Genomic DNA, 114,119 nt, shown 5'->3' with positions numbered 1-114,119 from the left:
GAGCGAAATGCGCACCGTGTTGCCGATGCCCATCGCGAGTAGCGCTCCAATGCCAGCCGAGCTCTTAATCGTACCGGAGTGCAGCGTACCGGCCTCAGTAATACCCAGATGGAGCGGGTATTTGATTTTTTCGGCAGCCATGCTGTAAGCGGCGATTGCCATTGGCACATCGGATGCCTTCAGGGACACGATAATGTCGTGGAAATCGAGCTCTTCGAGAATACCAATATGGAACAAAGCACTCTCCACCATCGCCTCTGGCGTCGGATAGCCGTACTTCTCCAGCAAATGATTCTCTAGAGAACCAGCATTAACGCCGATTCGAATTGGAATGCCTTTTTCCTTACAAGCCTTAACGACCGCTTCCACTTTCTCGCGACGACCGATATTACCAGGATTGATCCGGACCTTGTCTACCCCATTTTCAATGGACAGCAGGGCAAGGCGGTAGTCAAAGTGAATATCAGCAACTAGCGGAATGTTAATCCGGCTTTTGATAGCCTTGATCGCTTCAGCTGCCTCTTTGTTGTTGACCGTTACACGTACGACTTGGCAACCGGCTTCCTCAAGACGAAGAATCTCGGCGACAGTTGCTTCCACATCCGCCGTTTTCGTTGTACACATACTCTGGATGATTACTTCATTGCTGCCGCCGATGGTCAGATCACCAACACGGACGGGGACAGTGTCCTTGCGAGAATACATAGACGTCATCTCTCCCTATGAAATGTCAAAGTCCACCCCGTCCCAGCTTCTGAAGAGCCAGGGAGGGTGGAACGATGACGGGTTTGGACGATGCAGCCGTCATCCTATGCCTTTACAGCGTTCAGATCAGGCGCTCTCTTCTTTTTTCTTGCCTTTTTTGGTGGTGAGCTCCGGAATGACCCGATCCTGCACAACCTTCTCGGTAATGACACAGGTGCTGAGCTCATCGCGAGACGGAGCTTCGTACATAATTTCCAGCATGATGCCTTCGATGATCGCACGCAAGCCACGAGCTCCTGTATTACGCTTAATCGCTTCCTTGGCGATGGCATCAAGCGCGCTAGCTTCAAACTCAAGCTTCACGTTATCCATCTCAAGCAGCTTCTGGTACTGCTTCACCAAAGCATTCTTCGGCTCGGACAGAATACGTACCAAAGCAGGCTCATCCAATGGCTCCAAAGTGGAGATGACCGGCAGACGGCCGACAAACTCTGGAATAAGACCGAACTTCAGCAGATCCTCTGGCAACACCAGGGAAAGGTACTCGCCGGCTTTCATATCTTTGGTGCCGTCGCCTCCAGTGCTGAAGCCGATGACTTTTTTGCCAATACGACGCTTGATGATCTGCTCCAGGCCGTCAAAGGCACCGCCGCAGATGAACAGAATGTTCGTCGTATCGATCTGAATGAACTCTTGATGCGGATGCTTGCGTCCACCTTGAGGAGGAACAGATGCAACCGTACCTTCGAGAATTTTGAGCAACGCTTGCTGTACACCTTCACCGGATACATCACGAGTGATGGATGGGTTTTCGGATTTGCGAGCGACCTTATCGATCTCATCGATGTAGATGATGCCGCGTTCGGCCTTCTCCACATCGTAGTCCGCAGCTTGGATCAGCTTAAGCAGGATGTTTTCAACATCCTCGCCCACGTAGCCGGCTTCCGTAAGGGAAGTTGCATCGGCAATCGCAAACGGAACATTAAGAATTTTAGCCATCGTCTGTGCAAGCAATGTTTTACCGGAGCCCGTAGGACCAACCAGCATAATATTACTCTTCTGCAGCTCGACATCCTCAAGCTTATTCTGCGAGTTAACCCGCTTGTAGTGGTTGTAAACCGCTACACACAGAGACTTCTTCGCAGCTTCTTGACCGATAACATAAGAATCCAAAATGGCGCGAATATCTTTTGGCTTCGGAATGTCCTTGAGGTCAAGCTCTTCCTCATGGCCGAGCTCCTCTTCGACGATCTCCGTGCAAAGCTCGATACATTCATCGCATATATAGACGCCAGGACCCGCAACTAGCTTGCGGACCTGATCCTGAGACTTACCGCAAAAAGAGCACTTCAACTGGCCCTTCTCTTCGTTGAATTTAAACACTCAATCACCCCTTAAAGGAAGATGTTACAAGATACCCGCTTCCGGCACGGCAATGACCTTGTCGATCAGACCGTAGGCAAGAGCCTCGTCGGCGCTGAGGAAGTTGTCGCGATCGGTATCGCGCTCAATCTTCTCATACGGCTGTCCCGTACGGTCGACGTAAATCTGGTTAAGCTTCTGCTTGGTTTTGATAATCCAGTCCGCGTGGATCTTAATATCCGAAGCCTGCCCGCGAACGCCGCCAAGCGGCTGATGGATCATAACCTCACTGTTAGGAAGCGAGAAGCGCTTGCCTTTGGTTCCTGCTGTCAGCAACAGGGAGCCCATGCTCGCCGCCATGCCGACGCAAATTGTTGATACATCCGGCTTGATGAACTGCATTGTATCATAGATACCCATGCCCGCGGTTACCGAACCGCCGGGAGAGTTGATATACAGATGAATATCTTTCTCCGGATCGTCGGCCGCGAGGAAGAGCAGCTGGGCAATGACGGAATTCGCAACATCATCATCGATTGCGCTGCCCAGGAAAACGATCCTGTCTTTGAGAAGACGGGAATAGATATCGTAAGAACGCTCACCGCGATTTGTCTGTTCGACTACGATCGGTACCAAATTCATGCGACCAACCTACTTTCCACTTTGGAGTTCAGATACATCTTCATTTTAACACGTTTGAAGTACCCATGTCATTTTTGCCGATTCTAGGCTGGCGCTGCTGTGATTCCATTCTTATGTACGGGGAAGCATCCCCATTCCTGCGGACGGCAGGAGGTTTAACTTATGTGAGATATACTGGTAAAAATAAGACACGTGCAGAACACGTGCCTTACGGAATGCATGGAAAGTCGAATTAAGCGACTTCCGTTGCTGTTTTACTGTTATCAAGAAGGAACTTGATCGTTTTGCGAAGCTTCAGATCTTCCTTCATGTTGTCCAGGTTGCCATTGCGCTCGAAAATCTCGCGCAGTTCAGCTGCCGGACGGCTGTACATTTTGGAGAGGTTCTCGAGTTCCTCGTTCACTTCTTCTTCGGAAACTTCGATGGACTCTTGCTTAGCGATAGCGTCAAGAACAAGATTGTTCAGAACGCGCTTCTCGCCATCAGCACGCATTTGATCGCGCAGAGCCGCCTCGTCTTGGCCGGAGAACTGGAAGTACAGCTCCATGTTCAGACCTTGTTGTTTGATACGGTTTTCGAAGTCGCGCAGCAGGAAATCTACTTCGCTGTTGATCATTGCTTCCGGAATCTCTACTTCTGCGGAAGCAGCAATCTTGTCAACGAGAGCCGTCTCGCGAGCTTGCTCGTCTTCTTTCTCTTTGCGCTCTTTCAGCTTAGCGGAAAGATCTTGTTTGTACTCGTCAAGCGTGTCGAACTCGCTGACGTCTTTTGCGAACTCATCGTCAAGAGCCGGCAGGTTTTTGCGTTTAATCTCATGCAGCTTCACTTTGAACACGGCTGGCTTGCCAGCAAGGTTCTCAGCATGGTAGTCCTCAGGGAAGGAAACTTCAACATCCTTGAAATCACCAGTAGCAAGACCTACAACCTGCTCCTCGAAGCCAGGAATGAAGGAGTTCGAACCGAGTTCAAGGGAATAACGCTCCGCTTGTCCGCCTTCGAAAGCCTCTCCGTCCACGAAACCATCGAAGTCGATTACAACCGTATCGCCATTCTCAGCCGCGCCTTCTTCTACGACAACGAGTTCTGCATGACGCTGTTGCAGACGCTCCAGCTCAGCCGCCAGCTCTTCTTCGGAAACTTCGCTGTTTGCTGCAGGAATTTCGATGCCCCTGTAGTCGCCGAGTGTCACTTCAGGTTTAACCGTAACTTTTGCCTTGAACTTGAACGATTGGCCTTTGCCGAATTGCTCGACGTCGATCTCTGGACGGTCAACTGCCTCGATGCCGGATTCTTTCAGAGCATCGGAGTAAGCTACAGGCAGCAGGATGTCAATTGCATCTTGGTACAGGCTTTCCACGCCGAAGCGGGATTCAAAGATGGAGCGAGGCACTTTGCCTTTACGGAAACCAGGAACATTAACTTTTCCTACCACTTTTTTGAAAGCTTGATCAAGTGCGTCCTTCACTTGCTCGGACCCAACTTCAACGTCGATAGACACGACGTTCTTTTCTATTTTCTCCCATGTAGCTGTCATTTATGCTTTCCCCTCCAAAAATAGGCGCCAGGCGCTGATTATCCACGTTTAATAAACCATTCCATTATAATAAACTGGGCGCATGATTACAAGACAAGTCAATTCTCGCCGTAACCTTCCTGTAAATCCGTAATTTGCCGCATGGACCGGCTGGCCTGCTCATAGCGGAAGCGAAGTTCATCGGTAATGCCATATGTATGCCTGATCTCGTCTTCATCTGCCGTCCCGTATACTGCAAGCAGGAGCGTTTGATGCAGTGCTGCCGCGTAACTATCGACAACAGCCTCCTCCTCGCTGAGCATGCGGGTATAGGCGGAGCTGCCGTATAGATACTGGAGACATTCTTTCCATAGCTCGCGCGCAAAATGAGGCAGTGTCGGATCCATCGTCTCCGTCACGCTCTCAACCCGGCCAAGAATCCGTCGTACCGGTTCCGGATAGTCATCCAGGTCCAGCGGCGTCCACTCGATCTCTAGCTCAGTGGACTCTCCAAGCCGATCCAGTCGAAGCGTGCCGGAATCGCCCCGACGACGCAAACATTGCAAAGCTTTGAATTGCACCACCGGATGCAACGGCTCCTGCCCCAGCCATTCCCGAATTGTCACGTCCACCTCCGGGCTGCGCAAATGGGCGGCCCGTTCCAATGCTAACAACTGTTGATCCAACATTGGATGATTCTTCATGATGTAGAGCACCTGTTGCACATAAGATTCATCTTGTTCCGACGGATTCAGAGCTGTTTGACGAAGGTCCTCCTCACTAGGATCATCAGGTGCACCCGCGCCCTGCCCGTCGCTATCGGGAAAAGCCATCTCAAGCCAAGAGAGCAGATTGCCCCATTCTTCATAATGTCGCTGATCCTCTCCACGGCATTGAAGGAGGAATTGGAGCACACGTTTAGCCTCGCTGTATTGTTCCGCTTCCAGCAGACGGGTCAACTGTTCCTGGTAATGATCCAGCGTATTTGGAAATAAGTAAAGGTTGTCTTTTTCCCCTCGGGAAGAATCATTGGATGTCGTAATGCTACCACCGCCTCATCATCTGTGACGCCCTTCATTCACCAAAGTTTGGCTACATTATAACACGCGCCCGTTAAAAGGAAAAATTACAGTGCTTGTGGCAGATTCGCTACCTGATTCAACGGAAGTGGACATGCCGTTTAGAAAAAGACTTGATTAATACATGATCTTCCTGTAATATCAGGAAGTATCGTTTTTTGATCTTGTCGGCGTTGAGCCACTGCTTGTTTTTGTCCCGGTAGCTCAGTCGGATAGAGCATGCGCCTTCTAAGCGCACGGTCAGGGGTTCGAATCCCTTCCGGGACGCCATAGCGTTCAATTAAGTTCAATTTAATAGATCAAGCAAAAGCCCGTAACCCTTGATTATCAAGGGTTACGGGCTTTTTTGGGTTCTTAATTCACCTCGGCAAGCTCGAACCTTTTTTCAGTACCCCTCGCCATTTCTATGGGATTTTGGATTATTTCAGCCATACCATGCAAACTATAAAACATCCGAACCAGTAACCCAGCCCGCTCGGGCATAGGAGGTTTTACGTATGATGTGGCTTCCCTACGCTTTGCTCTCCGCTGTATTTGCAGCGCTAGTCTCGATTTTCGGCAAAATTGGGCTGAAGGATCTGGACGCGAATTCCGCCACGGCGCTTCGCGCCATCATTATGGCGGCCTTCCTCGTTGCGGTTGTCATCGTCCAAGGAAAATTCGGACAGATGGGAGAAATTCTCGGCCAGCGCAAGGCGCTAACCTTTATCGCTATGAGCGGTGCCGCTGGTGCGCTCTCCTGGCTGTTTTATTTTATGGCGCTGAAGGTCGGCGCTGTATCCCAGGTCGGTCCGATCGACAAGCTAAGCGTCGTGTTTGCGATTGTGCTCGCTATGCTGTTCCTTGGTGAAAAGATTACCGTGTGGAACGGCATCGGCGTCGTTATGATAGCCGTCGGCGCAATTTTAACCTCGATTAAATAGATGCAAAAAAATAAGGCTCCATTACTACCGCAACGGCTGCGGTAGTAGAATGGAGCCTCTTTGATGTACATAAGAGTAAATCTTAGGCACGAGAACGGGCCATCAGATACAGGAAATAAGGAGCCCCGATGACCGCAACGACGATCCCAGTTGGAATCTCAGAGCTCATCGGTAGAGCGCGGGAAACCGTATCGGCGACGAGCATCAGCAACGCTCCGCACAGGGCTGAAGTCGGTAACAGCGCCTCATGCCGCGGGCCAACGAGTCGGCGGGCGATATGAGGCCCGATCAGGCCGACGAAGCCAATACCGCCGCTCACCGCGACGCAGGCGCCAGCCAGGCCAGCGGCTACCAGCAACAGGCGGCTGCGATCACCGCCAACTCTGGCTCCAAGGCCGCTGGCAAGCTGATCGCCAAGAGCGAGCACATTAAGAGAGCGAGCCTTTACCATCATGTAAGCGCCTAAAACAATAACCCAAGGTAGCAGGGCGAGCACAAAAGTCCAGGTGGAGCCCCAGATGCTTCCCGCCATCCAGGTGGCGGCGAATTGATATTTTTCCGGGCTGATCCGGAGCATCAGTACGATGGTCACGGAACTGATCGCAGCGGCGATCGCGATCCCGGTAAGAATCAGCCTGGACGGCATGATTCCCTCACCCTTTTTGTAGGCTAGTCCAAAAATAATAAGCGCCGTCACGCAAGCGCCGACGAGGGCTAGTATCGGTAGTGCAAAAACGGGAGCCGCGTCGGTCGTTGGATAAAACGCGATGAACAGTAAAACGACGAGTCCTGAACCGGCATTGATGCCGAGGATACCGGGATCAGACAACCCATTGCGCGAAATTCCTTGCAGAACACAGCCTGAAAGAGCCAAACCGGCGCCCACCAGCAGCGCGATACAAATACGCGGCAGACGGAATTCGAATAAAATGAGCTCCTCCTTGTCCGTACCGCCACCGAACAACGTGTTCAGAACCGTTCCCGCTGACATGCGGAAGGACCCGGCATTCATACTGATCAGGAAAACAATCGCAATAAGAATGAGCAGCACAGCCAGCATAAACAGCGCCTTACTTCTGCGGCGGCGTGCCGACTGATGTAACATTTCAGTATCCATTACAGCTCCCTCCTTTCGCGACGCGCCAAATAGAGGAAGAAAGGAACGCCGATCAACGCGATCAAAGCCCCAATCGGAGATTCAAAAGGCGGAGCGATCATACGGGAGGCGATATCAGCCAGCACGATCAGAAGCGCGCCGAGCACAGCGGAAGCCGGAATGATGTAGCGATAATCCACTCCGACCATATAGCGCGCTACATGAGGAATTAGCAAGCCAACAAAAGCAACTGCGCCCACAGCGGATACAGCTGTGCCTGCCAGTACAAGCACCAGAATAAGAGCGAGCACACGGGTTCGCCCGATGTTCAAGCCGAGGCCCGAGGCGACTTCTTCCCCGAGGCTTAACATCGTAATCGAGCGTGACATCATCATCGCTCCGGCCAGCGCCGCGGCGGTCCAAGGTAGAATGGCATCAAGTTGCAGCCATTTGGTGCCAGCCAAACCTCCCGCATACCAGAAGGCCAACTCCTGCCCGATGCGGTAATAAATCGCAATCCCTTCGCTAAGCGCCGTAAACAGGGCCGATACGGCTGCTCCAGCCAGCACAAGACGTACCGGCGTTAGACCGCCGCGCGACAGCGACCCGATGCCATAGACGATCCCTGAGGCTACGCCTGCGCCAACGAAACACCATACAATGATCAACATAAACGGCATTCCAGGAGCAAAAGCAAAACAGAGCGCCAAAGCCAAGGCAGCACCTGAATTGAGCCCTAAAAGGCCGGAATCGGCCAGTGGATTACGCGTCATCCCTTGCATTAGCGCTCCGGCAACAGCGAAGCAAGCCCCAGTCAATGCTCCGGCCAGTGCTCTAGGCATTCGCAGCTCGTGAACGATCAGATGCTCTTGCAACTCGGGATTGTAATTGAACACGGCTTCCCAAACTGTAGCGAGCGAAACATTCGCCGCGCCGACCGAAATAGAGAGCGCCAGAGAGAATGCTAGTGCTATCAGCCCTCCCAAAATTACGACAACGGCAATTGCCGGTCTCGATTTGACGGGCAGAGTGTCACCCTGATTAGAGCCGCCTTCCCGCAAGGCAGATGGTGAAGTAGTAGGCATGAAAAATCCAATCCCCGTTTCTAGTTGAAAAAGATTATCATTATCAAAAGGTAATTATAAGCGATGATAGACCATATGGATACCCCATGAAGAAAGTTTGTCCGCTCTAATATGTGCCGAGATGCTTCGAACTTTAGGGTGAATGGATGGAGCTACTTAGCTCAGCTCGCAAACTTACGCCAGGCTGCCCTCAGGCAGCCTGGCGTCAATTAATACGTACCTTTCCACCTAGCTGGAAACAGACTGTTCCCGCTCTAACAGATACAGGGCCGTAAATGTATCGGTTACTATCGTTTTGGGATAGCCACCCCGAACTGCGGCATAAACCGCATCGGCTTTATTAATGCCGCCTGCGACTAGAATCGCATGTTTCTTGCTTTTTAGCTCTTCCAGCTCAATGCCAATCGTGCGCGCATCCAATTCCTTTAGGCAGATCTCCCCATCGATATCGATGAAGCGCGAGCAGATATCTCCTTTACCGAGGCGGTGAATAACATCAAGCTCAGTTTTACTAAGATAGTTGGCTCTGACAAGCACGGAATCCACTGTAGGCACGCCTACCGTAAATACAGCAATATTCGCCTTCCGTCCAATTTCGAGAATTTTGGATATGTGACGGTCAGCCTCGATCGCCTGCTTAACAAGCGGCTGGTCAACTATTGCCGGCAACGGCAGCAGATGCGGCGTCGTATTGAATGCGCCTCCAAGAAGATGCATGATTTCGGAAGCATAGGTGTTCGTCTCCGAATAGCTAAGTCCGCCATTCAATTGTACGACATTGACGCCACGCACATTTTTGACCGGCAGTCGTTGTGCGATCTCGTACAGCGTTGTTCCCCATGTAACGGCAATCGTATCGCCGTCCCGAACGATCTCATATAGGTATTGGGCCGCCGCTTCTCCAATATACTTTTTAACAACGTTGTCCTCATGGGACGGGGTGCTCACGACAATTGCTTTCTCCAAGCCAAAGCGCCGCTCCAGATGCCGACAGATCATGTCGTTGTTCTCCAGCGGATCATGAATCGTAATCTGCACGATGCCGTCCGCCTTAGCCTGCTGAAGGAATCTCGATACCGTAGGCCGTGAAACTCCCAGCTTCTTAGCGATATCCTGCTGGCTGAAGTCCATCTGATAGTAAAGTCTCGCCGCTTCCACAATCTTCTCCAGCTTTTCTGACATATCCCCACTCCGTATCCGATCCGTAACTGGATTTATGGGTAAATTATAAAATCCTTTAGTAGTGAAAAGCAATGGAAATTCCAGATCATGTATGACAAGCTCTCTGCTGGGGCGTTTTCAGTCCATAGTTGAGGGGTAATGGAGTTGCAAATAACCTAATTAGAAACGGAGGGGTTCCGATGCCGTCAAAATCGTCCTTCACGACGAAAACCATCGCATTCGGCAAAAATATGTTTTCCCGGTTTCAGGATGATGAGGTTCCCGCTCTGGGCGCTCAGATAACCTATTACTTACTGTTATCGTTCTTTCCGTTTCTCATCTTCCTGGTCAGCTTGCTCGGATATTTGAATCTCAACGGGGATGAGCTCATCAATGAATTCATTCAAATGCTGCCCCAGGATGGAGGTAACACAGTCCGTACTATTCTCAGCGAGGTATCCGTCGGAAGCAGCGGAACGCTCCTGTCGATCGGGATGATGGGCACCATATGGGCAGCCTCCAATGGGATCAATGCGGTCATTAAAGGCATCAACAAAGCCTATGACGAGGAAGAGAACCGCCCTTTCTGGAAAGTGCGCGGCATCTCGCTGCTGGCTACACTCGTACTGGCAATCGTGATTATCCTTGTTGTTGTGCTGCTTATTTTCGGCCGCGTCATCGGTGAATATATGTTTCAAAAGCTGGATTATCCCGCTGGCTTCGAACCGATCTGGACCGTCGTCAGCTTCCTTCTGCCGCTGGCCGCGATGATTTTGGTATTCACACTGCTCTACTGGATCACGCCGAATCGCAAGCTGAACTTTCGGGATGTGCTGCCGGGAGCATGTTTTGCCACGATTGGTTGGATCGTTACCTCTATTCTGTTTTCGTTTTATGTCAATCAGTTCGGCAACTATACGAAAACTTACGGCAGTCTTGGAGGTGTCATCGTGCTGCTGGTCTGGCTCTATCTCAGCTCCATCATCATCGTGCTGGGCGGTGAGATCAATGCGGCGCTTCGTTTCGATCAAGAGGGGATTAAAAAAAGACCGCCCATCAAGTCATTCGGGTTCAAATTTTTCCGCAAACCCGCGAACCGAGGCCCAGGTGGTGATAAACATATTCCCTTTTAGTGGGTTGGGTTTTCTATATTCGCTCAGGTAATCCAAAAGCCCGCCAGGATTCCCATCCCGGCGGGCTCTTTATATTCAGCTTATTCGTCCAGCCGCTTAGCGGAGCAATCGTTTCAAATCTTCACGGACTTGGCCGCTTTCCAGCACTTGCTGCTTGAAGGTCTCGCGGCGGCCCCAGTCCGTTTTTAGGGATTCATTTTCAAACCATTGCATCGTAATATCCTCATAAGCTGTGTGCATGCTGTTGTCGAACCAGTCTGTCAACAGATCGGCATCGCTGCGCACAATGGACACGAGATCGTAGTCCCGATCCTCCGAATGTTGAAAATAAGCCAGCACCTGTTCGCACTGAGGGTCATCCGTCTGCACCTTTACCTCACCGCTTGGCCTGCCTTCCTTGTCCACCACGCGACTGACATGAGCCTCAATGACATTCATTACTGGAGCCCTCCGATGTTGAGATTCATGGTGGCGATATGCCGCCGGGTTTCCTCTGTGCCGAGCCGGTTGACCAGCGTGTAGATTTGCTTGAGAATCCCTTCATAGCCCTGATTGATTTCCTCCAGGCTGGCTGACCCAAATGGACTTCTATGAAAATGAACCATCGATGCTTCGTCCATACTGGAAAGCTCCGCAAACAACGCTTTGAGCCCATCCTTTTCCTCCTCGGTCGCATAGATGGCAAGCTCATAGGCAGCCGCCTCGGAATCCTCCAACACCTGACCAGCGCCAACCGCCACATAATAGGTCTTGCGTTGACCTTCCTGATTGTTATGGCTCATCGCTCGCCAACGCTCCTTCCTTGTCCCGTATCCACGTTAATCCGTCATTTCCCCCGTAGTTTCTCCCTGCGGACAGACATGTTATGCCCCGATTCTGCATATTCATGGTCATATGTCGCTTTGCGTCGCAAGCTTACGAACAAGAGAGGACTGAACCCCCCATGTGCGGATTCACCGGATGGATCGATTGGACTCGCGACCTGACCTTGCACAGCGAGGACTTGGAAAAAATGACCACAACTCTAGCGCTCCGGGGACCCGATGCTTCAGGAACATGGATTTCTGGCCCATGCGCCCTTGGTCATCGGCGTCTGTCGGTTATGGACCCTGAAAACGGCGCTCAGCCGATGATTCGCAGTCAGGACGAAAATAAATTCGTCATCGTTTATAACGGGGAGTTGTACAATGCCCCAGAGCTAAAGCGGGAGCTTGAAAGCAGAGGCCGCAGCTTCACGACAACCTGCGACACCGAGGTGCTGCTGACCGCCTATATGGAGTGGGGACCGGCTGCCGTAGAAAAATTCAACGGCATTTTTGCTTTTGCCATCTGGGACGACAAGGAGCAGAAGCTTTTTCTTGCGCGCGACCGCGTTGGCGTCAAGCCGCTGTTCGTCAGCCAGGCTGGCGGACAGTTTATTTTTGGCTCGGAGCCGAAGGCGCTGCTGGCCCACCCGGCAGTTAAGAGCGATGTCGGCGCTGAAGGCATCGCCGAGCTGTTCATCGTTGGCCCAGCCCGGACGCCGGGCGTTGGCGTCTATAAGGATCTGACCGAGCTGCTGCCGGGCAAATGCATGACTGTTGACCGCAGCGGTACGCGCGTGCATACGTATTGGGAGCTGACCAGCTGGGAGCATGAGCATAACGTCGAGGAGACGGCACAGCGTATCGGCGAGCTGCTGCGGGATACGGTGGAGCGCCAATTGGCTTCCGATGTGCCTGTTGGCACGCTTTTGTCCGGCGGGCTAGATTCCAGCGCGCTGACGACGCTTGCGGTGGACTTTTACAACCGGGCTGGCGCCGGATCAATAGATACATTCTCGGTCGATTATGTGGACAACGACAAACATTTCAAGTCGCATGCCTTCCAGCCCAACGCCGATGAGCCCTGGATTCAAAAAATGGTGGAGTATCTCGGCACCTTGCAGCATGACATCAAGTTCGATACGCCTGAGCTGGTCGCTGCTCTGGACGACGCCTTGAGCGCACGCGACCTGCCTGGCATGGCCGACGTGGACGCTTCGCTGCTGCTGTTCTGCCGTGAAATCAAAAAGCATGTCACCGTCGCCATCTCCGGCGAGGCTGCGGATGAGGTGTTTGGCGGTTATCCATGGTTCCATCGCGAGGAATCGCTGAACGCCGAAACGTTCCCCTGGGCGCTCGCTTCCCCGATGCGGGCGGAGCTGCTGTCGCCGGAAATGCGCGAATGGACGAAACCGCTCGATTATATCGGCGACCGTTACAGCGAGGCCGTAGCAGCTGTCCCCCATCTGAGCGGCGAGAACGAGCTGCAACGCAAAATGCGCGTAATGTCGTACCTCAACATCACGCGTTTCATGCCGACACTGCTCGACCGCAAGGATCGCATGAGTATGGGTGCGGGGCTGGAGGTTCGGGTTCCCTTTTGCGATCATAGACTGATCGAGTATGTATTTAATGTCCCCTGGGAGATCAAATCGTCCGGCGACCGTGAGAAAGGCATTCTGCGCCAGGCGCTGCGCGGCGTGCTGCCGAATGATGTGCTTTACCGCAAAAAAAGCCCCTATCCAAAGACGCATAATCCAAACTATTTGAACGCAGTTCGTTCAAAACTGTTGGATATATTGGATGACTCCAGCTCCCCGATTCTGCCGCTGATCAATGCCGCCAAGGTGCGCGAAATTGCCCAATCCGATGCGGCCAGCTCCAACATCCCCTGGTTCGGCCAGCTGATGAGCGGTCCGCAGTTGTTCGCTTACCTGTACCAAGTGAATCGCTGGCTGATGCAATACAACGTTTCAATTAAATAAAATCATGATGGTAGAAAAGTGAGCCAAATAAGCTATAGCGCCGCTCAGGATAATTAATCCTGGCCGCTATGGCTTTTTTTTCTTCCCTTACTGCCGTTCGCCAGAAACCCAATTTTTCTATCAGTCTGAACTATTCTACGAATTCCTCATATTTTGTTATTAAATAGACGTAATAAGGAGAAATGGATATGAGTGACAAACGAGCTGAAATCAGTACCTTTAGAGGTTCTACATGGGGGCTAATTCTGGTTTTATTTATTCTGCTGGTCATTGTGGAGCGTCTCTTTCAAAAGAGTAATTTACAGGGGGACTATGTTCAGATAACAGAGAGATCCATAGGATTTAACGTTCTAAACAGCACCAGCGAATACACATTAATTGCAACAGAATTAACTGGAAGCTTTGAATCGCCTGCTCCTCCGCTGCATGAAATCGGTCCGGGCAGTCGCTATAACTTTCAAGTAACTTCAAATAAAGCTCCTAACTGTGGATTGTTATATGAGTGCGATGGAAGGGCTGTCGCTAGATATGATATAGTTTCCCGAACAAATGATATTGTGGGTACTGTTGAGTTTATCATGCATGTCATACCAAACGGGATCGGTAATGGTCTTTTGCCAAGAAGCGCCGCTACTGTAACCGACCCCTTTCAATACAGAAGAGGCGATACTTTCGTCGAAATCCAAAATCCATCGCTATAAGGTAAATAAGGGGCCGTCCCTAGGCCATCTAACGATGACTTTCATGGACGGCCCGTTCTTTTCGTTGAGCGTGTTATAGCCGGACGCCGGTTTGCTCCAGTTTGTCCAGCAGCTGACGCAGCGCCCCGCCGCGATGGCCGATCCGTTGCTTTTCCTCGACGCTCAGTTCGGCAGCGCTGCGTCCCTGCCCGGGAATCCATAACAGCGGGTCGTAGCCGAAGCCATAATCGCCGCGCGGACGCTCCAGAATATAACCTTCCAGCGCGCCCTCGCTCTCGATAAAATCGTCCTGCTCCGGCATGTACAGCGCCAGCGCACACCAGAACCGGGCCGAGCTGAGCAGTCGCTCGCCTTCCGGGCGCTCTGCAGCTTCGCTTGCGACTTCCGCGCCAACAACGCCAAGCTCCTGCAGCAGCTTAGCGTTGTTGGCGGCATCCGTCGCTCCAGGACCGGAGTACCGGGCGGAATAGATGCCTGGCGCGCCGCCGAGCGCATCGACGATGAGGCCGGAATCGTCGGCCAGCACTGGAGCGTTCAGCAAGCGCCCAAGCGTTCCGGCCTTGATGCGGGCGTTGGCGGCAAAACTGTCGCCGTCCTCAACGATATCCGGTACGGCGGGATAATCCTTCATGCTGCGCACCTGAAGGTTAAGCTTGGCGAAGGCATGGGCGAATTCTTTTATTTTGCCGGCATTGCCAGTGGCGACGACGACGCAGCCTCCGCTCATGCCTGCACCGTCCCGATGCGGGCTCCCGCAGCGCCGAGCGTTTCTTTTTGAATGGTGATCAATTCGCGGATACCTTTTTCTCCAAGCTCCAACAGTGCGTTAAGCTCCTCACGGGAAAAAGGCTCGTCCTCACCGGTGCCCTGCAGCTCAACAAACTTACCGCTGCCGGTCATCACCAAATTCATATCGACCTTCGCACGGGAATCCTCCTCGTAATGCAGGTCCAGACGTGGCTCACCGTCGATGACTCCTACGCTCGTGGAGGCTAGAAAATCCGTCAAAGGATAAACGGGGAAATTGACCGTTTTAGCCAGCTTGTCAATGGCCAAAGCAAGCGCGACGTAACTGCCTGTGATGGCGGTTGTGCGCGTGCCTCCATCCGCTTGCAGCACGTCGCAGTCCAGCGTCAGCGTACGCTCGCCGAGCGCCTGCAGATTAACGACGGAACGCAGCGCGCGTCCGATCAGCCGCTGGATCTCCATCGTGCGGCCGTTCACTTTGCCGCGCTGGGATTCACGCTGGTTACGCGTATGCGTGGCGCGAGGAAGCATCGAATACTCGGCGGTTACCCAGCCCTTTCCCTGCCCTTTCATGAAGGGCGGTACCCGCTCTTCCAAAGAGGCGGTGCACAGCACCCGCGTATCGCCGGCCTCTATTAACACGGAGCCCTCTGCGTATTTGTTCACATTTATCGCCATCTGTACCGGTCTAAGCTGCCCCGGTTCCCGTCCATCGGATCTCATTTTAACTGTACTCCTCCTTAAAGGCATGACTGCAATAGCCCCCATTGTAGCAGACCCGAACAGGAAAATCATCCCGGCCCCATCTGATAAGCAACTTGATAAAAGCTCCAGAAATCAGTAAAGACCCATGCGCAAGGGCATGGGTCTGTTGATTCAACCTAATCGAAAAAGCGCTAAGCTATTTGACGATCAGACTAGGACTTGAACGCGTTTAGCTGTTCCGGACGGCTAACCGGCTCCGTGTAGGACATATTAAGGTCATCTTTGAAGTCGGATGCACCGTTCAGCTTGATCTGTACCTGGCCGATTCCGGCGTTCTCTGTGAGCGACAGCACAACGGCGTTCATCATTTCGGACGGAGCAACATCACCCTTTTTGTACTCTGCATCCAACAAGTCCAGCGTTAGGGTACCTTTGTTCTGGGTGACTTTCGCGCTCACATTAGGCAGCCACACCGGAATAAGACTGCTTTCCTCCAGCGGGCCTGCCGCCAGCTGATCCAGCGCTGCAGTCAGCTTGTCGGTTGTGCGTGGTACGAGACGTGTTACAGGTACGAAGTATGGATCTCCGGCTTCCGTCTTGCTGGAGAAGTACAAGGTTACCGGAGTGGACAGGGTATAGTCGACGCCGTCCTCCGCTTCCAGATTAATGCCGATAGAGCGGGAAAGCGCGCGATCCAGCGGGAATTGGCCTATCGGCATTTCCGGCAGCTTTTCGCCTTCCTCCCACAGCTCTACGCTCTGGATGCCTTCCATTCCCGTCAACGTATAGGTGATAGCCTCGAGAATACGACGCTCATCCTGCTCATTGTAATCGGCAAACTGCTTAGAGAATTCAACCGAGGCCAGCTTTGTTTTAGCATCAACTGCGACATTCAGAATCTGGGTTCCTTTAGGCAACACAGCGGTGAATCCCGCTGGCAACAGCTTAGAATAAGCTCCGCCGTCTACGAGCAGCTCCAGTGCCTGAGCCTGAGGTGTAAGCTTGCTGTCCAGCTTGGCCTGGATCGTAACCGGAGCCAAATAACCGCTTTCGTCCTTGAGGTATACCGTCAGCCCGGTCCCTGTTCCTTGTGCGGATACTTCGGCGGAGCCGGTTCCTGCTGCTGCGTTCTCTCCGTCTATTCCAGTAATAACAGAGCCATTTACTCCTTGAGGCGGGTCGATTTCTTTGCTTTCAGATGGAGAGAACCAACCGCAACCGGCAACTACAACCGGCAATGTAAGGGCCCCCGTCAAAGCTGCCCTCCGAATCCATTTGTAGCGCTGCTTTTTCATTTCCAATATCCTCCCTTGGTTACCGGCCGCTTTTGCGCTGCCTGGTGGTACTAGCCCTTTTGTAGTACTATTTGTATGGGTTGTACCAGACTTTTAGACCAGCTTGTTCCAAAAACACAAAAATCTACCCAAGGGGGATAACCGCATGTCCAATCCCGGAGAATATGCCCTCAACAGCAAAGCTGTCGCCCAAGCTACCGCAGAGTGGCTGGCCAAGCGAGGTGTGACCAAGCGTGAGATAGCTGAGCTGACCTTGTTCTTGCAAAAGGATTACTATCCCGATCTTACGCTCCGAGAATGTGAAGAGAACGTAGATGCGGTGCTCTCCAAGCGCGAAGTGCAAAATGCGGTTCTGACCGGCATCCAGCTCGATTTGCTGGCTGAGGAAGGCAAGCTGATGGCTCCGCTGCAAGAGATGATCCACAACGATGAGGGCCTTTACGGCTGTGACGAAATTCTTGCTCTATCCATCGTTAATGTATATGGAAGCATTGGACTCACGAACTTCGGTTACGTCGACAAACTGAAGCCAGGCATTCTCGTGCGTCTGAACGACAAACATGACGGAGAAATTCATACGTTCCTCGATGACATTGTCGGTGCAATTGCCGCTGCTGCAGCGAGCCGTATCGCCCATCGCAAACAGGCCGAGCGTGAAGAGGCCCGCGGAGAGCGCGGCGAGGATGTTCAACTCCCTTAAGGTTGATATAGGCCATGAAAAAAGACTGTTTCTGCATACCGCCTACGGCGGCAAACAGAAACAGTCTTTTTATCGTTTTCCCTTCAGAATGAAGCCAGCTCCTCCATCTCAATGACAAGCTCTTCGCCTTCGGCCATAATGACGGTCATGCCGCTTTTTGTACCGGATTCATGTTCCTCTCCAGCTTCCCAAAAAGCTGCTTGTCCAGCACGAATTGCAATCCGCTGACGGTCCGGTCCGCTGACCCAGCCCTCTCCGTCGATCAACAGGAACAGCTGGCTGACCGCGGCCGGATGACGGCCGACGACTCCCCCCGCTTCCAAATGTAAACTGCTAATCTGGATGCGGCCATCATGCCGAGTAATACCGGAGAACATAACGCCCTTGCTCTCAAAAGCATCTACAGGACGTTCCTGTCCCGGCAATTCGTAGATCTTCATCGGCTCTCATCCCCCTCCCGCAGGCTGCTGCGGACTACGACTATTCGCCGCCTCTCTCTGGATCTCCTGCCGTCACAGCCCGGAAGCGCACAAAGCCTCCTTCGTCCCCCTGTTCTGCCTTTCCTTCATTTTCGAGATAGGCTAGATGGGCCAACGTTTCAGACATCGCGAACCTCAGATTGTGGATGTTGCGACGCAAATGGGAGCCGAATTCAAGCTCACATAGCTCGAATGCGGTTGCCGCCTCACGTTGCCGCAGCAGCCCCAGCAGATGCTCCAGTCGGCGCTCATGATGTCCAGTGATCTCTCTCGCTCGCCGGGCCAGATCAGTGAACGGCGCGCGATGGCCAGGATACACTCTTTCCGTCACATAACCGGAGAGATCCTGCAGACTCGTCAAATAGGAGTGCAACGGATTTGCATCTTCCTCCGGACCCGGCACAAGGCTGATGTTCGGAGTAATACGCAGTAACACCTGGTCGCCCACAACCATTGTACGGCTGCTCTCACTATAAAAGCACAGCGCCCCGCCAGCATGGCCTGGAGCATCAATCAGGCTCCAGTTCTCGCCTCCTAGCTCTAGACGACTGCCCGCCGTCAAATAGGACACTTCCGGCTGCGGCTCGACTCGCTCCCGGAACGATTGCAGATGAGGCTCCAGCTGTTCCAGCAGCTCCGCCGGCATGCCATGCCGCCCGAACCAATCCCCCAGCTCCAATGGAAAACGGCTGCCCGCCCCCCACATTCGCTTAGCATAGCGATGCGCCTTCTCCGTCATCCATACGGGACAAGCAAACTGCTGCTGGAACCATCCAGCCAGTCCATAATGGTCTGGATGCTGATGCGTCAGCAGCACGCGGCGCAGCGCTCCCTGCCGGATGCCCAGCTTATCCAGCTCCGCAAGCCACAGAGCACGGGCCTCCTCTGTATTCAAACCGGGATCGATAACCGTCCAGTCGCCTTCCGGCTCCGGCACGAGATAACTGTTGACGAACCGCAAGGAGTACGGCAATGGAACGCATACCCGCAGCCATCCGCTCGGGAGCAGCTCCGTCACTACAGTCGCCTCTCCTGGCGATTCCTCCGGAAGCCGCTCGATCATGGCCGTCTCCCAGTCATAATCAGTCGTTTCGAGGACGCTCGGTCATAAGGCTCCCGGCCATAACCTCCACATACAGAGCCTAGCTCCAGCCCCGCTCTTTCGAGCGCAGCGCGGAACCAGTCCTCATCCAGTAGAGAGACATTTTCGGTATATTCCCGAATATCGCCGCCCTCCGAATTTGAAAGCCTGATACATTTAACGACTCTGCCCTGTTCGATCTTCCTTTTCTCTACGATTACCGTATCACTTTCCTCGTCGTTTCGATGGGATTCCGGTACGAGCGTCGCTTTTACCTGCTCTGAATTCAAAAAATCAATCAGGAAGCGTCCTCCCGGCTTGAGAATTCGCCTCATTTCGCGCAGCACCTGAACATGCTCTTCGTCCTTTTCAAAATAGCCAAAGGAAGTGAACAGATTCACAACAGCGTCAAACTCCTCGTCTTCAAAGGGAATCTGGCGCATATCGCCGTGTACCCACGTTACGGCTTCGCTCTCCTCCTGATTGCGAGCCTCCTCTAGCAAAGCTTCGGACAGATCCATGCCAACAACACTGTACCCTAGCTTGCTGAGCGCCAAGGAATGACGGCCCATGCCGCAGCCGATATCAGCAATTCGTGCCCCCGGCCTAAGATCCAAGCCAGCTACCAGAAGGGCTACCTCCCGCTCCGCCTGTTTCCAATCCCTATGTCTGTATACGATTAAATAATCTTCTCCAAAACTGCGTTCATACCATTCTGACAAACTTTCCACTCCTTCGTCCGGGCTATGGGCCCACCGATCTCTTTGTCCTGCTATTGTACTGCATGACCCACTTATCCGGCAAAATCAGGAACATACTTTATTGACAGAGGCGGCATACTACTCCTGAACTGGAAGGAGGAGGAAGAAGATGCTTCAGGCCATTCACGAGCGTTTCGCGAATGCATCGGATGTCAAAACCCACCGAATGACCAACAGCCAATTTTCTGCCGAGATAGCCTATATCGCAACGCTCGTGGACGAGAGTAAGGTCAGTGAGCTCGTGCTCATCCCCTTTGCCAAAGAAGAGGTTCCCTTCAACGACTTGCTCAGTTCCAATCCGAACTTCTCGAAGCTCGATGACTCTGCTCGGTGGACGGATATGATGCTGCGCGGCTTTGTGCTGATCAAGCTTGAAGCAACCATTTACACAATGGATGCTGCGCGCGTCATCCGCAATACAGCTCCTCAGACTACCGTGGAGAGCACGATTGAGGGACCACAGATCGCACTCAGCGAGGATTTGATGGATTCCATCAATATCATCCGTAGCCGCTACGCAAGTCCGGATTTGGAGAGCGAGGAGTTCACAGTCGGCTCCTTATCCAAAACCAGAGTTGTACTTCTCTACGACCATACTCGCGTGGATCCCGCAGTGCTGGACATTGCGCGCCTCAAGCTTCGCAGCATTCAAACCGATGTGCTAAGCGCATCAGGTGAGCTCTCCAAGTTCATGAACGACAACCGCAAGCGGTTGTTCCCAGTTGAGATGATAACGGAACGGGTCGATCGGCTTACTAAAGGTATGTCCAAAGGAAAAATTATCGTGTTAATGCAGGGCAGCATGTTCGCTATCCTGATCCCGATAACTTTTACCGAGCTGATGACAGCAACCGAAGACCGATATGAGTCGTTTTGGACCTCTGCACTGCTGCTGTCGCTTCGCTTTATCGCCTTGTTTATGACAACGACGCTGCCTGCCCTATACATTGCGGTCATCTCCTACAACCCGGAGCTGTTTCGCGTGCAGCTCGCCTTTTCCATCGCCGGCAGCCGGGCGTCCGTGCCTTATCCATCCTTCATTGAAGTGTTCATCATGCTGTTCATGATCGAAATGCTCGTGGAGGCCAGCGTTCGCCTGCCCAAATATATCGGCTCCACTGCAACTACCGTCGGCGGTCTCATTCTCGGCCAGGCCGCTCAGCAGGCGGGACTTGTCAGCAGCATTATGATTATCGTCACTTCCGTAATGGCCATTTCCAACTTTGTTATTCCCGTCTATTCCTTGTCGCTGTCCGTCCGCTTTATTAAGTACCCGCTCATCGTAATTGCCATCTTTTTCGGCCTACCTGGAGTAGCTTGCGGCGTGTTTGCACTGCTGATCTATCTGTGCAGCCAGCGCAGCTTCGGCAAGCCGTATTTCAGACTGGTACTGCCTAAGGACTGGAAGGATACTGATATCGGCGAGGTGAAGTCGAAATGAACCGTTATTTCTACTACAGCTTTGTCATGGTCGCAATGCTCAATCTGATGCTGTTCGTACCGTCCGTGCTGCTCAGCGAGCGAACGACAGGCGCCGTTTCCTCGATGCTGGTCGCGATCGTAGTCGGCACCTTGACCGCATATGCAGCCACTAGCGCTCTTGCGCGCTATCCGGGTAGAGGAGTGCCGGAAATTCTACGGCTTCGTCTGCCAGAATGGATCGTTAAAATGATACTCGCGATTTACGCGTTCATGTTCTTTTTTGCCTCCAGCTTCGCGCTGATCGCCTTCACGATTCTTCTAAACCGAGTGTTGACACCGGATCTGCCTGTCTGGAACCTGATGTTAATCCTCGGCGTTTTATGCATCTACGGTTCAACACGCTCTTCGATGACGCTGTTGTTCATGATGGAAATTACGATCCTGCTGTTAACACCGCTTGTCCTGTTCGTCCTGTTCAAAGGCTTCCGCAGTCCTGATGTGGCATGGAATGCGATCTACGCTGTAGCTCGCTATGTTAATGTCCCTCCTACCCTCTCGAGCATTGCAGCGGGGACGTTTATTTTTACCGGCTACACCAATATGGCGATTTTCAATCGGCTCAATCCACCCAATTTCCGGCTGAAAGGAAGATGGCTCATTCCGCTTTTTGGCAGCGGCATCCTGCTGACAACCTTTTTTCTGCCAATTGGATACCATGGGACAATGGCGGTGGATCGCTATACATATGTTTGGGCTCAAACTGCGGATTCAATGACGATGAGCTTCGGCTTCATCGAGCGGGTACTGTTTCTTTTCCTGCTCGTGTATCTAGGTCTGACGCTGCTTTATACGAGCGTGGGCTGGCATCAATCGATCGAGTTTTTGAGAAGTATGAGTAAAAGTTACCGTTTTGAAGTTGACTTCAGCAAAACACCTAAGGCCAACTGGTGGATCAGCTGCGTCTTTTTCGGCATTTGCATCGCGTCGATGTTTGTCCTGAATGAGCAAACGAATCAGATTATCGCCGAGCGCTGGCTCATCTTTCGCATGTTCGTTGAGCTGGCTACCGCCATATTCTTGCTCGTGTTAACCCGGAAGAGACCCGCCGCCGATGCGATGGGGGACTCGATTGGGAGCACTCAGGGAGATGCGATGGGGGACTCCAAGGGCGACTCAAAAAAGAGCGCGAAAGGGGAGGCGAAGGCATGAGCATTTACAAAATTAGTGCGCGCTTTCTCTGCCTTTTGCTAGCATTTGTGATACTCGTTCCTACTACAGGTTGCGGCTTTATCGATATTGACAAGCGATTTTTTGTAGTCGCCATCGCGATTGACAAATCCGGCAACGAGAAGAAGCCATACCGTGTCACGATTCGGCTGTCCATTCCCAGCTCAAAAACCGAACCCGGCATGGAAAAATCTCAGATTGAGACTATCGACGCCAAGGAAATTTCAGAGGGGTTGCGGATTCTTAAGTCCCACGTGGACAAAGAGATCGACCTCGGCCATTGCAAAGTGTTCGTGCTTGGCGACGAACTGGCACGTGATGATATAACGTCGGCAACGGAATGGATGATTCGCCGCAGGGATATCCAATCCTCCGCTTTTGTGGCGGTGGGGTATCCGGACGGCATGTCTATTTTGAAAAAGATGCCACTATCTGAGCGGTACTCCGGCAATACGCTGTTTCTGACGTTCGGAAGCGACGGAACCAAGTCCTCTTTCATTCGCCCTGAGAAGCTGTTCGATCTGTTCCGGCGCATCAACGAAAATGGCATGGACCCTTATCTGCCGCTTATCCGTGTGTCGAAGAACGGTTATGAGGTCGACCAATTGAACCTGTTGGACAAAAAGCGAATTCGTCTGTTATTGAGCCCGGACGAAACTCAGTTGTTCAACCAAATTGATAAAGAGACTATTAATTCCACGTTCAAAACTACCTACAAGGACAATTCCGTCATGCTCGCGGTGACCGATCTGCGTGTTCAATATAAAATCCAACGTTTACCGGACGGACGGGGGAAACTCTCCATGCACATTCATATAGGCGGCACGATCGAGGAGGGACCAAGCGATATTCTTAGCCTGCATTCCGAAGAGGTCGAGCGGAAGCTAGGGCAGGATGTTGAAAAAAACACCATTAAGCTGCTCAAGCGTATCCAACGGGCTGGCGTCGATCCGCTGCATTTTGGACTTCGGTATCGAGCCACTCATAAGAGCAGCACCGCTTTCGAGGAATGGCAGGAATTGTACCCGACGCTGCAATTCGATGTCCACTCAACCGTACGCATTCAGAGCGCAGGACGAATCCATTAAAAGAAGCCTATCCCCCTCATGGGCGGACAGGCTTTAATTTTTCACCCTTTGCCAGCTCCCGAATCGAGCCAGCGCCGCTGGCGAACATCGCTGTTCGCAGCTCGAACTCGATCCGCTCCATCTGGTTGCCGATTGCCTCTGCGGCGTCCGGTCCTGAGGCTGCTTGCGGCAGCAGTACACGCCCATAGCCGGCCAGGTCTGCACCGAGGGCGATTGCCTTGGCGGCATCCACTCCGCTTATCAGCCCGCCAGAAGCGATGAGCGTCGCATGCGGTAGCTGCAACCGAATCGCCTGCACGCTTTCTGCGGTAGGAATGCCCCAATCGGCGAACGCCTCTGCCGCTGAAGCATGCAGCGGACTACGGGCACGGAATTTTTCAACTTGGCTCCAGGAAGTGCCTCCGGCTCCGGCGCAGTCAATGAAGGCTGCTCCGGCATCTGCAAGCTTGGCCGCTGTCGAGGCTGATATTCCCCAGCCGACCTCTTTGACACCAACCGGCACGCCGCTCTTGCGGCATACTTCCTCGATAAGGCGAAGCAGATGACGGAAGTTGGTGTCTCCTTCGGGCTGGAATACCTCCTGCAGCGCATTGAGATGCAGCACAAGTGCATCTGCCTCGGCCAGCTCCACAAGCCTGCGGCAAGCGTCTGCGTTCAGGCCATAATTGAGCTGCACAGCGCCGACATTGGCGATGATCGGTACATCAGGGGCTTCTCGCCGAATCTGAAACGAGGCTGCCAGCTCCGGCTTTTCCCACACCGCGCGCATGGAGCCAAGTCCGATGGCCCAGCCCCTTTTTTGAGCCGCCTCGGCTAGGCCGCGATTGATGCGTCCCGCTTCATCTGTCCCCCCCGTCATGGAGCTTACTAACAGGGGAGCTTTGAGCCTTCTGCCGAGCCAGCTTGTAGACAGGTCTACTTCCTTCCAATTCAGCTCGGGAAGTGCCTCATGCTCGAAGCGGTACCGTTCAAAACCACTGCCGCCGATTGAGCTTCCGACCTCCTCTTCGAGACAGATGCGGATATGCTCGGCTTTGCGTGTCTCTGTATCTGCATCCGCATTGCTTGCTCCCTGACGATTGCTGTTCAGAGTCATCATAATCTCCCTTCCAGATCCGTTCGCGTATGTTTATTCCCTTCATCATACTCGCTGTGGTGATGGCCGGGCAAATCAGCTCAATGGAATAGATAAAATGATTGTTATAATCATTTTCATGTTCACAAAAATCATTTTTGTTGTCATTTATCCAAAAAAGTCGTAAGCTAGAGTTATAAAATATGGCGTGACTTCGGGAGGATACTTGGATGGATATTCGCGTGTTTGAAGATAACCTGGAATTGGATACGGCAGCGGCCCGCCTTATTGCGGACCTCGTCACAACGAAGCCGAATGCTGTGCTCGGCCTCGCTACTGGCTCAACTCCGATTGGCATCTACCGCAGCCTGGTGGAGCTCTCCAACAAAGAAAGCATCAGTTACAAGGGAGTTTCGAGTTATAATCTCGATGAATACGTCGGATTGACGCCGGACAATGATCAGAGCTACGCTTATTACATGAACGAGCATCTGTTCTCCAAGATCGATATTCCACTGAACCAGACGCATCTGCCAGACGGCATGGCATCCCATCTTGATGCCTTCTGCAACAAGTATGACCGCATGCTTGAAGGCGCCCACGTAGACCTGCAGCTGCTCGGACTGGGACACAATGGCCATATCGGCTTCAATGAGCCTGCTTCCGAGCTGAGCGCCGGTACACATGTCGTGACACTGGACGAGGCGACTCGCGAAGCTAATGCACGTTTCTTCGCCTCTATCGACGAGGTGCCGACCCAAGCAGTTACGATGGGAGTCGGTTCCATTCTCAAGGCGGAGCGGATTCTGCTTGTCGTCCGCGGTACAGATAAAGCCTCCATCGTACGGCGGGCGCTTACCGGCCCAGTCACGACAGACTGCCCAGCCTCCCTACTGCAACTGCATGCCCGCGTCACGGTTCTGCTGGATAGAGAAGCAGCTAGCTTGCTCGCTACAGGAGGTAATGAAGGATGCAACACTTTCGCATCAGCAATGTAAATATCGCAGTAGACGGCGAAGCTGTTTCCGGCTCCGTTACAGTAAAGGATGGACTCATCACCTCTGTCCAGGCAGGCGTTCTCGAGACATCTGCTTCAGACGAGTCGGTCATTGACGGGCAGGGCGGTTGGCTGCTCCCAGGTTTCATCGATGTTCATGTTCATGGCGGCTTTGGCGCCGACTTCATGGATGCGAACCGCGAAGCCTATGACACCATTACAAAATATCACTCCCAGCATGGCACTACGACGATGCTCGCCACGACGATGACCGAACCGTCGGAGCGGATTCGCAAAGTGCTGGAAGCAGCTGATGAATACCGCAGCGCGCCAATGCCCTACGCCCGCCTGGGCGGCGTGCACCTGGAAGGGCCGTTCATAAGCCCAGACTGGATGGGCGCACAGAACCCGGAATTCCGCATCGATCCAGATCTTGACTTGCTGGAGGAATGGCATGCCGCCTATCCTGACCTGATCAAGCAGCTTACGCTCGCACCAGAGCGTGAAGGCGCGCTGAAGATGATCGATTGGCTTGCTAAGCATGGAATCGTAGCGGCTGCGGGGCATACGGATGCACGTTATGACGTTATGGAGGCCGCAGCCGATGCAGGACTGAACAGCGCGGTGCACACGTTTAACGCTTGCCGCGGTTTGCATCACCGCGAGCCCGGCACCGTCGGAGCTGTACTGACGGATGATCGCATCCATGCAGAGCTAATCGCCGACGGCCATCATGTGCATGATGCCGTGATGAAACTGATCGGACGCGCGAAGCCAGCCGGCAAGCTGTCACTCATCACAGACGCCATGTCGGCCGCCGGCTTGGAGGACGGCCAGTATGAGCTTGGCGGTCAACCCGTCACAATGAAAGACGGCGTATGCCGCCTTACACATGCCGGCAACCTGGCCGGCAGTACGCTGACGATGGAAGCAGCGCTGAAGCGCTTCATCCAGGCTTCCGGCTGGACGGTGCCGCAGGCCAGCTTGCTGACAAGCACCAATCCAGCAGCGCTGATCGGGCTTGCCGAGCAGACAGGCAGCATCCATGCAGGCAAATGGGCCGATCTCGTCCTGTTGACGGACGAGCTGGAAGTACAGCAAACATGGGTTGGCGGACAAAGTGTTTTCCAATCGGAAGAGGCTTAATCTCAACCATCTCATACACAATACCTACACGAAATGAAGTTTCGCCGCGCAGCTCCCAGCGCGCGGTGGGGTGACACGTTGGCAGTCAACCAAGACGGGAGGAAACTGAGCCAAGCTCAGTTTCCTCCCGTCTTCGTTTATCTACCATAACGGCTTCTTCAGCAAATTATGGGCAAGGCAAAGCCACCCGACTTCGTTATACGTCACAGACGCAGCAGAAGATATTTGCGAAGAACGCGGACCGCTTTTTTCAGCGGCTTGCCCTTGGGCTTCTCTTGCAAGGTCTCCTCTAGCTTTGAAACGGCTTGCTCCAGTTTCTCTGCTGTGGATCTCCGAAGCTTCACCAAGCTCGGGCTCCCGAACGGCCTTGGCGCCCCTTTGTGAAAGTTCCTATCGCTTCGCTTCAACACTAGGGAAAGTCAAAACGCCCCAGATTCGATAACGATGCAGCGCCATCAGCCTATCTGGCGGCCTAAATAAATAAGGGGCGCCCCTAAATCATCTAAAGATGACTTTTGGGACAGCCCCTTATTATTGAATGCATCCCTCTCTGTTCAGCCCTGATCTTCCGTCTCATCATACTCCCCATCGCCGGCCAGATAGACCGTAACGCCGCTGCGCCTCGCATACTCTGATAGGGAGGCCCCAAGCGGTCGATCGGTTATGACTGCGTTAAGATCCTTGAGTTGCGTGATGGAGAACAGCGAAGTGCGTCCGACCTTGCTCTGATCGAATACCGCATATGTAATCTGGGAGCGGCTGATAAGCGCTTTGGCGATTTGTGCTTCCTGTTCCGAGTAAGTCGTAATGCCGCCGTTCTCGGAAATTCCGTCGACGCCAATGAACATCTTGCCGATGTTCAGATGGGATACCATACCCTCGCCGAGCGGTCCACATAACTCAAAGCTGTTGTGACGCATCATGCCGCCGGTCACGACAACTTGAATATCGCTGCCGGCAAGCTCCATCGCGATGTTGACGGCATTGGTCACGACCGTAATGCCGCGCCGCATCTTGATCAGCTTGGCAATCAAATAATTGGTCGAACCGCCGGAGAGACCGACGACATCGCCTTCCACGATATGGCGTGCCGCCTCTGCGGCGATATTCTCTTTTTCTAGTAGAGAGATGCCCTGACGCTCAGCAAAAGAGCTGTCACGCACCGGATTCATCCCGTCATACAGTGCTCCGCCAATCGTCCGAACAAGCGGGCCCGTGCGCTCAAGCAGCTCGAGATCACGTCTGGCCGTCGCTTCGGAGCAGCCGAATCTCTCCACAATCTCAGCGATCGTTACGCGTCCTTGCTGCTTGAGCACATTCAGGATGCCCTCGCGCCGACGCTCGCCTTTATTCGGTAGTTCAGTCATCACATCAACGCTCCACCCATACTGAATTGTCCAGCCGCTGCCGGGCCGCTTGCCAGTCCGGCAGCGACTCCCAATCGCCGCGTCCCTGCACGGCCAAAGATCCGCATATGCTGCCTAGACGCACTGCGTCCTCTGGCGTCATCCCCTTCAGGATTCCAGCCAGGAAGCCAGAGCAGAAGCCATCGCCCGCACCTACTGTGTCCACAACCTTTTCTGCCGGATAAAAGGGAATGAAGATGCTTGAGCCGCCTTGGAGCAGCAAGGAGCCATCCCCTTTGCTTTTGATGACGGTTGTTGCATCCAGCGCACCGACACGATCCAGAATTTCACCTTCGTCTTCCGTATCATACAGTAGCTTCAGCTCGTCCCATCCCGGGAGGAAATAATCGGCCAGCTCCGCAGCCGGCAGCAGCGCTTCACGCGCCTCCTCGATGCTCCACAGCTTGAGCCTCAGATTCGGATCAAAGCTGATTTTCACGCCTGCTTCCTTAGCGATTCTCATCGCATGGAGGACAGACTCACGGGCGCTGTTCGATAAAGCCATCGTGATGCCCGTAACATGCAGCATCCGAGCGCTTTGCAAGTAAGCGGTATCTAAATGGCCCGGCGTCATCCCGCTTGCAGCCGATCCTCTGCGATGGTAATGGACGGCCAGCCGACCGGCAACCTCTTCGCGGAACATGAGGCCGGTAGGGGCATTCCCGCTGAGTGAAGCTCGCGACACATCCACACCTTCGCCGCGCAGCGCCTTCAGAATACGACGGCCGAGCGGATCGTCGCCGAGCGCACCGCACCAGCCGACTGAACAGCCAAGCCGAGCCAGACCAATCGCCAGATTGCTTTCGGCTCCTCCGAATGCAGATTGAAGCGAGTCCGCATGTTCGAGCGTCCGGTTCTCCTGAGGCATGAACAAAGCCATACTCTCTCCAAATGTAACGAGATCAGGTGATGCAGCAGTCATAGGTAAAGCTTCCCCTCTCCCAAACTGAAACATGGATTTAATGCAGCAAGCAAACGTATGCCGCCCTTTTGGGACGGCATACGTTTGCTTGCAATAAGGTTGCAGCGACAAGGCGAGAATGTATCCTATTGGAATAGGCTAGCCTTGTCTAATCCTACCGCTTGTCCAAGGACAAGCCGGAAGGTCAGAGCCAATTAGATTTACTTGTAAAACGGATTAACCATCAAGTACATGATGATTACGTACAGAGCGAGCAGAATAAAGCTGAACATGCGTACCTTGGCGATGCTAGCTGCAGCGCTTTGGCCGGCTTGGATCTGGCTGACGATACCTTTGAGCGGCTTGGTTTGAATGCCACCAAGAGCCGCGATAGCCAGGAACAGCAGGATCGAGATAACCATCCAAACAACGGTGTATTCCCCAGCCGCAGTAATTAGGTATCCTCCGGTAATAAACTGTACAATTAGAAAATACTGAGCGACCCGGTTACCCGTGATAAGGCCCTCAGCGAGACCTTGCTGTCCGACACCCGCCAGACGGGATGCACGGCCGACCAGGAAAGGAAGGATCAGGTAAAACCCAAGCCCTCCTGCGCCTAGCACATGCAGAAATACCATTACATCAGTCATTGTTCATCCTCCTAAACTTCTCTTCTTTAAGTATACTAAATCAGCCCTGCCTTTACAAAAGAAACCGCTTCCGTTCTACCTTTTACGGCTGATTACTCCGGTTTCGGGGTAAGTCTGCAAAAAACGTCCGCTAATAGATGGTTTGGAATCAAACTTCGGGAGTCAGTGCCTAGTGGGTTGCCATATGTTGACAGTCAATGTCACCCGCTCTTCAACCCATGTTTTCGCAGAACGCCGTGAATGGCGAAATAATCGACGTCCGGCGGCAAAGCATCTTTGAGCGGACGCAGCTTGTCCCCTCCAAGGCGTTCCACCACCTCCAAAATAAGCGGCTCCTGCTCCTCCGGGATGATGCGACTCCAGTCCAACTCCATACCCTCGTCAGCGCAGCGCATCAGATGATTCTCTACTGTGACGCGGCTGATACCGCGTTCGGCGGCTATATCCGCCACTTCGCCGCCCCCCTGGAACATCTCGTACGTGGCTAGATGGCTGCCGCTCTCTCCGCGGCCGGAAGCACCGCTATCCGATCGAGACGCCAATCTTGTCGATGCAGCCGCGCCCGCGCCCACCGATGAGCTGAAGGGATCCGGCTCGCGAGAAGCCGCCCCCTCCTCACCGGCCGTAATAGCAAGCAGCGCGTCGCCATACTTGTCCGCTTTGGCTGCTCCAATGCCTTTGACGCGCAGCAGCTCGTCCCGCGTCGCCGGAGCGGCCGCAGCCAGCTCCCGCAGCGTCGCGTCGAAAAACAGCATGAAAGGCGGCACGCCCTCCCGGGCTGCCGTTTCTTTACGCCACTGGCGCAGCGCTTCGAACAATGGCGATGCTTCCGCACCAGCATTTGAAGCGGCACGGCGTACCGAGGTCGACTTGCGCCGCACGACCGTTTTGCTGCCTTCCAGTACCGGCAGCGCCTCTGCCGTAAGCGATACGGTCGGGTATTGACCCTCGCTCATCCGCATATAACCCTCGGCCACAAGCCAGTACAGCCAATCGGAAATTTCCCGCTCCGGCCACTCTCTCATCAGACCGTAGGTCGACAGCCGGTCGAGACCGAACTGGATAATCTTTTTGTCTCGGGAGCCCTTGAGCACCTTGGCGGCCATTATGACACCGAAGCGGCCCTTCATACGGCCGACGCAGCTGAGCGCTTTCTGCGCTTCGCTGGTCATATCAAGCCGCTCGCTCTTATCGAGGCAATTGCCACATTTGCCGCAGGGCTGTACACCCTTTTCGCCGAAATAATCAACGATGAACTGCTGCAAACAACGCTCCGTACGCGCAAAATTCATCATGGAGTATAGCTTGGACATCTGCACAGACTTCCTGCCCTCGTCTCCGACTCCCTGCTCAATCAGAAAACGCTGGATCTGCACATCCTGCGGCTCGAACAGCAGCACACATTCGGATTCCTCGCCGTCGCGTCCCGCACGTCCTGCTTCCTGATAGTAGGATTCCACGTCGCCAGGCATTTGCCAGTGCAGCACAAAGCGCACATTCGGCTTGTCGATACCCATGCCAAATGCGTTCGTTGCAACCATCACGCGCGTCTCGTCAAAACGAAACTTCTCCTGCGCATCGCTCCGCTCTGCGTCTCCGAGTCCGCCATGATACTTGCCTGCCGGGATACCCTGGCGCAGCAGCTCCTCATGGACCGCCTCCGTTTCCTTGCGCGTTGCGGCATAGATGATGCCGGACTGATCTGGCCGCTCCTGCAAGAAGCGGGTTAAAAATCGCTTTTTTTCCACGCCGGTTACGACCGACAGCGATAGATTCTCCCTAGCAAAACCGCTAATGAATACGCTTGGATCACGTAGACCGAGCATGCCTGATATATCCTCAGCTACCTCTGGCGTGGCCGTTGCCGTGAACGCCGCCACCAGCGGGCGATCCTCCATGCGGCCGATCCAGTTCGCCAGTTGGCGATAGCTGGGCCGAAAATCATGGCCCCATTGCGATACGCAATGCGCCTCATCGATGGCGATTAGCGGGATACGCATCCGCTCCGACAGCTCCCCGAACATCGAGCCATCCAGTCGCTCGGGTGCGACGTACAGCAGCTTGTATTCTCCATTTAGCGCCGCGCGCAGCACTTCCCGATATTCCGCAGCTCCGAGTGAGCTGTTCAGAAAAGCAGCCGGTACGCCAACCCTTCGCAGCGCATCAACCTGATCTTTCATCAGTGAAATAAGCGGCGAAACGACAATCGTTGTACCCGTCAGCAACATCGCTGGAATCTGGTAACAAACGGACTTACCGCCGCCTGTCGGCAAAATAGCCAGTGTATCACTGCCGCCCGTTATCGCCTCGATAATACCCTCCTGCCCTTGGCGGAAAGAGTCGTATCCGTAGACGCGCTTCAGTAAATCGCGCGCTTCCTGCAGCATAGGTTCAGCTTCCTCTCCTGGATAACCGGGCGAGAGCCCGGCGTTCATTCTTTTATTGTGACATGATCCGGGGAGAGTGTCCACCGATCCGAGAGCTGCTCGCTGTCAGCTGTGGACGTAACGGAAGTGCCGCTGGCGGCGGTCTTCAGCCTTGTCAGCTCCCTGTACAGCTCCAGCAAATCTGCTTCACGAGCTCCAATTTCCAGCTCAATCTCGGCAAGCCTCGCGAGCAGACCAGGGTCGGCCATTCCTGACTCATTCGATTCGGTATAAATGAGCCCCGCTCCAAAAGTCGCTTCCACCCAGCGGTCCGCCGCTAAACGTCCCTCACCCCGATACAGCTCCACGTATACGTCAAAGATCGCAAGTACCGTACGCCGGCTATCCCAGCCAAGAATCTCGATGCTGTCCGTCGCCATCGTTACAGCCCGGCTAAGCTGAAAGTCATTCAGCTTGCCGCGAATTATTTCAACCCTTGCCACCTCAGCCGCAAAGGCTGGGAATGCCGAGCGGAAAAGCTCCGCAGCTGCCAAATATTCTTCATGTGTAATCCAGGACTCCTCTTCCATCCCGAGCTTCCCCCTTTGCTAATGGTGATGATCGTTTTTGAAACCGTTTATCGAGTATACTGGTTCCATAGTGAGGTTTTCAAGGAAGGTGAGATTAAAATGAGTTCTGGTCCCGGCTACCTGAAGAGCATCGAGCTGCTGCGAGGAGGCATATCCGACCCTAGCCAGTACCCGTTTCAATTGCCTGCGGTCCGCTCGCTGGAGCGGCTCATCCTCCATCCCAAGGTCACTTACATTGTCGGAGAAAATGGTACCGGCAAGTCGACGCTTATGGAAGCAATCGCCGTTGCCTGGGGCTTCAACCCCGAGGGCGGCACGATCAATTTCAATTTTTCCACCGCTGAGTCCCACTCCGAGCTGCATCGCCATCTGCGTCTAGCGCGGGGCATACACAAGGCTCGGGACGGATTCTTCTTCCGGGCTGAAAGTTATTACAATGTCGCGAGCGAGATTGATCGAATGGACAATGATAAAGACAATCGATATGGCCCGCCGATTATTTCCTCCTACGGCGGCAAGTCGCTGCATGAACAGTCGCATGGCGAATCTTTCTTCGCCGCCTTTCAACACCGTTTCGGTGGCCGCGGACTGTATATTCTCGACGAGCCTGAAGCAGCTCTGTCTCCGCTTAGACAGCTGTCGATGCTGTCGCGGATACATGAGCTCGTCCAGAAACATTCCCAGTTCATTATCGCGACTCATTCGCCCATTCTGATGGCCTACCCGGACTCTATCATCTACGAGCTGAGCCAAGACGGTATGCGGAAGGTCGAGCTGGAGCAAACCTCCCATTTCACGCTGATGAAACAGTTCGTCAACCACAAAAAGGCGATGCTGGAGGAGCTGTTTGCGGAGTGAGGACGGGGACTGCCCACCCTCACTAACCGCCTCTTGGTACAACTCATTTAACTTAAGTGCTTAGCGCAGTTTATAAGATTGCATTTCCATCCAAGTTCAGAGTGTATTAATCTACTTGAACTGATATACCTAAGGAACTGGCTATAATACTTGCAGTTTCACTAGCACGAGACAAATCACTAGAAATTATTAGATCCCAAGTTTCAGTTTTAACCGTTCTGCCAATAATTTAGCTTGATACTTCCCTTCATCGTTCAGTGGAATATCAGATTGCCCTTGTGCTCTTTTCTCCCTATTCCAGTTGGTCATTCCATGCCTAATGAAAGCAATTTCCGTCATTATATATTTCTCCCACCGCCTAATATTTGTCCATAATTATACAACAAGAGAATCGTTTTAAAAAAATCGTTACTACTTAGATACCTCTAAACTTAGCTAGGGCGCACTATTCGGATGATGACCAGATCCCGTTTGACAACAACTAAGCGAAGCGAGACTCGCGTTTGGTGAAGGTCAAACAGAAGGTTTCCGGGAGTTTTCGAGCGACGAAAGGAGCCCGGCAATTCGCTCGAAGCGCAGTCTGGTTTCTACGATCATGAAGCAGTAGCTGGAGCTGCTCCCTTCGCTTGTCTAAGCCTTGTCGGGGCAACTGCGGCTTAGATAGGCCTGAGTCGTAACACCAAGTCAGTCTCGTATTGATGTGGTCACGCACAAATTGATGTGGTCACGCACAATTTGTATGATTTTTCACTCAACATGCATTCGGGCCGTGCTGATATTTTGGATATTGTACGATAAATCATTCAAAATGGCTGGGCATAGGCGACGAAAGCTGGGCTTTGTATGTTTTATCACACAAAGTGTTGAAAAGAGGCGGCTATAAACCGAATTTTATACGATAAATCGTACAAAAAAAGTTGCGTTGCCCACGAAAGCCGAGTTCAAACCCTATTCAATTCAAATCGAGAAGAGAAAAACGCCCCGATGATCCTGCACAGCGCAGGATTATTCGGACGTTTTTCAAAAGTTAATTCATCCAAATATGTAACTAACCGTATGTGAACTACACAACACCTTCGCTAACGCTTAGAGGTGGGTGCTTCCTAGTCAATAGAACTAACGTTCCAAGTTTATCTAGGCTCTAAGGGATGTTCCAGCCCCAGAATATGCCATTTACATGGCTAATTTAAGCAAGTTTTTGGCTGCGTTTATATCTCGGTCATGCTCCGTTCCACATCCGGGACACAGCCATTGTCTTATTGCTAAATTCTTTGTTTCAGCATTCCTGTATTCGCACACATGGCATAATTGGCTACTGGCATAATGTTTAGGCGCTATAAGGACGGTTCTTCCATACCAATTCGCCTTGTATTCCAGCATAGAGCGAAACAGGCTCCACGATACTTCGGAAATCGCTTTTGCCAAGTTACGATTTTGCACCATGTTCTTCACACGAAGGTCCTCCATAACGATCACTTGGTTTTCGTTGATCATTCTGGAAGAAGTTTTGTGAAGAAAATCCTTACGCTGATTGCTGATCTTTTCATGTAACGTAGCCACTTTTAGCCTTGCCTTATCGCGGTTTTGACTGCCTTTCTTTTTGCGTGATAAGTCCTTCTGTAGCTTGGCTAGTCGGTTTTCAGACTTACGCATATGGTTCGGGTTCGAGATGATTTCACCCATTGAAGTAATAGCAAAATCTTTCAACCCAAGATCAACACCAATCTTGCGATCTATTTTTGGCAACTCGGCAAGATCTGTTCTCACTAGTATGGAAGCATGGTATTTACCTGTAGGTGTTTTGGATACGGTGCATGACTTAATCACACCTGTGAATGGGCGATGCTGCTTGATTCGGATGTTTGTTTTTAGCTTAGGTAATTTCAAACGCCCCTCTTCAATTGCAACGGTACCCTTTTGGTTGTTCGTTGTATAACGGTGATGATTCGTTTTTTTGCTCTTGAAGCTAGGAAAGCCTACTTTCTTATCACGAAAGAAGTTCTTGTATGCTTTTTCGAGATTGAGCTGGGCGTTTGCTAAGGCTAAACTATCGACATCTTTGAGCCACTCAAATTCATTTTTGTATTGTGCAGGCGTATTTTTTAAGGCTTTCCCGGTGCTTTCATAATGACTAATCTTGTCAGCCAACATTTTATTGTAAATGAATCGAACACAACCAAATGTTCGTGCGAAGAAGTGTGCTTGCTCTACGGTTGGATAGATCCGATATTTGTAGGCTCTAAGCATATTCTCACCTCGCTTTCTCCCTGGCTCTCCATGTAGGCTCGGATGACTTCGCTGGGTGCTCCAACTGATGTGAGTAAGCCGAATCGAAGGAAATTCTTTTTTTGATCCGTCGAGAAGAAGTGCTTTGTAGGCGTTGAGAAGTTTATCCCGCCACCTAAAGAGGTGGGGGAATTCTGGTTATCAATCTGTTAAAATCGTCTAGTGGGTGTATGCATCATAATTATGCAGGAGGAGATTTCATTGAGAATCAAAAGCACTCTATTTACAAGTTATTATTTTAAGTGTGCTTCTCCTAGCAGGATGCGGCCAAAGTGAGAAAGCAAGTGAGAAAGCAAAAAACTCATCTGTGACAGCAAATCAAAACAGTACCAACGTAACAGTGAATGAGAAACAGGTCTACATTGATGAGTCTCAATATGAAGGGGACGAATTAGCGCTAGTAAAATTATTGAATCAGTCAACGAAATACAGAAATGAGGAAAATGAAGCAGAATATATGGCACTCATAAGCGATGAGCCATACACACCAATTACGCAGATGGGTTCTGACAAGATCATAGACATCCGTATTAAAGCTATTGGTGACATTTCCGATACCATGGGCGTGATTGAGACATTAGTAACTACAGAGGGCTTACCCCAGGGTTTTCAAATGTATGTATTTCATAAAATCAACGGGCAATGGAAAATTTACGATATAGATTAACGAAAAAAAGCTGCTCCTCTGTCCAGAAGACAGGGAAGCAGCCTTTTAATCCTTTACGCCTCAGCGCCTGCTACAACTTTAATGACATTACGCACGGAGTCAGCGGACTTGTCCAGAGCCGCTTTTTCTTCAGCCGTCAGCTCCAGCTCGAATACTTTCTCAATGCCGTCGCCGCCCAGAATTGCAGGTACGCCGAGGAATAGGCCATCATAACCATACTCACCTTCGAGGAGGGCGATAACAGGAATGATACGTTTTTTGTCCTTCAGAATCGCCTCAGCCATCTGCACGAGGGAAGCTGCTGGAGCGTAGTACGCGCTGCCGTTGCCGAGCAGGTTGACGATCTCGCCGCCGCCAACGCGGGTGCGTTGTACAATCGCTTCGATACGCTCAGCTGGAATCAGCTTCTCGATTGGAATGCCGCCAACATTGGAGTAACGCACGAGCGGTACCATGTCGTCGCCGTGGCCGCCGAGCACGAAGCCACGTACGTCTTCAACGGATACGTTCAGCTCTTGCGCGATGAATGTGCAGTAGCGAGCTGTGTCGAGTACGCCGGATTGGCCGATAACGCGGTTTTTAGGGAAGCCGAGCGTTTCGAAAGCAGCATAAGTCATCGCATCAACCGGGTTGGACAAGATGATGACATAAGCGTTCGGGCTCGTCACTTTGATGTTTTCGCAAACGGAACGCACGATGCCAGCGTTTGTGCTCACGAGATCGTCGCGGCTCATGCCAGGCTTGCGAGCGATACCGGCCGTAATGATGACAACGTCGGAATCCTTCGTGTCGGCATAGTCGGATGTTCCGGTAATTTTGGAATCAAACCCTTGAACCGGGGAAGCCTCCAGCATATCGAGAGCTTTGCCCTTCGTCGGATTCTCAAGCTGTGGAATGTCGACGAGTACAACGTCGCCAAGTTCCTTTTGAGCCAGCATAAGAGCCGTTGTTGCACCTGTGAAGCCTGCACCTACAACCGTGATTTTATTGCGTCTAATCGCCATGATCAAAAACCTCCGCTTAAGTTGGTATGGTCTATCGCGTGATTATGGATTTCATCTATGCTGCCAGTTGCCAGTCATCCCGGCTGGGCAGAATGAAGGGCCCGCCGAAGCGGGCCCCGGTATGTCCTACATGTTGGCGATAACTTGATCCGCGAACTCGGAGCACTTCACTTCTTTGGCGCCATCCATCAGACGGGCAAAGTCGTAAGTAACTGTTTTGTTGTTGATCGAAGCTGCCATGCCTTTGTAGATGAGGTCAGCCGCTTCTTGCCAGCCCAGATGCTCAAGCATCATAACGCCGGACAGAATAACGGAACCAGGGTTAACAACGTCCTTGTCAGCATACTTAGGAGCTGTGCCATGCGTAGCTTCGAAGATAGCATGTCCAGTCAAGTAGTTGATGTTGGCGCCTGGAGCGATACCGATGCCGCCGACTTGAGCAGCCAGAGCGTCGGACAGATAGTCGCCGTTCAGGTTCAGCGTCGCGATAACGTCGAAGTCGGTCGGACGAGTCAGAACTTGTTGCAGAGCGATGTCGGCAATAGCGTCCTTGATGAGGATTTTGCCAGCTGCGAGAGCTTGTTCTTGAGCCTTGTTGGCTGCATCAACGCCTTGCTCTTCTTTGATGCGGTCATATTGATCCCAAGTGAACACTTTGTCGCCGAACTCGGCTTCAGCCACTTCATAGCCCCAGTTTTTGAAGGCTCCTTCGGTGAACTTCATGATGTTGCCTTTGTGAACGAGCGTTACGGACTTGCGGCCATGCTCGATTGCGTACTCAATAGCAGCGCGCACAAGGCGTTTGGAGCCTTCTGCGGATACTGGCTTGATGCCGATGCCGGATGTTTCCGGGAAGCGGATTTTGTTCACGCCCATCTCATTTTGCAGGAAGGACAGAACTTTTTTCACAGCTTCGGATCCTTCTTGGTACTCGATGCCAGCATAGATGTCTTCCGTGTTCTCGCGGAAAATAACCATGTTTACCAGCTCAGGGCGCTTCACTGGGGAAGGCACGCCGTCGAAGTAACGCACAGGGCGCAGGCAGACGTACAAGTCAAGCTCTTGGCGCAGAGCCACGTTCAGGGAACGGATACCGCCGCCGATTGGCGTCGTCAGAGGTCCTTTGATCGCAACCATGTATTCGCGAATCGCAGTCAGCGTGTCGGCAGGAAGCCACTCGCCGTATTGGTTGAAGGCTTTTTCGCCTGCAAATACTTCGTACCAAGCGATTTTCTTTTCGCCTTTGTAAGCTTTCTCTACAGCAGAGTCAAGTACGCGCTTGGAAGCGCGCCAGATGTCGCGGCCAGTGCCGTCGCCTTCGATGAAAGGAAGGATCGGGTTGTTAGGAACTTGCAGTTGGCCGTTTTGAATCGTAATTTGCTCGCCTTCGGTTGGAAGAGCGTATTTTTCGAATTGTGCCATTAGGGTAATTCCTCCTCTTAAAATAATGGTGCAAAGGGCTTGTCCCGATTATAAGGACGCATGAGTTGAGATTACGAAATTGGGACAGATGCGCGCACAGCTGAACCCCCCGACACAGCGGTCAGGGGGACCTCGGGATTAACGCTGTTCGATTGGAATGAACTTAGCGTTCACTGGTCCCGTGTATTCTGCGCGTGGACGAATCAGACGATTATTATCGTACTGCTCCAGGATATGCGCTGTCCAGCCCGACAGGCGGCTGATGGCAAAAATCGGCGTAAACAGGTCGCGCTTGATACCGAGAGTTGTGTAAACGGATGCGGAGTAGAAGTCTACGTTAGGCTTCAGACCCTTTTGGCCGGTTACGATTTCTTCGATTTGCACGCTCATGTTGTACAGGTCCATATTGCCCTTCAGCTTACCGAGCTCCTCGGACATTTTTTGAAGATGTTTGGCGCGCGGGTCGCCGTTTTTATAAACGCGATGGCCGAAGCCCATGATTTTCTCTTTGTTGTTAAGCTTCTCGTTGATGATCGATTCAACGCGATCCGGAGATCCGATCTCCTCCAGCATTACCATTACCGCTTCGTTTGCTCCGCCATGCAGTGGCCCCTTCAAGGCGCCGATCGCAGACACAACGCCGGAATACATATCCGAGAGTGTTGCAACCGTAACACGGCCAGCAAAGGTGGAAGCGTTGAGCTCATGGTCGGCATGCAGTACCAGAGCTTGATCAAGCGCCTTCACAGCTACGTCATCCGGAGTCTCACCGGACAGCATGTAGAGGAAGTTCGCTGCTACGGAAAGGCCTGCCTTAGGAGCAACTGGCTCCTGGCCTTCGCGGATGCGTGAGAATGCAGCAATGATCGTCGGCAGCTGTGCCTGCAGGCGGATCGCTTTATCCACGTTGGCTTCGCGGGTCATATCTTGAGCTGCCGGGTCGTACAGGGCCAGAGCGGATACCGCTGTGCGGAGCGCCGCCATAGAGTTCGCATCTTTTGGATACAGCTTAATCGCTTCGATAACTTCGGAAGGAACAGGAGCAAACGCATCCAACTTGGATTTCAGTTGCTGGAGCTCGGCTGCTGTAGGCAGCTTGCCATACCAGAGAAGATAGGCAACTTCTTCAAACGTCGCATTAACGGCCAAATCGTCAATGTCGATGCCGCGATAAGTCAGGACTCCGTCGATGATGGAGCTGATGGATGAGGTCGTGGCGACAATGCCTTCGAGACCTTTGGTAGCTGTCATTGAACTCTCTCCTTTGTCTTCGGCCTTAGCAGAATCCGAGGCCGGTAATGGGACAAGCGAACATGGAACTGCAGATGACGGGCCGCCTCTCTGACCTTGACAGCGCATTCAGAGTACATAAAGAAGAATTCTGAACGAATTTTGAAGGGCATAGATCAGCTCAAAACCGCAGTGGTCTTTACTATCATAGAGTATTTTCCTACTGAATCCAACAGATTGCCGCATAAAAATGCTTTATCGCCATCATAGAATTTAGTTGTCGCCCATTTCATACCATCGCTGAGACTGTCCATTTTGGACGTTGGGATGTCGTAATGGTACACTATTGGTTACAGATTTAGCCGTCTTGCGGCGGCGGATAGGAGGAACTCCAATGAATGAACAACGAATCGGCATCATCGATATAGGCTCCAACTCCATCCGTCTCGTCGTGTACGAGCAAACGGCATCGGGAGCTCATCGCGTCATTGACGGCAGCAAGCGACCGGCTCGACTGAGCCAAAGAATCACCGCAGACGGCCGCATCGATGAAGACACGGTGCGGGAGCTGGCCGAAACACTGGGCCATTTCCGCCTATTATGCGCCCATCACCGGACGCGCATCGTGCGCGCCGTAGCTACGGCGGCCATGCGCAACGCCGTCAATGGTGAGGAAGTGCTCCAGGCGCTGACCGCCGAGACCGGGCTCGAAATCGAGCTTTTGCCAGGAGAACAAGAGGCTGGATTTGGCTTCCTTGGTATGGTTAATACGATGGATGTCCGGGACGGCTTCCTTATCGATATCGGCGGAGGCAGCACCGAAATATCCCTTTTCAAAGAGCGCACGCTCGTAGAGAGCATCTCATTCCCATTCGGTTGTGTCAGCCTTGCCCGCAATTATGCGGACAACGGAATGCTGAACGATGAAGGTTTGCAAGAGCTGGAGCGGATGGCCCTCCAGGCCGCCGAGCGTGAGGACTGGCTTCGCTGGTCGCCCGGCCTGCCGCTGATCGGCGTAGGAGGCACCATTCGCTCGCTGGCCAAGATCCATCAGGCCGTACGAAAATATCCTTTCCCTCAAACGCATAACTATGCGATGCCAACCGGAGATTCCGATCACCTCTTTGACACACTGCGGGACATGCCGCTAGACAAGCGTCGCAAATTCCCTGGCCTGTCCAAGGATCGCGTTGATCTGATCGTGCCGGGGCTAGCTGTGCTTCGGGTATTCCAACGTTTGACCGGCGCTACGGAATATCGTGTCTGCGCCTCCGGTCTGCGTGACGGGCTGTTTTTCTCCGTACAATCGCCGGATCGGCCGCGGCTCGACAGTGTGCTAGACTACAGTGTTCGCAACACGTACGCTCTTTACCCGGAGGCCCCACTTCCTCATCTCAACCAGGTCAACCGCCTCTCACTGCAACTGCTGGAGCAGCTGCAGCGGGCTGCGCCGGACTATGGCCTGAGGGGACTGGGAGAAAGAGCCGCCACGCTGCTGGATGCCGCGTCCTTGCTGTACCGCATCGGCGCTTCCATCGACTATGCCGCTTACTCGATGCATACTTTTTATTTGCTGACCAATTGCAGTCTGAACGGTATGTCCCATCGCGAAAATGTTCTGACTGCCGCCATCGCCGCCTTCCGCAGCCGCAGCCGTTGCAAAGCCCAGCTTGAGCCTTATGCGGCTCTGCTTGAGCCTGGCGACATCGAGGCTGCCGCATTGCTGGGTAGCCTGCTGCAGCTGGCCGTTGCTCTCGATCGCAGCGAGACGCAGCCAATCAGTCGGCTGGAGTCGGAGCTATCAACGGCCTCCAGCCAGTTGCAGCTCACCGCCGTTCACCCTGCTGGCTCGCTGGCGCTGGAGTCCCAGGAGGTCGAGGAGGCAGGCAAAGAGTTCCTGAAGCTGTGGAGGCTTCATCCGGTTTTGTCGGTTCGCTGAAGCACAGAAGTCGCTGCGCTATGTAACGGTGGAACTCGTTGCAAAGTTCCAGCTTATACAACCTACATCAACCTATTTGTACAGAAAGAGCCGCTGAAGCCGCCCCTCTATCGGGGCGCGGCCTCAGCGGCTCCTTGTATTACTGTCGCTAATCAGACCCTTATCTTAGCGCCTTTTTCATCTTCTTCTTTTTTCCATATGCGATTCCGCTCCGCTTCGAACTGGCTGCGCAGCAGTTGCTCGTCTTCCGCTGGGAGTACGCGCTCATACCCGCCAGTCGATTTCAGTTCGCGTGCCTTTACATTGTCGCTCAGTTGCAGCCGAATGATCGAGATGAGGCTTTCACGCAGATTCGGGTCGAATACAGGGCACATCAGCTCGATCCGCCGCGTCAGATTGCGCGTCATCCAGTCTGCACTGGAAAGATAAACTTGCTCTTCCCCAGCATTGCGCACATACAGCAACCGGGAATGTTCTAGAAAACGGTCAACGATGCTGACGACCCGGATGTTTTCGCTAAGACCTGGGACACCCGGGCGCAGGCAGCAAACGCCGCGCACGATCAAATCGATGCGCACCCCGGAACGGGAAGCCTCGTACAGCTTATCGATCATCTCCTGATTGGAGAGGGAGTTCATTTTAGCCGCAATATAACCTCCACGCCCAGCCTCCGCATGCTCCCGCTCGCGATCGATCAAACGAAACAGCTTCTCCATCAGATCGCTTGGGGCAACACCGAACGCCTGCCATTCATAGGGCGAAGAATAACCCGTCACCTCGTTGAAAAGGGCGGAAGCATCCGCTCCGATAACCGGATGCGAAGTGAATAGCCCAATATCGGTATAGGCCTTGGCCGTACTGTCATTGTAATTTCCCGTCCCGACATGGACGTAGCGGCGCAGCTGGTCTTCCTCCCGCCGAACGACGAGCAGAATCTTGGCATGGGTTTTGAGGCCAACAAGGCCATAAACGACATGACATCCGGCCTTCTCGAGTTGACGCGCCCAGGCGATGTTGCGCTCCTCGTCAAAGCGGGCCTTAAGCTCTACGACGACCGTTACCTGTTTGCCGGACTCGGCTGCAGCGGCCAACGCCTGTACGATTTCACTCTTGCCACTCACTCGGTAGAGCGTCATTTTGACCGCAAGCACCTGTGGGTCCTCCGCTGCCTGCTGGACAAACTCCGTCAACGGCTCAAACGATTCATAAGGATGATGCAGCAGCACATCCCGTTCCCGAATCGTATCAAATATAAGCTCATGCTCCTCAAGCTCGCGCGGATATTCCGGCTCCAGCTTCGGATAGCGCAGATCTTCCCGCCCCTTCAACACGCCCGTAAAACGCATTAAAAAGCTCAGATCAAGAGGTCCGCCAATCGGAACGACATGATCCTCGATTTCCAGCTCTTCGCGCAGCAGATCAAGCGCATATGGATGGAAACCTTCCTCAATCTCAAGCCTGACCGGCATGCCCCAGCGACGGCGGCGAAGCTCCTTTTCAATCTCCTCGAGAAGATCCTCGGCACCTTCCTCGTTGAGCGTCAGATCTGCATTGCGGGTCAAACGGAAAGGGTCGACAGCGGTCAGTTTATATCCACTAAACAGATTCTGAATAAAGGTTTGAATGATATCCTCAAGCAGTACAAACTCCTGCTTTTTGCTATTTCCGTGTGCGGGTACAGGAACACAGCGTGGAAGAATGGACGGCACTTGCACAATTGCAAAATAAGGCTCCGCGTCCTCATCCGCATCCGGCTCCTGAAGCAGCACCGCAAGGTACAGCTCCTTTGTGCGCAGCAGTGGGAACGGTCGGCTCTGATCAACCGCCATCGGCGTAAGTACCGGAAAGACGATTTTACGGAAATAGTCTTCCATCGCCCCCTGCTGGCTGGCGTTCAGATCCTCCATATCGCGGATATGTATGTTTTCTTTGGCCAAGCCCCTCATGACTTCGCGATAAGTGCGATACTGCTCCGTGACCATCTGTCCTGTCCGCTTGAGCAGTCGTTTCCATAGTCCTTGGGGCGTGTAACCGGTAAAATCCATCTTGGTATAACCTGCTTTGAGCTGGTCCTGAATTCCCGCCATGCGTACGCTCATGAACTCATCTAAGTTGCTGGACACGATGGCCAGGAACTTGGCCCTATCCAGCAGCGGCGTAGACGGGTCCTGCGCTTCCTCCAGCACCCTGCGATTGAATTCGATCCAGCTCAAATCTCGATTCACATAGGGGGACAAAACTTTACTCATTGGTGAGGAGCCTCCTTGTCATTGTCCCAATTATGCCTTACGACTGTTTCTTCTATATTAAGATGCTGTAAATGTAGAGTAAATAACTTGAATTTTTTCAGCGCCGTCCAATCATGAAAAACTGGCCTCCACCGCTTCCCCCGAAGCCGCCTCCGCCACGACGGAACAGCTTTTCCATCCAGCGGTATAAACGCATGCGGTAAAAGCGACGTGTCAACGGCAGCACTAAGGTCAGTCCGACCAGGTCTCCGAGAACGCCTGGAAAAATCAAAAGCAAGCTGCCGACAAAAATGCAAAGCCCGTTCAGCAGCGCATGGCCTGGCGGTTCTCCACCATGCATTTTCAGCCGAATCTCATCCCAAACACGACGACCGCGCGTGCGAATCAGGACACCGCCAACTACAGCGGTGCTGGCCAGCAGCAGAAAAACGCCGCCTATTCCGATCCAGCTGCCGAGCCACGACATTGCGAATACCTCCAGCAAAAGATAAGCTGCCGCTCCAGCTAAAACCTTCTGCAACGGTCCCCACCGACGTTTCATCGTTCTTCCCCCTTTGCCGACTTGGCGCCGTATTGTTGAATAATTCCGTATAGTTCTGGCAGTCGCCGGTCCAGCCGCATCGGCCGGAAGCTTCGATCTACCCAAACATGCCTTGTCCCACCGCTTGCGAGCATTTCCCCAGGCAAACCCTCTCCATCCCCTGCCGCCTTCGTCTCCGTGCTAAGTTCCGATAGCAACTTCTCCGAGTTAACATGAAGTCGACGAATCTGATAACGAAAAGCTAACCTCATTGGTGTATAGCTTTCCACACGGGTGCAAATTGCAACCGCATCGTCATAGCGGGCCGGCAGCTTAAAGATGCTGTCCAAATCCGTCAGAGGGAGCATGAGTCCTTCCTCTTCAATCCGGCCATAGGAATAACCAGCGGCACGAATCAGCTCTGTGCGGCCGATCTCGAACCAGGTCATATAATTTGCATGGTATACGACGCCCATCCCATCGGTTTCCTGGTAGCGCACGCGGAGCGGATGAACATGCCAAGCCACTTTGTCCATAAGCGAGGAAGCCCCCTTTCTATTACCCTTATTATCGGCGCATTCCCATCCGGATGCAAAAAAAGGCCGCGCACGGCGGCATCCAACCGTTCCTCCCGTGGGGAAGAAGTGGACGACGCCATTAACGCGGCCTTGATAATGAACTTAAAGGACTTTGGATTGTCCCGTGTAAATGACACCCATTTCGCCATAAACGGTAACTTCCATACCGTCACGCAGAAGCTCAAGTGCATCCGAAATGCCGATAACGGCTGGGATACCGAGGTTGAGGCCAACAACAGCCGCATGGCTAGTAATGCCGCCTGTAACGGTAATGATTGCGGAAGCCTTTTGAATGGCAGGCATATATTCCTTGTCGGTGGAAACCGTCACAAGAATGGAACCTTCCTTCGTTTTGGCGATTGCTTCCTCAGGCGTACGAGCAACAACAACTTTACCCGTTGCTGTTTGGCTGCCGATGCCTTGACCTTTGGCAACAAGCTCACCGATATGATGAACTTTGATCAGGTTTGTCGTGCCTGCGCGGCCAACTGGTACGCCTGCAGTGATGACAATCGTATCGCCGAGGCCAACCAAGCCCGTGCTCAGCGCGCCTTCAACGGCAAAGTTGAACATTTCGTCCGTTGTGTCCGCTGGAACACCCTTAGTCGGGATAACACCCCAAGTAAGATTCAGGCGACGCATGATGCGCTCATCTGTTGTAACAGCAATAATTGGAGCCTTCGGACGGTATTTGGATACCATGCGAGCTGTAAAACCACTTTCCGTGGAAGTTACGATCGCTTTGGCTTTCAAATCCAGTGCCGAGTTAGCGACAGCTTGGCTGATCGCTTCGGTAACCGTCGTCTGTTGTGCGCTAGCTTGCTTCGTCAGAATCTCGCGGTAGTCCAGCGCGGACTCAGCACGCTCAGCAATGCGGGACATTGTCAGAACGGATTCCATTGGGTATTTTCCTGCAGCCGTCTCGCCGGACAGCATGATTGCATCTGTACCGTCGAAAATAGCGTTAGCTACGTCGCTAGCTTCAGCGCGCGTAGGACGCGGGTTGCGTTGCATGGAATCCAGCATTTGGGTAGCCGTAATGACCGGCTTGCCTGCCAGGTTCGCCTTTTGAATCATGTTTTTCTGAACGAGCGGCACTTCTTCCGCTGGAATCTCAACGCCCAGGTCGCCACGAGCTACCATCAGACCGTCGGAAACTTCCAGAATTGCATCGAGGTTGTCCACACCTTGCTGGTTCTCGATCTTGGAAATAATCTGGATATGACCAGCGTTATGCTGCTCCAGAAGCTCGCGGATCTCAAGTACGTCGGACGCTTTGCGCACGAAGGAAGCAGCGATGAAATCAACGCCTTGCTCGATACCGAACACGATATCATTCGCATCCTTCTCGGTGATGCCTGGAAGGGAAATGTCTACGCCAGGTACGTTAACACCCTTTTTGCTCTTGATCGGGCCGCTGTTAACGATTTTGCAGTTGATTTCTGTTCCTTGGATGTCAACAACCGTAAGACCGATCAGACCGTCATCGATCAGAACCGTGGAGCCGACTTTGAGGTCTGCAGGGAGGTTTTTGTACGTTACCGGAAGACGGTGACGGTCGCCAAGAATCTCTTCTGTAGTCAAAGTGATGTAATCGTCCTGTTGGAGCTCGATTGGCTCCTCTTTCAGCTTGCCAAGACGAATTTCAGGACCTTTGGTGTCGAGCAAGATGGCAACGGTTTTGCCGAGTTCACCACAGGCTTGGCGGATATTTTTAATCCGGTTGCCGTGCTCCTCGAAATCACCGTGCGAAAAGTTCAGACGGGCAACGTTCATGCCAGCCAGAATCAGTTTTTTTGTATTTTCCAGCGACTCGCTGGATGGGCCGATCGTACAAACAATTTTCGTTTTGCGCATGGGTATATAATTCCTCCATCAATTAGCTTGCTTAAACACTATCAATCATTCTACCACATTTTACGGCAACATAGACATGACTTTACGCACTTCACACGACATTTGTTGATTGCTCGGTGTGACTTTGGAAGCAAAACTTCGCGACTTTCGACATGCCGAAAGGACTCCTCAGAACATGCTGTTGAGCCAATTTGGATGATGCTTCAGCGGAACAGCATACCCGTCAAAAATGTCCTGGGCATGGGAAAGAGCGGCCGATTGCCGGCCGCTCTTTTTGCGAACCAACCTATGAGAGACCCCGAATCAATGCACCCGAGCGGATTCAGCGGCCGGAGAAGGCGTTGCCTCTGTTACAGTCTCAGTTACAGTCTCAGTGATTAGATCCTTCGAGCTTGCGCTTGTGTTGACATCCGCAGGCAAAGCCTCTTCCCCATACGTAGCTTCCTCAGCGGATTGCCGCTCGGAATCCTGCGAGCCGCCCGCATCTGGAGCAAAGGTAAACCGCCCGATTTTGCGGAACTTCATGTACCGGTCCTCGATCAGTTCCTCCGACGTCATAGAGCCAAGCTCTTGTAGATGCCGCCAAAGTGCTTCCTTGATGTAATCGGCCTGCCCAGCGTAATCCCGATGTGCGCCGCCTTGCGGCTCGGGAATGATCTCCTCGATGATACCAAATCCGAGCAGATCCTTTGCAGTGATTTTCATCGCCTCGGCCGCTTGATCTGCCTTAGAAGCATCCTTCCAAAGGATGGAAGCTGCTCCGTTCGGCGAAATAACAGAGTAGATCGCATTCTCAAGCATGAGCACGCGATTACCTACGCCGAGCGCCAAAGCGCCGCCGCTGCCGCCCTCGCCGATAACGACGCAGAGCACAGGTACGCCGAGCAACGCCATCTCACGCAGATTACGGGCAATCGCCTCCGATTGACCACGCTCCTCGGCCGTATTGCCAGGATAAGCGCCCTTCGTATCGATGAAGGTAATGATCGGGCGACGGAACTTATGTGCCTGATGCATGAGACGCAGCGCCTTGCGGAAGCCCTCCGGATGAGGACTACCGAAAAAGCGGGCGATGTTGTCCTTTGTATCTTTGCCGCGCTGATGCCCGATAACGGTTACCGGTACTCCATTCAGCTTGGCCAATCCACCAACGATCGCCAGATCATCGGCGAACAGCCGATCGCCGTGCAGCTCCAGGAAATCTGTAAAGATCGCCCCGATAAAATCTAACGATGTCGGCCGCTGATGATGGCGAGCCAGATGCATTTTTTCAGCGGCTCCAAGCTCGCTGTACAGCTCTTCTTCTAGCTGAAGGCAACGGGCTTCAAGTCGGGCGATCTCGTCGCTGAAGTCGATGCCCTTTCCTTGGCTAAGTCCCTTCAGCTCTTCAATCTTGCGTCTGAGGTCTCCTAGCGGCTTCTCAAAAGGCAGTTCACCCGCCATATACCGTATCCTCCTTCACAGCATGCATATCCAGTACACGCGTCAGCGTGGACTTCATGTCCTTGCGGTGGACGACGCGGTCAAGCTGGCCATGCTGTAGATTGAACTCAGCCGTCTGGAAGTTGTCCGGCAGCTTCTGCCGAATCGTCTGCTCGATAACAATGCGGCCGGCAAAGCCGATGAGCGCTCCGGGCTCGGCCAAATTGTAGTCGCCAAGCGATGCGAAGCTGGCCGTGACTCCCCCAGTTGTAGGATCGGTCATAATCGAAATATACAGCCCGCCCTCGCTCTGGAATTTCGCCAGAGCCGCGCTCGTTTTGGCCATCTGCATCAAGCTCAGAATGCTCTCCTGCATGCGCGCGCCGCCAGAGGTAGAGAAGATCAACAGAGGCAGCTTGCGAAGGCTCGCCTGCTCGATCGCCCGTGTAATCTTTTCGCCTACGACTGAACCCATGCTACCTGAGAAAAAGTCGAAGCTCATGACAGCGACTACAACCGGGAAACCTCCAATGGCTCCCTCACCGGTGATGACTGCATCCTTCAGCCCAGAATTCTTCTTCTGAGCTTCCAGCTTGGAGGCATAACCAGGAAACTCAATAGGGTCCTCAGAAATCATATCCCTGTCGAATTCAGACAAACGTCCGTCATCAAGCGTCATTCCGATGCGCTCCCAGGCGGTCAAACGGAAATGATGCCCGCAAGACGGACATACTTTGTGATTCTTGTCCAATTCCTTGGAGAACTGAATCGTGGCACACTTAGGGCATTTGTTCATTAGGCCTTCGGGAATATCCCGCTTCGGCCGGTCCTGCTTATCGCTGCGCTCCCTCTCGGAAGGAACGGTGGCGTATTTACGTTTGTGAAATAAGTCCTTAAACACGAGTGACACCTCTCAAGACGCTAAGTATAGTCGGGCCGGCAATCAGGAATGGAGAATGGAGCTCAGCACTTCCTGCACTTCCTCCAGCTCTCCGGACGGTACTAGGATCTCGTACTGCTGTTTGGACATGTTGATGGGCCTGGTCTGGACGAGAAATCCTTCTTCCGTAAGCCTACTCTTGATACTCTCCGCGATTTTTGCCGTTGGCGCGATGTAGATGACCGTCCACATGAAAGGTACCTCCTGATAATCCCGGAAACAGGTCACATGATCTCACAATCATAGCATAGGACAAGTTTTTCTAGCAAGAAAGGCCCAGCGTACGAGACGTTTGATGCAGTTGGAGAGACGGCTGGAGCTGCGTGAGAGTCGGCTGATGGTGATAGAGAGTCGGCTGGATCTGTATTAAGAGTCGGCTAATGGTGATGAGAGATGATTCATGCTTCGTGAGAGTTGGTTGGTGCTGGGCGAGACGTTTGATGCGTTAGAGTTGGTGGTGCTGGGCGAGACGTTTGATGCGTTAGAGTTGGTGGTGCTGGGCGAGACGTTTGATGCGTTAGAGTTGGTGGTGCTGGGCGAGACGTTTGATGCGTTAGAGTTGGTGGTGCTGGGCGAGACGTTTGATGCGTTAGAGTTGGTGGTGCTGGGCGAGACGTTTGATGCGTTAGAGTTGGTGGTGCTGGGCGAGAGTCGGTTTAAGCTAAACGAGACGTTTGAAGCCATCCATACATTCGCTGGTTCATTCTCGAAAGAGCTGCAGAAACAACGATTCGCTCCCGCAGCGCCGGAATCCTTCTTTGTCTAGATTTTGGTGCCGTCCTCGCTATAATGGATCGCTTTCGGATCCTGATGCGCGATCCTCGCCGAGGCTGCGGCGGCCAAGCCAGCCACCAAATCATCCAGAAAGACGTGGACTGCACCCGTCGACTTATCATTCAATCGGTTGATTATGCCCGGCTTCACTTTGTCCAGGTAACCAAAGCTCGTCAAACCAATCATGCCATATACATTAGTGATGCCCATTGCCAGCGTCTCATCAACGCCGTAGAGCGACTCGTCCTTCTCCATAATCTGCTGCAGCGGAGCCGGCAACAGCTTTTTTTCCGCCAGCTCATCTAGCGCAATTCCCGTATACAAGACGTACTGCACCTCGCGCTTGCCAAGCACGGTACGTACGCTTTCCAGACATTCCTCCATCGTCAAATGAGGGTTATAGGGAAGCTGCAGGGCATGTACGATTTCCGCTACATCTGCTACTGTGACACCGCGCCTTTCCAACCAGCGCTCCAATTCGGAATTCATCCGCTTTCCCTCCTGCTCAGCCTAATGCCGGAAGGCCTGCCCTTAGGCGCCTCCCTATCATTCGCCGGGCGTTAACCGTCGGCAGAGACAGCAGTAGAGGGCTGCAACCGCGCCCCCTTATCCTCTGCCATCCGCCGCTTGGGGCGCCCGTCGCCCAGCAACATACTGCTGTATTTCCTACTGTATGCACCTGTCCTGCAAAATGTTCCGGGAAAATGAGGAGGGAAGTTCGATGAGTGGGAATGGCATAAGAACAGACGGGCAGGGGCGGGGCTTTCAAGTAGCTTTGGCTACTTGATTTGATTGGTTGGGGTTACAGCGTAGCTTCAAGTAGCTTTGGCTACTTGATTTGGCTTGTTTGAGCGACAGCCACGCTTTCAAGTAGCTTTGGCTACTTGCTTCGGCTGGTTTGAGCGATAGCAACGCCTTCAAGTAGCTTTGGCTACTTGATTTGGCTTGTTTGAGCGGCTGCGGCGCTTTCAAGTAGCTTTGGCTACTTGATTCGGCTGGATTGAGCGACAGCAGGGCTTTCAAGTAGCTTTGGCTACTTGATTTGATTGGTGGAGCTGCTAGCAGAGCTTTCAAGTAACTTTAGCTACTTGATTTGGTTGGCGGAGCTGGTGGTGGAGCTTTCAAGTAACTTTGGCTACTTGCTTCGGCTGATTTGAGCGACTGCGGCGCTTTCAAGTAGCTTTGGCTACTTGATTTCGGCTGATTTGAGCGTCAGCGGCGCTTTCAAGTAGCTTTGGCTACTTGCTTCGGCTGATTTGAGCGACTGCGGCGCTTTCAAGTAGCTTTGGCTACTTGCTTCGGCTGGTTTGAGCGGCTGCGGCGCTTTCAAGTAGCTTTGGCTACTTGATTTGGTTGGTTTTAGTGACAGCAGGGCCTTCAAGTAGCTTTAGCTACTTGATTCGGCTGGATTGAGCGACAGCAGGGCTTTCAAGTAACTTTAGCTACTTGATTTGGTTGGCGGAGCTGCTAGCAGAGCTTTCAAGTAACTTTAGCTACTTGATTTGGTTGGCGGAGCTGCTAGCAGAGCTTTCAAGTAACTTTAGCTACTTGATTTGGTTGGCGGAGCTGCTAGCAGAGCTTTCAAGTAACTTTAGCTACTTGATTTGGTTGGCGGAGCTGCTAGCAGAGCTTTCAAGTAACTTTAGCTACTTGATTTGGTTGGCGGAGCTGCTAGCAGAGCTTTCAAGTAACTTTAGCTACTTGATTTGTTTGGCGCAGCTGGTAGCGGAGCTTTCAAGTAACTTTAGCTACTTGATTTGGTTGGCGTGAACTAGCATGGCAGAAAAAAATACGGACCTGCCCTCTGCACGTGGCAGAGGTCAGGTCCGTATTGAGTGATAAGGAGGCCGTCTTATTTGACGACGGCCGCTCCTTTGCCGAGCAGCAGCTCGATGCGCTCGATCAGCTCCGGGGAAGGCTTGACCCGGTAGCGCTCGCTTAGCTCGAGCGAGCGCCCAGCGCGCTCGTAGAAGAGCACGGTGCCGAGCGGCCCTGCATGCTCGGCTAGGAGCGCCTTCAGGCGCTCCAGCACGGCGGGAGTTTCACTATCCGCCGTAATCTTGATGTACACCCGCTGAGCGGAACGCGCAGCGGGTGCGGTGCGCCGCGAAGCGGCGCCAGCGGGCGGCGAGGCTGCGCCGCCCGCGCGCCCCGGCGCGGAAGCGGCCGGGCGCGGGCGCGGCTCCGCAGGAGCGCCCGCGGGCTGCGCCCCGCCGGGGCGCCCGGCAGGCGGCTTCGCCCCGCCTGCCTCGCGCGGCTGCGCCGCGCCCGGGGCTGCGCCACCGGGCGCGGGCGCAGCTCCGCCGGCGCGCGCGCTGCGGGCGCGCGCCTGGCGGCGAAGCCGCTCGACCCCGGAGCGAAGCTCGGGGTCGTCCAGGGGGACGAGGTCATCCACGATGAGCTTGATGTCCTCGTCCCCCTGTTGCACAACGGCCTGTAGTACCACCAGGCCGCCTACCAAAATCTTATCCGCGAGCTTCGCCCATGCGGACGGGAAAATCACTGCCTCGGCGCGCATAATGCGATCCTCTACCTCGGCAAAAGCCATTTGCTGACCTTTGCGCGTCCGCAACTGCTTAATCGCAATGATGCGTACCGCTGTCACACAGCGCGTCTCGTCCGGTGCATCCGCCAGCTCAACGAGCCGGTCGAGGCCGAACTCCGCCAGTAATTCCTCCGCTCCGTCGAGCGGATGACCGGACAGATACAGGCCCAACAGATCCCGCTCCAGTTCCAGTAGCTGGGCTTGGGCATAAGGTTGCACCTGAGGCATCTCGACATCCCAGTTCTGCACTTCTTCGAAACCGAAAAGCTCAATCTGCAGCTCCGCACGCTCCTTGCGCCACTTCTGGGCGGCCTCGACCGACTCGTCAAGCGCCGCCAGTTGCTGCGCCCTATGACCTGGGAGCGACTCCAACGCTCCTGCGCCGATGAGGCACTCCAACACGCGCTTGTTAACGACTCGCAGATCCACCCGCCGGCACAGATCAATCAAGCTGGCAAACGGTCGGTTTTTACGCTCCCGCAAAATCGAATCGATCGCCTGCGTACCCACATTCTTGATTGAGGCAAGACCGAAGCGGACAGCCTCCCCCTCCGGGCTGAAGGTGATAGAGCTGTAGTTAACATCCGGAGGCAGCACGCCGATGCCCATGCGCTTGCATTCATCGATATACTCACCGGTTTTGCGCTGATTGCTGGTGACGGAAGCCAACATTGAAGCCATGAAAGATACGGGATAATGCCGTTTGAGCCAGGCTGTCTGAAAGGCCAACACACCGTAAGCGGCCGCGTGAGCACGCGGGAAGCCGTAGTCCGCGAAGCGCAAAATCATATCGTAGACGCGCTTAGCGTCCTCTTCGGAATAACCCTGCCCAAGACTGCCCCGTACAAAGGCGGCTTGTTGCTCGTCCAATATCTCGCGTTTTTTCTTGGAAACAGCGCGCCGCAGCAAATCCGCCTCACCGAGGCTGAAACCAGCCATCTCGGACGCGATTTGCATAATCTGCTCCTGATAAACGATGATGCCATACGTATCCTTCAGAATCGGCTCAAGCGAAGGATGAGGATAGTCAATCCGCTCCAAACCATGTTTGCCAGCGATGAAGCGCGGGATGAATTCCATCGGGCCTGGACGATACAACGCCAGAACCGAGATGATATCCTCAAACGAGCTTGGTTTCAGCTCCCGCAACACGCGGCGCATGCCCGCCGACTCCAACTGGAAAATGCCCGTCGTGTCGCCGCGGCCAAGCATCTCATAGGTGGCGGGATCATCATCCGGGATGAGGCGGAAATCAATCGTCTCGCCCCCCTCGCCTTTGACCCAGTCCAATGTCCGTTCCAGGATAGAAAGAGTACGCAGGCCGAGAAAATCCATTTTGAGCAAGCCGACAGCCTCGACATTCTCCATGGAATATTGCGTCAACGCAGCGGCCTCCGAGCCAGCCTGCAACGGTACATAATCCGTCAGCGGCCGACCGGAAATGACAACGCCAGCCGCATGAGTCGAAGCGTGGCGCGGCATTCCTTCCACCTTAAGTGCGGTCGCAATCAGCTCCCTCGTACCATCACGCTCCGCGTACTCGCGCAGCTGCGGCACAGAAGCGAGCGCCGATTGGAGCGTTGTGCCAGGCTGCCCTGGAATAAGCTTGGCGACCCGGTCAACGTCGCCGATCGGCACGTCCAGTGCGCGCCCGACGTCGCGAATGGCGGCCTTTGCCGCCAGCGTGCCGAATGTGATGATTTGCGCCACATGGTCCGATCCGTACTTGCGGCTCACATATGCAATCACCTCGTCGCGCCGCTCGTCGTTAAAGTCGATGTCGATATCCGGCATGCTGATACGCTCTGGGTTCAGAAAACGCTCGAACAGCAGCTTATGCTTCAGCGGATCAACATCGGTTATACGAAGACAGTAAGCGACAAGGCTGCCGGCAGAAGAGCCGCGGCCTGGCCCCGTGCGAATGCCCTGCTCATGCGCGTAACGGATGAAGTCCCAGACGATGAGAAAATAGTCGCTGAAGCCCATTCGCTCAATGACGCCAAGCTCGTACCGGAGCCTCCGCTCCGCTTCCTCCAACAGCCCGCTCCCCGCTCCTTCCAGGAGCGCCGAATCAGCCCGCCCTGCGGTCTCCGCCCCTTGATGGCGCGCAGTTGCTCCATTAAACCGCTGCATCATGCCCTCCAGGCATAGCTGCTCCAAATAAACGGCCGAGCTCAGCCCTTCAGGCAGCGGCCGATACTCCGGCAGCGCATGCTCGCCGAGCCTCAGCTCCACATTGCAGCTCTCGGCGATGCGCACCGTATTGGCCAGCGCCTGGGGCAGATGCGGGAACAGCCGCGCCATCTCGTCCGCACTTTTCAAATACATGCCGTCCCCATGCATATGCATGCGGTCAGGGTCGCTCACGCTTTTGCCAGTGCCGATGCAGATGAGCACATCCTGCACAGCCGCATCCTCCTGCCGCAAGTAGTGGACATCATTAGTCGCGGCCAGCGGGATACCGGTTTCTTCCGATAGAGTGATCATTCCGGCGGTCACTTTTTTTTGCTCCGCCATCCCATGATCCTGAATTTCCAGGTAAAAGTTCTCCCCGAACGTCTCCCGGTACTTCAGCGCCGCAAGCTTCGCTTCCTCCGGGCGGTCGTAAAGCAGATGCTGGGCGACCTCGCCTGCCAAGCAGGCACTCAAACAGACGAGTCCCTCGGCATGCTCGCGAAGAATCTCGTGGTCGATGCGGGGTTTATAATGAAACCCTTCCAGATGAGCGATGGTGCTCAGCTTCATGAGGTTTCGGTAACCGGTCTCATTCTGGGCCAGCAAAATCAGATGGTAAATCGGGTTGTCCTTGCGCGTTCCCTTATCTAACCTGGACCCTCCCGACAGATACATCTCGCAGCCGATGATCGGCTTGATGCCCTGCTTCAGACACGCCTTGTAAAAGGGTACCGCCCCATACATCACTCCATGGTCGGTCAGCGCCAACGAGCGCATGCCGAGCTCTGCCGCTCTTGCCGTCAGGTCGCGGATCCGCGCGGCCCCGTCCAGCAAGCTATATTCGCTGTGCACATGCAAATGCACGAATCGTTCGCTCGCGCTCATCGCGTTCCTCCTTTCGCGCCCGCCAGGCGGGGCACATCTGTTCGGTCTTTCTATCTATCTTATCATAAAAGACCGGTACAGGCCCATACAATGAACAAGGGGCAGCTTTTCCCCAATTCCTTCTAGAAAGGTGAGGCGGATGCAGCGCATGAACTTGATCCTGAGCAAAGCATTGATCGACTGCTTCATCGCTTTCGGCGTTGTCGTCGGAGGCGCATTGCTGGCCGGCATCGGATCGGTGCTGGCACTCTCCCCTCCATCCTCGATGATGGTCGATACGGCTTCCCGCCTGAAAATATGGGCTCTTGTCGCTGCGGTCGGCGGAACGATCGATCCAATGCGCGTCATCGAAAGCAATATGATCGAGGGCCATCTGTCCCCGGTCGTTCAACAGGTGTTATTCATTCTTTGCGCCTTCATCGGCGCCCATGCCGGCACGGAGCTCATCCGTATGATCTGCCGGGGATCGGGGTGAACCTGCGTCCATGCGAGTTCCTCCCTTTGCCCGCTTCGCCCGTTTGACTCAGGCCGCCGGCCTGATCATCTGTGGCATGATCATCGGAGCCGCCCTCTACCACTCCCTGTTTCAGGCGCAGTTCGACCGCGTCATCAACCTGAAAGGCGAGCTCGAGGACCAGCTTAACGAGCGTGACAATGAGCTGGAGAAGTTGAGCAAGTTCAAACAACAGCATTCCGTCATTAAAACGATACAAATCCGCTTCGAAGATGGCCCCGGTACTGCGGGACTGGATGAACCTACGAAATCCCGGTTAAAGGCGCAGCTCCATGATGATCTGCTCGTGCTGGAAGGCCACAGCATTTATGAGATTGATAGGGAGTCCCGCCTCGCACGCGAGCTATTGGCCGAAAAAGTATACCGCGATAAGGATAAACGATTCGCCTTAAACATCAAAACCGTTCTTGTCGCCGAAAACCGTCTACAGGTATGGGTCAACATCCGTTTGCTTGGGCCTGAGCTGAGCGGCAACACTCCTCCTTGAAGGCTATCTTCCTATTCGCAGCATACCGCCCCAATATGATACAATAGCGAAAAATACTGGACGGGCAGCCGCCCGCCAAAGGAGACTGCTCAGCTCCATGAACGATCCCGTCGCCTGGCTGCAATGGATCATCATTGCAGGTATCATCATCAGCTCCATCATGTCCGTTGTGAGCAGCTTCCGCTCGCGCCGCTCCAAAGACACTAACCAAAGAGCCCTTTACTCCGCCAAAATGAACATCTGGATGGGCATAATGCTTATCTTGATCGCGCTCATTCAGATGTTCATGTATACGGGCTCGACGATTCGCGTCATTGTGGGAGCCGTGTTCATGCTGCTCGGTCTGTTCAATATTTTCGCCGGCATACGCAACCACAGTGTCATCCGCACCGTCATCGAGCGGAACGCAACAGGCAAACAGCGCTAGATCGCCTCTCGAAGGGGCGCGCCTTGGACGGCTCAGGCCGACTGATGCGCGCCCTTTCGCTTTACGGGGACTATTTCATGACAAGCCAATCATTTCTACCTCGTTTTTTGGCCCCATAGCTAGAAAGAGTCATGCCGAACTACGCCAAGCCCTCTATACTAATTTAGTTGAGCTAATCACCCTAGAAATGAGGAGTTATGGAACGATGAGCATAGATTTGGAAACGACAACTCCTGCTATCGGCAAACAGAAAGGCCGCGGCTTGTTGCCCACCTTGTATCAAAATGTTTGGAGATGGCATTTTTATGCCGGCATTATCTTTGCGCCTTTTTTGATTATTCTTGCTCTGAGCGGATCGGTCTATCTATTCAAACCGCAAATTGAAGCGCAGCTCTATAAGGATATGTTGACCGTTCGAGAGGTTGGAACGACTCGTCTGGCTCCTGATCAGCTAGCTGCAGCTGTCCGCACGGAAAACCCCGGCTTGTCGATCCTGTCCTTTTCCATTCCGAGTGATGCCAAGTCAACCGTTAAGATGAGTATAGTGAAAAATGAAGTTCCTACTACGCTCTATGCCGATCCTTATACGGGGCGTACTACCGGTACGTTGGACACGGACAAAACGTTCACGGAGCTGTTTAAAAAGCTGCATAGCCAACTACTGCTCAGCGGCACGCTGCCCAACCGGATCGTAGAGCTGGCCGCTAGCTGGGGCGTCGTCCTGATTGTGACCGGCCTTTACCTGTGGTGGCCAAGAGGCAAATTCAGCATCTGGGGGACCATTCTTCCCCGCCTAGGCAAACGCGGCAGTCGCCAGTTTTGGAGAGACATGCATGCTGTGCCAGCCTTTTGGCTGTCGTTGCTCATTTTGACGCTTATTTTGACCGGACTGCCTTGGTCGGGCGTTATGGGAAAAGGAATCGACAATATCGCCAATTCGACGAATACGAATTATCCGGAAAACGCGTTCGGCGCGGGTTCGCTGGAATCTGTCACCCTCGCCAAAGACGTGGCAGAGGATCTGCCGTGGGCAACCGAAAACATCCCCGTTCCTGCATCCGCAGTAGGGGGCTATGTGCGGCTGTCGCTGAATGAAGTTGCCGCAATAGCAGACCGTCAAGGTGTGATCAAACCTTATACAATCTCGATGCCGGATGGTAAAGCTGGTGTTTACACCGTCGCTTCTGCCGATGATAGACCTACTAACAATGCAACTCTGCATATTGACCAGTACAGTGGGGCTGTGTTGACCGATGTGCGCTTTGCGGACTACGGCATTATGGGTAAAGTGATTATGCTCGGCATCGCTTTCCACGAGGGCAAATTATTCGGTCTAGCCAACCAGATCCTCGGGTTGATCGCCTGCCTGGGCCTGATCCTTATTTCCGCCGGTTCCTACGTTATGTGGCGCAAACGCGCTCCAGCCGGTAAGCTCGGTGCGCCGAACAAACCAAGGGACAAAAAAGTCACAATCGGCTTGCTCATCATCATGGGCGCTCTCGGTATCATTATGCCGCTGGTCGGCCTATCGATTCTGGTTGTGCTTGCCATTGATCTGCTTGTCATCCGCCGTGTTCCCGCGCTGAAGCGCTGGTTTTCCGCCTAGGAGGTACTCATGATGAAGAAAAAAATGACACTGGCCGGAATTTCTCTACTGGCGTCCGCCTCCCTGTTGCTTGGGGGCTGCCAGGCCAACACGTCGGGCCAAGATGACAAAGGTATGATTCCGCATTTGACCGTAGACCTGCAAATTCCGGATAAGCTTAAACCCGGCGAAGCAAGCCGCTTCACAATCCTCGTAGAGGAAAACGGCAAGCCTTACGACGAGTTTTATAAAACTAACTTTCAGTTTTGGCCGGAGGATGGCTCCTCCCCTGCAGTGAGCGCCGAAGCTAAGTTGACAGCTCCCGGTACTTACACCGTCACACAGCCGGCTAGCACCGAAGGCGTGTATCGAGTGAAGTTCAGCGGCGTCTCCTCAGAATATGAAATTATGCCGTCCAAGCGCTTCGCCATAGGCGCGAATGCGATTGAACATTTGGCCGAGCTGGAGAAGCAAAGTGACGCCGCACCTGCAGCTCCAGCCGCTCCGCATCACTAAGGGCGGCTTGGCCGAGGCCTATCGCTGTGGCGATTGCCCAGGCGGGTAGCTGCGGACGGGCAATGCCATGGCGAATCCAAGTAACTTTTGCTACTTGGTTCTGCTTCTGCGACGAGGTTCAGCTCTTTCAAGTAACTTTTGCTACTTGCTCCTTCCGCCGCAGCGGGTTTTAGCTCATTCAAGTAACTTTTGCTACTTGCTTCTGCTGCTGCGACGGGGTCCGGCTCGTTCAAGTAACTTTTGTTACTTGGTTCCGCCGTTGCGTCGGAGTTTCGGCTCATTCAAGTAACTTTTGCTACTTGCTCCTTCCGCCGCAGCGGGTTTTAGCTCATTCAAGTAACTTTTGTTACTTGCTTCTGCTGCTGCGACGGGGTCCGGCTCTTTCAAGTAACTTTTGTTACTTGCTCCTTCCGCCGCAGCGGGTTTTGGCTCGTTCAAGTAACTTTTGCTACTTGCTTCTGCTGCTGCGACGAGGTTCAGCTCATTCAAGTAACTTTTGCTACTTGCTTCCGCCACCGCGGCGGGCGAGGTTCAGCTCGTTCAAGTAACTTTTGCTACTTGCTTCCGCCGCCGCAGCGGGCGAGGTTCAGCTCGTTCAAGTAACTTTTGCTACTTGCTTCCGCCGCCGCAGCGGGTTTTGGCTCATTCAAGTAGCTTTTGCTACTTGGTTCTGCTTCTGCGACGAGGTTCGGCTCGTTCAAGTAACTTTTGCTACTTGGTTCTGCTTCTGCGACGAGGTTCAGCTCTTTCAAGTAACTTTTGCTACTTGGTTCCGCCGTCGCGTCGGAGTTTCGGCTCATTCAAGTAACTTTTGTTACTTGGTTCCTCCGCCGCAGTGGGTTTTGGCTCATTCAAGTAGCTTTTGCTACTTGGTTCCGCCGTCGCGGCGGGGTTTGACTCATTCAAGTAACTTTTGTTACTTGGTTCTGCTGCTGCTACGGGTATTGGCTCGTTCAAGTAGCTTTTGTTACTTGGTTCCTCCGCCGCAGCGGGTTTTGGCTCATTCAAGTAGCTTTTGTTACTTGGTTCCTCCGCCGCAGTGGGTTTTGGCTCGTTCAAGTAACTTTTGCTACTTGTTTATGCGGCGGCGGGTATTGGCCTAGTCGCTATAAGTCTGCGAATAAAAAGAAGGTGTTCCCTAGCCCTTTAAAAGGACTCAGGAACACCTTCTTTCTGTCCGTACGTTCTGTCCGTACGTTCTGTCCGTACGTACGTTCTGTCCGTACGTTCTGTCCGTACGTACGTTCTGTCCGTACGTTCTGTCAAATAAACCATATTCGGCTTATTTCACTAACTCGTCGGGTGAAAAATCATCAGGCGAATTGCCGGCTACCTCAAGCGGAGCTCCCCCGCGCGAAGCTCCTTCAGCCCGCGTCCAGAGCGGCCTGGATTTGCTCCACGCTGGTAAATTCACCTTGAATAATTTGAGAAATGCGGCCGTCCGGGGAAATGATGAACGAGGCTGGCAAAGCTCGTACCCGGAATGCCTCAGCCGCCTGCCCGGTTACATCAGACACGATTGGCATGGAAATACCGGTTTCGCCAGTGAACTCGCTAATCGTGCCGCGGCTTTCACCTACATTGATGGCAAGAATCTCCTGCCCGTTACCGGCGCCAGATGCGCCACCGGCCTCGTCTTTATGAGCACCTTTAAATACGAGGCGCGCAGCTTCATCAATCAGCGGCAGTTCTCTTTTGCAGGGGACGCACCAGCTTGCCCAAAAATGGACGAGTACTGTCTTGCCTTTCAAATCCGACAGATGGATACGCTCACCGGAGCCAGGTACAGCAATCGCGATCTCTGGTGCATGAGCTCCTTGCGCTATGCGACCCGGCCTCTCCTTGTCCGACTGCTGCTTGACGAGCAACACCCCAGAGAGCCCCGCCGCAACTAGCAGCAGCACAGAAACAACAGCCAGCAGTCGGCGCTTGCTCCATACAAAATGACGGCTCATCAAGCACTCTCTCCCACCAATCCAGCATTCCGCTTTATCGCCATCCGTCTACCAGAATAACGGCTCATCAAGCACTCTCTCCCACCAATCCAGCATCCTGCTTTATCGCCATCCGCCTACCAAAATGACGGCTCATCAAGCACTCTCTCCCACCAATCCAGTATTCCGCTTCAGCGCCGTCCTTCTACCACTTCGACGGCTCCTCAAGCTTCTACCTGCCCTCGGCTTCCAGGCTTCATACGACTTTCTGTGAAAGCCGCATGAAGCCCTCCAGGTCCGTACTGCTCTAGAAGCGAAGCTACCGTTCCCTGCCTCACCGCTGCTCCTTCTTGCATGAACAAGACATAATCGGCGGATGCCTCAGCCACTGGCAACTGATGCGTAGAGTAAATGACGGAATGTCCTTCACGGCGAAGCTTGTTCACAAGCTCTACGAAGGAGTCCATCCAGTACGGATCAAGGCCGTTGGTCGGCTCGTCAAGGACGAGCAGAGGCGGCTTGGCCAGCATCGCTTGAGCAAACAACAGACGCTGCCTCATCCCTTTGGAAAAAGCGGTCACGTTTTTGTTCCGCACCTCCGCAAGGCCGACTTCCTCAAGCGCCTCCTCCGTCCGACTGCGAGATAGACCGCGCAGAGAAGCCCAAAAATGCAGCGTTTCCCAAGCGGTCAGCCCTTTAGCAAAGGCGTAGTCATCCGGCATATACCCAAGCTTATCGGCGTAGGCATTGCGGTTCTCTTTCCAGCTCAAGCCATCCACCTGAATAATCCCGGAAGTCGGCTGTAGAATTCCCATGACCATGCGCAGCAACGTGCTTTTACCCGCACCGTTGCCGCCGCAAAGGGCGAGGACGCTCCCTTGCTGCATCGTGAGGGAGATGTCCCGCACGATGTGCTGCCCTTTAATGCTTTTATCCACGCCTTCAACGAGCAGAACTGGCTTATGCACGGTATCTCCCCCTCTCCCACGCCCATACGGCGATTCCTCCAGCCACACCAATCCACAGCAGGCAAAGGCCAGCAAACAACAACGATCCAGTCGATTTTTGCATGACCATTACCCACTGATAATACTCCGGTCCCAATATGGTGCCGCCACCAAGCTTAACGACGACGAACAGTCGTACGAGCTCCGCTGGATTGAGGAACGTCAGCGCGACTAGGGCTGGTTTGATCATCAAATAAGGTAGGAAGCCAAGTACCGCAATTAGCAGCGCTGGCCAGCCGATTACGGTGAAAAACCAGAAGGCGACTGCGTAAGTCAGCGCCTGCCAACGGTTCGCCGCAAAGGTGCCGATTAGCAGCGCGACGGCAAGATAGAGCAGAACTAGCAGCAGCGAGAACACGAGGAACAAACCAAGTGTTTTGAGATCAAAGCCGCTTCCCACTACCGCCCCCGCCACTCCGCTAACGCCGTAGGCGAAGCTGACGATAGTCGCCAGTACAACGGTCAGGCCGGCGTATTTGCCGGCGATGAAGGAAAGCGTCCGCAACGAATAGGTGGAAATGAGCTGCCAGCTTCCTTCTTCTTTTTCCGCTGTCAAAGAGAAAGATCCGATAAGCAACGTCATTAGCGGCAGTAGATATAGAATCAAATTCAACATGGAGCCGGTTGTGCTCGTATATCCCGATCCTGAGCTCTGGGCGCCGATCATCAAAAGCAGCAGTGTGAATACGGTGAACAGCGCGAGAAAAGAGTAGGACCACGGATTGCGGAAGCCGAGCTTGATCTCTCTGCGCGCAATGTGGAGTATATTCATCGTTTAGTGGGAGCCGGAATTGTCCGTAGGGGACGTATTTCCGCTCATGTCCATGCCGGAGCCTTCATTGGCCCCCATGTCCATTTCCGCTCCTTCATTCGTTCCCATGTCCATACCATCTTCGTGACCGGAATCGCCCATGTTCATTTGCTCTTTGTTCTGCGCCCAATTATGGGAAGCCAGCTCCTGGGCTGTCATCAGCTTGCCCTTGCCCTGCTCACCTACGAAAGACTCCGCAGCCTTTTTATCCTTGAAGCTGTACACTCCGTAAGCCATTGGCGACTTGAAGTCCGCATCGTACACATAGGTCGCATCGTTGTAGGCAACCCACGCCTTGTCGTTATAATCACGGACATACTCTGCGCTTATAGCAGCATCGGTATTTTTGCTCTTCCAATCATTCATGCAGCCAATATCATCGAATTTAAAGGTTTTGCCCCCTTTAGTCGTTAACTGTACCGCATAAGCGTCATCCCTGACCGCCATATTACAGATCGCGCATTTATCGACTGATTCATCAACCGCTACCGGCTCATGGCTGGCTTTGCCGCAGCCGGCTGCTATTAACATAATGGTTAAAGCGACCATCAGCATCGCTGTCATTCTCTTTTTCATTTTCTTCTAACCCCCGTATAAATGATTATTAATGCTCCTGCGAGCAGCGCTACTCCCGCGGCGGCCGTTGCCGCCATCGGCGTTTCAGTAGGCTGAGACTTGCTGCCAATCTCCAGAGGAGGCTCCATGAGCGGAGCGCTGTCGCGCGACCAGTTCTGCTGCCCGGAAGCGAGCAGACTCTCGAGGAATTTCATACCCGGCGATTGGAAAAAGATTTGATAGGCCGAGTTATCCTTGGTCAACCGCTGGAAAAACGGATTCATTAAGTAGGCCAAATCGCTGCTTCCGTCGCCATTCGGATCGAGCCCTTCGAAGGCATCCCAGTAATTGCCTTGCAGCTCATTGTCGCGGCTACCATCCGCCTGAGTCTCAATGACATTGGATACGAATCGATTGTTCTTGAGTCGGTTGTCCTTGGAATCCAGCAGCTGGATGCCGACAAAGTTATACGAGATGTCATTGTTAATCCATTCATTGCCCTCGGATCGTTCGATATACATCCCGACACGGTTGCCATTCATCACATTATCCTCTACCCTCGTGCTCTCCACCTGATAAAACAGCATGCCCTGCGAATTAACACTGCCGCTCTGGCGGCTGAATGCATTGCCGGTCAGTTCGGAGCCTTTGACCATCATCGCCATGATTCCGGTCACATTGTAGGAACCGCTGTTATCGGTAACGACGCTGCGCTTGGTGTACATCAAGTGGATGCCGTAACGGGAGTAGTCGATCTGATTCCCGCGGACCGTGTTGTTATTGCTGCCTTCCAAATAAATCCCATCAAACATGCTGCTCACCCGGTTGTCCTCGATGAGGTTGCCGTTTGACCGATACAGGTCGATACCGTTACGGCTGTCTGAAGCGCGCGCTGCGCGGCCGAGCAGATCGGCAGGAGGCTCGACGACCGAGCCCCGGATAGTGGAGCCTTGCGAGCTCTGAAGCTGGATGCCGAGCGAACGTGATAGGACTTTCAGCCCGTCCAGCACAACATTATCCGCAGCCACAAGGACGGCCGGAGCCTTGCCTCGAGTGTCCTTCTCTGCCGTCAGGCCGATCAGCGATGCGCCTTTCGCTTTAATTGTAGCTACTGGTGCATCGCTGCCGTTTCCGGTCAGCGTCACGTCCTGCGCTTCTACCCTCAGTGGCTTGGAGATGACGATCGACTGTGCATAACTGCCGGCTGGCAGTTGAATTGTAGAGCCGGTGGGCGCAGCGTCGATAAGCTTTTGGAGGGAGCCTGCCGCAGCCGTTGCCGCAGTTCCTTTGCTCGTCGCCGCCGCTGACATGTTATCAGCAGCCTTGCCGGAGGCTGTCCCATCCAGCATCGTAGTTATTACGATTGCCAAAGCTAGCAGAACAATCTCACGCCGGCGCTTCCAGGCCGGAGTAAGGGTAGGATAGTACTTCTTTTTGACCTTAATGCTCTGTCCCTCCCTTCTTCATTCGCCCTCTAATGACCAGCCTCTGGCCGGGATAAGCTTTGTCTGATTAGGTATCGCAGTGACCATTCTTCCTTATTCTCTCCCAATGAAATGGAAGGGACATGACTCTTAAGAGCTACGGCATGTGTCCATTCACTGAAAAATGCCGCAGCCATTAGCCGTCCATAAGCTGCATAGAGAGAATTGCCTTAGCCGCGGCTCCAACGGAGTCGGACAGCTGAATTTCCAGCTTGGCGGTTTTGCGACTTAGCTCCAGCACGGTTGGCTCAAGCGTGAGCTCCGCGTCAATCGGAACCGGACGTATAAAATAGGTCGTCATACTCTCGATCATATGGTCGCTGCGGCCGCTTTCGCGTACCATGCGCCTCGCTGCCTGAAGCATCAGCGTCGACAATACGCCCTCCGAAACAGTTCCCGGCGTACCGGACATTTGCGCAGCGGCGACACCCTTATAACGGAAGCCGCCGGCTCCACCTTCGGCAGGCTTGAAGCCAGCGACGATCAGATCGTCGAACGTCTCGCCTGATTCTCCCTGGCGGCCGGTAATGCGCATCGCCTCCAGTACTTCTTGGCGAGTGATGACGCCAAGCAGCCGGCGATGCCGGTCAACGACCGGCAGCAGGTCGATGCCTTCCGCCGCCATCGTATGAGCGGCGGAGGTGACCGTTATGTTCGGCGCCGCCGTGATGGGATGGCGTGTCATCAATCGTTCAACCGGGTTATCCGGCTCGGAACCCGCGGCGTCCTTGGCCGTCATCATGCCGCTCACCCGGCCGCGGTCATCAAGCACCGGAAAACGGAAGCTTCCCGTAAGTCCGGCCAATCGGTGAAAATCCGCCGCCGTATCCCCGTGCTTCAGCACGTCGGCAGGGCGGCCGAAGCTCATAATGTCTTCGATTAGCACTATTTTCTGCTTGATGAGCCGGTCGTACATCGCACGATTAATCATCGATGCGACCGTAAACGTATCATGTCGGGACACGATGATCGGCAGCCCTCTCGCGTCCGCTAACCGCTTAACCGCCGGACTCGTATCAAAGCCGCCTGTGATGAGCACTCCGGCTCCCTGCTCCAATGCTAAGCGATGCGCCTCCTCGCGGTTGCCGACGATCAGCAGGCTGTCTTCATTAATGTAGCGAAGCATGGCATCAAGCTCCATCGCTCCGATGACGAACTTGTGCAGCGTCCGCTGAAGGCCCCCGGCTCCGCCGAGCAACTGTCCCTCCACGATGTCGGCGACATCGCCGAAAGTAAGTCCTTCTAGAGAAACACGCCGGGATTTATGGACCCGTACGGTGCCAATTCTTTTTTTGGTGGCGACGATTCCAAGCTCCTCGGCTTCCTTAATCGCCTTGTATGCTGTGCCCTCGCTAACTTCCTTGTCACGGGCGATGCCGCGCACGGAAATACGTGTGCCGGGCTCCAGCGCCTCGATATGCCGAATCAGCTGTTCATGCTTGGTCATCGTCTCGAACGATGCCGGTGGGTTAGAATCATGTGGCATAGCTGTCGGGATTCTCCGCCTTTCCTGCGCCCTGCGCTTCATTACATAATTATATCCAATCCACGGAACAATGTCTTTTCGATCCAGCATGGCTGCGCGTAACCCCATGCACGGAATGGTGACGAAATACAGAACATTCTCTCACCTTTATGGAAAACATATCCACACTGGGCTATACTGAGAGGAGCAGCACCCGTCCCTACATAGGAGAGGAGACCACGCTATGCCAAGAAACAGCTGGCCTCGATTTTCACCAAAAATCACTCTTCTACTGCTAGCTTCGGCCATTATCCTATTCGATCTCATTCTTATCCAGAGCTCACTGTACGAACCGAACCGCTCCGCATTGTCTACAGCAATTACCCTTGACTTCATGCTTGTGCTGCCGCTCTTGCTCGTTCTGCTGGGCAAACGGCCCCTTCGCCGCTCCATAACGATGTCTATTCCAATGATCCTGCTGGGCTATATCGCCGTTTACTTGATGTTACCCCCGTCCGACCGTACTGGAATCGCCCCGATTGGTAAAATTATAATTCCGCTGGAGCTGGCCCTGCTCACCCTGCAAGCATATCGCTTCGGACGGATTCTACTCCGTGCTCGACATGTCGGACGAGAGGGGAACTCTGGCAGTCCACTCGACTCCATCCGGCAGGACATTCAATCCGCCTTTGGCACAACTTTTGTCTCCGCTATGCTGACCCATGAGCTAAGTGTGTTTTACTCTCTTGTTTTCTCCTGGACCAAAGCCTCTCCAACTCCACTAGACCCAACTGCTTTCAGCACCCATCGTCATTCCGGGAGGCTAGTGCTTGTGCTAATTTTCAGCAAGCTGCTTCTGCTGGAGGGCGTAGCCTTGCATTTCCTTCTACATCAGTTCTCGCCTATACTCGCTTGGATCACATCGCTCAGCAATCTCTATCTCATCCTGTTGATGGTAGCGGACTATCGAGCCATGCGGCTGTATCCAATCCAGGTTGCACAGCAGGAGCTGCGAATTCAGTATGGCCTGCAACTGGTCGGTCGTATTAAGCCGGATGAGCTGCTCTCCGTCTCCCACATCAGCAACCTTGAGCTGAGCCCCGAGGAGAAGCGCTCGGCCTTTGTTCCTAGCGGAACGGACTCCAATGTCATGCTGATTCTGACACAAAAGATTCCAATTACCGGAATGTTTGGACGCATCTTGCATCTAGATCGAATCTGTCTGCATGTCGATGAGCCGGATGCTTTCATTACAACTTGCCGCAGCGAGCTGCAACTCGACAGCACAGCTCACTGATCCATCTAGACAGTTGCTGAATTTTTACATTTTTCGGCGATAGAAACCCGTTTCTTTTTTTCATAAAACCAAGTAAAGTAAGAGTCAAATCTCATAATCAAACGTCCATTACTTGAGAGTTGACTCTAAAGGAGCTTTACCATGCAACCGGTTGTCAGTTCCATTCTATATTTTCTTGAAGTTTATTTTTTTCTCTCTTTGCCTCAAATGTTAATCTTTTTCGTCTTTAGCCTGTTGTTTATCGGCATCAGACCTGATGCCTACTGGAAACGAATTATACTGTTATCGGCAACGTCGATGTTTTATTCGGATTTGTTCTTCCTACAAGTCCCTATGGCGGTGCATGTAGCGAACTCATTACTGTCCATGGGACTTCTAATATGGCTGTTCTTCCCGATGTTCCGCCTGCGGACCCGGCTCGTGCTGCAGCTGTTTATGATTCTGTTCGTAACTCTTTCAGATTTAGCGACGCTAATGTTTGCAACCTCATTATTCGAGTTCAAGGAAATTTATGAAGGTCCATTCTGGATCAAAATGGTGGCCGGTTGGCCGTCATTCCTGCTGTTCGCGGCTGGAGCATGGTTCATGAGTCGCAAACGTTGGTATCCTGGAGCCCGGATGAAGGAACTGCTGACCAAGGCATCAACCGCTCCTCTGTTTTATTTTTTCATGATTGTATTCATCCAGATGCTGTTGCTCTGCGTCCTGTTCTACTCGAAGTATGTGAACTCGTCTCAAGAAGGAAACAGCCTGCCCGCTCTCTTGTTCCTTCTATCGTTGGTCTCGACCGCACCGGTGCTGCTCATGGCGCTGAACTTGATTGCGAAGGCCAAAAAGCGCGAAGGCTCAATTTACTCCGAGGAGATGCTCGCTGGGGAAATGGTCGATATGCTGTCCACGATCCGCGGACAACGGCATGACTTCGTGAACCAGGTTCAGACGATGCATCTGATGCTCAAAATGAACAAGAGGGACGACCTGCTCGCCTACATGCAGGAGGTTATGGACGAAATCAACGGCGTCAACGCAACCGTTGCGCGCCTTGCAGAGCTTCCATTTCCGGCTGTTGCCGCGCTATTAAGCGTCAAGCAAGGTGTCGCGCAAGTAGCGGGAATCCGGCTGAGCTACGAGCTAGGGACACTGGCGGACGCCAGCGAGCTGCCTCCGCTCAAGGGTGTCGACGTTGTCAGAATCATCGGCAATCTGCTCGATAATGCAATGGATGAAGCGCGATTTATGCCGGCACAGGAACGCGAGGTGCGGCTGGAAATCTCGTTGCAGGGGGACGGGCTGCTCATTCGCGTCCTGAACCGCTGCCGAGTACAGTTGAAAGGCGAAGAGCTGCGACGCATGTTCCGGCCGGGCTTCAGCACAAAAAAAGACGGCCACAGCGGACTGGGCCTGGCCGTAGTGCAGGAAAGGGCTCATTACTACCGGGGTCACGTCTCTGCCGCTATGGAAGACGGCCTGTTGGCGATGTCCGTGCTGCTGCCATGTACGCCGGTAACTTACAGAATCCAGCATGCTGGACAATACGAGCATGCAGACCAAGAGTCTGCTGCCGGACGCGAATAGCTAGTACGATTAAGAAGGACCATCCCGTCGGGAGCCTTGTGGCTACCGCTTGGATGGTCCTTTTTTAGATGAGGGAGCTAAATTCGTACCTAGCGTGCTGTCGGCACTCAAACGCACCTCGCAAGCAGCTACTCAGCGGGACTGCCTCGTCTGCCGGTGCTCCAGCCGCTTGCCGGTCTGATAAGCTTGCTGCCTGCGGATGGCGGACACCCGCTTGCGCTCTCGCTCCCTGTCGCTGATCAGCACGCGTAAATTTGCTGCAATGACCAGCAGCGCAAGCGCCGACCATAATACGCCGAACACAGTGGCTGCCGTCCAAGCACTGCCGAGCTCCAGCCTCGGCAGCGCGTACGCCAGCATGCCAAGCGCGGCAAGCATATAGATGCCGTGCTTCCACTTTCCCGATCTCATTCCCGAATTCCTCCCCTTAGCCGGTTGGCTTGTCTCTACCATCCTATGCAAGGAGAGGGACAAACATGCCGGGGGTGGAGCTTTTAGGAAAGCAAGAGCGCTGACAAGGAGTTGCCGATAATGCGATTCACGTCCTCAATTACGACCGACAACCGCTTCTCGGCTTCAAAATAACGCTGCACAAGCGGGTTCATGCTGAGCACTTCGTACAGCCGGTTGAGGCTTTCGAGTTCTTCAGCAGATGGCTCCTCACCGGACATCATGCGCTGCTGCAGGTCTACCTGCTGCTTCTGAAAATCAAACAGCATCCGGCGGGCATCAGGGTCGGCGTCTGCGGCAGCCCTTGCCGCGCGAACATCCTTCGCCTCATGACTTTCCTCCAGAGCTTTGGCCAATTCGTAAGCTTTGTCATATACGTTCATGGCTTCATCTCCCTTGTTCTACTCTGCCCATCATAACACCCGCCCAGCCCGCCAAGCAAAAAAACGGCATGGATTCCAGTCCGTCTTCATTTAGGCACAAGTACAAAGCGTCCCGTCCTTCTTACGCTGCGCCCAGAACCATAGGGTAGATGTCCTCATATGATGAACTAATTCGTTCCACGTACCTTACCTGCCATGCTTTACCCTTCGCTCTGGAAGGAGATTCTCCGATGCTCAAATCCAAAATCGCCGTCCAGGTGTCCCAAGGAAGCCACGGAGCCGACGATTCAATCATGCTAGGCGACGCTTATGCCAAGTTTCACAAAATTCCACTTGGCTCCACTCTTACCTTGAGGTTCGGCTCTTACCGCTCCACGGTCCAGATCGTATCCGGCGGCAAGAGCAGCATGATGCGCATCAGCCCGGCATTGGCCCGGGGCATGGGCATCACAGGAGGCGCAACGCTGCGCATCCAGTATCGCCAAAGCACTCAGACGCTGTCGCTCGGGCCGCTGATCGGAGTACTGGTCAGCCGCGACTATCCGCAGCAGCCGGAGCGCCCGTTTGGCTCCATTACGATGTTCTGTCAAGAGCTGGTCGACGCATGCGCCGCCCAAGGGGCTTATGTGTACTTTTTCACTCCCGATGCGGCAGGACCCGGTCCAAGGCTGGAAGGCTGGGTTAACGACACCGAAGGCTGGCATAAAGCCAGTATGCCGATGCCAGATGTCGTGAACAACCGGCTCACTGCACGCAAGCTGGAGAACCAGTCTTCGGTGCAGCAATTGTTCAAGGAAGCCAAGTCACGCTACGGCACGCAAGTGTTCAACGAAAAATTTCTTGATAAACACGAAGTATTCGATGCTCTGTCCAAGGACACCTCGCTGACCAAGTACCTCCCGGAATCCCGGCTGCTCCAAAGCTACACCGACTTAAAAGGTATCGCCGCACGGCATGCCACCGTTTTTCTCAAGCCGGTACGCGGTAGCCTCGGCAAAGGCATCATCAAGGTGAGCCGTTTGGAAGACGAGACCGTCCTTGCCACCTACACGGCATCCGATGGCATCCAGAACAAGAACTATCCAAGCCTGGCTAAGTTCTATAGCTCGCTCAGCGGCAAGATGAAAGTAGTCCGCTATCAACTCCAGCAGGGGCTAACACTGATCGACATAGGCAAGCGACCGGTCGACTTCCGAGCGCTCGTGCAGCGGAACAAAACCGGGGCCTGGGCGATCACCTCAATTGTAGCCCGTACCGCAGGCAGCAACCACTTTGTGTCTAATCTCGCACGAGGCGGTACGCTCAGCAGGGTGTCGGATGCAGTAGGCCGAAGCAACCTGGTTCCCGGGTTTAAAGCTAGTGCGAACAGCAAGCTGGAGAGGGCTGCTTTGGACATCGCCAAGGGGATCGAGGAGCGGATACCCGCCCATTTTGGCGAGCTGGGCATCGACCTGGCAATGGATATTGGAGGTAGAGTATGGCTGCTTGAAGTAAACTCCAAGCCATCGAAGAACGACAACACGCCGCTGAATGAGAACAAGATCCGACCATCCGTACGAAATATGATTCAATACTCCAGCTACCTGGCCGGTTTTTAGTAGCACCAATATCATTATTATAGGGGGCGGCGGCATGAAGCGGTCGGCTGGCGGAATCGGAGTTATGATCGGAGGCGCGCCGAAACTAAATTCGTCAAACGGTCGCCTGAGACTGCCCGAGGATGGGTTCCTCTCTGCGCTGGCACAGCGGGCGGAGGAGCTTCGCCTGTCGCTTTATGTGTTCCGGCTGGAAGGCTTTGGCCTGGAATCCGGCAGTCTGACCGGTTATGTGAGAGAAGGCGGCGAGTGGTTAGAGCGAGTTGTTCCGCTTCCCTCCGTCATCTATGACCGCTGCGGACCTCTCGCTGCCGCAGGACGTCGAGGTCATGCCGAGCTGCTTCGCCGCCTCAATACGCTTCGCCCCCATGTGCTGCTGAATGGCTGGATGCCAGGAAAGAACTCCCAGTACGAGGCTCTACGACGCAGCAGTCCAGAGCTGGCCGCGCTGGCGCCTCCCACGCTGCTGCTAAGCGGCGCGGACACCTTAAAAGAAGCGGCGAGCCGCTGGGGCTCCGTTTTCCTTAAGCCGGACGGAGGTATGAAGGGACGCGGCGTCATTGCCGCCGCTCCACAAGACAGCGGCTGGCTAGTGCGCGGACGAGGCAACGATGGTCGCCCGCTGCGCAGTGAACAGCCGGATCTGAATGCTGCAGCAGAGCTTATCACCCGGATCGTTGGCAGCAAACGTTACCTTATCCAGCCACAGTTGCCGCTATGTGATCGCCAGGGACGCCCATTCGATATCCGGGCGCTCGTGCAGAAAGACGGCCGCGGCCGTTGGCGGCTCACCGGCACAGCGATGCGACGCGGCAGACCCGGCGGCATCGCCTCCAACCTGCATGGCGGAGGCGAGGCGCTGCCAGCACGGGACGGCCTCGTCCTGCTGCTCGGCCACAAAGCTGCCGAGCAATGCGCAGGGGACATCGACCGTCTGGCGCTGTCGACCGCAGATGCCGCAGAAAGCGCCTTTGGACGTTTTGCAGAGCTGGGCCTTGACTTCGGCGTCACCCCGGACGGCCGTCTTTGGCTGCTGGAAATGAACTCCCGGCCCGGTCGAGATGCGTTCGCCGCCTTTCCCGGAGGCATCGCCCAAATGGCAGTAGAGCGTCCACTTCTGTACGCTCGCCTGCTCAGCGAGGGCCAAAGCCTAACGTCCACAGCGCCGGAAGCTTCCTTTAGATGAGCTTAAATGGCCCGCCCATTCCTATAGATATAGATCGATCAACCAAGCGACAGAACGTTCAGGAGGTTCCTCATGAGTCTTACTTTGTGCAACGTGCATTTCTCGGATAAGAGCGATCGCATCGTATATTTATCCGGGTCGCTGTACCGATCACTGAAGCTGTCGGAGAAAAAGAAGCTACAAATCAAGCTGGGCCGCGAGACGATCACAGCGCCGGTGAAGGCAGTCAACCGCGAAGGCAACCATGTCTTCTTGAGCGCCACGCTACGTGAGAAAATCCGCATCCCAAAGTCAGGCAATGTGTTCATGCTTCACTCCACAGAAGATGAGGTGCAACTCGGACCTCTGGTCGGCATTCTTAGCGACGGCTACGTCAGCCCCTCTCTGCCCTTCGGCACCCGGACCAGCTTCATTAAGGAACTGATTCAACTCGGAGATAACAAGGCCTACTTTTTTGGCTTCACCCCTCGCGACATTAACTGGTTGGATGAAACGGTGAATGGCTATTTTCTGAATCCCGATGGCTCCTGGTACCGGAAAACGGTGCCGCTGCCCGACGTTGTCTACAACCGGCTGCCGAGCCGCAAGGCAGAGACCGGGTCCCAGATCAGCTCACTGCGCGAGCGCTTTGTACGCAAGGGCATTCCTTTCTTTAATTGGAGCTTTTTCAATAAAGCCGATGTCTACAAACTGCTCGACAAGGATGTGGAAGCACTTCGCCACCTCCCGGAATCCATTTCCGGTCCGAGCGACGAAAAGATTCGCGAATTGCTGGAGAAACACCACTTTGTCTACTTCAAGCCAAGTGGCGGCAGTCTCGGCGCGGGAATCTATCGTTTGACCTACCACCCGAAAAAGGGGTATTTCGCCCGCTATCGCAACGGCGGCAAAAACGTGCTGCTGCGCTTCGGTAACTTTGAAGAACTCATGCGCATCCTGCATGCTAGGCATGGCAGCTCCTTCGAGAGCTATGTCGTACAGCAGGGCATCCGGCTCGTCGAGATTGATGGATGCCCGCTGGATTTTCGGTTCCATATGCACAAGAACGGCCAGAACGAATGGGTGACAGCAGGAATCGGAGCTAAAAAGGCCGGCAAGGGCAGCGTCACCACGCATATCAAAAATGGCGGCTCGCTCATGACCCCAGGCAGCGCGCTCTCGCGCACATTCGGCACCCAAGCCGACGAGGTGCTGGAGAAGGCCAAACGAGTCGCGGTGAAGATGTCGGAGGCGATTGAACGCAATTACCCGCATCGGCTTGGCGAGCTCGGTCTGGATCTTGGCATCGACAAGGATGGCGATGTGTGGATGTTCGAAGCCAATGCTAAGCCGGGACGCTCTATCTTCAAACATCCTGCCTTGAAAACGGAGGGACGCGCGTCGCTTGAGTACATCCTGGAACATTGCTTGTACCTGAGCCACTTCCGGGGGAGGGATAGCTAATGGATCATGAGCAGCCCACCGGTTACGCGGATTTATCCGGCAAGCGGCCTGTTATGGCCATCCTGACGATGGCTGCACCCAAGCTTGGCTTCCGCGGCAACCGGGCCAATTTTGAGGACTTGATCCGTACTGGCAGGGAAAAAGGGTTTGTCGTGTACGTGTTGACAGCGCGTAGCCTGAAGCTGACCCACCCTATGCTTTACGGCTTCTCTCTGAATGAAGAGACCGATGAATGGGAAAGTGGTCTTTACCCTTTCCCCGATCTCGTCTACAACCGGATCCCTCTGCGGGAGGATGAACTGCAGCCGAAAGTCCAACGCAAGCTGAGTCAGCTACTGGAGAGCCCGCGCGTCAAAGGTGTGTTTAATCCCTCCTTCTTCAACAAGTGGGAACTGTTCGAGTGGCTCAAAAACTCGCAGACAACAAGGCGCTACATTCCAACTACGCGCAAAATGGTTACGAGCTCCGGACTAAGCCGAATGATGAGCAAACATCCCTATCTATACTTGAAGCCGGTTAGCGGCAAGGCTGGCAAGGGCATCATGACGATCCGGATTATGGAGGGCACAACACTCCCGTATCGGCTGCGCATTCAGCAAAAGAAAAAGAGCTGCACCTATAATTGCTCAACGGTAAGCAAGCTGTGGTCGCGTATCCTTAGAGAGAGCGGTGGCGAAGAGTATATTGCCCAGCAAGGCATCGACCTGGCCTCTTATGAGGAAAGACAGTTCGACTTGCGCGCACTCGTGCAAAAAAACACGGCTGGGAAATGGTCTGTCACCGGGATCGGCGCCCGTGTTGCGGGTACAAAAAGCATTACGACCCATGTACCGCGCGGCGGCAGCATCGAAGATCCAGAGAAGCTGCTAGTCCACACATTCGGAGTAGAGAAGGCCCGCGAACTGCTCGGTAAATCACGCCTCGCCTGCATGCAACTGGCCCAACAGATTGAGTCGGCAAGCGGTCGCATCTATGGCGAGATGTCAATGGATCTCGGAGTGGACGAAAAGGGAAATCTTTGGTTTTTCGAGGCTAATGCCAAACCGATGAAGTTTGATGAGCCTCATATCCGCAAGAAATCGCTGGAGCGCATCTTCCATTACGGTTCCTTTTTGATGCGAACAGCAAAGCCGGTAACGGCTGGAGGCGAATAAAATGAAAATAGTGCTCCTGACACCAAAGCAATGGACTCGCAGCCGGGAGCAGCTGATCCGAATGATGATCGCTTGGGGAGGCGGCCGCCTGTCGGCAACCGGTCTCGCCGCGCTGCAAGCGATGCGGCCTTCGGAGCTTGAGGCCAGCGAAAGCGCACCGGAGGCCGCGGTCGCCGTCCTGTTGCAGGATGGGCGCCCGGCAGGCGCCGCTTTCGCCCGCAAGGCAGGCCTCGAGGCCTGCCTTGTCGCCGTCTCGCCACCGGCGCGTGGACGCGGTGCGGGCAGCGGGCTGCTGCTCAAGCTACAGCTGCTCTGGGGCTCGCTCGCCTGTCGCGTCGCCACAGACAATACCGCCAGCTTGAACATGTGCTTCCGCGCCGGCATGACTGCAATCGGCCTTGTTGATGGACCTACTGGCAAGCCGACGCTGCTGTTCCAAAGTAGCAACAGCGTTTCGCCAGGCGGGCAGGAAGAGGAACAAGCACGAACTCCCCAAACAGCTGAAAGGGCCAGGTCCACAGCAGACGACACGTTCCTTGGCTGCGAGTCCCTGCCTGCTGCTACAACAGGCCGCTCCCCTAGTTCGAGAAGAATGGTGAAGGCTCCCCCTACGGCGCTCCTGCGGGGACCTGGAGTTGAACGACGGCCAACCGTACCAAGGAGTGATGACAATGACACAGCCCGTACTCGGCATTTTAACGTTATACCTCGATGACAAAGAAACGCTGGAAGAGCGGTCGATCTATCGACATATGATAACAGCCGCTAAAAAAATGGGGCTTGAAGTATTTGTCTTTACCCCCGCCGATGTCGATTTTGAGACGAACCGAATCCATGCGCAATTTTACAATACAAGCAGCAAATCCTGGACGCACAAATGGACGTCCTTTCCGCATATGATCTACGATCGCTGCCGCATCCAGCACAGCCATCGATTCGAGCAGCTGAGGAAATTCCGATCCCGTTACGGGCATCTGACCTTTCTGAATAAACCACTGCGTAATAAATGGACCGTCTACAAAACGCTCTCTTCCCAAAGCCGGTTCCAGAACAAGCAGCCTTTTACGATGCTGTATACAGGCCACAAGGATCTGAGCGAAATGCTGAGCCGCTACCCGCTCGTGTTCCTAAAGCCGATTAACGGTACTGGAGGTCGGGGCATTCTACGCATCGAACTGCAGAAGGACGACACCTATCTCATCCAGGGACGCGACCAAACGCGGAGAATCATTCAGCCACAGCAAGTAGGCGCAACCGCTCTGAAAAAAAAGCTCTCCTCATGGAACCTTGAGGGAGGTAAGTATATCGTGCAGCAAGGCATCATGATTAAGCTGCCGAACGGACGTGTGCATGATTACCGCTTGCTCGTTCAAAAAAACAGTCGTGGCGAATGGGAGGCAACCGGGTGCGCCGGCAGGATCGGCGCTCCCAAGAGCATCACCTCCAACCTCCACGGCGGAGGCAAAGCGATGGGGATGGATGAGCTGCTGGGTTCATGGGTCGGCGATGAGGCCCGTGCTAGAGCCGTGCGCCGCGAGGCAGAGCAGTTCGGCGTTGAGGTCGCCGCCTACCTGGAGCAACAATACGATCGGCTGTGCGAGCTGGCGCTCGACCTCGCGATCGACCGAAAGGGTGGCATTTGGCTGCTTGAGGTTAATCCAAAGCCTGCCCGCGAGGTGTTCCGCGAAAGCGGAGATGAAGCCACCTACGAGCGAGCAATCGTGAAGCCGCTGGAGTACGCGATGTATGTATACTCGCGCCGCAAGCGCAAAAAGAGCAAATCAACGGGCGGAAAATCCCAAGGACGGAAGCCGGAGTCGAGCTCATCGGGAGCCAGCTCATTGGTCGCAGGTTCTTCCGAGGAGAGTTCTTCGGGGGCGAGTTCGGCGGGATCAAGTTCGAAGAGTATAAGTTCGAAAGAATCGAGTTCATCCGGAGCGGGTTCGAAGAGTACCAGTTTGAAAGATACGAGTGCGTTTGCGGCGGCTTCAACTGGAGTAGGTTCGTCGGTGGTAGATACGAAGCGAGAGAGTTCGCCGAGGGCGGGTTCTACAGGGCCGGTGTCGAGGAGAACGAGCTCTAAAGAAGCGGGTTCAACCGGAGAAAGTTCGAAGAGAACAAGTTCCACGAGAGCCGGTTCGAAGAGATCCGCTTCATCAGGGGCGGGTTCGATTAAATCGGGTTCAACTAGAGCGGATTCAAAGAGAACGGGGCCGAAAAAAGTGAGTTCGCCGAGAGCGAGTTTGAGTGAGGCGAGTCCCACGAGAACGGGTTCGACGGGGACGGGTTCAACGGAAGCTGGTTTGACAGGAAACAGTACGCCCGACACCTAACTGTCGGGCGACTTGGTTTGCAGCGACCAAACCTCATGTGTTCGGACTTCAACACTCCGTCCATAAGCCATATCGCCCTAGACCAACCAATAATTTGCTCCAGCATGCCTGTCCAGCCTATAGCTGACAGACATCAAAAAGCCAAGACGACCTCTTCTCGTCCTGGCTTTTTGATGTCCTGCTAGCACTGCGGGACGAGCCGCGATTAATCCATAACCGATCCGTTTACAAGCTCAAACATCAAAAAAAGCTATACCTTCGGAAGTAACTGCAGCAGCTCCGCAAAGTGGCTAATTCGCACATCGGAGCCATCCAGCTCAGTCGACGCGCCGAAGTCCGCATAAGCGCAGCCGACGACAGCGAGGCCGTTTCGCTTTCCAGCATCAACATCGGAAGAGCGGTCCCCGACCATCCAAGCCGAAGAAACGGCATGCTCGTCCAGCAGCAGCCGAACCAACTCGGCTTTTGTTGCCGTGTTGCGACCTCCGGCGGTGTACAAGCCATCAAATAACACCGCCAACCCTTTGTGCTGCACGATGGCCTCGACATATGGCTGCAATCCATTGCTTGCCACAAACAGTCTCACGCCTTGTTCCCGGAGAGACTTCAGCGTTTCCGGCACCCCCCCATACAGTTGGCCTTCACCTGCGGCCAGCCCTTCCAGCTCAAAGTGCAACAGCAGTTCGTTGGCCCGGCTGCGTGCCTCCTCCGTAGCAGTCGGCATAAGCTTCAGCCAAATGTCCTCAAGCAACATGCCCAGACAACCGAGCAAAGCTTCGACGGGCGGCTCAGGCTCTACGTACAGCCCTTCCTCTCTCAGCGCAGCGAATATTCGGCTATGCGCCTGTAACAACAATGTCTCCGTCTGCAAGAGCGTGCCATCCATATCAAAAATGACCGCATCAGGCCGGAATAGACTTTTTCTCTCGTGTACATGCTCTGCCATGTTCGGACCTTCCCTCCGCCTCATTATCTCCCCCACACTATATATCAGGCCGTAAAGTACGGCAAGAAAGCAGTGCGGCGTCTACTGCTTCTACGGATTCTTCCGCTTCTTCGATTTCTCTCGGACGGGGTACGAATGCAGTTGGAACTCGAGCATAAAGACCGGTGCGCCACTGCTAACGGATCTGAGAGCTAAGCTTTACCCACAGCGCAGGAAATAAATTACAATAAATAGCGATAGCTTTCGAAGACAGTTTGGAAGGCTCGAATGCCGCGCCAGAGCACTTTGGCTCCGGGATCGCCGTCACCTTTTCGTCCCAAAAAGCCACCGAGTTTGGCCAGTGCCATTACACTTTCATGCAACGTAGGTGGATTTGGGGGGAGCGTGTTGGTCTTATAAGCAATGCGGTGAAGCACCTTCCATTCCTCGTCGTTCATGACTTCAGTACACGGCGCGTCTGGCTGTTGACGAGCCAGATAGGTCAGATGCAGAAGTTGAGCGGCAATAATGGAATAGAACAAGATGAGTTTCTTCAGCCGATCCCCATCACGTGCTTGCATCTTTTCAATTTCGCAACCGCTCTTCAAAATGTAATGGAATCGCTCGATCTTCCAGCGTTGGACGTACCACGCCACTTTTTCGCTCGCCTCGTCTACCGTCGTGATCGGGAGGTTGGTGAATAAAAACCATTCGATGGGCGCTTGTCCCTCAAGCGGTGTCGTTTCCACGGCATGAATGATGGTACAGGTGAGCGGTGAATACCCGGCGCGCTTTTGTTTCAAGTGGGCCGGTACCTGTACGGTATCGGTCAAGAAGCGGATTGCCAGAGTCGTTTCCCGAGTGGGCACCCCGCGGCGCGTATCTCGCGGAATGGATACGACAATCTCACCCGCTACCGGCTGCTTGCACACATCGTCCCACATGCGTCCTTCGGCTTCTGTGATGCGGTTTTGCATGGAACGAATCACATACGATTGGTTGTCCGCCTGCAACGTAGACAAGAACTCAAAGAAATCCGCTTCCCGGTCTCCCACATGAATGAGGTGCATGTCCGAAGGGAGACCCTGGACGCTGGCTTGCGCTGTCTCGGTCCACTTGTAATTTTCTTTTTCTTCGTAGGGACGACTGACTTTCCGCTGAGCTTTGAGCCCCAGTTCGCGCGCCCAAATCTTTTGATGGAGGAGGCCCATCGGGAGTCCGGATGGCGTAAGTACTAGTGCGGAATGCACCAGCAACCCTTTGGTTTGCTCGCGGTTATACGCACCAAGTCCAGGCGTCTTTCCCCGATTTCCAAACTTGATTTCGGTCGTATCTTGCACGCACAGGAACATATATTCGCCTGTTTGCTTCATCTGCCGAAGCGTTTCGGTCCGATAGGCATTCATCACATTTTCTTCGTTTATCTCTGAATTCTGCAACAAACGAGAGATGGCTTTGGCTTCCGCTGCATCCTGACTGACCTCTGCAATGGAGGCGCCCGGATTATGGGATAGCGTCTTCATGGTCTGAATGAATCGGTTCAGCGTCCGTCCGCAATGGATGTACATGCGACGAAAAAATTCAAAGTCCGGTGTGAGTAAAGAGGAAGTTGCTCGGGTATTCGACATTTCATCCGCCTGCCCTTATCTTCTTTTTCACTTATCATACCGACTTTGTCTGCGAGGGGACACCCTTTTATGATTTTCAATTTCCTGGAAATGTTGTGGGTAAAGCTTAGATCTGAGAGAACTTATTTGACCGCTTCCTCCAAAAAAATCGATATTATTGGGGAATAACGCGTCTCAGTTCCGCTTGAATCCCAATTACCTCCATTCTGACTAAATAGCGCTTCTGAGTTCCGTTAGGGCATCCTTGTTCGCTCGTGCGCTTGAAATCTAGTTAGTTGTTGAGGTCGCTACGCACGGATTGCTCGGATTACTCGGATTGAGGGTGGTCGTTTAATACTTCCTACTCGGTACTTTGCAGTTAATTAAAGCCAGCACACAGCCCCGGTAGTGCCAAGATGAGTATCGTAACAATATAGTAAATCTTCACCGTCTTCGAGCAGCTCCCAGCGCGCGGTTGGATGACATATGTTGACAGCAAACCACGCGCCCAGCATGGATACCATATGCAATGAATGCACGAGTATAATATAACAAAAAAGCCGGGAAACCCGGCTTGGTATGTTAAGCGGCATGCTGTTTTACGATGATCCAGTATGATCCACAGTAAACTAATAGACCTTTTTCTGTCCTATATCCGCCTTTACGATCTCGACCGCTTCCTTGAAACGCATCGCATGAACGATCTCCCGTTCGCGCAGAAACTTCAGACTGTCCTGCAAATCCACATCATCTGTGTAGTCGATGAGCCACTGATACGTCGCCCTCGCCTTCTCTTCTGCCGCAATATCCTCGTATAAATTCGCTAGCGGATCACCTTTTGCCGCAATGTATGATGCCGTCCACGGAACGCCTGCCGCATTCTGGAAGAACAGATCCCCTCCGTGATTGACAAAATCCGTACCGAGTCCTGCCTCCCTTAGCTGCTCCGGTGTTGCGTCCTTGGTCAATTTGTAGATCATCGTTGCAATCATCTCGAGATGCGCAAATTCCTCAGTGCCGATATCGTTCAGGACGCCGATTACCTTGTCCGGGATCGTATACCTCTGGTTCAGGTAACGGAGCGCTGCCGCCAGCTCTCCATCCGCTCCCCCGTACTGCTCCGTCAGAAATTTCGCCATCATCGGATCACATTTGCTTACCCTTACCGGATATTGCAACTTCTTCTCGTACAGCCACATACCGCATCCCCCCCTTTGGAATCGCATCATCGGATAAAAGTTTCATCCCTACTACTCCGGCTTGACCGCTTCGCACACTCCCAAAATTGACCCGCCGCTTATCCGCTCATCAAACGGCGAGCCTGTCGCTTCCGGCGCCTCTAAGTGCCGCAGTGCCGACGATGCCGCAGCCAGGCCGGCCGCGCAAAGGCGAGAGCAAGCTCCGCTGCAGCCGGTTTTGCGGGCTTCCTCCCTGCTGACACCTTTGCGGACTCCCTCCTTGCTGCTACCTTTGCGGGCTCCCTCCCCGCTGCTACCTTCGCGGATTTCCTCCCTGCTGCTACCTTCGTGGATTTCCTCTTGCTGCTACCTTCGTGGACTTCCTCCTGCTGCCGACACCCGGCGCTATTTCTCCTAGCCCTTTGCACATCCGTTATACCTGCCATGGCCATGGTGTTTCGTTCCACTGCCATGGATAACGCGAGTAGCTGTTACCGAAGTTGACCAGCGGTCCGTATTGCATCTCGAACTGCTGTGCCACACCTTTTCTTTTCTGAGCGAGCTGGTTGAACTGCTGAATGGCCTGTAGATCCCCTGGATGTGTATTTAAGTACAGATTCAGCTCCACGAGAGCAAAATCCAGTATCTGAAGCTCTTTCAGCTCGGCATAGTACGCATCCCGGTCAAATGCCGGCTGCTCCTGTTGTTGCTGTTGTTGCTGTTGCTGTTGCTGTTGCTGTTGCTGTTGCTGTTGCTCCTGTTGTTGCTCTTGCTCGTCGCTCATTACCCCCTCAACTCCTTCCGCATCCCGGTTCATAAGGGCTGTACAAGGCTGGCCAAAGCGTTCCGAGACGAAGCGCCTCCTCCAGCGGATACTGCGGTAGGCCTGTTGGCTGATAAAGAATGTACTGATTCGGCGGAATAACGTATTTCTTCACGCCGATTGGCGGGCAGGGATCATGCGGCCCTCGAAAAGGGTACCATTCCCGGTATCCCGCTCCAGGAACGCCAGGCGGCGGAATCTCTTCCTGCACTGCCGCCTGCACGCCATAGCCTGCGCCGGCTCCCGCCCCCGCTCCATAGGCGGCTGCTGCAAGTTCCGCCTCGTTGCGGTAAGCGGGCGGATAACCTCCTCCCCCGTTGCCCCGGCCAGCTACGGATGGATCATAACCGCCGCCGTATGCACCGCCATAAGAAGGCTGCGCGTACTGGCCCCCTCCAAACTGCTGTCCGCCGTAGCCGCCTGGTGCTCCAGCATACGGCTGTCCCCCCGGCGTTCCGTAGGCTGATCTTGCTGACTGATTGTTCATGCCGTTGCCTCCTCGCCTGTTCCAGCTGCCGCCCCTCTGGATGGCTGCGGCCGAACGCATGCTTTGCTGCTCCGTTAAGACTATGAACAACTGCTTATCCAACTTGCCTTTTTTCTTTGTTGGTTAAGCTGAGCTCTGCGAGGTTGGAGGTCCACACACTTCCCGTAACGCACAAAACTGGCGTGACAATAGGCCAATTCCTATGGGTGCTTCTTAAGTGCGGTTTGCTATCTCCCACTCGCTATGTACCGTTCACTATGTGCCATTCGCTATCTGCCGTTCTCTATGCACCGCTCGCTATGCGTCGTTAGAATCACCAGCGAATGCCCGCATCAAAAGAAGGTCATAACTGACCGCCACGCCCCCCGGCACGCTAAACTTAGTCTCATATTCCTTGTACATACTGGCAAACAGACGCCGCATACTGAGACCGCTTGCTGCAGCGGCTCCCGATGTGCTCGCTCCCATAGCTTTTATCGAATATAAAAAGTCCCTAACAGAAGTATACGTTTCCACATGGAGTTTACGCTCCGATTGAACACGGGAGAATCCTGATTTATTGAGCAAGTTAATCCATTGATCCCCCGTTTTAAACGAAAGCCCGTGCCGCTGCGGCTCCATCCCTCTGGCTCGATAAACTTCCTCGAAGGCTTCATGCAGCTCATAAAAAGTATCGGGTCCGAATGTTGTGAATACGAGCAAGCCTCCGGGACGAAGCATTCTCCGAAAGTGGCTAAACGTTTGCTCAGGATGGCTCAGCCATTGAAAACAGGCGTTGGAAACGATGATATCGTACATGGCCGATGGTGCATCAGCCCCCCATATTTCAACATCAGCATGAAGAAAGCTTACTCGATCACCGGAGAAAACCCGTTTTCGAGCAAGCTTTATCATCTCAGGCGCGATATCGAGGGCAGTAATTTTCGCATCATGCCATTCTTTAGCTAACATTTCTGTCAGAGCTCCCGTACCACAGCCGACTTCAAGAATGTTAACTTTGCCATCCCTCTCCTTCCAGCATGGAAGAGATTCTACAAGCTGGATGGACATCATCCGCTGAACATGAGCATGAGCGTCATATGTAGTTGCATTGCGGTTAAATTGGCGCCCAACTGGGCCCATTTTGCCCCTCATTCCACCATCTCCTCCATTCATCCGCTATAAAATTTTCCCTACCTAAAAATGGGATATGACCGCAGGCAGGTATCGAATATAATCTTGCATCCGGCAATTGTTCCTGTAGCTCCAATGCGGCGCCGTAAGGGCAAATCTTATCCTCAGCGCCATGAACAATCAGAACGGGACAACGGATGTTCGGCAGTTCAGTCAAATACTCCTCGCTTCGCAAAATCTGAAGGCCTGCAATTAGAGCAGAGCTTGTCCAACTGCCCACCGGGGGAAGCTTTTTATGCAAATCGACCTCCCACTCTACGTCCGTGAAAATGAGCTTGCGGAACTTTGTTTCAACAGCTTGCCGATCTTGAGTGATTCCTGTGATCATCCCCCTGACATAGGGGTCGGGCCAACCTCGCTCAGCCTCTTCTTTGGAGCGGGTGAAACGCGCGGTCGCGGCAAACAATACAAGACTATCCGCATATCCTTTGGCCGCTAGTCTAAGTGCTAACAGCCCGCCGAGCGACCAGCCCGCCACAAGGAGCGGAACACCACCCTCTCTAGCGACGCACAGAGCATTTTCAGCAGCCATTTCCGTCAAAAGCAGCATGCCCTCTACCGAATCGGCCTCGCTTAAATCCACAGAAATATGATTGTATTCCGGCAGGAGTATACAGAGCCGCTCAAAAACCATATCTGTCATGCTCCATCCGCTCAGCCACAAAATAATGCCTCTATGATCCTTCTCCAATTTTTTGTTCCAGGCCATACTCATGGGCTCAAAACCCCTAATTGATGCCCGATCAGGCGAATTTTTGAGACCGCGTCGGCCAAGTCTTTATCCGTATGAGCTGCTGATAAGGAAAAGCGGATTCGAGCCGTATTAACGGGGACAGTCGGTGGACGGATAGCAGTTGCTGTTATACCTTCCGCTTCGAGTGCCGCGCTGAACCGAAGGGCTGTATCGTTATTTCCTAAAATAAGCGGAACAATAGGAGAGTCACCGGCAGCAATGTTAAATCCCGAAGAAAATAGAGAGGATCGAAACAACTTGCTTGCCTCGTTAAGCTTTTTCCGGCGCCAATGTTCAGCTTGTACAAGAGCTAACGCCTTTGAAGTACCGGCTACAACAGAAGGAGGCAGTGCAGTTGAAAATATAAGCGGTCTCGCTTTATTTACGAGCCATCGGATCAACATGCGGCTGCCACACACATAAGCCCCGTACATGCCAAACGATTTGCTGAACGTTCCCATATGGATATCAACTTCATCCTGAAGCCCGAGCTGTCGACATAATCCCTCGCCATGCAACCCATAAACGCCTCCGCTATGCGCCTCATCAACCATTAACATCGCTTCGTACTCATTTTTGAGCGCAACGAGCTCATGCAGAGGGGCTTGGTCGCCATCCATGGAGAAAACAGCATCTGTTACGATTAACTTCCGCCGTTTATCACGGTGTTTATGGAGCAAAACACGTAAATGATCCATGTCATTATGGCGATAGCGAACATGCTCCGCGCGGCTCAGCACGATGCCATCGGTAATGCTTGCATGATTCAATCGATCGCTGAAAACAACATCTTCTCTGCCCACCAGCGCTGTAATAACCCCGACATTGGCCATATAGCCATTTGCAAAAACAAGCGAAGCTTGGCAGCCCTGCCATTCGGTCAAAGCTCCTTCAAGAAGATCATAAGGCAGCCGATTACCAGTCACCAAGCGCGATGCGCCGGAGCCAGCTCCTTCCGAAAGCAATGCCTGACGCATCGTTTCAATTATGGCAGGATGCTGAGTCAGCCCAAGATAGTCATTGGAGGACAGGTTAAGCATCGACCGCCCACCTCGCGATATATAACCGGGGGACTGAGCCACCGGGCCACTCTTGTTTAGGTAACGCTCCAACGAGTCGGCAGCTAATAGTTGGAGTTCTTTCTCAATCCACTGCATGGTCGTTCTCACCCTTAAACAGCGCCTCTCGGATAGGCTGAAGTGATAATGTTCTTCGAGCAGTTTGATTCAGCATTTCTGCAGTTGCTTCGGCTTCCACACGGGGAAAACGACCGAGCACCCCAATGCCGCCGTATTGCTCGATCAACTCGGCATTTGCAGCAACGCTGGGATCGTCAAACACTTCCGCAGATTCACCATCATTTAATACAACACCAACAATCGGGATTCCGCGCTGCCGTAGGAATGAAACAGTTAGCAGGGTATGGTTAATCGTTCCAAGGCCAGAACGCGCTACAATCAGAGCGGGCATGCTAAGCTCCGCGATCAAGTCAGCCACGATGGCATTTTCGGTCAAAGGAACGGCGACGCCGCCCGCGCCTTCAACAAGCAACGCCTCATACCGTTCAGCGAGCGGTAAACCAGCGGCGATCAGCTCTTCTAACTTGAGGGTTACGCCAGCCTGTCTGGCCGCAAGCATCGGCGTAAGCGGAGCTTCATATGTAAATGGAGCGATTGCCTCGGGCGGCTCATTGATTCCCGTGCTTTTCAGCAGCCGCTCAGCATCCGTCGTACCGCTTCCAATTAGGCCTCCCGATTGGACGGGCTTCCAGACGCCCGCATTTATCCCTTCAGCGCGCAGCGCAGCGGTTAAAGCCGCGGTGACAATCGTCTTCCCGACACCAGTGTCCGTCCCGGTTACGAACAAACCACGAATCTTTGCAGCATTCACTCGACTCATCCAACTGCGCCCTCTTTTTCCGTGACATAAAGGATCGATTCCGCCAAAATATCCGTCATCTCATCCAGCTCAGCTATACTGCTGGCAAGCGGTGGAATAAAAACGATGGCATTCCCGAGTGGTCTCGTTAACATCCCGAGTTCTCTTGCTCGCAAACTCGTGCGAACTCCAACCCGCTCCGCCCAGTCGTACGGCACTTGTGAAGCTTTATCCCGGACAAGCTCGATGCCAATCATTAGTCCCTGTTGCCTGATCTCACCGACATGGGGACGATCTTTAAGGGCAGCTAGCTTTTGCTCGACGAAGGAAGCCTTCACCTTGACTCCTTCAACCATGTCGCGTTCTTCCATCAGCTTCAAACTGGCCAAAGCAACGGCGCAGCCGAGTGGATTTCCCGTGAAGGAATGACCATGGAAAAAGGTTTTCTGCTCCTCGTAATCGGCATAAAACGCATTGTAAATCTCATCGGTAGCAAGCGTCGCTGCCACGGGCAAATAACCGCCAGTCAGCCCTTTTCCCATGACCATCAAATCAGGCGAAACTCCTTCGAGATCACAAGCGAACATAGCGCCCGTTCGGCCAAAACCAGTCGCCACCTCGTCAGCGATAAACAGAACTCCATACTCCCGGCAAAGTTCAGCCATCTGGCGCAAGCAATCCCTCGGCATGACGATGATGCCCCCAGCACCCTGCACGATCGGCTCTACAATGAGAGCCGCAATTTCATCGGCCCGCGTTTCGAGTAAATAACGGAGTGCAGTCAGCGTAGCGTCCATCGCCTCCATCCCATCACCACCATAACGATATGGATAAGGGTACGGAATCGTAAGCGAAGGAAACAACATGGGGCGAAACACCTCATGAAACAGAGGAATTGCCCCGACGCTCACCGCACCTATCGTATCACCGTGATACGCTTGATCCATCGTGATGAACGTTGTTTTATTTCGGAAACCTTTGTTATGCCAATACTGAAACGCCATCTTGATCGCAATCTCGACTCCAGTCGCTCCGGAATCAGAGTAAAATACTTTGTTCAATCCTGGCGGAGTTATTTCTACCAGCTTCTCTGCAAGTTCAATTGCCGGCACATTGGCCATGCCGAGGAGGGTGGAATGGGCAACCTTCCCTAACTGCTCCGTTATTGCCAGATTAAGCTCCGGAACATTATGTCCATGAACGTTGAGCCATACGGATGAAAAGCCATCATAATAAGCCCGTCCTTGAACATCGTAAAGCATGACACCTTCACCGCGTTCGATAATGAGAGGGGAGGAGCTGTTGTACTCTTTCATTTGAGTAAAAGGATGCCATAAATAAGCCTTATTCAGAGTAGCAAGCCTTTCGTATTCGCTTGTCATATGACCATCTCCCATGGATATATGTTAACCTTTTTAATTTAAATATAGGTTAACAAATGAATGGGGTTATTCTATCAAACTAGTATTCCAGTGTAAAGGAAAGGTTAAAAAAACAGCACCTACGGACAGCGCAGGTTAACAACTTGTGGATCGTCTCGGAGTCGAAAAACGCCAAATTCAAAATGGGAAGAAGGAATTTACGAGCACAACTCCAATCTCTTGAACAACTCAGCTGAGATCCCAGCAAGTCCCCCATCCGATGGGGCTGATAAGGGATGGGTTTCATGGTATACACTACCTATATGGGGAAAGCTGTTTTCGAAAAATCTTTGCTCACTCTCACTGGGATTATTAGAGGTATAACAGCTGATGTAGAAATCCGATCTGAGGAAATAGAGGAATTGCAAAATTGGTGCTTACTGCAAAATCAACATCGAAATAAACATCCATTCAAAGAAATTATCCAACTAATCGTGGCATCTTTGGAAGACGGCATACTCTCCATTGAAGAGCTAGATGACATGCGATGGGCATGTGATTCCTATATAAATAAGTCGCCATATTATGGCGTAGTTGAACATGATATTCAGGAGCTTCATGGTTTTCTTCATGGCATTTTAAGTGACAATAAAATAAATAAAGAAGAAATTACAGAGCTGAAAAACTGGCTAAATCAAAACTCGCATTTGGAAACCGTTTATCCCTATGATGAAGCATACTCACTTGTATTCAAAGTTTTAGAGGATGGTAAAGTTGACGAAACAGAGGAAAAGATATTAAAAGCATTTTTTTTCGATTTTATTGTAAACTCAATCATCATATAACATCAATTTTGATGAAATGAAGACCGGTCGAAAAATAGAAAAGGCAATAGCACTTAGAAAAAAGGGGCATCGAATTCTTATCGTTCATAAAGTGGATTTTTGGGATGCATTAGCATGATCTGTTAATTATTATTGTTTAGGTACTACTTAGGTGCCTATAGAGGTAAATGAAAAACGTCCGAATAATCCTGCGTTGTGAAGGATCATCGGGGAGTGCTTCCCTCTCGATTTGAATGGAATAGGGTTTGAACTCGGCTTTCGTGGGCAACGCAACTTTTTTTGTACGATTTATCATATAAAATTTGGTTTATAACCGCCTCTTTTCAACACTTTGTATGATAAAACATACAAAGCCCAGCTTTCGTCGCCTATGCCCAGCCATTTTGAATGATTTATCGTACAATATCCAAAATATCAGCACGGCCCGAATGCATGTTGAGTGAAAAATCATACAAATTGTGCATGACCACATCAATACGAGACTGACTTGGTGGTACGACTTAGGCCTATCAAAGCCGCAGTTGCCCCGACAAGGCTGAGACAAACGAAGGGAGCAGCTCCAGCTCCAGCTTCATGATCGTCGAAACACACTACGCTTCGAGCCGATAGCCGGGCTCCTTCCGTCGTTCGAAAACTACCGGAAACCTTCTGTTTGATCTTCACCAAACGCGAGTTTCGCTTCGCTTGGTTGTTGTCAAACGGGATCTGGTCATCCGAATAGTGCTCCTCAACTACCATCAACTCACTCCATCACAAGCCGGAATATACGAGCGGCATCTGCGCCGGATGCAATCATATAGTCCTCTGAACTGCTGTCTAGTCCAATCCACACCGCCAGAGTTCGGTTGCCGGTATACCCGGCAAACCACGCATCGCGCGCTGCTTCTGACGGAGCGCCCGGCAGCTGTGTTGTGCCGGTTTTGCCTGCTGCCTGCAGCCCCCCGGCTCCCGCCTGTCGCCCAGTACCTTCTCGAACAACCTGCAGCAACATGTCATTCATTCGAGCCGCGGTGGTCTGGGACATCGCTTTGGATTCCTTGCCCTTCGCCTCGTAAATCAGCTTACCGCTCCGATCCCGAATCGAAGTGATTAGATGCCCCTCCCGGTAAAGGCCTCCGGCAGCAAATGCACGGAATGCTTGTGCAGCCTCAAGCGGCGTAATACCACGTGTCCAACCGCCCAGGGCAAGCGCCAGATGTCGGTCATCCTTTTCCGTTTGAATCCCCACCCGCTCCATAAAAGCCAGCGAAGCTTTCATGCCAATCTGATCCAGCAGCCATACCGCCGGAGCGTTGATTGACTTCTGTACCGCCTCCCTCATCGTCATTCGGACGCTGTACCGGCCACTGAGGTTCGTCGGTTTATACCCGCTATAATTAACCGCCTGATCTTCAAGCAGGCTGTCCGGTGAATACTTTCCGGATTCCAGAGCAGGCCCATACACAGCAAGAGGCTTGATCATCGAGCCGGGCTGACGCCTAGCGAGTGCGCGGTTCAGCCCTGTCGCGCCGCTTCCGCGTCCTCCGGCAAGCGCGCGAATCTCTGCGCTCTCATTGTCCAGCAGCACAGCTGCAGCCTGAACCGGCTTGCCGGATGCGCTGCGTGGGAATGCCTTTTCATCGGCAAAAACTTTGTCCAACCGCGCCTGTGCAGCGGGGTCCCAACCGGTCGTTATGGTAAATCCGCCTGTCATCAGATCGTCGCGAGACAGCTTGGTCAGCCGGGTCGCCTCCTTCATCAGCGTATCCAGTAGAGCTGACGACAGTCTCACTTCCTTGGAAGAGTCAGAGGCAGGCGGAGAATAAGTAATCTTGGTTGCCCCTTGCAGCTCCTGCGCTGAAATCAGTCCCTGGCTCCTCATTAGCTTCAGCACAACTACCCGCCGTTCCAAGCTTTGCGCAGGCTCATCAAGCGGATTGTAAAGTGCGGGACCTTTCGGAATTCCAGCTAAAGTGGCGATCTGCCACAGCTTAAGCTGTTCAAGGTTCTTCACGCCGAAATAAAACTTGGCCGCAGCCTTGATCCCATACAACTGTTTGCCCATGTAGACTTCGTTCAAATATCCGGTCAGCAGCTCTTCCTTTGAATGTTTGCGCTCCAGGGCAAGCGCGGCTGACAGCTCCAATCCTTTGCGCAACCAGGTTCTGTCGTTGGACAAATACAGTGTACGCGCCAGTTGCTGCGAAATGGTGCTGCCGCCCTGCTTGACCCGGCCCGCGGAAGCATTCGCCCCGACCGCCCTAGCTACTGCTCTCAAATCTACCCCAGCATGCTCGTAAAAACGTTTGTCCTCAACTGCCACAAAGGCGGCTTTCAAAAGAAGCGGCAGCTCATCCCCCTCTGCTGTCTTCCGAGTCCCCTGTCCCGGCTGTTCCAGCAGTCCAGCCGGCTTGCCATGACGGTCGGTCACAACGGTTTCATGCGAGGCGAGGCGATTAAGCTTCGGGCTGCTGCGAGTCAGCCATTCCCCTGTCGCATATAGGCAGAATGCCAGCAGCAGCGCTGCCAAGGCGCATATCACCGTCGCATCGTACAGCCAGAAAAAAAGACTTTTCAGCCGGAAACGCCCCCGCCTTCCAGTTACGACGTAAGCAGCTCCACGATCAGCAGCCGTTGGTAAAACTCCTTCTGCCCTTCGCATCTTAGCTGAATCACGCGTTTTCCCGCTCATTTCATTCCTTCTCTCTGGCGCGCCTGCGCCTGCACCTGCGCGTGCTCCCGCTCCCGCATCAACTCAAGCAAATGCTGCAGCGCTAATATCAGCTCCTCGGTTTCGGGCTGGATAGCCACCTTTCCTGCTGGCTCGTCAGCAGGAAATTGCTCTTCCTTTTCTTCGGAGTCCAGTTCAGGCTCGACTTCGTTAGCCCTCATTTGCTCCTCTATTTTTCGGGACCGCCACCAGAACAGCAGACTTGACAGGCATAATACAACGAACAGCCCAGCAGGACGGATACCTACAGATTGGATGAGAGCTCTTGCCAATAGACCGGGGATGAAGCCTGACGCTGGCTTAGAGGAGAGTTCAGTGACAAGCTCCATAAAAATGATTCCGACCACTCCGCCCAGCAGGATGGAGGAGGCCATGACATATAAAAACTTGCGTCTCATAATGCGAAACGGCAATCGCTACGCCTCCTTTTTTTCTATGCTAACAGACAGTTCTTAACGTTAACCGGCTACAATTCTTAGTCTTTTCTTAAGCAGCCTGCGTTCTTCGCTCAAGATTTGCAGTGCTAATACGGATTCTCCTGCCAAAAAAAGGACTTCAAACCGATATGGCGAAGTTGTCGCTAATCCATCCGCACAGAGACAAATAAAGGAAGGTTGGGGTGTCATGTTTCAATCTGAAGTCACCGAACGCTTCATTCTGTTCAGTCCTTCCCATCTGGTCAGCCTTGGATTAATTACCGCCGCTGTCGTACTGCTCTATCTATTTCGCAGGCCGTTAGCGCGAAGCAAGCCGGCAAGGGGCAGACTGATTCTGGCAGCGCTGCTTGCCGTCTGCGAGATTCTGCTAAATATTTGGTATTTCAGCAATGGAATTTTTCAAGCGTCATCCACACTACCTTTTGAGCTATGCAGCATCTCGCTCTACCTCTCGATCCTCATGCTGTTGCTGCGCAGCCGTTTCCTGTTCCATATCGTCTATTTCACAGCCATCGGGGGTGCGCTCCAAGCACTGGCCACACCTGCCCTCGGTTATGCATTCCCTCATTTCCGCTTCCTTGAGTTTTTTGCCGCTCATGGGCTACTGATCTTGTCCGCTCTTTATATGGTCTGGGTCGAAGGCTTCCGCCCGACGCTTCGTTCCGTATTCACCGCCTTGATCGCAACCAATGTCATCGCGGCCATCGTCTTTGTGGTGAACTACTTGAGCGGAGCCAATTACATGTTCCTGGCACGCAAGCCGCCTACCGCTTCCATGCTGGACTTCCTCGGACCTTATCCGTGGTACATCCTCTCTTTGGAGGCAGCAGCGCTGCTTATTTTCCTGGCGCTCTATCTTCCATTTGCCATCGCGCGCTCCCGCAGCAAACAGAATCAGCAACAGAGCTGCTAACAATATGACATAAGGTGTCATATTGATGGTCTACAATCGGGATAGAACTAAGGAGGGGAAGCTGAACATGAAACCTTTAACTGGGAAAGTAGCTTTGGTGGCAGGTGCAACACGCGGCGCTGGCAGAGGAATTGCAGTTGAGTTAGGAGCGGCTGGAGCCACGGTTTATGTGACCGGACGTACAACACGAGCACAGCGCTCCGAATACAATCGCCCAGAAACAATTGAAGAAACTGCTGAACTTGTAAATGATGCGGGTGGTCAAGGAATTGCGGTTCAGGTGGATCATCTCGACCCGGATCAGGTTGAGGCATTAATCGCCCGCATCGAGAGGGAACAGGGGCGACTGGACATTCTGGTCAACGATGTTTGGGGCGGTGAAGATTTGAAGCAGTATGTACCCGTGTGGGAACACTCCCTTGAACGAGGGTTTCGCATGCTTCGGCTGGCCATTGACACCCATATCATCACCAGCCATTTTGCACTCCCCCTGTTAATTCAAAACCCAAATGGACTAGTCGTTGAAATAACGGACGGAACGGCAGAGTACAATGATAAAAACTACCGTTTATCTATGTTCTACGATCTGGCCAAATCGTCCGTCATTCGTATGGCTCAGTCTTTAGCCCATGAACTAAAACCTTTCCATTGCACGGCAATAGCTGTGACTCCAGGCTGGATGCGCTCTGAAATCATGCTCCAGCACTTTGGCGTCAAGGAAGAAAACTGGCGTGATGCCACTGTGGGTGAACCTCATTTTGCCATTTCGGAATCGCCGCATTTCATAGGGCGCGCCGTTGCTGCATTAGCTGGAGATCCGGAGGTTTCCAAGTGGAACGGTCAATCTGTATCAAGCGGCAAGCTCGCCAAAGATTATGATTTTTATGATCTTGACGGATCACAGCCAGACTGCTGGCGGTATCTCGTAGAAGTGATGGATGTAGGCAAGCCCGCGAGTTGTTCTGAGTACCGTTAAAGAGGTAGTTCAAAAAGGAATCCATGATCGCAATTCCCAATTTATCGGCATAAAAAAAACGCTCCCCGCGCCGCTTTTGAGCAGCATGGAGAGCGTTTTTGCTTAGAATGAATATGCGCTACAATCGAATCTTCAGTTGGAACAAACCAGCCTTGCGCGCAGCCATGTAGATGATGACAACGAGCGGCCCGAGAAACACGCCGATGACACCGACGAGCTTGAAGCCGACGTAAAGGCTGATCAATGCCGATATGGCACCGATGCCGACTGAGTCTCCCAAAATCTTGGGCTCGATGATGCGTCTGACAACCGTGATAACGATAAACAGCAGCACAAGTCCAATTGCTGTGCCGGGATGGCCGATGAGCAGCATGTATGCCGCCCAAGGGACGAGTACCGAGCCTGTACCGAGAATCGGCAAAATATCGACAACAACAACGAGTAAAGCGATTGCCATGGCGTAATCGATTCTCATGCTTACCAAACCGATCAGCGTAATGACATACGTCACGAGGCTAAGCAGCAGCTGCGAGCGCAGAAAGCCGAATACGGAATTTTTCAGGTTGTCGAGCACCGCGCCTACTTGAGGACGGGACTCCTCATGGAAGAGCGAGAGGAACGAAGCTCTCATCGTGCTCAAGCTGAAGCTGAACATATAAACCGCTACAATGAACACAATCGAGAAAATGAACATGCCCGGCAAGCCCGAGGCGAGGCTCACGATCGTGCGTGACAGCGCCGTCACCATTCCTGTAAGCGAGCTGACCAGCCCATTCAGCGCTTTCTCCAGTTGGACGGCTGAATCCGGCGGAATATGTGTGTAAAGCTCTTTGGCGTTGTCGATCATGTCTAGTAAAAAGACATTGGCATCCGACGCCATCGCCGGCGCGCGGTTCCAGAAAGCGATCAGTTCGGCCGTCAGCTTGAAGCCGATGCCTGTAGCAAGCGCCAGCAGCAACAGCGTAAATAAGGTGCAACTGATGATTACGGCTACGATCCGGTTTACTCTTGCCCTTTTCATTAGCAGCTGGTTCACAGGTTCAAGGAAGATGGCGACGATCAGCGCAAGCAGGAACGGAGCCCCCACCGTAAAGCTCAAGTACAGCAGCATTAATCCGACAGCTACAAAAACAAGTGATTTGACCGACATTTACATTTCTCCCCCGGGGCTGCAGTCCCCGCAGATCCCCCTATAGGCTCCACCGGCAGCTTCCCCCGGCATGCCTCTATTTGGCTCTCTCTATAGCTCGCGGCACGAATCTCCCGCTTCCGACTCGTCCCGACCTGCAGTTGCTTCGGGATTCCGGTAAATGCCCACGCATGGCATCCGCAGGCGCTTGCACTCCGCTGTTTTAATATCTATTCGCGAAGAGCTGTTTTCTTGCCTAGCCGCGGATATCCGTTCCTTTTTATCCCCAACCAGTGGAATGAACAGACCTTATTGAACGTTGAGCACGGCCCCATTCTAGCGTTCAGGTTTAAAGCACAGCCCGTTGCTTCAGGAAATCGACACCCTCATAATACATTTGCTTGACGAGTAAGTTCGGGCCGCAGCAGGCAGCAGCCGGACAATGGCAGTTCACACTGCGACTGAGAGGATGGTCAAGCCAGCGGGAAAATACATCGTCCAGACGCTCTTCTTCAATATTGCCGAAGGCTGGGATGTCGCTGAAATCGGTCACAAAAACCTCGCCGGTGAACAGATTCACATTGAGCCGATTGCGTCCATCGGGATCGTTGCGAACCGTTACACGCGGTTCCCTTTTCAGCCTGGCTAATAGCTCTCTGTCCGCCACATCCGAACTGCAGGAGTAGAAGGGAAGCGTTCCGAACAGCATCCACATCTCCGGGTCGCGAGTGTCAAGCAGGTCCGCTACCGCTAAGCGCATCTCTTCTTTGCTGATCGCAGGAAGATTGCCGGCCCAGGCGCTCGGATACATCGGATGAACCTCATGTCTGGCGCAGCCCATTTCCTTGATCAAACGATGGATCTCCGGCATTCTGCGGTGAGTGCGGAAGTTGATCATAGACTCCGCCGACACCAGTACGCCAGCTTCGCTGAGACGACGAGCATTATCGATCATGCGCTCGTACATCCGAACAGCGGCCGTGCGCGGAACGGAGTGACCGGAGCGAGCGAAGCCCACCTCATGGAAATCATCCGCAGAAGTGTAATTGAACGAAATATGCATCACGTCCAAATAGGGTGCAATAAGCTCGTACCGGCTGTAATCCAACGTAACATTGGAATTGAGCTGGGAGCGAATGCCCCTGCTGCGGGCGTATTGAAGGATGGGAACGATGTATTCGCGGACCGTGCGCTCCGAGTAGGAGGGCTCTCCGCCGGTAATGCTGATCGTCTGAAGCTGTTCAACTTCATCCAGTCGAGAAAGTAGGAGCGACAGCGGCAGCTTATCTCCTTCTCGCATGGTCAGTGTATCGCCCACGGCGCAATGTTCGCAGCGCATATTGCACAGATTGGTTACCGTGAACTCCACGCTCGTCAAAGCATGGCGGCCAAAGCGCTTCAGGTTCTCGAGCGGTTCCCAAGGATCATTGTCAGGCGTGAGGGGCGGCAACGGCTGGTGTAGCGTCAATTCGGGATTCATTCTATACAGCACCTTATCGTTTGATGATGAAACACATAATTTTATTGTACTGCCCCTTCAACGGGTAATCAAACGCTTCTCTGTGGTGAGAGAGGTTTATTATTCTAATGAAATTAAAAAAAGAGCCTCACGGCTCCTTGATTCCTTGCATATCGCCCGACTTCAAATGGATCCAACAGCTTCCTGTTCTTCGGGCTGATCTCCGTTGACACCGGCAATCATGCTGGTCAGTTGCAACGACATGTCGATCTCATAGGGTGCTCTTAGCCGAATCCCACCGTCATCCTGCAGCACCCTCACGACCGGGCGATGTGGGCAATCGGCCCGGACATCAACTACGACGCCCACTTCGCCGGTTTGCAGGCGGACGGTCATCCCAACAGGATAAATGGCTACCTTATCTCGAAATAGCTGTACCATCGACTGTTCATACTGCGTGCCTGTTCCGGCATATAACGCTTCGACCGCCTGATGCGGCAGCATTGGCTCCCGGTAGATTCGGTTGGTTGTCATCGCATCATAGGAGTCGACCATTCCAATCCATTTGGAAAATTCATGAATCTCCTTACCCTTCAGACCGAAGGGATAACCGCTTTCGTCCAAACGTTCATGATGCTGCAACGCACACAGCGCAGCAAGTGCAGGTATTCCTGCCTCCCGCCGTAGAATATCGTAACCGTATTCGGTATGGCGCTTCATTTCCTCATATTCATCCAGTGTCAGCAATCCTGGCTTCTTGAGCAACTCGACCGGAATGCATGTTTTCCCAATGTCATGCAACAGAGCGCCCATGCCTAAGGTGGTCAGCTCATCTCGAGAGTAGCCGTAGTTGATACCGAGCATAGTTGTATACACGCACACATTAAGGGAGTGCTGATAGAGATAATTGTCTACACTTGCCATATTCATCAGCATAACAACGGATTCCTTATGAGCGGACAGATCGTCGATAACCCGGTTCATCACGTCGCGGAGCTGAGAGCCTACGAAGGGATACGCGGCGCCGCGCCTGCGAACCGGGCTGTTCATCATTTGACTGAAACTGCTGCGGATCTCTGTCATGGCCACTCTCATCGTGTCCTCGCTGATCAGCTCACGCACCTCAATATCCCTGGTCGCCTCATCCTGAATATAAAGGAAATTAATATGGCAATCATGCAGCCTGGCAATGATTCTTGCCGTCAGCTCCATATTTTCTCCGAGAAGTACGAGGCCTTCCCCAGAAAGGACTTTCCTGGCCAGCCTCATCCCGGGCCGACACATGCTTAGGGGCATGAGTATCATCAACGGGTCGCTCCCCTGCTAACGAATTGTATCTTATCCTGTATCGTCATTTCGAAGGGAAAAATTTAGTTTCGAGGGCAGGTTTCGCCACAATATCTCTTTATTCGACGGGTGTTTTCGACATCCCGTAACGGGGGATGAAACAGCTCTCCAGCGCATGCGGCTTATTCAGCTCAACGGCCAGCACCTGGCGGATGAATTCGGGCAGGAAGTATTGGATGTCGGTCCCCTCTTTAAGCGGCAAGTACCCCGCCCCGAAGGTAAACATGTCCAGCGTACCGACCGAATAATCGAGCCCATCATCTAGCTCCGCTCCCTGATACTCAATGGCTATAATTTTCCGGCCCGGCTCGCGCTGGGGATCCCATTCGATGCGCAAACCGTCCACCGCGAGAGTCCCCAGTATCGTACCGCGAAAGCCGAAGCCACGTAGTTCCTTGCCAATGAATTCCGGGAGCAGCGACTGCTCTAGCGCTTCGCGGATGAGGCTGCCCCGAAGCTTCATCCGGCATGGATTAATTGGCGAAGGGCAGAGCGAGTGGAGCAATCCTTCACTGATCTCTCCCACCGGCAGGCTGCCGAGCAGTTGACCCGCATTAACGATGCCGATGTCCGCGCCTGTCCACTCCTTCACGCCTGCGGCAAGCAGATTCGCAAGCGGCGATTCCCGTTCCTCATCAAGCGGTAATGCCCGGCTCAGCTTGGCCACGGGACGAGACAATTCCCGCCGAGCCGCCTCTCCATGCTCGCGAAGCAGCGATTCCGCTCCGTCCCCCATCGGCCAGGAAGCGAGCGGAAGCAGTGAGCCTCTTTTGAGCAGCCTGCCCGTCGCTTCCTCAATCGCCAGTTCAACGCGGCCCAGCCGTTCACCGAACTTGCCAGCTCCACAGAGCAAAGTATCACCGACAAGCTCGGGCTCCTCCAAGAGATGATGCGTATGGCCTCCCAGTATAATATCGATTCCGGGGATGTTCTCAGCTAGTCGGCGGTCTGTTGGCAGACCGAGATGGGATAGAAGAATGACCGCATCTGCGGCATCGCGCAGCAGAGCTACCTGCTCTCTTACCGCTTCCGTCGGATCATTTACCGTCCAGCCCAGCAGCTCATAAAAAGCCGGATAAGCAGCCGTCGCCCCGATCAAAGCAATACGTAGCCCATTTTTAACAATTACTGTGCTTGGAAGCAGCCACTCTGGGAGCTCGCCTGTTTCTGCATCCAGCATATTGCAGCAAAGCACCGGGAACCTCGCTTCGCGTCCGTACAGCCGGGCAAGCTCGTCCTTTGTGAAAGTGAGACCTTCATTGTTACCAGGGATGGCCGCTTCGCAGCCCGCCTCGCTCAATAAAGCTATGTTAACGCTGCCTCCCGTGCCCTCCGTCTCCTGGCGCATCCGGTCCAGATGGTCACCAATATCGACGTACAATACACGACTCTCGCCGTACAGGCGTCGTTTATCCGCTACACAGGAAGAAATCCGGGCTGCCTCCTCCAGTCGGCTATGTACATCATTGCTGTGAAGCAGCACAAGCTGAGGCTTCCATCCCTTTATGTCCATTTGTTCCATATGCTCCATGTGCTCCCTTCAGGCCATGAATCGGCGCAGGCGAGCGACTGGTTGGCCAATCGCCTGCGACTATATCTTCTGTAAGTTAAAAATAGAATTTTCACGGTAAGGCTCGCTGCGCGAACTCTTCCAATCGCTGTTGTTGTCAGACCCTAACTCCAATCACGGCAATTTTTATCCGCCGATTTGCGACATGCGCCGAGAAGTCGGGGTGTGGCTCAAAGCATTGTCATGTAGCTTTGCCGCCATATCATGATTCTCAGGCTTAATGTCGGCAGCGCGCCGGAACAGCTCCTGTAGTTCCCCCCGGTTGCCCAGTGCTGGTTTGACATTCAGCTCGTCCACCCAGTACAGGCAAGGCTGCAGATTACCGTCGGCGGTCAGACGGAGACGGTTGCAGCTCGCGCAGAAACGGTCGCTAACAGGATGAATCAGGCCGAAGGAGCCGACCGCTCCCTTGAAAGCCCAGTTTTCCGAAGGACCATTGCCTGTCATCGAGCTTAGCGGCGCCATCGGCAGTCCTAGCTCCTTGGCCGTATCCATGACGTTGCTCAACGGCAAATAAGAGCGTCGCCATTGCTCATCGGCATGGCCGATGGGCATATATTCAATAAAGCGTATATGCAAAGGATGGTTAATTGACAAGCGCAGAAAGCTTTTGACCTCATCCTCATTGATTCCCTTCAGCAGTACACAATTCAGCTTGATCGGTCCAAGTCCGGCCTTGCCAGCCGCCTGGATGCCGGCCATCACCTGCTCGAGCCCCCCCCTGCGAGCTATCATGCGAAAACGCGAGGCATCGAGCGTATCCAAGCTGATGTTAACCCGATCTAGACCAGCCTCGCGGAGCGCTCGAGCCTGCCTCGCTAGCAGAATTCCGTTTGTTGTGAGAGAAATTTCCACTATGCCCGAAATCGCCTTCAATCGGCGGATGAGACCGTCTAGACCGGGACGCACCAGCGGCTCGCCGCCTGTAATCCTCAGCCGTTTGAAGCCAAGCTCTGCTGCAGCCTCAACAACTTCGACGATCTGGTCATAGCTGAGTAGCTCCGAGGAGTCCGCAAATTCCATGCCCTCCTCCGGCATGCAATAGAGACAGCGCAGATTGCAGCGATCCGTCACCGAGATGCGAAGATAATCATGAACTCTGCCAAAACGGTCGCTCAACATAGCCGTCCCTCCTCTGTTCCATTGTTGTTCTATCCAACGAATCCGTCTCGTATTCCCTGCGCATACATCCACCGTCCTATAGACGGTAAAGCTGTACGCTCTCCTACTAGAACGGATTTCCTTATCGTTATCCGTCTCGTATTCCCTGCGCATACATCCACCGTCCTATGGACGGTGAAGCTGTACGCTCTCCTACTAGAACGGATTTCCTTATCGTTATCCGTCTCGTATTCCCTGCGCATACATCCACCGTCCTATAGACGGTAAAGCTGTACGCTCTCCTACTAGAACGGATTTCCTTATCGTTATCCGTCTCGTATTCCCTGCGCGTACATCCACCGTCCTATAGACGGTAAAGCTGTACGCTTGCCTCTAAAGTTTATCATTTTTAAAACACTTATGATATGCTGGAACCAAATACAAGAGCGGGACAAGTGAGGTTATCTGCCATGAATTACAACTGGAGCATCGCACTGTTCGCCGGCCTGCCGGAGCGCCTCGGAACCTCTCAGGTCGAGCTTCGTCTGGAGCGCTCCGAAATGAGCGTTGGCGAGTTAAAAACCGCCCTGATAGAGGCTTATCCAGAGCATGCGGGACTGCTCGCGGTGTGCTTCGCAGCACGCAATGAATCCTACGCGGCGGATACGGAATCCGTCAGTTGCCATGATACGCTTGCTCTGCTCCCGCCCGTATCAGGTGGTGACGGCATGGGCAATTCAGAGACAAGCTCGCTCCCGGCCTACCGAATTTCCGCTGAGCCTATCGATGCCGCGGCAGTCACATCGATCATCGAGCATAGCAATCATGGGGCTGCGCTAGTTTTTATCGGAACGACGCGCGAGTGGACCGGTGGACAGCGTACTGTACGGCTAGAGTACGAGGCTTATGAGCCAATGGCGCTGCGCACCCTCCAGCAAATTGGCCAGGAATTGAACCAGCGCTGGCCCGGTACGCACAGCGCTATCCATCACCGGATCGGCGTTGTCAAAGTCGGCGAAGCGAGCGTTGTTATCGCCGTATCGAGCGCGCATCGCGATGCCTCCTACGAGGCAAGTCGTTACGCCATCGAGCGGCTGAAGCAGATTGTACCCATTTGGAAAAAAGAAATCTGGGAAGACGGTTCGGAGTGGAAAGGCCATCAACTCGGCCCTTGGAATCCTCTAGCCGAGCTGGCTGTGCCAGAAGCGAAGCTCTCTGTAACGGCGGCGAGCACAGGCCCCCCTGAAAGGAAGGAATGTCCGTGAACGAGCAGGAGCAGGTTCATGCTCAAGAGCACGGAGCTCTGGGCAGCAAGCAAGGCTGGACGGATGATAACAACCGACCCGACAATCGCTATATCCGCCAAGTCCGCTTCACTCCGATCGGCCTAACCGGCCAGGAGCGGCTGGGCTCTAGCAAAGTGGCGATCGTTGGAGTCGGAGCTCTCGGCTGTGTGATAGCCTCGCATCTTGCACGCAGCGGAGTTGGTGAGATTCGGCTGATCGACCGTGATATCGTCGAGTGGAGCAACTTGCAGCGCCAGCTACTGTACGACGAAGAAGATGCTCGTAGCGGACTACCCAAAGCAGAAGCCGCCGCGAACAAGTTGCGTCGAATCAATAGCAGCATCAACATCCGAGCGTATGCAGCGGACCTACATGGGGGCAATGCCTCCAGTCTACTGGATGACGCAGACATTCTTCTGGACGGCACCGATAACTTTCATACCCGTTACCTGCTCAATGACTACGCGGTCCGTCAGCAGATTCCGTGGATTTACGGCGGGGCTGTCGGGGCCGGTGGGATGACGATGACCGTCATCCCTGGCGAGACTCCCTGCTACCGCTGCCTGTTTCCCGAGCCGCCCTCGGCTGGCTTGACGGATACTTGTGAGACGGCAGGCGTGCTGTCTCCTCTAGTGGATGTTGTCGGCTCCCTTCAGGCGATGGAGGCGATCAAATGGCTTACCGGCAACCGCAGCCAATTACGAGCTGGCCTGCTACAGCTGGATCTTTGGCGCAATTCATGGATGCCACTCGGCCTTACAGGAACCAAACAGCCGGATTGCCCTTGCTGCGGGGTCGGGGAATTCCCTTTTCTCGATGAGTCAATGAATGAGACCGTCTTGCTATGTGGAAGATCAACCGTGCAGGTAAGGCCTGCCCGCGCCGGGACGCTTGATCTGCAGGTACTGGCATCCCGCCTAGCCGGATCGGGCCAGTTGCATCTTACTCCCTACTCACTGCGGTACGCTCGGGATGAGCAGATTAGCGCCGTTTTTTTCCCAGATGCTAGAGCCCTCATTCAAGGTACAGATAATGCTATTAAAGCTAAAGCCATTTACGCCGATATAATAGGTTAATAGAACTATTCTTAAGTCTGTTATTGCCATATTTGTATAATACAGATACATTAGAGATAGTCCTTTAGACGTAAAAGAATAACCTTGCAGAGGTGCAACATGAGGGTTCATATTTCCATGCTCAAAGATGGCGATCAGCTAGCAAACGACGCCTTCAACAACTATGGGTTAAACGTGATGGCCAAGGGAACCCGCCTTACTTCTTACGAAATTTCCAAACTGACCCAACACAATATCGACTATGTTGATGTTGAGATGGAACAGCCAGAAGCAAAGTCGACCGTTTCCGAACATCGCACGATTGAATCCGGCCTTTCTCCGAAGTGGCTGCCTGCTATGCAACCTCTCTATCAGAATGCGATCGCAGGATGCGGGAATTTGTTCCGCAAAGCATTTGAAGAAGGCAAGGTCATGGAAGAAGATGTGGATAAAACCTTTGGACCCTTGTTGACCAGCTTCCAAATGGAGAGAGACGTTGTATCCATGCTGCTTCTGCTGAACACAACGGATGATTATACCTATCAGCATTCCGTGCAAGTAGGTATGTTGTCTTATTATCTAGCAGCCTGGATGGGGCATAACGAGGAGGAAGCAACCCGTATCGGGAAAGCCGGGTTTCTCCACGACATCGGCAAATGCCGTATACCGCATGAAATTCTGAACAAGCCAGAAAAGCTTACAGACGAAGAATATCGCGAGGTCAAGCGCCACACGCTGTATGGAGAAGAAATTATCCTAAGTACTTATGATGATCCCTTCCTGTCTACAGCCGCACTTCAGCATCATGAGCGAATGAATGGAACTGGCTATCCTCACGGAATTAACGGCGAAGAGATTTCTCCTATTGCCAAAATTGTTGCCGTGGCCGATGTTTACAGTGCTATGATCTCGACCCGCGCCTACCAGGAGAAACGCGATCTGCAGTATGTGTTGCGCGATCTGTATCGGATGAGCTTCCACGAGCTTGACCCACAGACGACTCACACGTTTATCCGCCATATGATTCCTAATTTTATTGGTAAGCGGGTAGAGCTCGACTCCGGGCAAACGGGTACGATCATCATGACTCATCCTACTGAATTTTTCCGTCCTCTGATTCAAGTTGGCGAAGAGTTTATCGATCTGTCCCTGAATCGCGACTTGGACATTACACTGATTTACATGTAGGGCTGAACGCACAAAAGGGCTGCTCCACGGCAATTACCGCCGTTGGAACAGCCCTCTTTTATCGTTAGTCGCCGCCTCCGCAACTGCTACTGGAACAGCTGCTGCTACCTCCACTGGAACCGCCGCTGTCATTGGAGCTACCGCTGCCATTGGAGCTTGAGCTGCCACTATCGTTAGAACTTGAGCTTCCACTGGAACAGCTTGAGTTAGAACAGCTCGAACTGGAGCAGCTTGAGCCGGAACAGCTGCTGCCAGAGCAGGAGCCGTTGGAGCCGTTCGAACCTTGTCCTCCCCCGCTCTACTCCGTTCCTCCAGAGCAGCCAGAAGCCGTGCAGCTACTTCGGGAGGAGGCTTCTCGCTCCTCGGGAGGCAGCTCCATTTCTATCTCTTGAAGATACGTGTCTTGATTATAGATGGAGTGCATGATCATGAATCCCACGAGCGCAGTCCCATAGTTTGGATTATCGTAGGAGTAATTATTGTCGTAATCCCACTCCTCCTGCTCATCCTCTTCATCAGCATGCCTATTCCGATCTGTCCGTCGGCGGCTTGCCCGCTCTTTCAGTGCTGAGGCTTCGCGGAACTGCTTTTTCATGTTATTCAACAGCCAGTTGACCAGTTGTTCATCCGCGTCCTTGCGGAAATATATTCTGCGAAGCTCCTCGTCGGATAAGGATAACAGCTCCTTGATGCGTCCGCGACTAAGCGGATGACGGAAAAAAGGACCCCATTCAGTTTGCGTTCCTTTATGAATACGAAACAGCAGTGAATAGATTAGATCAAACCATGCCCGGCCATCAGGGTCCGGGATCGAATCTCTGGCAGGAGTATGATGCAGCGTCTCCCCCAGAAAGTCGCGCCCGAACCGTTCATAATCGCGTGTGTACATAATCATTTCATGCCATACGCCATCAACTGCATCGCTGAACATCGGGACGCTTTTAAACACAGAGCACAAGATAAAGTAGCGCTTCAGCTCGAACATCCGCAGCTCAAATTTCTCTTCTGGAACATGCGGGAATTCCTTCAGGTATCTAAACTTCACTTGCTCAATGTACTCGCTCGGCAAAGCCCGATTCATCGCTGCTGTCGTAGCATCAAGCGGTGCTTGCGGTAACGCCCCGAGATTGGCCCATCCCGTAATCTCATCTACAATCTCAGAAAGCGAATCCTTACGCCGAGCCTCATCACTGGAGTAATCCCTCTCGCTCCCCCACTCTTGACGGTTGTCATTAGCTCGGCGAATGCCGGAGCCGTTTCCGCGCCCCTGTCCTGAGCGGTCACTGTTATTGTAACGCCCTCCTCTGCCGTCGCGCATGACAGATGTTTGCTGATTACCTCTGTTATAGTTTTGATTCGACCCTCTGTTCCATTCCCTATATTGCTTATGTCGGCCTCTCTTCCGGCGCGGCCTGATTACGAGAACATAAAATACGAGAAACATCAGTAGAAAAGGAAGTAGAATACCAAGCATATTCGAATTATTGTCCATACCAGTCTCCTTGAATATAAAATTAGGTTAATTTTACCATGCCATTCAAAGAGATTGGTATATATTTTTGTTAAAAACCGTTAAATACTTATTACATATAACGAGCGTCATTTAGTAAAAAGAGCTGTTTCCAGGTCATTGACTATGACCTAGAAACAGCCCTTACGATTAGCTTTAACTTCCTCCGCAACTGCTGCCGCTGGAACAACTACTGCTGAAGTTAATTACTAGAATTGTTCGGAGGAGACAGAAGTCTGTCCCTCAGCAGAGCTTTTCTAAGGGAATTCCGGCGCAAGCTCTCAGTTCATCAGCCATCCGATGGTAGAAGCTTGCATCGCGTCCCGTTTGTCGTGCCCGCAACCAGGCCGGTGAGAGCCAATTATAAATCACTTCCTGCGCGTTGCTTTTGGCAAGGCCCGCCCCAGCAGTTGTTGCCTGACGGAGATTGGCCGCCAGCCTGGCATAGTGTTCCGCAGTTACGGCATCGCCTGATGTCTTCCTTTCGTGCCAAGCCGGCTGGACATAGGAGCGGATGAGATGGTCGCATGTTGCGAGTGGTAGCTTTTCAGACTTGGACTCAGGAGTTTCTATAATAAGGTTGTTCATCCTTGCTGCAACATCTCTAATTAAGTCTCCAAACGTCACTCCCCCCGAGGTGAGCGATTGCTCGCAATCAGTCTTGCGCGAAGGATCCAGCTGTTTGTGACTGACGATATGGGCGGAGGGCAATTTGCCCCATTTGTTACAGCAATAGGCCATATACCAAGCAAAACGATCATAAGCAGCTGCGAAATCGATCATACCACCGTAGCAAAGCTCCACTCCGATTGCAGCATCATTGGCATCGAATCCAAACTGCTCATTGTCTATAGTTGTATTGCGGACGACGTGATAGGCTTTTTCTGCCGGTTCGGCTCCTGTACCCGTTGGAATAATTTCTATTATGCTGCGGTCGTCGATAAAAACATGAGCCGATGCGATGCGGTCCATCTGGCGCTCAAAATAGCGGAAATGGGCGTCCGCCGATGCACCTGGATTGCCTGTATCATGAGCAACAAAAAAAGCCGGGCTCCCGACGGAAAGCCGGGTGCCAGGCCTGGTATTGCTGCGAATACGGATGTATCGGCGCTCAATGGGATAATTCTCTTTATTCATCCCCGCCCTCCTTTTTCAAGGCTTGGGTGGTTTGCTTGAATAACTGGTTCCCATATACAGCCACCGCTCCGCACAAAATACCTTGAATGACGCTGTCAACGCTCCAGCCGAGCGAAAAGCAGACGAATAGAATCCCCGCTGCTGTTACGGCATATACAAGCACCCAATCCGCGACCCTCGGCGTGCGCTTCAGGCCGAAACCGATGATCCAACACACGGCAACGACGCCCGCCAGCTCCGGCTTAATGAGCCCTTGAATGAAGGATCCATCCATAAAAACCCCTCCTTATTCCAAAAATTTAACAATAAGGCCCAGCAGCACAGCTGCTAGGCCAATGAGCGTGAATGAAGTTGTAATGAGCCAGCGCTGTCCCTGCTTGATGCCGTCGATGCTGGCTCTGATTTCATCTATCCGATGATGCGCGGCGCGAGCGCGCTGGGCGGCTTCTCGTGCCGTGTCATCCGACTTTTCTAACCTTTCAATCAAACGCGTGATACCAGTGGCCACATCGCCGAGTGCCCGGGTGTTGACTTCCTGCAGCGTCTCGAGCTTAACCACTTGGGATGCGATCGCCTGAAGCTGTACCTCGGGTCTGCTCATGTCATTCTCCTTTCGAGCCGGAGTTCCGCTACTGCTCATTCCTGGCTCCTGTAATCTCTTGCGCTTGATCTAGCGAAAGCTTGCCGAGCTCGGCGAAGCGTAGCACCTGCGCTGCCGTATAACAGCCCAGTTCATAGTAACGCTTAATCGTAAAGTACCAGTCCATTTTTAAATCACACCTCCTTCCACGAGCGCTAACAGCAGCCCTGCGTGATCTTGCTCTGATTTTTGTAGCCGCGCCTCCGTCTCGGCCTGACTGAGCAGCAGCGTGGCGTTGTCTGTCTCCAACTGCCTGATGCGCACCTGCTCCGGCGACGGCCTTGGCAGAGTTAGCTGAAGCGCAGCGATATCCTCCGGCGCTAGCCCCTCCACCCAATACGCTGTTGATGCGGGAGCTGTCGGCTCTGGACCGCGCTCACCCTCTGGTAGTGCTAGCCAAGCGGCCTTAGCGACTACATATGACGATAGGGATGCTTGATGTGCATCATAAGCCTCTCGGTCAAAACGCGGGCGATAAAAGCCAGGCGTGACGGGCAGCGCAACTCGATAGCCGGTAATAGGCGCGACTTCGTTATCGTATGGGTCATCCGGCGCGGACAACGGCAAATAACCTGTTTCGTTGTCGTCAACGAGCTCGACATCGATAAACAGGCCGTTTAGGTCTGTGATTATGGCTTCTTTCATGTGGACCTCCTTAGTCTATGGCAAACCTTATGGTGTCAAGAGATAACCAGTTACTCCCGACCAAATAGACAGTAACAATTCCAGCAGGGGTGACTTCAGCACTGCCAATATCATGGTCTGTACCATTAAACGAGATTACAGGGAGCGAAATTAAGTACTTAGGCCGATATAGCGCAGGTAATTTGATAATGGCTACACTATTATTTCCGTCCTTAATCATTCCTCTCAATTGCACCTCATTACCGACCTTACGATAAGCGGCTCCGCTGAAATTGTCATGGTATTTTACCCAGCCACCAAGCAGCGTCGGTGTAATCCACTGCGGTTGCTTAGCCTGCGCCGTTCCGTTTTCAAGCACTGTTACCCGTCCGGCGAGTTGTGTCGCTGTCTTGGCAAGATCATCTGTTACGGTACGTTGATTAGGCGCATACTCCGCGCTTACCTGTGTTGGCGGAATTCCGATCAAATAGGTATACAGCGCAAGATAGGTGACCTCATATACGGCGGAAGGGTTGTAGGTTGAGGCCCATTTGTAAGCCCTCTGCTTGCCGGGTAATGCTTCGGCGTTATTGTCTATCGTCCAAGATTTATCTTTACGGGAGTCCCTATAAATCTCAATAATGCTTTGATTTGCTCTATCTAAACCTGTTCCAAGAGCAACCGAGCTATTAATATATACAAAATCTCCCTCAGCTCGATTGACAGGCTTGGCCCTCTCTCTAACTATAACCCCGTAGCCTACCTCTAGGGTGTTAGCGCCCTCAGCTAGCATAATTGCGCCTTCGGAGCGTACCGTCTCGTTTACTTGAGCAGTAAGCTGATATTGGAGTCGGTAGGGTGTATATCCGGGAGCAAAGCTTATTGGCAACGTAGACACAGGGTTGCTGTTATCTATTGTACGCCTCCACCATTTAGTCCCGGATGTATATGGAGTGCTAATCATCCCTTCCTGTCTCATTGTCCAGCCCCAAAAATATGCCTTGACCTCATCCGCTGTCGGTACGTAACTCACACCCCAGCCAGAGTCGGATCTTGAAATAGTTATACCGACTACATCGGGATTAACTAAATCTGTAACATCAGTTACTACTTGCAAGTCTGCTGCATTTATCGATCCGCCCTGCACTACCCTACTCAAGATTTTACCGTCAAATTTAGAGATGACACCTGTGTCTTTGATTGAATCTTGAATTTTAAGTATCGCGGTGCTTTGTATGCTGTCACCGCCGAGATATACCCAAGGTAAATCACCAGTTAGATCCATCGTCTTAAACTCCCGCTTCACCCGCTCCTGCCCTATGTTATCTGTATAAAGCTCATCGTACACGCTACCATTCACATTAGATGCAAGCTGGCAGTCCGGATAAAAGACGTATTGATCATCCGCTGGCTGAGCGGCCACGCGACGCAGATACACTCCGTTGACGTTTTTTATGTCGTCGACATACGGATACATCGTTGCAATTTGAGCGGGAGTCATACTATCTATGGATGCAAACTCTGATGTAGAGATTTCATACAATCTCACTTCATCCGCATAGGCATAATTTCCATTTGCCCCATTCACGTCCACGACGATACCTAGTCCAGCCACGGCAATACCAGTGAATTTCTTATAAGCCAAGCTAAAGCCCGTGGTGGTCACAAATGTCGTACGAGTAGCCGCTGCCTGCGATGATACGTAGGCACTCACATTTATGCCATTCCCCTTTTTGAGATAAGCAGCTAGTAGGTAGTGCTTAGAGGCAGTTAAAGTCACTGAAGATTGGGTAACGGCGGACCCATTGGCGGCTGATAGAGTAATTTTTAAACCATTCTTACCCGAAACATAGTTTGTTGCGTCCAGGGCAAGAGTAGAGCTTACCGCCTGCCAACGTGATGTATCCTCGCAGTTGCCGTCACACCCCAACAAATTAACCAAAGTCCGTCCCTTAATACTCTTGATCCGCAATGGTGTATCCCTCGGAGCAGCAACTACCTGCACACCAGGTGCGAGCGAGAGGGCAACTGCTGGCACGTCGATAAGATCAGCTATCAACGGCTGCACAGCGTTGTCCACGGTATCCTTGCGGGCAATGTCTGCTCCCGTTAGCGGCGGCTCTACCCGAGCACGCCCCGCACTATCCCGTTGTATAATCCGAGACGGTGTCGCCGCGCTAGTCGCGCCATGCGCTCCCGAGGTTGCCGCCGCATGCTCCGATGCGGCGTTCAGCTCGCTGCCAAGCTGATTCATATCAGCTTCCGTAACCACATCGTTGAACTTCCAATTTGTTTTTGCCATGCTAATGTTATACCTCCTGTAGCGTAATGGACTGCACCATCAGCGTATCGGATAGAACAGGAATATCGACCGCATTGCTGCTCAACACCGCTCCGCTGCTGTCTTGAAGCTCAATCTTGCTCACCGCCCCCACACGGCCTGCCGGGATATAATAACGTAGCTCAACAACGCTGCCGTTCACCTTCTTCACCGTAAACTCCGTCAGCAATACCGCCCCGCTATTGAGTGATACTCTAGCAATTCGGTTGTTGATATAACTGGCCACATCGTTCATGAAAAGAGCCGGAATCATTTTGCAATCACCTCTTCTCCTTCAGTGGTAAAAGCAATCGCCCCAAGCTTCCAGCTTCCCAGTCTCGTCTCCCGCGTAAGCGGACGATAACGAACACTCTCACGCAGCAGCAGCGTGTCGGCAACCGCAGTTTGCTGCTCATAAACCAGATTGGCAGGTTTGACAGCTTGAATCGTTCGTTCCACTTCGCGGAACAGCGAAGCATCCTGAATCGCTGCCGATACGGTCAGCACATAATCATCTAGGTCCACCGCGGCCAGCGCTCTGCCCGGACCTGCCAGATAGTCCAGCCGATCCTGCAAATAACGCAGCGTAAAAGGAGGTTTCGTCGAGTATCGGTTAACGATCCGCATCCTGCGGAATGACAGCGTCTCGACCCCTTCATCCGCCAAAATGCCCAGCACTCGCTCACGCCGGCGAAGAGCCTCTTGCCCTGCTGTCATAACAAATTGATCTTCCAACAGGCGCAATACGGCCGACTCCGCCGTCGTTATTTCAACATCCTCCGCTGCCAAAAGCTCCTTAAACTCCCGACTCTCACCATAAAATTCCGGCAATCGGCTCAGCAGCGGCTCAGCCATGGAGCGTCACCGTCCCTGCTTTTGGCACCTCATCAGCTTGTAACTCAACATTCACGGGCGAGCCATTAAGAGTTGTTCCCGTAATGTCGGCTATGCCCGGAATGCTCAGAATACGGGTTTCCAGCTGGGAAATCCGCACGACAAGCCGATTCTCCCCGGACCAGGAGCGCCTAAGCGACAAGAAATAAGCTTCTAGCGCTGTCTTCACATCCCTTTCCAATTGAGCGGTAGTCGTCCCTGTCTGCAAAGTGAGCTGCGTCACGATATTCATCGCGATCGGAAGCGCCGGAGCAATGGTAACCTTATGGCCAATCGGGGCCATGCCGATTCCCTGCCCGGTTTTCCCGGGATCGATAATCGTCTGAACCTCTTCCACGAGACCAGCAGTCGGTGGCTCAAAGTCACTGCCGATAATCGTGGCCTTCACCGTGCCGCCGCCATTCCATGCAGGGTAAATCTTAACGCCGCCAATACCCGGAAAACCGCCGATTTTAGCGCGATAATCTGCAAGATTCCCACCGAATGGCTGCTCATTTACCGCTTGCACGAACCGGGCTCTAAGCTCGCTGTCCGTCTCCTCCTCCTCGCCTGGCACAACAACATCCACTAGCTCGGCACGAGCCAAGCCCGGAATGTAGTCCAGAGGCAGCAGCACGCCCGAGTACACATTGCCCACTGAGCCGACTGCCTCCGCCTCCAACCGATATACACCCGCAGCTTCGCGCTCGCGCACAGCATAGGCAATGCCTGAAGCTGCGAAGCGCGATCCAAGCAATACCTCCATCGTGGCCTCCGCCGAGTCATAAAATTTCCCTATACGAATCGATGCTGAAGCCGATCTGCGCCTCACCCCGTGTTCAGCGGCCCTTCGCGTCAGAAACTCACCGGTAGCCGTGTCCGCAAAGGAAAGCCCATACTGGATATCCAGCTCCTGATAGAATCCAGCCATTTCAGCTGCGGCAGGCGCAAGTGCATCAAAGATGATGCTGCCCTCCCGCTTGTCCACCTCATCCGGCACCCGCTCCAGCATTCGTTCCAATATCGCAAAATACGTCTGATGTTCATACATCCAGGCTCACCTCGCTCTGAAAAGACCCAAACACCGAAAAGACCGAAAACGAAAGCGTAAGCTCGTCTCCGGTCTGTCTCATCCCCATATCCTCAATCGCCAAAACTCGTTCATCGATCAGAAGAGCCTCTTCGACAGCTCCGGCGGCATCAGAGCCCAGCAGCTCATGGCCGATGCGTCCGGAATAAATATCATGCTCCCAGCGTTCCGTCTGTAGCTGCTTAAATACGAACTGCTGTATCGCCTCTATTCCGTCCACCATGCCGCCCGTTCGCCCATCCAAATTCAGCCGGTACGTCCGGCTCGGCTGATTAACTTGCTGTGCCGCGACAAAAGCGGCCGCCCCTTCCGGCAAGCTCATGTTTCCAACCTCCCGATCACAACATAGGGACTACCACCCTCCGAGCGCAGCAAAATCAGCTTGTCACCGACAGTCAGCCCCCTCCGCAGCAAAATCCTTTTTCCTTCAAGCTCCAGCTCCTGTGAAGTCAAATGCTCCGGGACCGCGAGAAATTCCTCCGGGACCATGAAGCGCTGCTCAATCGTTACCTCAAGCGGCTGCACTGAGGTGACTGTGCCGTTCATCGCCTTAGTTAGCTGCTGCGCCTCGAAGGAGCGTTTTACGATCTGCTTGACCGCATCATTGATGCTCATTTTCCATCCCTCCCTCGTTCCTCAATCAGCCCGTCGAACACCCGCAGCTCAAGCTGCATCGTGTGTCCCTGCCCCTTGTAATTATGCGTACATTCCTCAACCAAAAAGTTACGATTCAGCCCAAGCTGCTCGATCGTCACTTGCACAACTGAGCCGCCCCGAATGCCGGGATGTCCGAGCGCCTCCAGGCTGAACTTCCGCTGCTCGCGGTTTTTGAGTTGCATGATGCGATGTGACATCTCCTTGATCTGTTCCTCATTCAGCTTTTCATCCACTTTTTGATAGAACTGAAGCTGGCCCCAGCGAGCAATTGAGGCGTTATCCTGCTCGATGTACACATCCCGTTTCCCCGTCTCCTTGTTATCACGGACGAGCTTGATGCGATTGTAAGTCTCACTATCGATGCTGCGGCTATAGGAATAACCGTAGAGCAGACTATTATCCCCGACAATGATTTCCGCCTTCATATCCATCACATTTCGAAGCGTCATGTAACCGGCCTCGTCATAAAAAACAAACAGCATGCCTTTAGCCATCAGTGTTTCGTCCAGCGCTTTAAATATCATATCCAGCCGCTTTTGCCCGTCCTGGCTGAACTTTGGAATCGCATGGCTCGTGTCGGCAATCGGCCCCATCAACCCTTTGATCGCCATTGCCTGATCCTTAATAACCTGCGTAGCAGTTACATTCGCCTTCACGTAAGTGTCCGTTTCCAGCAAATAGCGAAGCTGATCCTGCGCTTTGACACTTATG

At 53.2% G+C, this 114,119-nt stretch carries 114 protein-coding genes, 1 tRNA gene and 2 pseudogenes (2 of these 117 running past the window's edge); 35 read left to right on the top strand and 82 right to left on the bottom strand.

Annotated features, from left to right (window positions below):
- From ispG to CGZ75_RS00855, 5 genes are all read right to left on the bottom strand, one after another.
- On the bottom strand, positions 1–705 hold the 5' portion of the coding sequence (gene ispG / locus CGZ75_RS00875; RefSeq protein ID WP_089522278.1) for a flavodoxin-dependent (E)-4-hydroxy-3-methylbut-2-enyl-diphosphate synthase. 405 nt of this gene lie to the left of the window's left edge; 705 of the gene's 1,110 nt are visible here — the first part of the coding sequence; its start codon is at positions 703–705; the stop codon falls past the left edge of the window.
- 126 nt (positions 706–831) lie between these two features.
- Positions 832–2,088: an ATP-dependent protease ATP-binding subunit ClpX gene (clpX, locus tag CGZ75_RS00870; RefSeq protein WP_089522276.1), complete on the bottom strand. Its 1,257-nt coding sequence runs from the start codon at positions 2,086–2,088 to the stop codon at positions 832–834.
- A 24-nt stretch (positions 2,089–2,112) separates the two neighbouring features.
- Positions 2,113–2,709 carry an ATP-dependent Clp endopeptidase proteolytic subunit ClpP gene (clpP, locus tag CGZ75_RS00865; RefSeq protein ID WP_089522274.1) on the bottom strand — a complete coding sequence of 199 codons (597 nt, stop codon included), beginning with the start codon at positions 2,707–2,709 and terminating at the stop codon, positions 2,113–2,115.
- A gap of 232 nt (positions 2,710–2,941) precedes the next feature.
- Complete coding sequence (gene tig / locus CGZ75_RS00860; RefSeq protein WP_089522272.1) at positions 2,942–4,243, bottom strand: trigger factor; 1,302 nt, start codon at positions 4,241–4,243, stop codon at positions 2,942–2,944.
- Between the two features lie 98 nt (positions 4,244–4,341).
- Positions 4,342–5,181, bottom strand: a complete 840-nt coding sequence (locus CGZ75_RS00855; RefSeq protein WP_245850653.1) for a hypothetical protein — start codon at positions 5,179–5,181, stop codon at positions 4,342–4,344.
- Positions 5,182–5,494: 313 nt separating this feature from the next.
- Between CGZ75_RS00855 and CGZ75_RS00850 the strand changes: the two genes are divergently transcribed.
- Positions 5,495–5,571, top strand: a tRNA-Arg gene (locus CGZ75_RS00850).
- A 227-nt stretch (positions 5,572–5,798) separates the two neighbouring features.
- On the top strand, positions 5,799–6,224 hold the full coding sequence (locus tag CGZ75_RS00845) for an EamA family transporter (protein ID WP_089522268.1): 426 nt from the start codon (positions 5,799–5,801) through the stop codon (positions 6,222–6,224).
- Between the two features lie 82 nt (positions 6,225–6,306).
- Here the strand turns inward: CGZ75_RS00845 and CGZ75_RS00840 are convergent, their stop codons facing one another.
- The 3 genes from CGZ75_RS00840 to CGZ75_RS00830 form a co-directional block, all read right to left on the bottom strand.
- On the bottom strand, positions 6,307–7,341 hold the full coding sequence (locus tag CGZ75_RS00840; protein ID WP_089522266.1) for a FecCD family ABC transporter permease: 1,035 nt from the start codon (positions 7,339–7,341) through the stop codon (positions 6,307–6,309).
- Positions 7,341–8,405: a FecCD family ABC transporter permease gene (locus CGZ75_RS00835; protein WP_089522264.1), complete on the bottom strand. Its 1,065-nt coding sequence runs from the start codon at positions 8,403–8,405 to the stop codon at positions 7,341–7,343. Before CGZ75_RS00835 ends, CGZ75_RS00840 begins: the two co-directional genes overlap by 1 nt.
- A 228-nt stretch (positions 8,406–8,633) precedes the next feature.
- Positions 8,634–9,587 (bottom strand): DNA-binding transcriptional repressor DeoR, encoded by a 954-nt coding sequence (locus CGZ75_RS00830; protein WP_089522262.1) that lies wholly within the window; start codon positions 9,585–9,587, stop codon positions 8,634–8,636.
- A gap of 179 nt (positions 9,588–9,766) precedes the next feature.
- Here CGZ75_RS00830 and CGZ75_RS00825 point away from each other — a divergent pair, with 179 nt between their 5' ends.
- A complete protein-coding gene (locus CGZ75_RS00825) occupies positions 9,767–10,699 on the top strand; it encodes a YihY/virulence factor BrkB family protein (RefSeq protein WP_089522260.1) in 933 nt (310 codons plus the stop codon).
- A gap of 96 nt (positions 10,700–10,795) precedes the next feature.
- Here the strand turns inward: CGZ75_RS00825 and CGZ75_RS00820 are convergent, their stop codons facing one another.
- Both CGZ75_RS00820 and CGZ75_RS00815 read right to left on the bottom strand, forming a co-directional pair.
- Positions 10,796–11,137 (bottom strand): hypothetical protein, encoded by a 342-nt coding sequence (locus tag CGZ75_RS00820; RefSeq protein ID WP_089522258.1) that lies wholly within the window; start codon positions 11,135–11,137, stop codon positions 10,796–10,798.
- Positions 11,137–11,481, bottom strand: coding sequence for a hypothetical protein (locus CGZ75_RS00815; RefSeq protein WP_089522256.1), 345 nt, complete (start codon positions 11,479–11,481; stop codon positions 11,137–11,139). The genes CGZ75_RS00820 and CGZ75_RS00815 overlap by 1 nt, the downstream gene beginning before the upstream one ends.
- 161 nt (positions 11,482–11,642) lie before the next feature.
- On the opposite strand from CGZ75_RS00815, the gene asnB reads away from it, so the two are divergent.
- Both asnB and CGZ75_RS00805 read left to right on the top strand, forming a co-directional pair.
- Positions 11,643–13,487: an asparagine synthase (glutamine-hydrolyzing) gene (gene asnB, locus CGZ75_RS00810; protein ID WP_089522253.1), complete on the top strand. Its 1,845-nt coding sequence runs from the start codon at positions 11,643–11,645 to the stop codon at positions 13,485–13,487.
- A 188-nt stretch (positions 13,488–13,675) separates the two neighbouring features.
- Complete coding sequence (locus tag CGZ75_RS00805; RefSeq protein ID WP_089522251.1) at positions 13,676–14,188, top strand: YjcZ family sporulation protein; 513 nt, start codon at positions 13,676–13,678, stop codon at positions 14,186–14,188.
- 73 nt (positions 14,189–14,261) lie between these two features.
- On the opposite strand, the gene rdgB is transcribed toward CGZ75_RS00805, so the two are convergent.
- From rdgB to CGZ75_RS00790, 3 genes are all read right to left on the bottom strand, one after another.
- Positions 14,262–14,915: an RdgB/HAM1 family non-canonical purine NTP pyrophosphatase gene (rdgB, locus tag CGZ75_RS00800; RefSeq protein ID WP_089522249.1), complete on the bottom strand. Its 654-nt coding sequence runs from the start codon at positions 14,913–14,915 to the stop codon at positions 14,262–14,264.
- Positions 14,912–15,658: a ribonuclease PH gene (gene rph, locus CGZ75_RS00795; RefSeq protein WP_089522247.1), complete on the bottom strand. Its 747-nt coding sequence runs from the start codon at positions 15,656–15,658 to the stop codon at positions 14,912–14,914. The genes rdgB and rph overlap by 4 nt, the downstream gene beginning before the upstream one ends.
- 194 nt (positions 15,659–15,852) lie before the next feature.
- A complete protein-coding gene (locus CGZ75_RS00790; protein WP_089522245.1) occupies positions 15,853–16,935 on the bottom strand; it encodes a GerMN domain-containing protein in 1,083 nt (360 codons plus the stop codon).
- 145 nt (positions 16,936–17,080) lie between these two features.
- On the opposite strand from CGZ75_RS00790, the gene CGZ75_RS00785 reads away from it, so the two are divergent.
- Positions 17,081–17,635: a phosphatidylglycerophosphatase A family protein gene (locus CGZ75_RS00785; protein WP_089522243.1), complete on the top strand. Its 555-nt coding sequence runs from the start codon at positions 17,081–17,083 to the stop codon at positions 17,633–17,635.
- Between the two features lie 83 nt (positions 17,636–17,718).
- Here the strand turns inward: CGZ75_RS00785 and CGZ75_RS00780 are convergent, their stop codons facing one another.
- Genes CGZ75_RS00780 through CGZ75_RS00770 form a run of 3 tightly spaced genes read right to left on the bottom strand, consistent with a single transcriptional unit; the run spans position 17,719 to position 19,926 of the window.
- On the bottom strand, positions 17,719–18,075 hold the full coding sequence (locus tag CGZ75_RS00780; protein ID WP_089522241.1) for a cupin domain-containing protein: 357 nt from the start codon (positions 18,073–18,075) through the stop codon (positions 17,719–17,721).
- Between the two features lie 40 nt (positions 18,076–18,115).
- A complete protein-coding gene (locus CGZ75_RS00775; RefSeq protein ID WP_089522239.1) occupies positions 18,116–19,177 on the bottom strand; it encodes an MBL fold metallo-hydrolase in 1,062 nt (353 codons plus the stop codon).
- On the bottom strand, positions 19,174–19,926 hold the full coding sequence (locus tag CGZ75_RS00770) for a class I SAM-dependent methyltransferase (RefSeq protein ID WP_342745633.1): 753 nt from the start codon (positions 19,924–19,926) through the stop codon (positions 19,174–19,176). Before CGZ75_RS00770 ends, CGZ75_RS00775 begins: the two co-directional genes overlap by 4 nt.
- A gap of 139 nt (positions 19,927–20,065) precedes the next feature.
- Here CGZ75_RS00770 and CGZ75_RS00765 point away from each other — a divergent pair, with 139 nt between their 5' ends.
- From CGZ75_RS00765 to CGZ75_RS00755, 3 genes are read left to right on the top strand one after another with little or no spacing between them, the layout of a single operon-like run.
- Positions 20,066–21,397 (top strand): spore germination protein, encoded by a 1,332-nt coding sequence (locus CGZ75_RS00765; RefSeq protein ID WP_089522236.1) that lies wholly within the window; start codon positions 20,066–20,068, stop codon positions 21,395–21,397.
- Positions 21,394–22,587, top strand: a complete 1,194-nt coding sequence (locus tag CGZ75_RS00760) for a GerAB/ArcD/ProY family transporter (protein ID WP_089522234.1) — start codon at positions 21,394–21,396, stop codon at positions 22,585–22,587. Before CGZ75_RS00765 ends, CGZ75_RS00760 begins: the two co-directional genes overlap by 4 nt.
- Entirely contained in the window at positions 22,584–23,693 is a 1,110-nt protein-coding gene (locus CGZ75_RS00755) for a Ger(x)C family spore germination protein (RefSeq protein ID WP_089522232.1), read from the top strand. Before CGZ75_RS00760 ends, CGZ75_RS00755 begins: the two co-directional genes overlap by 4 nt.
- A gap of 16 nt (positions 23,694–23,709) precedes the next feature.
- Here the strand turns inward: CGZ75_RS00755 and fni are convergent, their stop codons facing one another.
- Positions 23,710–24,789 (bottom strand): type 2 isopentenyl-diphosphate Delta-isomerase, encoded by a 1,080-nt coding sequence (fni, locus tag CGZ75_RS00750; RefSeq protein WP_089524485.1) that lies wholly within the window; start codon positions 24,787–24,789, stop codon positions 23,710–23,712.
- A gap of 209 nt (positions 24,790–24,998) precedes the next feature.
- Here fni and nagB point away from each other — a divergent pair, with 209 nt between their 5' ends.
- Together nagB and nagA are read left to right on the top strand one after the other, a co-directional pair.
- Complete coding sequence (nagB, locus tag CGZ75_RS00745; RefSeq protein ID WP_089522230.1) at positions 24,999–25,766, top strand: glucosamine-6-phosphate deaminase; 768 nt, start codon at positions 24,999–25,001, stop codon at positions 25,764–25,766.
- Positions 25,739–26,911, top strand: coding sequence for an N-acetylglucosamine-6-phosphate deacetylase (nagA, locus tag CGZ75_RS00740; protein WP_089522228.1), 1,173 nt, complete (start codon positions 25,739–25,741; stop codon positions 26,909–26,911). The genes nagB and nagA overlap by 28 nt, the downstream gene beginning before the upstream one ends.
- A gap of 203 nt (positions 26,912–27,114) precedes the next feature.
- On the opposite strand, the gene CGZ75_RS24950 is transcribed toward nagA, so the two are convergent.
- The 6 genes from CGZ75_RS24950 to CGZ75_RS00715 all read right to left on the bottom strand — a co-directional run bounded on the left by CGZ75_RS24950 (position 27,115) and on the right by CGZ75_RS00715 (position 32,824).
- Positions 27,115–27,255: a hypothetical protein gene (locus tag CGZ75_RS24950; protein ID WP_176444620.1), complete on the bottom strand. Its 141-nt coding sequence runs from the start codon at positions 27,253–27,255 to the stop codon at positions 27,115–27,117.
- A 210-nt stretch (positions 27,256–27,465) separates the two neighbouring features.
- Entirely contained in the window at positions 27,466–28,278 is an 813-nt protein-coding gene (locus CGZ75_RS00735) for a DeoR/GlpR family DNA-binding transcription regulator (protein WP_089522226.1), read from the bottom strand.
- A gap of 4 nt (positions 28,279–28,282) precedes the next feature.
- The gene (locus CGZ75_RS00730; RefSeq protein WP_089522224.1) at positions 28,283–29,239 is read right to left on the bottom strand and encodes a sugar kinase; all 957 of its coding nucleotides are present in this window, start codon (positions 29,237–29,239) and stop codon (positions 28,283–28,285) included.
- Between the two features lie 200 nt (positions 29,240–29,439).
- Positions 29,440–29,868, bottom strand: coding sequence for a hypothetical protein (locus tag CGZ75_RS00725; RefSeq protein ID WP_089522222.1), 429 nt, complete (start codon positions 29,866–29,868; stop codon positions 29,440–29,442).
- A gap of 200 nt (positions 29,869–30,068) precedes the next feature.
- Entirely contained in the window at positions 30,069–32,255 is a 2,187-nt protein-coding gene (gene recQ / locus CGZ75_RS00720) for a DNA helicase RecQ (protein WP_089522219.1), read from the bottom strand.
- Between the two features lie 44 nt (positions 32,256–32,299).
- Entirely contained in the window at positions 32,300–32,824 is a 525-nt protein-coding gene (locus CGZ75_RS00715) for a hypothetical protein (RefSeq protein WP_089522217.1), read from the bottom strand.
- Positions 32,825–32,923: 99 nt separating this feature from the next.
- Between CGZ75_RS00715 and CGZ75_RS00710 the strand changes: the two genes are divergently transcribed.
- Complete coding sequence (locus CGZ75_RS00710) at positions 32,924–33,682, top strand: AAA family ATPase (RefSeq protein ID WP_089522215.1); 759 nt, start codon at positions 32,924–32,926, stop codon at positions 33,680–33,682.
- A gap of 106 nt (positions 33,683–33,788) precedes the next feature.
- Here the strand turns inward: CGZ75_RS00710 and CGZ75_RS00705 are convergent.
- Positions 33,789–33,991, bottom strand: a pseudogene (locus CGZ75_RS00705) (histidine phosphatase family protein).
- Positions 33,992–34,855: 864 nt separating this feature from the next.
- Positions 34,856–35,929 carry an IS200/IS605 family element RNA-guided endonuclease TnpB gene (gene tnpB, locus CGZ75_RS00700; protein WP_089522213.1) on the bottom strand — a complete coding sequence of 358 codons (1,074 nt, stop codon included), beginning with the start codon at positions 35,927–35,929 and terminating at the stop codon, positions 34,856–34,858.
- Between the two features lie 346 nt (positions 35,930–36,275).
- Here tnpB and CGZ75_RS00695 point away from each other — a divergent pair, with 346 nt between their 5' ends.
- Positions 36,276–36,635, top strand: a complete 360-nt coding sequence (locus CGZ75_RS00695; RefSeq protein ID WP_089522212.1) for a nuclear transport factor 2 family protein — start codon at positions 36,276–36,278, stop codon at positions 36,633–36,635.
- 53 nt (positions 36,636–36,688) lie between these two features.
- On the opposite strand, the gene mdh is transcribed toward CGZ75_RS00695, so the two are convergent.
- The 3 genes from mdh to citZ all read right to left on the bottom strand — a co-directional run bounded on the left by mdh (position 36,689) and on the right by citZ (position 40,312).
- Entirely contained in the window at positions 36,689–37,639 is a 951-nt protein-coding gene (gene mdh / locus CGZ75_RS00690; RefSeq protein WP_089522210.1) for a malate dehydrogenase, read from the bottom strand.
- A 126-nt stretch (positions 37,640–37,765) separates the two neighbouring features.
- Complete coding sequence (gene icd, locus CGZ75_RS00685) at positions 37,766–39,061, bottom strand: NADP-dependent isocitrate dehydrogenase (protein ID WP_089522207.1); 1,296 nt, start codon at positions 39,059–39,061, stop codon at positions 37,766–37,768.
- A 138-nt stretch (positions 39,062–39,199) separates the two neighbouring features.
- Positions 39,200–40,312, bottom strand: a complete 1,113-nt coding sequence (gene citZ, locus CGZ75_RS00680; protein ID WP_089522205.1) for a citrate synthase — start codon at positions 40,310–40,312, stop codon at positions 39,200–39,202.
- Between the two features lie 373 nt (positions 40,313–40,685).
- On the opposite strand from citZ, the gene CGZ75_RS00675 reads away from it, so the two are divergent.
- Complete coding sequence (locus tag CGZ75_RS00675; RefSeq protein ID WP_089522203.1) at positions 40,686–42,230, top strand: Ppx/GppA family phosphatase; 1,545 nt, start codon at positions 40,686–40,688, stop codon at positions 42,228–42,230.
- 152 nt (positions 42,231–42,382) lie between these two features.
- Here the strand turns inward: CGZ75_RS00675 and CGZ75_RS00670 are convergent, their stop codons facing one another.
- The 7 genes from CGZ75_RS00670 to CGZ75_RS00640 form a co-directional block, all read right to left on the bottom strand.
- Entirely contained in the window at positions 42,383–44,479 is a 2,097-nt protein-coding gene (locus tag CGZ75_RS00670) for an RNA degradosome polyphosphate kinase (RefSeq protein ID WP_089522201.1), read from the bottom strand.
- Between the two features lie 97 nt (positions 44,480–44,576).
- Entirely contained in the window at positions 44,577–45,020 is a 444-nt protein-coding gene (locus CGZ75_RS00665) for an FxsA family protein (RefSeq protein ID WP_089522199.1), read from the bottom strand.
- Complete coding sequence (locus tag CGZ75_RS00660) at positions 45,017–45,535, bottom strand: acyl-CoA thioesterase (RefSeq protein ID WP_089522197.1); 519 nt, start codon at positions 45,533–45,535, stop codon at positions 45,017–45,019. The genes CGZ75_RS00665 and CGZ75_RS00660 overlap by 4 nt, the downstream gene beginning before the upstream one ends.
- 144 nt (positions 45,536–45,679) lie before the next feature.
- Positions 45,680–47,434, bottom strand: a complete 1,755-nt coding sequence (pyk, locus tag CGZ75_RS00655; RefSeq protein ID WP_089522195.1) for a pyruvate kinase — start codon at positions 47,432–47,434, stop codon at positions 45,680–45,682.
- A 303-nt stretch (positions 47,435–47,737) separates the two neighbouring features.
- Entirely contained in the window at positions 47,738–48,877 is a 1,140-nt protein-coding gene (locus tag CGZ75_RS00650) for an acetyl-CoA carboxylase carboxyltransferase subunit alpha (RefSeq protein ID WP_089522193.1), read from the bottom strand.
- Positions 48,867–49,757, bottom strand: a complete 891-nt coding sequence (gene accD / locus CGZ75_RS00645; protein ID WP_089522191.1) for an acetyl-CoA carboxylase, carboxyltransferase subunit beta — start codon at positions 49,755–49,757, stop codon at positions 48,867–48,869. The genes CGZ75_RS00650 and accD overlap by 11 nt, the downstream gene beginning before the upstream one ends.
- A 42-nt stretch (positions 49,758–49,799) precedes the next feature.
- A complete protein-coding gene (locus CGZ75_RS00640; RefSeq protein WP_089522188.1) occupies positions 49,800–49,988 on the bottom strand; it encodes a glutamate decarboxylase in 189 nt (62 codons plus the stop codon).
- A gap of 208 nt (positions 49,989–50,196) precedes the next feature.
- Here CGZ75_RS00640 and CGZ75_RS00635 point away from each other — a divergent pair, with 208 nt between their 5' ends.
- Positions 50,197–50,562, top strand: coding sequence for a hypothetical protein (locus CGZ75_RS00635; protein ID WP_089522187.1), 366 nt, complete (start codon positions 50,197–50,199; stop codon positions 50,560–50,562).
- Here CGZ75_RS00635 and CGZ75_RS00630 read toward each other — a convergent pair.
- The 3 genes from CGZ75_RS00630 to CGZ75_RS24310 all read right to left on the bottom strand — a co-directional run bounded on the left by CGZ75_RS00630 (position 50,559) and on the right by CGZ75_RS24310 (position 51,951).
- Positions 50,559–51,059, bottom strand: coding sequence for a phosphatidylglycerophosphatase A family protein (locus tag CGZ75_RS00630; protein WP_089522185.1), 501 nt, complete (start codon positions 51,057–51,059; stop codon positions 50,559–50,561). The two genes, CGZ75_RS00635 and CGZ75_RS00630, sit on opposite strands and share 4 nt — an antisense overlap.
- Positions 51,060–51,335: 276 nt before the next feature.
- The gene (locus CGZ75_RS00625; RefSeq protein WP_089522183.1) at positions 51,336–51,644 is read right to left on the bottom strand and encodes a hypothetical protein; all 309 of its coding nucleotides are present in this window, start codon (positions 51,642–51,644) and stop codon (positions 51,336–51,338) included.
- A 112-nt stretch (positions 51,645–51,756) separates the two neighbouring features.
- Positions 51,757–51,951, bottom strand: a complete 195-nt coding sequence (locus CGZ75_RS24310; RefSeq protein WP_141136620.1) for a hypothetical protein — start codon at positions 51,949–51,951, stop codon at positions 51,757–51,759.
- Positions 51,952–52,016: 65 nt separating this feature from the next.
- On the opposite strand from CGZ75_RS24310, the gene CGZ75_RS00620 reads away from it, so the two are divergent.
- Positions 52,017–52,340: a hypothetical protein gene (locus CGZ75_RS00620; protein WP_141136619.1), complete on the top strand. Its 324-nt coding sequence runs from the start codon at positions 52,017–52,019 to the stop codon at positions 52,338–52,340.
- An 82-nt stretch (positions 52,341–52,422) separates the two neighbouring features.
- Here CGZ75_RS00620 and CGZ75_RS00615 read toward each other — a convergent pair whose 3' ends face one another.
- Entirely contained in the window at positions 52,423–56,175 is a 3,753-nt protein-coding gene (locus CGZ75_RS00615; RefSeq protein ID WP_089522179.1) for a DNA polymerase III subunit alpha, read from the bottom strand.
- Positions 56,176–56,323: 148 nt separating this feature from the next.
- On the opposite strand from CGZ75_RS00615, the gene CGZ75_RS00610 reads away from it, so the two are divergent.
- From CGZ75_RS00610 to CGZ75_RS00590, 5 genes are all read left to right on the top strand, one after another.
- Positions 56,324–56,650 (top strand): YtrH family sporulation protein, encoded by a 327-nt coding sequence (locus CGZ75_RS00610; RefSeq protein WP_089522177.1) that lies wholly within the window; start codon positions 56,324–56,326, stop codon positions 56,648–56,650.
- A 10-nt stretch (positions 56,651–56,660) separates the two neighbouring features.
- Positions 56,661–57,176 carry a sporulation membrane protein YtrI gene (locus CGZ75_RS00605; protein ID WP_089522175.1) on the top strand — a complete coding sequence of 172 codons (516 nt, stop codon included), beginning with the start codon at positions 56,661–56,663 and terminating at the stop codon, positions 57,174–57,176.
- A 97-nt stretch (positions 57,177–57,273) separates the two neighbouring features.
- A complete protein-coding gene (locus CGZ75_RS00600; RefSeq protein WP_089522173.1) occupies positions 57,274–57,603 on the top strand; it encodes a YtpI family protein in 330 nt (109 codons plus the stop codon).
- Positions 57,604–57,808: 205 nt separating this feature from the next.
- Positions 57,809–59,209 carry a PepSY-associated TM helix domain-containing protein gene (locus CGZ75_RS00595; protein WP_089522171.1) on the top strand — a complete coding sequence of 467 codons (1,401 nt, stop codon included), beginning with the start codon at positions 57,809–57,811 and terminating at the stop codon, positions 59,207–59,209.
- A gap of 9 nt (positions 59,210–59,218) precedes the next feature.
- Complete coding sequence (locus tag CGZ75_RS00590) at positions 59,219–59,704, top strand: FixH family protein (RefSeq protein WP_141136618.1); 486 nt, start codon at positions 59,219–59,221, stop codon at positions 59,702–59,704.
- On the opposite strand, the gene CGZ75_RS24305 is transcribed toward CGZ75_RS00590, so the two are convergent.
- The 10 genes from CGZ75_RS24305 to CGZ75_RS00550 all read right to left on the bottom strand — a co-directional run bounded on the left by CGZ75_RS24305 (position 59,701) and on the right by CGZ75_RS00550 (position 67,071).
- A complete protein-coding gene (locus CGZ75_RS24305) occupies positions 59,701–59,985 on the bottom strand; it encodes a hypothetical protein (protein WP_141136617.1) in 285 nt (94 codons plus the stop codon). The genes CGZ75_RS00590 and CGZ75_RS24305 overlap by 4 nt on opposite strands.
- Positions 59,948–60,193, bottom strand: a complete 246-nt coding sequence (locus CGZ75_RS00585; RefSeq protein WP_089522167.1) for a hypothetical protein — start codon at positions 60,191–60,193, stop codon at positions 59,948–59,950. The genes CGZ75_RS24305 and CGZ75_RS00585 overlap by 38 nt, the downstream gene beginning before the upstream one ends.
- Before the next feature lie 65 nt (positions 60,194–60,258).
- A complete protein-coding gene (locus CGZ75_RS00580; RefSeq protein ID WP_089522165.1) occupies positions 60,259–60,504 on the bottom strand; it encodes a hypothetical protein in 246 nt (81 codons plus the stop codon).
- Positions 60,467–60,763 (bottom strand): hypothetical protein, encoded by a 297-nt coding sequence (locus CGZ75_RS24300; protein ID WP_141136615.1) that lies wholly within the window; start codon positions 60,761–60,763, stop codon positions 60,467–60,469. The genes CGZ75_RS00580 and CGZ75_RS24300 overlap by 38 nt, the downstream gene beginning before the upstream one ends.
- Before the next feature lie 305 nt (positions 60,764–61,068).
- Positions 61,069–61,659 carry a TlpA family protein disulfide reductase gene (locus CGZ75_RS00575; protein WP_089522163.1) on the bottom strand — a complete coding sequence of 197 codons (591 nt, stop codon included), beginning with the start codon at positions 61,657–61,659 and terminating at the stop codon, positions 61,069–61,071.
- 203 nt (positions 61,660–61,862) lie between these two features.
- Complete coding sequence (locus CGZ75_RS00570; RefSeq protein WP_089522161.1) at positions 61,863–62,606, bottom strand: ABC transporter ATP-binding protein; 744 nt, start codon at positions 62,604–62,606, stop codon at positions 61,863–61,865.
- On the bottom strand, positions 62,599–63,417 hold the full coding sequence (locus CGZ75_RS00565; RefSeq protein WP_089522159.1) for an ABC transporter permease: 819 nt from the start codon (positions 63,415–63,417) through the stop codon (positions 62,599–62,601). The genes CGZ75_RS00570 and CGZ75_RS00565 overlap by 8 nt, the downstream gene beginning before the upstream one ends.
- A gap of 3 nt (positions 63,418–63,420) precedes the next feature.
- On the bottom strand, positions 63,421–64,032 hold the full coding sequence (locus tag CGZ75_RS00560) for a nitrous oxide reductase accessory protein NosL (RefSeq protein WP_089522157.1): 612 nt from the start codon (positions 64,030–64,032) through the stop codon (positions 63,421–63,423).
- The gene (locus CGZ75_RS00555) at positions 64,029–65,381 is read right to left on the bottom strand and encodes a right-handed parallel beta-helix repeat-containing protein (RefSeq protein WP_089522155.1); all 1,353 of its coding nucleotides are present in this window, start codon (positions 65,379–65,381) and stop codon (positions 64,029–64,031) included. Before CGZ75_RS00555 ends, CGZ75_RS00560 begins: the two co-directional genes overlap by 4 nt.
- Positions 65,382–65,631: 250 nt before the next feature.
- Complete coding sequence (locus CGZ75_RS00550) at positions 65,632–67,071, bottom strand: DRTGG domain-containing protein (RefSeq protein ID WP_342745632.1); 1,440 nt, start codon at positions 67,069–67,071, stop codon at positions 65,632–65,634.
- Between the two features lie 133 nt (positions 67,072–67,204).
- Here CGZ75_RS00550 and CGZ75_RS00545 point away from each other — a divergent pair, with 133 nt between their 5' ends.
- Together CGZ75_RS00545 and CGZ75_RS00540 are read left to right on the top strand one after the other, a co-directional pair.
- Positions 67,205–68,257 (top strand): hypothetical protein, encoded by a 1,053-nt coding sequence (locus tag CGZ75_RS00545; RefSeq protein WP_089522153.1) that lies wholly within the window; start codon positions 67,205–67,207, stop codon positions 68,255–68,257.
- Between the two features lie 141 nt (positions 68,258–68,398).
- Entirely contained in the window at positions 68,399–69,832 is a 1,434-nt protein-coding gene (locus tag CGZ75_RS00540; protein WP_089522152.1) for a GHKL domain-containing protein, read from the top strand.
- Between the two features lie 132 nt (positions 69,833–69,964).
- Here the strand turns inward: CGZ75_RS00540 and CGZ75_RS00535 are convergent, their stop codons facing one another.
- Both CGZ75_RS00535 and CGZ75_RS00530 read right to left on the bottom strand, forming a co-directional pair.
- Positions 69,965–70,243: a hypothetical protein gene (locus CGZ75_RS00535; protein WP_089522150.1), complete on the bottom strand. Its 279-nt coding sequence runs from the start codon at positions 70,241–70,243 to the stop codon at positions 69,965–69,967.
- Positions 70,244–70,326: 83 nt separating this feature from the next.
- The gene (locus CGZ75_RS00530; protein ID WP_089522148.1) at positions 70,327–70,665 is read right to left on the bottom strand and encodes a YlbF family regulator; all 339 of its coding nucleotides are present in this window, start codon (positions 70,663–70,665) and stop codon (positions 70,327–70,329) included.
- Positions 70,666–70,895: 230 nt separating this feature from the next.
- Between CGZ75_RS00530 and CGZ75_RS00525 the strand changes: the two genes are divergently transcribed.
- From CGZ75_RS00525 to CGZ75_RS00500, 6 genes are all read left to right on the top strand, one after another.
- A complete protein-coding gene (locus tag CGZ75_RS00525) occupies positions 70,896–72,263 on the top strand; it encodes a YheC/YheD family endospore coat-associated protein (protein ID WP_089522146.1) in 1,368 nt (455 codons plus the stop codon).
- Between the two features lie 34 nt (positions 72,264–72,297).
- Entirely contained in the window at positions 72,298–73,446 is a 1,149-nt protein-coding gene (locus CGZ75_RS00520; protein WP_089522144.1) for a YheC/YheD family endospore coat-associated protein, read from the top strand.
- Between the two features lie 72 nt (positions 73,447–73,518).
- Positions 73,519–74,889 carry a YheC/YheD family endospore coat-associated protein gene (locus CGZ75_RS00515; RefSeq protein ID WP_089522142.1) on the top strand — a complete coding sequence of 457 codons (1,371 nt, stop codon included), beginning with the start codon at positions 73,519–73,521 and terminating at the stop codon, positions 74,887–74,889.
- Positions 74,889–76,043, top strand: coding sequence for a YheC/YheD family endospore coat-associated protein (locus tag CGZ75_RS00510; protein ID WP_089522140.1), 1,155 nt, complete (start codon positions 74,889–74,891; stop codon positions 76,041–76,043). The genes CGZ75_RS00515 and CGZ75_RS00510 overlap by 1 nt, the downstream gene beginning before the upstream one ends.
- Position 76,044: 1 nt before the next feature.
- Entirely contained in the window at positions 76,045–76,758 is a 714-nt protein-coding gene (locus CGZ75_RS00505) for a hypothetical protein (RefSeq protein ID WP_089522138.1), read from the top strand.
- Complete coding sequence (locus CGZ75_RS00500) at positions 76,715–78,376, top strand: YheC/YheD family protein (protein WP_089522136.1); 1,662 nt, start codon at positions 76,715–76,717, stop codon at positions 78,374–78,376. The genes CGZ75_RS00505 and CGZ75_RS00500 overlap by 44 nt, the downstream gene beginning before the upstream one ends.
- A gap of 250 nt (positions 78,377–78,626) precedes the next feature.
- On the opposite strand, the gene CGZ75_RS00495 is transcribed toward CGZ75_RS00500, so the two are convergent.
- From CGZ75_RS00495 to bioA, 10 genes are all read right to left on the bottom strand, one after another.
- Positions 78,627–79,322, bottom strand: a complete 696-nt coding sequence (locus tag CGZ75_RS00495; protein WP_089522134.1) for an HAD family hydrolase — start codon at positions 79,320–79,322, stop codon at positions 78,627–78,629.
- 221 nt (positions 79,323–79,543) lie between these two features.
- On the bottom strand, positions 79,544–80,929 hold the full coding sequence (locus tag CGZ75_RS00490; protein WP_245850652.1) for an IS4 family transposase: 1,386 nt from the start codon (positions 80,927–80,929) through the stop codon (positions 79,544–79,546).
- Positions 80,930–81,537: 608 nt separating this feature from the next.
- Complete coding sequence (locus CGZ75_RS00485; RefSeq protein ID WP_089522132.1) at positions 81,538–82,107, bottom strand: manganese catalase family protein; 570 nt, start codon at positions 82,105–82,107, stop codon at positions 81,538–81,540.
- Positions 82,108–82,519: 412 nt separating this feature from the next.
- Positions 82,520–82,870: a spore coat protein CotJB gene (locus CGZ75_RS26125; RefSeq protein ID WP_089522128.1), complete on the bottom strand. Its 351-nt coding sequence runs from the start codon at positions 82,868–82,870 to the stop codon at positions 82,520–82,522.
- Between the two features lie 7 nt (positions 82,871–82,877).
- Complete coding sequence (locus tag CGZ75_RS25675; RefSeq protein ID WP_176444794.1) at positions 82,878–83,108, bottom strand: spore coat associated protein CotJA; 231 nt, start codon at positions 83,106–83,108, stop codon at positions 82,878–82,880.
- 585 nt (positions 83,109–83,693) lie between these two features.
- The gene (gene bioC / locus CGZ75_RS00465; RefSeq protein ID WP_089522125.1) at positions 83,694–84,530 is read right to left on the bottom strand and encodes a malonyl-ACP O-methyltransferase BioC; all 837 of its coding nucleotides are present in this window, start codon (positions 84,528–84,530) and stop codon (positions 83,694–83,696) included.
- Positions 84,493–85,284, bottom strand: a complete 792-nt coding sequence (locus CGZ75_RS00460) for an alpha/beta hydrolase (protein ID WP_245850651.1) — start codon at positions 85,282–85,284, stop codon at positions 84,493–84,495. The genes bioC and CGZ75_RS00460 overlap by 38 nt, the downstream gene beginning before the upstream one ends.
- Positions 85,281–86,459 (bottom strand): 8-amino-7-oxononanoate synthase, encoded by a 1,179-nt coding sequence (gene bioF, locus CGZ75_RS00455; protein WP_089522123.1) that lies wholly within the window; start codon positions 86,457–86,459, stop codon positions 85,281–85,283. Before bioF ends, CGZ75_RS00460 begins: the two co-directional genes overlap by 4 nt.
- Positions 86,446–87,201: a dethiobiotin synthase gene (gene bioD / locus CGZ75_RS00450; RefSeq protein ID WP_089522121.1), complete on the bottom strand. Its 756-nt coding sequence runs from the start codon at positions 87,199–87,201 to the stop codon at positions 86,446–86,448. The genes bioF and bioD overlap by 14 nt, the downstream gene beginning before the upstream one ends.
- Positions 87,198–88,562, bottom strand: coding sequence for an adenosylmethionine--8-amino-7-oxononanoate transaminase (gene bioA / locus CGZ75_RS00445; RefSeq protein WP_089522119.1), 1,365 nt, complete (start codon positions 88,560–88,562; stop codon positions 87,198–87,200). Before bioA ends, bioD begins: the two co-directional genes overlap by 4 nt.
- A 275-nt stretch (positions 88,563–88,837) precedes the next feature.
- Between bioA and CGZ75_RS00440 the strand changes: the two genes are divergently transcribed.
- On the top strand, positions 88,838–89,386 hold the full coding sequence (locus tag CGZ75_RS00440; protein WP_089522117.1) for a hypothetical protein: 549 nt from the start codon (positions 88,838–88,840) through the stop codon (positions 89,384–89,386).
- A gap of 612 nt (positions 89,387–89,998) precedes the next feature.
- Here the strand turns inward: CGZ75_RS00440 and CGZ75_RS24295 are convergent.
- From CGZ75_RS24295 to CGZ75_RS00425, 3 genes and pseudogenes are all read right to left on the bottom strand, one after another.
- Positions 89,999–90,127: pseudogene (locus CGZ75_RS24295) on the bottom strand (IS66 family transposase); the annotation flags it as partial.
- A gap of 1 nt (position 90,128) precedes the next feature.
- A complete protein-coding gene (locus CGZ75_RS00430; RefSeq protein ID WP_089522112.1) occupies positions 90,129–92,057 on the bottom strand; it encodes a transglycosylase domain-containing protein in 1,929 nt (642 codons plus the stop codon).
- Entirely contained in the window at positions 92,054–92,509 is a 456-nt protein-coding gene (locus CGZ75_RS00425; protein WP_089522110.1) for a hypothetical protein, read from the bottom strand. The genes CGZ75_RS00430 and CGZ75_RS00425 overlap by 4 nt, the downstream gene beginning before the upstream one ends.
- A 211-nt stretch (positions 92,510–92,720) precedes the next feature.
- On the opposite strand from CGZ75_RS00425, the gene CGZ75_RS00420 reads away from it, so the two are divergent.
- Positions 92,721–93,446, top strand: a complete 726-nt coding sequence (locus CGZ75_RS00420) for a YwaF family protein (protein ID WP_089522108.1) — start codon at positions 92,721–92,723, stop codon at positions 93,444–93,446.
- Between the two features lie 67 nt (positions 93,447–93,513).
- Positions 93,514–94,422, top strand: a complete 909-nt coding sequence (locus tag CGZ75_RS00415; RefSeq protein ID WP_089522106.1) for an SDR family oxidoreductase — start codon at positions 93,514–93,516, stop codon at positions 94,420–94,422.
- Positions 94,423–94,540: 118 nt separating this feature from the next.
- On the opposite strand, the gene ytvI is transcribed toward CGZ75_RS00415, so the two are convergent.
- From ytvI to moaA, 5 genes are all read right to left on the bottom strand, one after another.
- A complete protein-coding gene (gene ytvI / locus CGZ75_RS00410) occupies positions 94,541–95,572 on the bottom strand; it encodes a sporulation integral membrane protein YtvI (protein ID WP_089522104.1) in 1,032 nt (343 codons plus the stop codon).
- A 328-nt stretch (positions 95,573–95,900) separates the two neighbouring features.
- Positions 95,901–97,031: a radical SAM/CxCxxxxC motif protein YfkAB gene (gene yfkAB, locus CGZ75_RS00405; protein ID WP_176444629.1), complete on the bottom strand. Its 1,131-nt coding sequence runs from the start codon at positions 97,029–97,031 to the stop codon at positions 95,901–95,903.
- A gap of 162 nt (positions 97,032–97,193) precedes the next feature.
- Positions 97,194–98,279, bottom strand: coding sequence for an HD-GYP domain-containing protein (locus CGZ75_RS00400; protein ID WP_245850649.1), 1,086 nt, complete (start codon positions 98,277–98,279; stop codon positions 97,194–97,196).
- 136 nt (positions 98,280–98,415) lie between these two features.
- Positions 98,416–99,879: a bifunctional metallophosphatase/5'-nucleotidase gene (locus CGZ75_RS00395; protein ID WP_245850648.1), complete on the bottom strand. Its 1,464-nt coding sequence runs from the start codon at positions 99,877–99,879 to the stop codon at positions 98,416–98,418.
- Between the two features lie 174 nt (positions 99,880–100,053).
- Entirely contained in the window at positions 100,054–101,049 is a 996-nt protein-coding gene (gene moaA, locus CGZ75_RS00390; protein WP_089522100.1) for a GTP 3',8-cyclase MoaA, read from the bottom strand.
- 449 nt (positions 101,050–101,498) lie between these two features.
- On the opposite strand from moaA, the gene CGZ75_RS00385 reads away from it, so the two are divergent.
- The 3 genes from CGZ75_RS00385 (at position 101,499) to CGZ75_RS00375 (ending at position 104,557) form a co-directional block, all read left to right on the top strand.
- Entirely contained in the window at positions 101,499–102,293 is a 795-nt protein-coding gene (locus CGZ75_RS00385; protein WP_089522098.1) for a molybdenum cofactor biosynthesis protein, read from the top strand.
- 38 nt (positions 102,294–102,331) lie between these two features.
- Positions 102,332–103,390 (top strand): ThiF family adenylyltransferase, encoded by a 1,059-nt coding sequence (locus CGZ75_RS00380; RefSeq protein ID WP_245850796.1) that lies wholly within the window; start codon positions 102,332–102,334, stop codon positions 103,388–103,390.
- A gap of 99 nt (positions 103,391–103,489) precedes the next feature.
- Positions 103,490–104,557 carry an HD-GYP domain-containing protein gene (locus tag CGZ75_RS00375; protein WP_089522094.1) on the top strand — a complete coding sequence of 356 codons (1,068 nt, stop codon included), beginning with the start codon at positions 103,490–103,492 and terminating at the stop codon, positions 104,555–104,557.
- A 298-nt stretch (positions 104,558–104,855) separates the two neighbouring features.
- On the opposite strand, the gene CGZ75_RS00370 is transcribed toward CGZ75_RS00375, so the two are convergent.
- The 13 genes from CGZ75_RS00370 to CGZ75_RS00310 all read right to left on the bottom strand — a co-directional run.
- On the bottom strand, positions 104,856–106,049 hold the full coding sequence (locus tag CGZ75_RS00370) for a hypothetical protein (RefSeq protein WP_089522092.1): 1,194 nt from the start codon (positions 106,047–106,049) through the stop codon (positions 104,856–104,858).
- A 261-nt stretch (positions 106,050–106,310) separates the two neighbouring features.
- Positions 106,311–107,204, bottom strand: a complete 894-nt coding sequence (locus tag CGZ75_RS00365; protein ID WP_089522091.1) for a peptidoglycan recognition protein family protein — start codon at positions 107,202–107,204, stop codon at positions 106,311–106,313.
- The gene (locus CGZ75_RS00360; protein ID WP_089522089.1) at positions 107,197–107,478 is read right to left on the bottom strand and encodes a phage holin family protein; all 282 of its coding nucleotides are present in this window, start codon (positions 107,476–107,478) and stop codon (positions 107,197–107,199) included. Before CGZ75_RS00360 ends, CGZ75_RS00365 begins: the two co-directional genes overlap by 8 nt.
- Positions 107,479–107,490: 12 nt before the next feature.
- Positions 107,491–107,805, bottom strand: a complete 315-nt coding sequence (locus CGZ75_RS00355) for a hypothetical protein (RefSeq protein WP_141136613.1) — start codon at positions 107,803–107,805, stop codon at positions 107,491–107,493.
- A 28-nt stretch (positions 107,806–107,833) separates the two neighbouring features.
- Positions 107,834–107,971: an XkdX family protein gene (locus CGZ75_RS00350; RefSeq protein ID WP_089522085.1), complete on the bottom strand. Its 138-nt coding sequence runs from the start codon at positions 107,969–107,971 to the stop codon at positions 107,834–107,836.
- A gap of 2 nt (positions 107,972–107,973) precedes the next feature.
- The gene (locus CGZ75_RS00345; protein ID WP_089522084.1) at positions 107,974–108,489 is read right to left on the bottom strand and encodes a hypothetical protein; all 516 of its coding nucleotides are present in this window, start codon (positions 108,487–108,489) and stop codon (positions 107,974–107,976) included.
- A 10-nt stretch (positions 108,490–108,499) separates the two neighbouring features.
- Positions 108,500–110,770, bottom strand: a complete 2,271-nt coding sequence (locus tag CGZ75_RS00340; RefSeq protein ID WP_089522082.1) for a hypothetical protein — start codon at positions 110,768–110,770, stop codon at positions 108,500–108,502.
- A 7-nt stretch (positions 110,771–110,777) separates the two neighbouring features.
- A complete protein-coding gene (locus tag CGZ75_RS00335; protein WP_089522080.1) occupies positions 110,778–111,062 on the bottom strand; it encodes a hypothetical protein in 285 nt (94 codons plus the stop codon).
- On the bottom strand, positions 111,059–111,643 hold the full coding sequence (locus tag CGZ75_RS00330; RefSeq protein WP_089522078.1) for a putative phage tail protein: 585 nt from the start codon (positions 111,641–111,643) through the stop codon (positions 111,059–111,061). The genes CGZ75_RS00335 and CGZ75_RS00330 overlap by 4 nt, the downstream gene beginning before the upstream one ends.
- Complete coding sequence (locus tag CGZ75_RS00325) at positions 111,636–112,712, bottom strand: baseplate J/gp47 family protein (protein ID WP_089522076.1); 1,077 nt, start codon at positions 112,710–112,712, stop codon at positions 111,636–111,638. Before CGZ75_RS00325 ends, CGZ75_RS00330 begins: the two co-directional genes overlap by 8 nt.
- Positions 112,705–113,073: a DUF2634 domain-containing protein gene (locus CGZ75_RS00320; RefSeq protein WP_089522075.1), complete on the bottom strand. Its 369-nt coding sequence runs from the start codon at positions 113,071–113,073 to the stop codon at positions 112,705–112,707. The genes CGZ75_RS00325 and CGZ75_RS00320 overlap by 8 nt, the downstream gene beginning before the upstream one ends.
- The gene (locus CGZ75_RS00315) at positions 113,070–113,366 is read right to left on the bottom strand and encodes a DUF2577 domain-containing protein (protein WP_089522073.1); all 297 of its coding nucleotides are present in this window, start codon (positions 113,364–113,366) and stop codon (positions 113,070–113,072) included. Before CGZ75_RS00315 ends, CGZ75_RS00320 begins: the two co-directional genes overlap by 4 nt.
- A protein-coding gene (locus CGZ75_RS00310) for an XkdQ/YqbQ family protein (RefSeq protein WP_089522071.1) crosses the window boundary here: on the bottom strand, positions 113,363–114,119 show its 3' portion. Its footprint extends 251 nt past the window's final position; only the last 757 of its 1,008 coding nucleotides appear in the window; the start codon falls outside the window, past its right edge — the gene reads right to left on this strand; its stop codon occupies positions 113,363–113,365. The genes CGZ75_RS00315 and CGZ75_RS00310 overlap by 4 nt, the downstream gene beginning before the upstream one ends.

This window comes from Paenibacillus herberti, from assembly GCF_002233675.1.
Classification (GTDB): Bacteria; Bacillota; Bacilli; order Paenibacillales; family Paenibacillaceae; genus Paenibacillus_O; species Paenibacillus_O herberti.
The sequence above is the reverse complement of the archived record's forward strand: the minus strand, read 5'-3'. Positions and strand labels throughout refer to the sequence as shown.

Coding starts and splice junctions, on each gene's coding strand:
- clpP (WP_089522274.1), bottom strand. CDS start 2,709: ATGAATTTGGTACCGATCGTAGTCGAACAGACAAATCGCGGTGAGCGT.
- tig (WP_089522272.1), bottom strand. CDS start 4,243: ATGACAGCTACATGGGAGAAAATAGAAAAGAACGTCGTGTCTATCGAC.
- CGZ75_RS00845 (WP_089522268.1), top strand. CDS start 5,799: ATGATGTGGCTTCCCTACGCTTTGCTCTCCGCTGTATTTGCAGCGCTA.
- CGZ75_RS00840 (WP_089522266.1), bottom strand. CDS start 7,341: ATGGATACTGAAATGTTACATCAGTCGGCACGCCGCCGCAGAAGTAAG.
- CGZ75_RS00835 (WP_089522264.1), bottom strand. CDS start 8,405: ATGCCTACTACTTCACCATCTGCCTTGCGGGAAGGCGGCTCTAATCAG.
- CGZ75_RS00830 (WP_089522262.1), bottom strand. CDS start 9,587: ATGTCAGAAAAGCTGGAGAAGATTGTGGAAGCGGCGAGACTTTACTAT.
- CGZ75_RS00825 (WP_089522260.1), top strand. CDS start 9,767: ATGCCGTCAAAATCGTCCTTCACGACGAAAACCATCGCATTCGGCAAA.
- CGZ75_RS00820 (WP_089522258.1), bottom strand. CDS start 11,137: ATGAATGTCATTGAGGCTCATGTCAGTCGCGTGGTGGACAAGGAAGGC.
- CGZ75_RS00815 (WP_089522256.1), bottom strand. CDS start 11,481: ATGAGCCATAACAATCAGGAAGGTCAACGCAAGACCTATTATGTGGCG.
- asnB (WP_089522253.1), top strand. CDS start 11,643: ATGTGCGGATTCACCGGATGGATCGATTGGACTCGCGACCTGACCTTG.
- CGZ75_RS00805 (WP_089522251.1), top strand. CDS start 13,676: ATGAGTGACAAACGAGCTGAAATCAGTACCTTTAGAGGTTCTACATGG.
- rdgB (WP_089522249.1), bottom strand. CDS start 14,915: ATGAGCGGAGGCTGCGTCGTCGTCGCCACTGGCAATGCCGGCAAAATA.
- rph (WP_089522247.1), bottom strand. CDS start 15,658: ATGAGATCCGATGGACGGGAACCGGGGCAGCTTAGACCGGTACAGATG.
- CGZ75_RS00790 (WP_089522245.1), bottom strand. CDS start 16,935: ATGAAAAAGCAGCGCTACAAATGGATTCGGAGGGCAGCTTTGACGGGG.
- CGZ75_RS00785 (WP_089522243.1), top strand. CDS start 17,081: ATGTCCAATCCCGGAGAATATGCCCTCAACAGCAAAGCTGTCGCCCAA.
- CGZ75_RS00780 (WP_089522241.1), bottom strand. CDS start 18,075: ATGAAGATCTACGAATTGCCGGGACAGGAACGTCCTGTAGATGCTTTT.
- CGZ75_RS00775 (WP_089522239.1), bottom strand. CDS start 19,177: ATGATCGAGCGGCTTCCGGAGGAATCGCCAGGAGAGGCGACTGTAGTG.
- CGZ75_RS00765 (WP_089522236.1), top strand. CDS start 20,066: ATGCTTCAGGCCATTCACGAGCGTTTCGCGAATGCATCGGATGTCAAA.
- CGZ75_RS00760 (WP_089522234.1), top strand. CDS start 21,394: ATGAACCGTTATTTCTACTACAGCTTTGTCATGGTCGCAATGCTCAAT.
- CGZ75_RS00755 (WP_089522232.1), top strand. CDS start 22,584: ATGAGCATTTACAAAATTAGTGCGCGCTTTCTCTGCCTTTTGCTAGCA.
- fni (WP_089524485.1), bottom strand. CDS start 24,789: ATGACTCTGAACAGCAATCGTCAGGGAGCAAGCAATGCGGATGCAGAT.
- nagB (WP_089522230.1), top strand. CDS start 24,999: ATGGATATTCGCGTGTTTGAAGATAACCTGGAATTGGATACGGCAGCG.
- nagA (WP_089522228.1), top strand. CDS start 25,739: ATGCAACACTTTCGCATCAGCAATGTAAATATCGCAGTAGACGGCGAA.
- CGZ75_RS00735 (WP_089522226.1), bottom strand. CDS start 28,278: ATGACTGAACTACCGAATAAAGGCGAGCGTCGGCGCGAGGGCATCCTG.
- CGZ75_RS00730 (WP_089522224.1), bottom strand. CDS start 29,239: ATGACTGCTGCATCACCTGATCTCGTTACATTTGGAGAGAGTATGGCT.
- CGZ75_RS00725 (WP_089522222.1), bottom strand. CDS start 29,868: ATGACTGATGTAATGGTATTTCTGCATGTGCTAGGCGCAGGAGGGCTT.
- recQ (WP_089522219.1), bottom strand. CDS start 32,255: ATGCTGCAGGAAGCGCGCGATTTACTGAAGCGCGTCTACGGATACGAC.
- CGZ75_RS00715 (WP_089522217.1), bottom strand. CDS start 32,824: ATGGAAGAGGAGTCCTGGATTACACATGAAGAATATTTGGCAGCTGCG.
- CGZ75_RS00710 (WP_089522215.1), top strand. CDS start 32,924: ATGAGTTCTGGTCCCGGCTACCTGAAGAGCATCGAGCTGCTGCGAGGA.
- tnpB (WP_089522213.1), bottom strand. CDS start 35,929: ATGCTTAGAGCCTACAAATATCGGATCTATCCAACCGTAGAGCAAGCA.
- mdh (WP_089522210.1), bottom strand. CDS start 37,639: ATGGCGATTAGACGCAATAAAATCACGGTTGTAGGTGCAGGCTTCACA.
- icd (WP_089522207.1), bottom strand. CDS start 39,061: ATGGCACAATTCGAAAAATACGCTCTTCCAACCGAAGGCGAGCAAATT.
- citZ (WP_089522205.1), bottom strand. CDS start 40,312: ATGACAGCTACCAAAGGTCTCGAAGGCATTGTCGCCACGACCTCATCC.
- CGZ75_RS00675 (WP_089522203.1), top strand. CDS start 40,686: ATGAATGAACAACGAATCGGCATCATCGATATAGGCTCCAACTCCATC.
- CGZ75_RS00670 (WP_089522201.1), bottom strand. CDS start 44,479: ATGAGTAAAGTTTTGTCCCCCTATGTGAATCGAGATTTGAGCTGGATC.
- CGZ75_RS00665 (WP_089522199.1), bottom strand. CDS start 45,020: ATGAAACGTCGGTGGGGACCGTTGCAGAAGGTTTTAGCTGGAGCGGCA.
- CGZ75_RS00660 (WP_089522197.1), bottom strand. CDS start 45,535: ATGGACAAAGTGGCTTGGCATGTTCATCCGCTCCGCGTGCGCTACCAG.
- pyk (WP_089522195.1), bottom strand. CDS start 47,434: ATGCGCAAAACGAAAATTGTTTGTACGATCGGCCCATCCAGCGAGTCG.
- CGZ75_RS00650 (WP_089522193.1), bottom strand. CDS start 48,877: ATGGCGGGTGAACTGCCTTTTGAGAAGCCGCTAGGAGACCTCAGACGC.
- CGZ75_RS00640 (WP_089522188.1), bottom strand. CDS start 49,988: ATGTGGACGGTCATCTACATCGCGCCAACGGCAAAAATCGCGGAGAGT.
- CGZ75_RS00635 (WP_089522187.1), top strand. CDS start 50,197: ATGCTTCGTGAGAGTTGGTTGGTGCTGGGCGAGACGTTTGATGCGTTA.
- CGZ75_RS00630 (WP_089522185.1), bottom strand. CDS start 51,059: ATGAATTCCGAATTGGAGCGCTGGTTGGAAAGGCGCGGTGTCACAGTA.
- CGZ75_RS00615 (WP_089522179.1), bottom strand. CDS start 56,175: ATGAGCGCGAGCGAACGATTCGTGCATTTGCATGTGCACAGCGAATAT.
- CGZ75_RS00610 (WP_089522177.1), top strand. CDS start 56,324: ATGAACTTGATCCTGAGCAAAGCATTGATCGACTGCTTCATCGCTTTC.
- CGZ75_RS00605 (WP_089522175.1), top strand. CDS start 56,661: ATGCGAGTTCCTCCCTTTGCCCGCTTCGCCCGTTTGACTCAGGCCGCC.
- CGZ75_RS00600 (WP_089522173.1), top strand. CDS start 57,274: ATGAACGATCCCGTCGCCTGGCTGCAATGGATCATCATTGCAGGTATC.
- CGZ75_RS00595 (WP_089522171.1), top strand. CDS start 57,809: ATGAGCATAGATTTGGAAACGACAACTCCTGCTATCGGCAAACAGAAA.
- CGZ75_RS00590 (WP_141136618.1), top strand. CDS start 59,219: ATGATGAAGAAAAAAATGACACTGGCCGGAATTTCTCTACTGGCGTCC.
- CGZ75_RS24305 (WP_141136617.1), bottom strand. CDS start 59,985: ATGAGCCGAAACTCCGACGCAACGGCGGAACCAAGTAACAAAAGTTAC.
- CGZ75_RS00580 (WP_089522165.1), bottom strand. CDS start 60,504: ATGAGCCGAAACTCCGACGCGACGGCGGAACCAAGTAGCAAAAGTTAC.
- CGZ75_RS00575 (WP_089522163.1), bottom strand. CDS start 61,659: ATGAGCCGTCATTTTGTATGGAGCAAGCGCCGACTGCTGGCTGTTGTT.
- CGZ75_RS00565 (WP_089522159.1), bottom strand. CDS start 63,417: ATGAATATACTCCACATTGCGCGCAGAGAGATCAAGCTCGGCTTCCGC.
- CGZ75_RS00560 (WP_089522157.1), bottom strand. CDS start 64,032: ATGAAAAAGAGAATGACAGCGATGCTGATGGTCGCTTTAACCATTATG.
- CGZ75_RS00550 (WP_342745632.1), bottom strand. CDS start 67,071: ATGCTGGATCGAAAAGACATTGTTCCGTGGATTGGATATAATTATGTA.
- CGZ75_RS00545 (WP_089522153.1), top strand. CDS start 67,205: ATGCCAAGAAACAGCTGGCCTCGATTTTCACCAAAAATCACTCTTCTA.
- CGZ75_RS00540 (WP_089522152.1), top strand. CDS start 68,399: ATGCAACCGGTTGTCAGTTCCATTCTATATTTTCTTGAAGTTTATTTT.
- CGZ75_RS00535 (WP_089522150.1), bottom strand. CDS start 70,243: ATGAGATCGGGAAAGTGGAAGCACGGCATCTATATGCTTGCCGCGCTT.
- CGZ75_RS00530 (WP_089522148.1), bottom strand. CDS start 70,665: ATGAACGTATATGACAAAGCTTACGAATTGGCCAAAGCTCTGGAGGAA.
- CGZ75_RS00525 (WP_089522146.1), top strand. CDS start 70,896: ATGCTCAAATCCAAAATCGCCGTCCAGGTGTCCCAAGGAAGCCACGGA.
- CGZ75_RS00520 (WP_089522144.1), top strand. CDS start 72,298: ATGAAGCGGTCGGCTGGCGGAATCGGAGTTATGATCGGAGGCGCGCCG.
- CGZ75_RS00515 (WP_089522142.1), top strand. CDS start 73,519: ATGAGTCTTACTTTGTGCAACGTGCATTTCTCGGATAAGAGCGATCGC.
- CGZ75_RS00510 (WP_089522140.1), top strand. CDS start 74,889: ATGGATCATGAGCAGCCCACCGGTTACGCGGATTTATCCGGCAAGCGG.
- CGZ75_RS00505 (WP_089522138.1), top strand. CDS start 76,045: ATGAAAATAGTGCTCCTGACACCAAAGCAATGGACTCGCAGCCGGGAG.
- CGZ75_RS00500 (WP_089522136.1), top strand. CDS start 76,715: ATGACACAGCCCGTACTCGGCATTTTAACGTTATACCTCGATGACAAA.
- CGZ75_RS00495 (WP_089522134.1), bottom strand. CDS start 79,322: ATGGCAGAGCATGTACACGAGAGAAAAAGTCTATTCCGGCCTGATGCG.
- CGZ75_RS00490 (WP_245850652.1), bottom strand. CDS start 80,929: ATGTCGAATACCCGAGCAACTTCCTCTTTACTCACACCGGACTTTGAA.
- CGZ75_RS00485 (WP_089522132.1), bottom strand. CDS start 82,107: ATGTGGCTGTACGAGAAGAAGTTGCAATATCCGGTAAGGGTAAGCAAA.
- CGZ75_RS26125 (WP_089522128.1), bottom strand. CDS start 82,870: ATGAGCGACGAGCAAGAGCAACAACAGGAGCAACAGCAACAGCAACAG.
- bioC (WP_089522125.1), bottom strand. CDS start 84,530: ATGAGGGGCAAAATGGGCCCAGTTGGGCGCCAATTTAACCGCAATGCA.
- CGZ75_RS00460 (WP_245850651.1), bottom strand. CDS start 85,284: ATGAGTATGGCCTGGAACAAAAAATTGGAGAAGGATCATAGAGGCATT.
- bioF (WP_089522123.1), bottom strand. CDS start 86,459: ATGCAGTGGATTGAGAAAGAACTCCAACTATTAGCTGCCGACTCGTTG.
- bioD (WP_089522121.1), bottom strand. CDS start 87,201: ATGAGTCGAGTGAATGCTGCAAAGATTCGTGGTTTGTTCGTAACCGGG.
- bioA (WP_089522119.1), bottom strand. CDS start 88,562: ATGACAAGCGAATACGAAAGGCTTGCTACTCTGAATAAGGCTTATTTA.
- CGZ75_RS00440 (WP_089522117.1), top strand. CDS start 88,838: ATGGGTTTCATGGTATACACTACCTATATGGGGAAAGCTGTTTTCGAA.
- CGZ75_RS00430 (WP_089522112.1), bottom strand. CDS start 92,057: ATGAGCGGGAAAACGCGTGATTCAGCTAAGATGCGAAGGGCAGAAGGA.
- CGZ75_RS00420 (WP_089522108.1), top strand. CDS start 92,721: ATGTTTCAATCTGAAGTCACCGAACGCTTCATTCTGTTCAGTCCTTCC.
- CGZ75_RS00415 (WP_089522106.1), top strand. CDS start 93,514: ATGAAACCTTTAACTGGGAAAGTAGCTTTGGTGGCAGGTGCAACACGC.
- ytvI (WP_089522104.1), bottom strand. CDS start 95,572: ATGTCGGTCAAATCACTTGTTTTTGTAGCTGTCGGATTAATGCTGCTG.
- yfkAB (WP_176444629.1), bottom strand. CDS start 97,031: ATGAATCCCGAATTGACGCTACACCAGCCGTTGCCGCCCCTCACGCCT.
- CGZ75_RS00400 (WP_245850649.1), bottom strand. CDS start 98,279: ATGAGGCTGGCCAGGAAAGTCCTTTCTGGGGAAGGCCTCGTACTTCTC.
- CGZ75_RS00395 (WP_245850648.1), bottom strand. CDS start 99,879: ATGGAACAAATGGACATAAAGGGATGGAAGCCTCAGCTTGTGCTGCTT.
- moaA (WP_089522100.1), bottom strand. CDS start 101,049: ATGTTGAGCGACCGTTTTGGCAGAGTTCATGATTATCTTCGCATCTCG.
- CGZ75_RS00385 (WP_089522098.1), top strand. CDS start 101,499: ATGAATTACAACTGGAGCATCGCACTGTTCGCCGGCCTGCCGGAGCGC.
- CGZ75_RS00375 (WP_089522094.1), top strand. CDS start 103,490: ATGAGGGTTCATATTTCCATGCTCAAAGATGGCGATCAGCTAGCAAAC.
- CGZ75_RS00370 (WP_089522092.1), bottom strand. CDS start 106,049: ATGGACAATAATTCGAATATGCTTGGTATTCTACTTCCTTTTCTACTG.
- CGZ75_RS00365 (WP_089522091.1), bottom strand. CDS start 107,204: ATGAATAAAGAGAATTATCCCATTGAGCGCCGATACATCCGTATTCGC.
- CGZ75_RS00360 (WP_089522089.1), bottom strand. CDS start 107,478: ATGGATGGATCCTTCATTCAAGGGCTCATTAAGCCGGAGCTGGCGGGC.
- CGZ75_RS00355 (WP_141136613.1), bottom strand. CDS start 107,805: ATGAGCAGACCCGAGGTACAGCTTCAGGCGATCGCATCCCAAGTGGTT.
- CGZ75_RS00350 (WP_089522085.1), bottom strand. CDS start 107,971: ATGGACTGGTACTTTACGATTAAGCGTTACTATGAACTGGGCTGTTAT.
- CGZ75_RS00345 (WP_089522084.1), bottom strand. CDS start 108,489: ATGAAAGAAGCCATAATCACAGACCTAAACGGCCTGTTTATCGATGTC.
- CGZ75_RS00340 (WP_089522082.1), bottom strand. CDS start 110,770: ATGGCAAAAACAAATTGGAAGTTCAACGATGTGGTTACGGAAGCTGAT.
- CGZ75_RS00335 (WP_089522080.1), bottom strand. CDS start 111,062: ATGATTCCGGCTCTTTTCATGAACGATGTGGCCAGTTATATCAACAAC.
- CGZ75_RS00330 (WP_089522078.1), bottom strand. CDS start 111,643: ATGGCTGAGCCGCTGCTGAGCCGATTGCCGGAATTTTATGGTGAGAGT.
- CGZ75_RS00325 (WP_089522076.1), bottom strand. CDS start 112,712: ATGTATGAACATCAGACGTATTTTGCGATATTGGAACGAATGCTGGAG.
- CGZ75_RS00320 (WP_089522075.1), bottom strand. CDS start 113,073: ATGAGCTTGCCGGAAGGGGCGGCCGCTTTTGTCGCGGCACAGCAAGTT.
- CGZ75_RS00315 (WP_089522073.1), bottom strand. CDS start 113,366: ATGAGCATCAATGATGCGGTCAAGCAGATCGTAAAACGCTCCTTCGAG.